Annotated in this window: 88 protein-coding genes and 2 pseudogenes; 51 read left to right on the top strand and 39 right to left on the bottom strand. The window is 73.3% G+C overall.

Annotated features, from left to right (window positions below):
* From ACFYMM_RS36445 to ACFYMM_RS36435, 3 genes are all read left to right on the top strand, one after another.
* Positions 1-1,348: amino acid transporter (locus tag ACFYMM_RS36445; protein ID WP_388394966.1), on the top strand; the 1,348-nt coding region annotated here is incomplete at its 5' end.
* A gap of 103 nt (positions 1,349-1,451) precedes the next feature.
* Positions 1,452-1,970: a hypothetical protein gene (locus ACFYMM_RS36440; RefSeq protein WP_388394964.1), complete on the top strand. Its 519-nt coding sequence runs from the start codon at positions 1,452-1,454 to the stop codon at positions 1,968-1,970.
* Between the two features lie 157 nt (positions 1,971-2,127).
* Positions 2,128-3,699 (top strand): Na+/H+ antiporter, encoded by a 1,572-nt coding sequence (locus ACFYMM_RS36435; RefSeq protein ID WP_388394961.1) that lies wholly within the window; start codon positions 2,128-2,130, stop codon positions 3,697-3,699.
* A gap of 74 nt (positions 3,700-3,773) precedes the next feature.
* On the opposite strand, the gene ACFYMM_RS36430 is transcribed toward ACFYMM_RS36435, so the two are convergent.
* Together ACFYMM_RS36430 and ACFYMM_RS36425 are read right to left on the bottom strand one after the other, a co-directional pair.
* A complete protein-coding gene (locus ACFYMM_RS36430) occupies positions 3,774-4,709 on the bottom strand; it encodes a serine hydrolase (RefSeq protein ID WP_388394958.1) in 936 nt (311 codons plus the stop codon).
* Positions 4,706-5,725, bottom strand: coding sequence for a LysR family transcriptional regulator (locus ACFYMM_RS36425; RefSeq protein ID WP_388394956.1), 1,020 nt, complete (start codon positions 5,723-5,725; stop codon positions 4,706-4,708). The genes ACFYMM_RS36430 and ACFYMM_RS36425 overlap by 4 nt, the downstream gene beginning before the upstream one ends.
* Positions 5,726-5,851: 126 nt before the next feature.
* Between ACFYMM_RS36425 and bla the strand changes: the two genes are divergently transcribed.
* From bla to ACFYMM_RS36405, 4 genes and pseudogenes are all read left to right on the top strand, one after another.
* Positions 5,852-6,775 (top strand): class A beta-lactamase, encoded by a 924-nt coding sequence (bla, locus tag ACFYMM_RS36420; protein ID WP_388394953.1) that lies wholly within the window; start codon positions 5,852-5,854, stop codon positions 6,773-6,775.
* Between the two features lie 201 nt (positions 6,776-6,976).
* Positions 6,977-8,230: an acyltransferase family protein gene (locus ACFYMM_RS36415; RefSeq protein ID WP_388394980.1), complete on the top strand. Its 1,254-nt coding sequence runs from the start codon at positions 6,977-6,979 to the stop codon at positions 8,228-8,230.
* 126 nt (positions 8,231-8,356) lie between these two features.
* Positions 8,357-8,448 (top strand): annotated as a pseudogene (locus ACFYMM_RS36410).
* A 176-nt stretch (positions 8,449-8,624) separates the two neighbouring features.
* On the top strand, positions 8,625-10,178 hold the full coding sequence (locus ACFYMM_RS36405) for a N,N-dimethylformamidase beta subunit family domain-containing protein (protein WP_388394951.1): 1,554 nt from the start codon (positions 8,625-8,627) through the stop codon (positions 10,176-10,178).
* 304 nt (positions 10,179-10,482) lie between these two features.
* Here ACFYMM_RS36405 and ACFYMM_RS36400 read toward each other — a convergent pair whose 3' ends face one another.
* Positions 10,483-11,196 (bottom strand): DUF2993 domain-containing protein, encoded by a 714-nt coding sequence (locus tag ACFYMM_RS36400; RefSeq protein ID WP_388394949.1) that lies wholly within the window; start codon positions 11,194-11,196, stop codon positions 10,483-10,485.
* A 68-nt stretch (positions 11,197-11,264) separates the two neighbouring features.
* Positions 11,265-12,446, bottom strand: coding sequence for an FAD-dependent oxidoreductase (locus tag ACFYMM_RS36395; protein ID WP_388394946.1), 1,182 nt, complete (start codon positions 12,444-12,446; stop codon positions 11,265-11,267).
* A gap of 191 nt (positions 12,447-12,637) precedes the next feature.
* On the opposite strand from ACFYMM_RS36395, the gene ACFYMM_RS36390 reads away from it, so the two are divergent.
* Positions 12,638-13,669, top strand: a complete 1,032-nt coding sequence (locus ACFYMM_RS36390; protein ID WP_388394943.1) for a Ppx/GppA family phosphatase — start codon at positions 12,638-12,640, stop codon at positions 13,667-13,669.
* Between the two features lie 68 nt (positions 13,670-13,737).
* Here the strand turns inward: ACFYMM_RS36390 and ACFYMM_RS36385 are convergent, their stop codons facing one another.
* The 4 genes from ACFYMM_RS36385 to ACFYMM_RS36370 form a co-directional block, all read right to left on the bottom strand.
* Positions 13,738-13,959: a hypothetical protein gene (locus ACFYMM_RS36385; RefSeq protein WP_388394941.1), complete on the bottom strand. Its 222-nt coding sequence runs from the start codon at positions 13,957-13,959 to the stop codon at positions 13,738-13,740.
* Entirely contained in the window at positions 13,922-15,226 is a 1,305-nt protein-coding gene (locus ACFYMM_RS36380; protein WP_388394938.1) for a GntR family transcriptional regulator, read from the bottom strand. The genes ACFYMM_RS36385 and ACFYMM_RS36380 overlap by 38 nt, the downstream gene beginning before the upstream one ends.
* A gap of 287 nt (positions 15,227-15,513) precedes the next feature.
* Positions 15,514-16,593, bottom strand: a complete 1,080-nt coding sequence (locus ACFYMM_RS36375) for a GNAT family N-acetyltransferase (RefSeq protein ID WP_388394936.1) — start codon at positions 16,591-16,593, stop codon at positions 15,514-15,516.
* Between the two features lie 159 nt (positions 16,594-16,752).
* Positions 16,753-17,616, bottom strand: a complete 864-nt coding sequence (locus ACFYMM_RS36370; RefSeq protein ID WP_388394934.1) for a helix-turn-helix transcriptional regulator — start codon at positions 17,614-17,616, stop codon at positions 16,753-16,755.
* 183 nt (positions 17,617-17,799) lie between these two features.
* On the opposite strand from ACFYMM_RS36370, the gene ACFYMM_RS36365 reads away from it, so the two are divergent.
* The 5 genes from ACFYMM_RS36365 (at position 17,800) to ACFYMM_RS36345 (ending at position 21,579) form a co-directional block, all read left to right on the top strand.
* Positions 17,800-18,561, top strand: coding sequence for an SDR family oxidoreductase (locus tag ACFYMM_RS36365; protein WP_388394932.1), 762 nt, complete (start codon positions 17,800-17,802; stop codon positions 18,559-18,561).
* A gap of 81 nt (positions 18,562-18,642) precedes the next feature.
* Positions 18,643-18,858, top strand: coding sequence for a tautomerase family protein (locus tag ACFYMM_RS36360; RefSeq protein WP_388394929.1), 216 nt, complete (start codon positions 18,643-18,645; stop codon positions 18,856-18,858).
* A gap of 91 nt (positions 18,859-18,949) precedes the next feature.
* Positions 18,950-19,375, top strand: coding sequence for a PaaI family thioesterase (locus tag ACFYMM_RS36355; RefSeq protein WP_388394926.1), 426 nt, complete (start codon positions 18,950-18,952; stop codon positions 19,373-19,375).
* 129 nt (positions 19,376-19,504) lie between these two features.
* Positions 19,505-20,707, top strand: coding sequence for a carbohydrate-binding protein (locus ACFYMM_RS36350; RefSeq protein WP_388394924.1), 1,203 nt, complete (start codon positions 19,505-19,507; stop codon positions 20,705-20,707).
* A gap of 416 nt (positions 20,708-21,123) precedes the next feature.
* Positions 21,124-21,579 carry a hypothetical protein gene (locus ACFYMM_RS36345; protein ID WP_388394921.1) on the top strand — a complete coding sequence of 152 codons (456 nt, stop codon included), beginning with the start codon at positions 21,124-21,126 and terminating at the stop codon, positions 21,577-21,579.
* Between the two features lie 35 nt (positions 21,580-21,614).
* Here the strand turns inward: ACFYMM_RS36345 and ACFYMM_RS36340 are convergent, their stop codons facing one another.
* Together ACFYMM_RS36340 and ACFYMM_RS36335 are read right to left on the bottom strand one after the other, a co-directional pair.
* Complete coding sequence (locus tag ACFYMM_RS36340) at positions 21,615-24,989, bottom strand: pyruvate carboxylase (RefSeq protein ID WP_388394977.1); 3,375 nt, start codon at positions 24,987-24,989, stop codon at positions 21,615-21,617.
* Positions 24,990-25,115: 126 nt separating this feature from the next.
* On the bottom strand, positions 25,116-25,973 hold the full coding sequence (locus ACFYMM_RS36335; RefSeq protein ID WP_388394918.1) for a hypothetical protein: 858 nt from the start codon (positions 25,971-25,973) through the stop codon (positions 25,116-25,118).
* 287 nt (positions 25,974-26,260) lie between these two features.
* Between ACFYMM_RS36335 and ACFYMM_RS36330 the strand changes: the two genes are divergently transcribed.
* From ACFYMM_RS36330 to ACFYMM_RS36300, 7 genes are all read left to right on the top strand, one after another.
* Entirely contained in the window at positions 26,261-27,751 is a 1,491-nt protein-coding gene (locus tag ACFYMM_RS36330; RefSeq protein ID WP_388394916.1) for a sensor histidine kinase, read from the top strand.
* The gene (locus ACFYMM_RS36325; RefSeq protein ID WP_388394913.1) at positions 27,748-28,155 is read left to right on the top strand and encodes a roadblock/LC7 domain-containing protein; all 408 of its coding nucleotides are present in this window, start codon (positions 27,748-27,750) and stop codon (positions 28,153-28,155) included. Before ACFYMM_RS36330 ends, ACFYMM_RS36325 begins: the two co-directional genes overlap by 4 nt.
* Entirely contained in the window at positions 28,152-28,499 is a 348-nt protein-coding gene (locus ACFYMM_RS36320) for a DUF742 domain-containing protein (RefSeq protein WP_388394910.1), read from the top strand. Before ACFYMM_RS36325 ends, ACFYMM_RS36320 begins: the two co-directional genes overlap by 4 nt.
* Positions 28,480-29,106 (top strand): ATP/GTP-binding protein, encoded by a 627-nt coding sequence (locus ACFYMM_RS36315; RefSeq protein ID WP_388394907.1) that lies wholly within the window; start codon positions 28,480-28,482, stop codon positions 29,104-29,106. The genes ACFYMM_RS36320 and ACFYMM_RS36315 overlap by 20 nt, the downstream gene beginning before the upstream one ends.
* Entirely contained in the window at positions 29,103-30,311 is a 1,209-nt protein-coding gene (locus tag ACFYMM_RS36310; protein WP_388394904.1) for a cytochrome P450, read from the top strand. The genes ACFYMM_RS36315 and ACFYMM_RS36310 overlap by 4 nt, the downstream gene beginning before the upstream one ends.
* Before the next feature lie 24 nt (positions 30,312-30,335).
* Entirely contained in the window at positions 30,336-31,541 is a 1,206-nt protein-coding gene (locus ACFYMM_RS36305) for a cytochrome P450 (RefSeq protein WP_388394902.1), read from the top strand.
* Positions 31,542-31,631: 90 nt separating this feature from the next.
* Positions 31,632-32,621: an aldo/keto reductase gene (locus ACFYMM_RS36300; RefSeq protein ID WP_388394900.1), complete on the top strand. Its 990-nt coding sequence runs from the start codon at positions 31,632-31,634 to the stop codon at positions 32,619-32,621.
* Between the two features lie 22 nt (positions 32,622-32,643).
* Here ACFYMM_RS36300 and ACFYMM_RS36295 read toward each other — a convergent pair whose 3' ends face one another.
* Genes ACFYMM_RS36295 through ACFYMM_RS36285 form a run of 3 tightly spaced genes read right to left on the bottom strand, consistent with a single transcriptional unit; the run spans position 32,644 to position 34,363 of the window.
* The gene (locus ACFYMM_RS36295) at positions 32,644-33,396 is read right to left on the bottom strand and encodes a metallophosphoesterase (RefSeq protein ID WP_388394897.1); all 753 of its coding nucleotides are present in this window, start codon (positions 33,394-33,396) and stop codon (positions 32,644-32,646) included.
* The gene (locus tag ACFYMM_RS36290; protein WP_388394895.1) at positions 33,393-33,662 is read right to left on the bottom strand and encodes a BON domain-containing protein; all 270 of its coding nucleotides are present in this window, start codon (positions 33,660-33,662) and stop codon (positions 33,393-33,395) included. Before ACFYMM_RS36290 ends, ACFYMM_RS36295 begins: the two co-directional genes overlap by 4 nt.
* Complete coding sequence (locus ACFYMM_RS36285) at positions 33,659-34,363, bottom strand: hypothetical protein (RefSeq protein WP_388394892.1); 705 nt, start codon at positions 34,361-34,363, stop codon at positions 33,659-33,661. Before ACFYMM_RS36285 ends, ACFYMM_RS36290 begins: the two co-directional genes overlap by 4 nt.
* A gap of 137 nt (positions 34,364-34,500) precedes the next feature.
* Between ACFYMM_RS36285 and ACFYMM_RS36280 the strand changes: the two genes are divergently transcribed.
* Positions 34,501-35,685, top strand: coding sequence for a PP2C family protein-serine/threonine phosphatase (locus ACFYMM_RS36280; protein WP_388394890.1), 1,185 nt, complete (start codon positions 34,501-34,503; stop codon positions 35,683-35,685).
* Here the strand turns inward: ACFYMM_RS36280 and ACFYMM_RS36275 are convergent.
* The 4 genes from ACFYMM_RS36275 to ACFYMM_RS36260 form a co-directional block, all read right to left on the bottom strand.
* Entirely contained in the window at positions 35,660-36,166 is a 507-nt protein-coding gene (locus tag ACFYMM_RS36275) for a hypothetical protein (protein ID WP_388394889.1), read from the bottom strand. The two genes, ACFYMM_RS36280 and ACFYMM_RS36275, sit on opposite strands and share 26 nt — an antisense overlap.
* Before the next feature lie 223 nt (positions 36,167-36,389).
* Positions 36,390-37,205: an SAM-dependent methyltransferase gene (locus ACFYMM_RS36270; RefSeq protein ID WP_388394887.1), complete on the bottom strand. Its 816-nt coding sequence runs from the start codon at positions 37,203-37,205 to the stop codon at positions 36,390-36,392.
* 118 nt (positions 37,206-37,323) lie between these two features.
* On the bottom strand, positions 37,324-37,536 hold the full coding sequence (locus ACFYMM_RS36265) for a DUF397 domain-containing protein (RefSeq protein ID WP_388394976.1): 213 nt from the start codon (positions 37,534-37,536) through the stop codon (positions 37,324-37,326).
* A 25-nt stretch (positions 37,537-37,561) separates the two neighbouring features.
* Positions 37,562-38,437: a helix-turn-helix domain-containing protein gene (locus ACFYMM_RS36260; RefSeq protein ID WP_388394885.1), complete on the bottom strand. Its 876-nt coding sequence runs from the start codon at positions 38,435-38,437 to the stop codon at positions 37,562-37,564.
* Between the two features lie 322 nt (positions 38,438-38,759).
* Between ACFYMM_RS36260 and ACFYMM_RS36255 the strand changes: the two genes are divergently transcribed.
* The 3 genes from ACFYMM_RS36255 (at position 38,760) to ACFYMM_RS36245 (ending at position 42,786) form a co-directional block, all read left to right on the top strand.
* On the top strand, positions 38,760-39,419 hold the full coding sequence (locus ACFYMM_RS36255) for an ATP-binding protein (protein ID WP_388394883.1): 660 nt from the start codon (positions 38,760-38,762) through the stop codon (positions 39,417-39,419).
* 190 nt (positions 39,420-39,609) lie between these two features.
* Positions 39,610-40,266 (top strand): GNAT family N-acetyltransferase, encoded by a 657-nt coding sequence (locus tag ACFYMM_RS36250; protein ID WP_388394881.1) that lies wholly within the window; start codon positions 39,610-39,612, stop codon positions 40,264-40,266.
* Between the two features lie 108 nt (positions 40,267-40,374).
* Positions 40,375-42,786 carry a Helicase associated domain protein gene (locus ACFYMM_RS36245; protein WP_388394878.1) on the top strand — a complete coding sequence of 804 codons (2,412 nt, stop codon included), beginning with the start codon at positions 40,375-40,377 and terminating at the stop codon, positions 42,784-42,786.
* Between the two features lie 3 nt (positions 42,787-42,789).
* On the opposite strand, the gene ACFYMM_RS36240 is transcribed toward ACFYMM_RS36245, so the two are convergent.
* Both ACFYMM_RS36240 and ACFYMM_RS36235 read right to left on the bottom strand, forming a co-directional pair.
* On the bottom strand, positions 42,790-43,248 hold the full coding sequence (locus ACFYMM_RS36240) for a flavodoxin family protein (RefSeq protein ID WP_388394876.1): 459 nt from the start codon (positions 43,246-43,248) through the stop codon (positions 42,790-42,792).
* A gap of 56 nt (positions 43,249-43,304) precedes the next feature.
* Positions 43,305-44,621, bottom strand: a complete 1,317-nt coding sequence (locus ACFYMM_RS36235) for a lipase family protein (protein WP_388394874.1) — start codon at positions 44,619-44,621, stop codon at positions 43,305-43,307.
* A gap of 246 nt (positions 44,622-44,867) precedes the next feature.
* On the opposite strand from ACFYMM_RS36235, the gene ACFYMM_RS36230 reads away from it, so the two are divergent.
* Both ACFYMM_RS36230 and ACFYMM_RS36225 read left to right on the top strand, forming a co-directional pair.
* Positions 44,868-45,554, top strand: a complete 687-nt coding sequence (locus tag ACFYMM_RS36230) for a lipoprotein (RefSeq protein WP_388394974.1) — start codon at positions 44,868-44,870, stop codon at positions 45,552-45,554.
* Between the two features lie 379 nt (positions 45,555-45,933).
* On the top strand, positions 45,934-47,580 hold the full coding sequence (locus ACFYMM_RS36225) for an NlpC/P60 family protein (RefSeq protein ID WP_388394871.1): 1,647 nt from the start codon (positions 45,934-45,936) through the stop codon (positions 47,578-47,580).
* 22 nt (positions 47,581-47,602) lie between these two features.
* On the opposite strand, the gene ACFYMM_RS36220 is transcribed toward ACFYMM_RS36225, so the two are convergent.
* Entirely contained in the window at positions 47,603-48,667 is a 1,065-nt protein-coding gene (locus tag ACFYMM_RS36220) for an NAD-dependent epimerase/dehydratase family protein (protein WP_388394868.1), read from the bottom strand.
* A 172-nt stretch (positions 48,668-48,839) separates the two neighbouring features.
* Here ACFYMM_RS36220 and ACFYMM_RS36215 point away from each other — a divergent pair, with 172 nt between their 5' ends.
* The 7 genes from ACFYMM_RS36215 to ACFYMM_RS36185 all read left to right on the top strand — a co-directional run bounded on the left by ACFYMM_RS36215 (position 48,840) and on the right by ACFYMM_RS36185 (position 60,995).
* Positions 48,840-50,204, top strand: a complete 1,365-nt coding sequence (locus tag ACFYMM_RS36215) for an FAD-dependent oxidoreductase (protein ID WP_388394865.1) — start codon at positions 48,840-48,842, stop codon at positions 50,202-50,204.
* Between the two features lie 388 nt (positions 50,205-50,592).
* Positions 50,593-52,611 carry an ArnT family glycosyltransferase gene (locus tag ACFYMM_RS36210; protein ID WP_388394863.1) on the top strand — a complete coding sequence of 673 codons (2,019 nt, stop codon included), beginning with the start codon at positions 50,593-50,595 and terminating at the stop codon, positions 52,609-52,611.
* A 99-nt stretch (positions 52,612-52,710) separates the two neighbouring features.
* On the top strand, positions 52,711-53,445 hold the full coding sequence (locus ACFYMM_RS36205) for a hypothetical protein (RefSeq protein WP_388394861.1): 735 nt from the start codon (positions 52,711-52,713) through the stop codon (positions 53,443-53,445).
* Between the two features lie 335 nt (positions 53,446-53,780).
* Complete coding sequence (locus ACFYMM_RS36200; RefSeq protein WP_388394859.1) at positions 53,781-55,034, top strand: hypothetical protein; 1,254 nt, start codon at positions 53,781-53,783, stop codon at positions 55,032-55,034.
* A 108-nt stretch (positions 55,035-55,142) separates the two neighbouring features.
* Positions 55,143-55,436 (top strand): YkvA family protein, encoded by a 294-nt coding sequence (locus ACFYMM_RS36195; protein ID WP_388394857.1) that lies wholly within the window; start codon positions 55,143-55,145, stop codon positions 55,434-55,436.
* 197 nt (positions 55,437-55,633) lie between these two features.
* The gene (locus ACFYMM_RS36190; protein ID WP_388394855.1) at positions 55,634-58,159 is read left to right on the top strand and encodes a SpoIIE family protein phosphatase; all 2,526 of its coding nucleotides are present in this window, start codon (positions 55,634-55,636) and stop codon (positions 58,157-58,159) included.
* A 94-nt stretch (positions 58,160-58,253) separates the two neighbouring features.
* The gene (locus ACFYMM_RS36185; RefSeq protein ID WP_388394852.1) at positions 58,254-60,995 is read left to right on the top strand and encodes a SpoIIE family protein phosphatase; all 2,742 of its coding nucleotides are present in this window, start codon (positions 58,254-58,256) and stop codon (positions 60,993-60,995) included.
* Positions 60,996-61,080: 85 nt separating this feature from the next.
* Here the strand turns inward: ACFYMM_RS36185 and ACFYMM_RS36180 are convergent, their stop codons facing one another.
* Both ACFYMM_RS36180 and ACFYMM_RS36175 read right to left on the bottom strand, forming a co-directional pair.
* On the bottom strand, positions 61,081-61,317 hold the full coding sequence (locus ACFYMM_RS36180; protein WP_388394850.1) for a hypothetical protein: 237 nt from the start codon (positions 61,315-61,317) through the stop codon (positions 61,081-61,083).
* Positions 61,318-61,407: 90 nt separating this feature from the next.
* Complete coding sequence (locus tag ACFYMM_RS36175) at positions 61,408-63,267, bottom strand: glycoside hydrolase family 15 protein (protein ID WP_388394849.1); 1,860 nt, start codon at positions 63,265-63,267, stop codon at positions 61,408-61,410.
* A gap of 208 nt (positions 63,268-63,475) precedes the next feature.
* On the opposite strand from ACFYMM_RS36175, the gene ACFYMM_RS36170 reads away from it, so the two are divergent.
* Entirely contained in the window at positions 63,476-63,682 is a 207-nt protein-coding gene (locus ACFYMM_RS36170; RefSeq protein ID WP_388394846.1) for a hypothetical protein, read from the top strand.
* A gap of 30 nt (positions 63,683-63,712) precedes the next feature.
* Here ACFYMM_RS36170 and ACFYMM_RS36165 read toward each other — a convergent pair whose 3' ends face one another.
* Positions 63,713-64,219 carry a DUF5709 domain-containing protein gene (locus ACFYMM_RS36165; RefSeq protein ID WP_388394843.1) on the bottom strand — a complete coding sequence of 169 codons (507 nt, stop codon included), beginning with the start codon at positions 64,217-64,219 and terminating at the stop codon, positions 63,713-63,715.
* Between the two features lie 411 nt (positions 64,220-64,630).
* On the opposite strand from ACFYMM_RS36165, the gene ACFYMM_RS36160 reads away from it, so the two are divergent.
* Together ACFYMM_RS36160 and ACFYMM_RS36155 are read left to right on the top strand one after the other, a co-directional pair.
* Entirely contained in the window at positions 64,631-66,103 is a 1,473-nt protein-coding gene (locus ACFYMM_RS36160; RefSeq protein WP_388394840.1) for an APC family permease, read from the top strand.
* 11 nt (positions 66,104-66,114) lie between these two features.
* Entirely contained in the window at positions 66,115-67,086 is a 972-nt protein-coding gene (locus ACFYMM_RS36155; protein ID WP_388394837.1) for a hypothetical protein, read from the top strand.
* 31 nt (positions 67,087-67,117) lie between these two features.
* Here the strand turns inward: ACFYMM_RS36155 and efeB are convergent, their stop codons facing one another.
* Positions 67,118-68,398, bottom strand: a complete 1,281-nt coding sequence (gene efeB, locus ACFYMM_RS36150) for an iron uptake transporter deferrochelatase/peroxidase subunit (protein WP_388394834.1) — start codon at positions 68,396-68,398, stop codon at positions 67,118-67,120.
* 59 nt (positions 68,399-68,457) lie between these two features.
* Positions 68,458-70,488, bottom strand: a complete 2,031-nt coding sequence (gene efeU / locus ACFYMM_RS36145) for an iron uptake transporter permease EfeU (RefSeq protein WP_388394832.1) — start codon at positions 70,486-70,488, stop codon at positions 68,458-68,460.
* Positions 70,489-70,677: 189 nt separating this feature from the next.
* Between efeU and ACFYMM_RS36140 the strand changes: the two genes are divergently transcribed.
* The 4 genes from ACFYMM_RS36140 to ACFYMM_RS36125 are packed head-to-tail and all read left to right on the top strand — an operon-like array spanning position 70,678 to position 73,367.
* Positions 70,678-71,340: a DedA family protein gene (locus tag ACFYMM_RS36140; RefSeq protein ID WP_388394829.1), complete on the top strand. Its 663-nt coding sequence runs from the start codon at positions 70,678-70,680 to the stop codon at positions 71,338-71,340.
* Positions 71,337-71,942: a phosphatase PAP2 family protein gene (locus tag ACFYMM_RS36135; RefSeq protein ID WP_388394827.1), complete on the top strand. Its 606-nt coding sequence runs from the start codon at positions 71,337-71,339 to the stop codon at positions 71,940-71,942. Before ACFYMM_RS36140 ends, ACFYMM_RS36135 begins: the two co-directional genes overlap by 4 nt.
* On the top strand, positions 71,939-72,751 hold the full coding sequence (locus tag ACFYMM_RS36130; RefSeq protein WP_388394824.1) for a phosphatase PAP2 family protein: 813 nt from the start codon (positions 71,939-71,941) through the stop codon (positions 72,749-72,751). Before ACFYMM_RS36135 ends, ACFYMM_RS36130 begins: the two co-directional genes overlap by 4 nt.
* Positions 72,705-73,367 (top strand): response regulator transcription factor, encoded by a 663-nt coding sequence (locus ACFYMM_RS36125; RefSeq protein ID WP_388394821.1) that lies wholly within the window; start codon positions 72,705-72,707, stop codon positions 73,365-73,367. Before ACFYMM_RS36130 ends, ACFYMM_RS36125 begins: the two co-directional genes overlap by 47 nt.
* 46 nt (positions 73,368-73,413) lie before the next feature.
* Here ACFYMM_RS36125 and ACFYMM_RS36120 read toward each other — a convergent pair whose 3' ends face one another.
* Together ACFYMM_RS36120 and ACFYMM_RS36115 are read right to left on the bottom strand one after the other, a co-directional pair.
* On the bottom strand, positions 73,414-74,424 hold the full coding sequence (locus tag ACFYMM_RS36120) for a YbhN family protein (RefSeq protein WP_388394818.1): 1,011 nt from the start codon (positions 74,422-74,424) through the stop codon (positions 73,414-73,416).
* Positions 74,421-75,908 carry a hypothetical protein gene (locus ACFYMM_RS36115; RefSeq protein ID WP_388394972.1) on the bottom strand — a complete coding sequence of 496 codons (1,488 nt, stop codon included), beginning with the start codon at positions 75,906-75,908 and terminating at the stop codon, positions 74,421-74,423. The genes ACFYMM_RS36120 and ACFYMM_RS36115 overlap by 4 nt, the downstream gene beginning before the upstream one ends.
* Before the next feature lie 178 nt (positions 75,909-76,086).
* Between ACFYMM_RS36115 and ACFYMM_RS36110 the strand changes: the two genes are divergently transcribed.
* Complete coding sequence (locus ACFYMM_RS36110) at positions 76,087-76,470, top strand: BlaI/MecI/CopY family transcriptional regulator (protein WP_388394816.1); 384 nt, start codon at positions 76,087-76,089, stop codon at positions 76,468-76,470.
* A complete protein-coding gene (locus ACFYMM_RS36105; protein ID WP_388394814.1) occupies positions 76,467-77,360 on the top strand; it encodes a M48 family metalloprotease in 894 nt (297 codons plus the stop codon). The genes ACFYMM_RS36110 and ACFYMM_RS36105 overlap by 4 nt, the downstream gene beginning before the upstream one ends.
* 34 nt (positions 77,361-77,394) lie before the next feature.
* Here ACFYMM_RS36105 and ACFYMM_RS36100 read toward each other — a convergent pair whose 3' ends face one another.
* Positions 77,395-79,737 (bottom strand): glycoside hydrolase family 65 protein, encoded by a 2,343-nt coding sequence (locus ACFYMM_RS36100; protein WP_388394812.1) that lies wholly within the window; start codon positions 79,735-79,737, stop codon positions 77,395-77,397.
* The gene (locus tag ACFYMM_RS36095) at positions 79,734-80,474 is read right to left on the bottom strand and encodes a beta-phosphoglucomutase family hydrolase (RefSeq protein ID WP_388394809.1); all 741 of its coding nucleotides are present in this window, start codon (positions 80,472-80,474) and stop codon (positions 79,734-79,736) included. Before ACFYMM_RS36095 ends, ACFYMM_RS36100 begins: the two co-directional genes overlap by 4 nt.
* Positions 80,475-80,569: 95 nt before the next feature.
* On the opposite strand from ACFYMM_RS36095, the gene ACFYMM_RS36090 reads away from it, so the two are divergent.
* On the top strand, positions 80,570-81,235 hold the full coding sequence (locus tag ACFYMM_RS36090) for a nucleoside/nucleotide kinase family protein (RefSeq protein WP_388394807.1): 666 nt from the start codon (positions 80,570-80,572) through the stop codon (positions 81,233-81,235).
* Between the two features lie 6 nt (positions 81,236-81,241).
* Here the strand turns inward: ACFYMM_RS36090 and ACFYMM_RS36085 are convergent, their stop codons facing one another.
* The 6 genes from ACFYMM_RS36085 to ACFYMM_RS36060 form a co-directional block, all read right to left on the bottom strand.
* On the bottom strand, positions 81,242-83,074 hold the full coding sequence (locus ACFYMM_RS36085) for a hypothetical protein (protein ID WP_388394804.1): 1,833 nt from the start codon (positions 83,072-83,074) through the stop codon (positions 81,242-81,244).
* Positions 83,075-83,079: 5 nt separating this feature from the next.
* On the bottom strand, positions 83,080-84,801 hold the full coding sequence (locus tag ACFYMM_RS36080; protein WP_388394802.1) for a hypothetical protein: 1,722 nt from the start codon (positions 84,799-84,801) through the stop codon (positions 83,080-83,082).
* A 2-nt stretch (positions 84,802-84,803) separates the two neighbouring features.
* Positions 84,804-85,703, bottom strand: a complete 900-nt coding sequence (locus ACFYMM_RS36075) for a carbohydrate ABC transporter permease (RefSeq protein WP_388394800.1) — start codon at positions 85,701-85,703, stop codon at positions 84,804-84,806.
* Positions 85,700-86,611 (bottom strand): carbohydrate ABC transporter permease, encoded by a 912-nt coding sequence (locus ACFYMM_RS36070; protein WP_388394798.1) that lies wholly within the window; start codon positions 86,609-86,611, stop codon positions 85,700-85,702. Before ACFYMM_RS36070 ends, ACFYMM_RS36075 begins: the two co-directional genes overlap by 4 nt.
* Positions 86,612-86,725: 114 nt before the next feature.
* Positions 86,726-88,054, bottom strand: a complete 1,329-nt coding sequence (locus tag ACFYMM_RS36065; RefSeq protein ID WP_388394796.1) for an extracellular solute-binding protein — start codon at positions 88,052-88,054, stop codon at positions 86,726-86,728.
* 274 nt (positions 88,055-88,328) lie between these two features.
* Positions 88,329-89,465, bottom strand: coding sequence for an ROK family transcriptional regulator (locus ACFYMM_RS36060; RefSeq protein WP_388394794.1), 1,137 nt, complete (start codon positions 89,463-89,465; stop codon positions 88,329-88,331).
* Between the two features lie 229 nt (positions 89,466-89,694).
* On the opposite strand from ACFYMM_RS36060, the gene ACFYMM_RS36055 reads away from it, so the two are divergent.
* The 6 genes from ACFYMM_RS36055 to ACFYMM_RS36030 all read left to right on the top strand — a co-directional run bounded on the left by ACFYMM_RS36055 (position 89,695) and on the right by ACFYMM_RS36030 (position 98,828).
* Complete coding sequence (locus tag ACFYMM_RS36055) at positions 89,695-90,594, top strand: N-acetylglucosamine kinase (protein ID WP_388394792.1); 900 nt, start codon at positions 89,695-89,697, stop codon at positions 90,592-90,594.
* Positions 90,595-90,793: 199 nt separating this feature from the next.
* On the top strand, positions 90,794-92,728 hold the full coding sequence (locus tag ACFYMM_RS36050; protein WP_388394789.1) for a phosphatase PAP2 family protein: 1,935 nt from the start codon (positions 90,794-90,796) through the stop codon (positions 92,726-92,728).
* A 93-nt stretch (positions 92,729-92,821) separates the two neighbouring features.
* Positions 92,822-94,522, top strand: coding sequence for a phospholipid carrier-dependent glycosyltransferase (locus ACFYMM_RS36045; RefSeq protein ID WP_388394786.1), 1,701 nt, complete (start codon positions 92,822-92,824; stop codon positions 94,520-94,522).
* 98 nt (positions 94,523-94,620) lie between these two features.
* Positions 94,621-95,538, top strand: a complete 918-nt coding sequence (locus ACFYMM_RS36040; protein ID WP_388394783.1) for a MurR/RpiR family transcriptional regulator — start codon at positions 94,621-94,623, stop codon at positions 95,536-95,538.
* Positions 95,539-95,972: 434 nt separating this feature from the next.
* Positions 95,973-96,353: a hypothetical protein gene (locus ACFYMM_RS36035; RefSeq protein ID WP_388394781.1), complete on the top strand. Its 381-nt coding sequence runs from the start codon at positions 95,973-95,975 to the stop codon at positions 96,351-96,353.
* 96 nt (positions 96,354-96,449) lie between these two features.
* Complete coding sequence (locus ACFYMM_RS36030; protein WP_388394969.1) at positions 96,450-98,828, top strand: SpoIIE family protein phosphatase; 2,379 nt, start codon at positions 96,450-96,452, stop codon at positions 98,826-98,828.
* Between the two features lie 252 nt (positions 98,829-99,080).
* Here the strand turns inward: ACFYMM_RS36030 and ACFYMM_RS36025 are convergent, their stop codons facing one another.
* The gene (locus ACFYMM_RS36025; RefSeq protein WP_388394778.1) at positions 99,081-99,572 is read right to left on the bottom strand and encodes a flavin reductase family protein; all 492 of its coding nucleotides are present in this window, start codon (positions 99,570-99,572) and stop codon (positions 99,081-99,083) included.
* 109 nt (positions 99,573-99,681) lie between these two features.
* Positions 99,682-100,569 carry a peptidoglycan-binding protein gene (locus ACFYMM_RS36020; protein ID WP_388394775.1) on the bottom strand — a complete coding sequence of 296 codons (888 nt, stop codon included), beginning with the start codon at positions 100,567-100,569 and terminating at the stop codon, positions 99,682-99,684.
* A gap of 138 nt (positions 100,570-100,707) precedes the next feature.
* Here ACFYMM_RS36020 and ACFYMM_RS36015 point away from each other — a divergent pair, with 138 nt between their 5' ends.
* Together ACFYMM_RS36015 and ACFYMM_RS36010 are read left to right on the top strand one after the other, a co-directional pair.
* Positions 100,708-101,502, top strand: coding sequence for a TetR family transcriptional regulator (locus ACFYMM_RS36015; RefSeq protein WP_388394773.1), 795 nt, complete (start codon positions 100,708-100,710; stop codon positions 101,500-101,502).
* A 149-nt stretch (positions 101,503-101,651) separates the two neighbouring features.
* A complete protein-coding gene (locus ACFYMM_RS36010; protein WP_388394771.1) occupies positions 101,652-102,068 on the top strand; it encodes a Zn-ribbon domain-containing OB-fold protein in 417 nt (138 codons plus the stop codon).
* 76 nt (positions 102,069-102,144) lie between these two features.
* Here ACFYMM_RS36010 and ACFYMM_RS36005 read toward each other — a convergent pair whose 3' ends face one another.
* Positions 102,145-102,528 (bottom strand): PPOX class F420-dependent oxidoreductase, encoded by a 384-nt coding sequence (locus ACFYMM_RS36005; RefSeq protein WP_388394768.1) that lies wholly within the window; start codon positions 102,526-102,528, stop codon positions 102,145-102,147.
* 21 nt (positions 102,529-102,549) lie between these two features.
* Positions 102,550-102,632: pseudogene (locus tag ACFYMM_RS36000) on the bottom strand (transposase); the annotation flags it as partial.

Below are 102,632 nucleotides of genomic sequence, written 5' to 3'. Positions count from 1 at the left end.
CGTGGTGATCGTCGGCCTGTGGCACGTCCTGACCGCCGGCCACGTCGTCACCGACTGGACCAGCGCCCTGACCGCCGAACACGGCAACGTCTTCGCCATGATCGGCGTGTCCCTCCTGGTCTTCCCGAAACTCGCCCTCGGTCTGTCCGGCTTCGAGACCGGCGTCGCCGTCATGCCGCACGTGCAGGGCGGCCCGGACGACACCGCGGACCGCCCCGAGGGCCGTATCCGCGACACCAAGAAGCTGCTGACCGCCGCCGCGCTGATCATGAGCGTGTTCCTGATCGCCACCAGCTTCATCACCACCGTGCTGATCCCGGCGAAGGAGTTCAAGCCGGGCGGTCAGGCCAACGGCCGCGCGCTCGCCTATCTGGCCCACCAGTACCTCGGCGGCGCCTTCGGCACGTTCTACGACCTGTCCACCATCGCGATCCTGTGGTTCGCCGGCGCCTCCGCGATGGCCGGCCTCCTCAACCTGATGCCCCGCTATCTGCCCCGCTACGGCATGGCCCCGCACTGGGCCCGCGCGGTGCGCCCGATGGTCATCGTCTTCACCCTGATCGCCTTCCTGGTCACCTGGCTCTTCGACGCCGGCGTCGACGCCCAGGGCGGCGCCTACGCCACCGGCGTACTCGTGCTGATGTCCTCCGCGGCGATCGCGGTGACCATCGCCTGCCGCAAGGCCGGACAGCGGGGCTGGACCATCGGCTTCGCGACGGTCTCGGCGGTCCTGCTCTACGTCACCGTCGCCAACGTCGTCGAACGCCCCGACGGCGTCAAGATCGGTGCCTGCTTCATCGCGGGCATCATCCTGGTCTCGCTGCTGTCCCGGCTGGCCCGCGCCTTCGAACTGCGCGTGACCAGCGTGACGCTGGACGAGATGGCGGAACGCTTCATCCGGGACATGGCCCACCGGCGTATCCGCTTCATCGCCCACGAGCCGGGCCGGCGCGACAAGGCCGAGTACCGCGCCAAGATCGAACAGATGCGCAAGGACAACGAGATCCCCGATCTGGAGGACTTCGTCTTCGTCGAGGTCACCGTCACCGACCCCTCCGAGTTCGAGGCGGGCCTGACCGTGCGCGGCGAGGTGCTGCACGAGCGCTACCGTGTGCTGACCCTGGAGTCGTCCTCGATCCCGAACGCCCTGGCGGCCCTGCTGCTGTACGTCAGGGACGCGACCGACCGGATCCCGCACATCTACTTCGAGTGGACCGAGGGCACCCCGTTCGCCAACTTCCTGCGCTTCTTCCTGTTCGGACAGGGCGAGGTCGCCCCGGTCACCCGTGAGGTCCTGCGCGAGGCCGAGCCGAACCGGGAGCTGCGACCCCGGGTGCACGTGGGCTGATTCGGGCTCCGGCGTCAGGATCCCGTCAAGACGGGGCCGTACGGTGTCAGAAGGCCGTAAGTGACGGGTGTCGCCGCCCCCGGCCGCGCCTACCGTCGACTCCATGCGCACCAGCAGTCCGCCGGCCCCGGCCGGTGACCGTCACTGGCGCGGCGGCGCCACGCTGGCGGCCTGCTGCGCCGTCGGCTTCGCGGCGCTGACCCTGCTCGTCGACTGGGACGCCGGCACCCTGACACCGGCTCGCGCCGCGCTGTGGACCGCCCTGTCCGCAGCCGTCCTCGCCGTCCTGCTGCCGCCGCGCGTCAGCGCCGGCCCCGGGTGGCTGAGCGTGCGCGGCCCGCTGCGCCGCCGGTCGGTGCGCACGGACGCGCTGACGGCGGTGGGTCAGTACGGTGACGTCAGCAGCCATCTCGTGCTGCGCGACGCGTACGGCCACCGTCTGGAGGTCGACCCCCGTGTCCTGGCCGCCAGCCCGCTGCTGTGGCACGAACTCGACACCGGAGTGCGGCGCTCCCTGGAGCGCGGGACCCTGTGCCAGGGTGCGGACGTGCTGGACCGTCTGGGACGGCGGATCGACGCCGACACCGCACGGGCGGTCCTGCGCGCGTCCGGCCTCTTGTGACGGTTCCGACGGCCGGCCTGACCGAGCCGGACTGATCCGCCACCTGGATTGACACTGTCTTGGCGTGATCCGGGCCGCTAGGGTGAGGGTGGTGTGCCGGGAAGTCTGGTCGGCCGGGGGCCCACAAGGGCTCTCGTGAGGGCCCCAGGGGGACGGCATGCGCAGCGTAGGGACAGTTCTTTCACTGGTCGTACTGGCCACCCTCGTCGCGACCTTCGCCCGCCGGTGGCGCATCCCCGCACCCTCCCTGCTCGTGGTCGCCGGTCTCGCGGTGGCCCTGCTGCCGGGCACTCCCCCCATCGGGATCAGCCCCGAGATCATCGGGCTCGTCGTCCTGCCCCCCCTGCTGTACGCCAGTGCCGAGGAACTGTCCTGGCGCGAGCTGAGGGCGGTGTGGAAGCCGGTCGGGGTCCTCGCGATCGGCCTGGTGCTGGCCTCGGCCGCGGCGGTCGGCGTGGTCGCCTCCCTGGTCACCCCGCTGTCCTGGCGGATGGCGTTCGTGCTGGGCGCGGTGCTGGCCAGCACCGATCCGGTGGCCGTGACCGCGCTGGGCCGGCGCCTCGCGCTGCCGCCCCGGGTGCAGATGCTGGTGCAGGCGGAGAGCCTGTTCAACGACGCGACCTCGCTGGTGCTCTTCCGGGTCGCGGTGGGCGTCGCGGTGGCCGCCGCGGCGGCCGACTGGGGCGCGGCGGGCGGTGAGTTCGTGGTGCTGGCCGGCGGGGGCACGCTCATCGGAGGCGCGGTGGCGGGCCTGGTCGCGCTGATCCGGCGGCGCACCGAGGATCCGGTCCTGGAGACGGTGATCGCCCTGGTCACGCCGTACGCGGCCTACGTCCTCGCGGAGTCCGCTCACACCTCCGGGGTCACCTCGGTGGTGGTCGCGGGCGTCGTGCTGGGCGGCCGCGGCGACCGGCTGACCAACGCGCGCATCCGTCTGCAGTTGCACGCCGTGTACGGGACGGTGGTGTTCCTGCTGGAGAGCGTGGTGTTCTCGCTCATCGGCCTGGCGCTGCCGGCCCAGGTCCGGGCACTGTCCGACGGCGACCGGGGCTGGCCGCTGTACGCGCTGGCGGTGGCGGGAACCCTGGTCGCGGTGCGGCTGTTGTGGCTGGCTCCGCTGTCGGCGCTCGTGCAGCGCAAGGGCGGTATGAAGCGCCTGAACTGGCGGGTGCCGCTGGTGCTGACCTGGGCGGGTACCCGGGGCGTCGTACCGCTGGCGGCCGCCCTGTCCGTCCCGGAGGCTTCGAAGGACGGCGGTGTCCTCGCGGACCGTCCGCTGGTGCTCGTCCTGACCACCTCGGTGGTGGTGGTCACCCTCGTCGTGCAGGGCTTCACGCTGGCCCCGGTCGTGCGCCGCTCCGGTATCGCCCTGGAGCCCGACCACACGGAGCGCGAGGAGGCGTCGGCCCGCTGCCGGCTGGCCGACGCGGGCATCCGGCGGCTCGACGAGCTGGCGGAGCTGGAGGCCCTGCCCGGGGTGGTCGTCGAACGGCTCCGGAGGGGCCTGAACGCCCGCCTCGACGACGCCCGCGACCGCCTCGCGGAGACCGGCGGCGGCGCGTCCGTCGAGTCCGACGACCTGATCTACCGCCAGGTGCGGCGTGACCTGATAGCCGTGGAGGCGGCGGAGCTGCGGCGCCTCTACGACGGCCACGCCATCAGCGACACCACCCGGCGCCGTCTCCAGCGCTCGCTGGACCTGGAGGAGGCCCGGCTGACCGACGTGTGAGCGGCCGGGGCGGCACCCGGGCGTTCCGCCCACCCGGCGTGGCCGCGACCGTATGTCGGGGGGCGGTGGGCGCCTCAGCGGCGCAGCGCCTCGAACGCCCGCCGTGCCGCGATCCCGATGGCGAGGTCGATGTCCGGGGCCAGGTTGGCCCGGCGGCCCGAGCGGGTGAGCGCGGCCATGGCCACCCGGTCACCGGACTCGGCCTCCACCACGCCGATCTCGTGCCGCAGATGCAGGAAGGTGCCGGTCTTCCCGCAGATCCGGAGGGTGTCGGCGCGCAGTTCGCTCGCCAGCCGCTGGGTGAAGACCTGCGCTCCCATCAGCCGGCGCAGTTCCGCGGTCGCTTCGGGGTGGGCGATCTCGTCCCGCCACACCCGCCCCAGCAGGTCGACGAGCGCCGTGGCCGTACCGGTGTTGGCATGGGCCGGGTCGAGCGTCTCGATGGTGTGCCGCCCCAAGTGGTCGTCGCGGACGGCCAGTTCCAGGGCGAGGGAGAAGTCGTCGCCGACGGCGCCGACGGCGCATTCGTACATGCGGTTCATCCGGTGCCGTACCCGGATGTCCGGCAGCCCCCAGGCGCGCAGCCGGGCGTCGACGTCGGGCACCGGAAGGAGGTCGAACAGCGCGTCGGCGGAGGCGTTGTCGCTCACCGAGAGCATCAGGTGGAGCAGGTCGCCGACGGCCACGGTGGCGGGGTGCCGGAAGGCCGCCAGCCCGGTGGACCCGACGCTGCTGGTGGCCGGGTCGACCGTGATGGGCCGTGCCGCGTCGAGCGTGCCTGTCGCGATCCGGTCCAGCGCGACCAGGGCGAGGGGGACCTTGATCACGGACGCGAGGGCGACCGGTTCGTCGACGTCGAAGCCGAGTTGGTCACCGGTGTCGATGCCACGGGCGAGGAACGAGCCCCGGACGCCGAGGGCCGCCCACTCGGCGGCGATCGTCTCGGCGACGTCACGGAGGGCGCCGTCGTCGGCGACGTAGACCGGACGGTGGGCCGGGGCGGCGCTCATCCACGGGCCGCCAGGCGCGCGAGCGGATCCTCGGCCGGCGGCTCGGGCCGGACCGCGTACCGCGGGGTCGGCGCGGCGCCGGCGGCGGACGCCAGCAGCGCGGTCAGCCAGTCCGGAACGTCCCCCACCTCGCGTCGGCGCCGGGTCGCGCCCATGTCGTAGCCACGGTGCAGCGAGGCATCGGCCAACGGTGTCCAGTGGGCGCCGTGACGCCGTGCGAACGGCTCGGTGCACAGCAGGGTGACACGGCCGGCCAGGGTCTCGGCGAGCGCGGTCGCCGTCGGTCCGGCCGGACGCACCAGGCCGTCCGGAAGCCCGGCCCGGGCGGCCGCCCGGCTCAACCGGTCCTCGAAGTACGGCACTTGGTCTTCCGCCATGACGATCACGGTCATCGCGGTCGCTACGGCCGCAGGGGCCGGAACCGGTGACGAGACCGGCGCCGCGGATCTCGGGGCGCGTTCCCGTCGGGGCCGTAGGTCCTCCAGGTGGACCGGGCGCGGCCGGGCGGCGGGCGTCTCGTGGTGCGCCCGCGGCGCGCGGGCCAGGCCGAGCGGGACCCGGAGCTCGGCGTGTTCAGGGGGGACGCGCAGCACGGCGTAGGCCAGTGAACCGTCTGCCAGGCCCAGGACACGTTCGTCCGGGGGGAGTTCGCGCACTCCGAGGGTGACGCCGCGCTCGGCGCCGGTGCGGATGACGCGGGCCAGGGCCTGTGGGCCGCAGTCCGAGGGCACCCCCACCGCCCGTGCCGCCGACTGTCGCGCCGACCGGGCGACCTGCCCGAGCCGCCGGGCCCGGTCCAGCACGTCCTGGGCGTACGGCAGCAGGAGTACGCCGAACTCGGTCGTCGTGACCTGTCGCCGCGAACGGTCGAACAGCGGGCCGCCGAAGTGTGCCTCGAGCGTCTTGATCCGCCGGCTGAGAAGGGGCTGGGCGATCCCGAGCCGGTCGGCGGCGCGCGAGAAGCTCGCCTCGTCGACGGCGGCGACATACGCCTCAAGGTGTGCGAGCAGGTCCACGCAGCGTTCATATCAATAAGTCATGGGGCGTTCAATGTTCACTCTTGGACATGGGTGAGGTTCCGCTGCTTCGCTGGGCCGGTGACCGACGGACCGACTCAGAACCATCCGGGGAGACTTCCGCGCATGTCGAACGCCACCTCTTTGCCGCGGCGCGGCCTGTTCAGGGCCGGCCTCGCCCTCTCCACCACCGCACTCGTCCCCGCCACGGCGGCCTCCGCCGCCTCCGCGTCGACGCCGGTGCCCGAACCGCACCAGGTGGAGGCGGAGTTGCGTGAACTGGAGGAGCGGTACACCGCGCGCCTGGGCGTGTACGCCCGCAACGTCCGCACGGGACAGGTCGTGTCCTACCGGGCGGGCGAGCGGTTCGCGATGTGTTCGACGTTCAAGGCGTTCGCAGCGGCCGCCGTGCTGCGCGACCACGGCCGCTGCGCGCCGCCGGACCAGGTGGTCCACTATCCGCCGGCCGACGTGCGGTTGCCGAACTGCCCGGTCACGCTCCAGCACGTGGACACCGGGATGACGGTCGGCGACCTGTGCGCGGCCGCCATCCAGTACAGCGACAACGCGGCCGGGAACCTGTTGCTGCGCCAGATCGGCGGGCCGGCCGGGCTGACCCGGTTCTTCCGTTCGCTCGGTGACCCGGTGAGCCGGCTCGACCGCTGGGAGACCGAGCTGAACACCGCGGTCCCGGGCGATCCCCGGGACACCAGCACGCCGCGAGCCCTCGGCGGCGGCTTCGAGCAACTGACGCTGGGGCCGGTCCTGGCCGGTGCCGACCGCCGACGGCTCGTCACCTGGCTGAAGGGCAACACCACCAGTGCGGAACGGTTCCGCGCCGGACTGCCCGGCGGCTGGGTCCTCGCGGACAAGACGGGCACGGGTGACTACGCGGCCGCCAACGACATCGGAGTCGCCTGGACGACCAGGAAGACCCCGATCGTGCTGGCCGTCCTGTCGGCGAAGACCGAGCGGGACGCGCTGGTGGACAACGGACTGATCGCCGGGGCGGCACGCGTGGTGGCGGGCGCGCTCGCTCCCGGCGAGTGATTTTCAGTGTGATCCCTGCCTCACCCGTGAGGCGCGCCGGCCCCGAATTCCCACCGTACAGCCGTACTAGGACTCGCCGTGCCGTCAAAAAGGTCGGCACCCGTGTGATGTTCTGTCGTTGACCGGAATGAACTCTGTGGAACGGGCAACGTTCCCCTTCATGCCCACAACGCAAACCCCCCGGCAGGTGAGTCGATGACCATGACGACGGCGACCAGAGCGTCCCGCACGCCCCCCGCTCCCGCGGCCGCCGCCAAGGTTCCCCCTTCCACTTCCGTGCCTCCGCTGCCGTCCCTCACCGGACTGCGCTGGATGGCCGCGCTGCTGGTCTTCGGGCTGCACGTGCGCAACTTCGGCTATTTCGGAGGTCGCGGCGGCTCCATCATGACGTGGGCCTTCGGCGCCGGCGCGAGCGGAGTGTCGTTCTTCTTCATACTGTCCGGGTTCGTGCTGATGTGGTCCGCACGGCCGAACGACCGTGCGCCCCGCTTCTGGCGGCGGCGCATCGCCCGTGTGTACCCGGTGCACGTGGTCACCCTCCTGCTGGCGCTGGTCATGGCGAACACGCTCAGCCACCTGCCCCGGCCGTCGACGTCCCAGACGCTGGCGAACGTCCTGCTGGTGCACTCCTGGTGGCGCCCGTGGTGGCAGACGCTGGACCCGGTCAGCTGGTCGCTGGCCTGCGAGGCCTTCTTCTACGCCGCCTTCCCGCTGCTCGCGCTCCTGCTGCGCCGCCTCGGCACCCGGGGGACGACCGCCCTGGCCGGCGCGTCGGTGCTGGCGGTCCTGGTGCTGGCCTGGGCCGAGGCCCACCACTGGGTGAGCCAGCCGGTGAGTTCCTTCCCGGGCGCCCGGCTGCCCGAGTTCGTCCTGGGTGCCGCCGTCGCCCGGCTGGTGCTCCTCGAACGGTGGCGCGGCCCCGGTCTCGAGGCCTCCCTCGCGCTGACGGTGATCGGCTACTTCTTCGTCCCGCAGGTCACCGACGGCTACCCCGCCAACGTCTGCACCCTGCTGGGCTTCGCCCTGCTCATCCCGGCGGCGGCCGTCGCCGATCTGCACGGCCTGCCCTCCCTGTGGCGGCACCCGCGGCTGGTACGACTGGGTGAACTCTCGTTCGCCTTCTACATGGTCCACCTCCTGGTCCTGCGGGCCGGCGTCAGCGTGCTCGGCTCCTACCCCCACTTCGGGGTGTGGGGGGCCGTGGCCGTCACCGTCGCCGCGTTCACCGTGTCCCTGGGGCTCGCCTGGGTCCTGTACGAGGCGGTGGAGTGCCCCGCCAGGCGGCTGCTGCTGCGCAAATGGCGCCGTGGCGCCAGGACGCTGCCGCGGCCGTCCACCGAGCCCTCGGCACCGGTACCGGCCGCCGCCGTCGCGGCCGCCTCGGCTTCGACTTCGGTCTCAGCCTCGAACACGGCTTCGGACGACCTGCAGTCGCCCTCTGACGCCCGTAGGTGAGGAGACCGCGTGGGCGGCCCGCACGCACGGCTGACGCACCCTGGGTCAGGGACGCGTCAGCCGCAGGTCAGCGGGGCCTGCCACGGTTGTTCTCGTGAACGGCACCGGAAACGGAGCCGGGAACGAGGAGAGGTGCCCGGAGTGGTTGATCGGGGACCAGAGCACAGCTCACGGTCGGGCCCTTGCGGCCCACGCAGGTTCGAATCCTGCCCTCTCCGCCCAGCGGTCGCCCTCACCCCACCGCCATGACGGATGACCGGTCCGCACTCCAGGACGGCCTCGACCGATACGGGCGCCCAGTCGAACCCTTGACCGACTGATGGCGCGCACGGGTTGCGACCGTACGACCACGCCGGGACGCTGGGAGCGGCCATCCAGGGGGTGAGGAGGCGGTGTGACTCCAGCACGGCACCCGGGACACGACGACGGAGCCGGCCCGTCGCGCAGGCGGTTCCTCTGTCTCTGCGCGGTCGCGGGCCTAGGGACGGCCGCCTGCGACCACGCGCGGGTCGAGCCGGTCCGGCGCACCGCCGACGGTGGTCACCGGCCGGACGCCGAACGCGACGCGCCGGGGTCCCCCGACTGGCGGATCACGTCGCAGGGGCCGCCCCAGGCCATCGCGGCGTACGCCGACCGGGTGAGCGTGACACCCGGGCAGGAGTGCGGGCTGTTCGTGTCGACGACGGCGGCCTCGTTCCGGGTGTCCGCGTTCCGGGTGGGCTGGTACGGCGGCGCCCTGGCCCGGCGCGTGTGGGCCTCTCCCCCGGTGCCCGGTCGCGTGCAGGGGGCGCCCCGGGTGGTAACGGAGACCCGGACGGTCCACGCGGGCTGGCAGCGGACGCTTGCCCTGGACACCACCGGCTGGCCGGAGGGCGCCTATCTGCTGCGGCTCGACGCGGACAGCGGCCACCAGCGGTACGTGCCACTGATCGTGCGCTCGGTCACGGGCAGGGGGCGCACGGTGCTGCTGCACGCCCCGGCCACCTGGCAGGCGTACAACCGCTGGGGCGGGGCCAGTCTCTACGACGGTGCGTCGGGGGCGTACGCCACCCGGTCCCTGGCGGTCAGTTTCGACCGCCCCTACGACGGCGACGGGGCCGAGAAGTTCCGGGTGTACGAGTGGGCGGCGGTGGTGCTGGCGGAGCGCCTCGGCATACCCCTCGCCTACAGCACCGGTCTCGACGTCCACGACGACCCCTCGGTGCTGCGCGGGGCCTCGGCCGTCGTCTGTCTCGGGCACGACGAGTACTGGACCCCCCAGCAGCGGGCGCACATCACGGCGGCCCGCGACGCGGGCGTCAACCTGGCCTTCCTCGGCGCGAACACCTGTTTCCGCCGGATCCGCCTCACGACCGGTCCGGGCGCGGCCGGGCGGACCGTGGTCTGCTACAAGTCCGCCTACCGCGAGGACCCGTGCTACCCCGGCCGGCCCGCCCTGGTCACCACCGACTTCCGCGCCGAACCGGCCCCCGACCCGGAGTCGTCCCTGACCGGCGTGCTCTACGAGGGCTACCCGGTGGACGCGCCGTACGTCGTCCACTCGGCCGGCCACTGGCTGCACGAGGGCACCGGAGTCCGTACCGGCGACGCGTTCGCGCATCTGGTGGGCGTCGAGTACGACCGGGTCACGCCCGCCGCCCCGGCCCCCGGCCCGCTGGAGATAACGGCGCACTCCCCGCTGGTGTGCGCGGGCCGGCCCAGTCACAGCGACTCGGCGTACTACACCGTCGCGAGCGGGGCGGGCGTGTTCGCGTCCGGCACCATGCGGTGGGTGGAGGCCCTGGTGGCGGGCACCGGCGAACTCGGCCGCGCGCACGGTATGGACGGCCGTACCCGGGCGTTCGTCACGCGTACGACGGAGAACCTGCTGCGTGCCTTCGCCGAGGGGCCGGCCGGCCGGCACCGCCCGGCACCGCGCCCCAACACCCGGGAGCTGTACCGGACATGACGGCGGTGGCACGACGGCGGTGAAATCCCTCTGCACCGCTCGCCGTACAGGCCGACGCTGTGGGACATGCTCGGATTCCCGAGGACCGACGACGAAGCCCTCGTCTCCTGCCTGGGAGACCCTCAGCGGGCCGTCGCGGCCCACCGCGAACTGCTGCGACGCGGCGCGGACGCGGTGCGCACCATCCGAGTTGCACGCCGCGTACTCCAAACGCGGCGGCCCCCCGGCTCCTGCTACGGGCAGGGCCCGCCGCGTGGGCGGCCCGGGCCGGCCTCCTCCCCGCGCCGGCCCGGCGCCGGCCCGCTCACCTGGTGAAGCGGGAGGAGCCGAGCGTCACCAGGTGGCCGACTAGGCTGATCTCGACACCGTCGTCGGCGGCGCGCGCCGCCGTGAAGCCGACACCGAACGGGAGCGGCAGGGACCACGAGGTGGCGGCCCGCCGGGCGCCGGGCACAGTCAGGGTGAGTTCCGTACCCTGCGCCAGCAGGGTGCCGGTGGCATCCAGCGCCTGGCCGCCCGCGGTGCCGGTGACCCTGATCCGGGCGGCCTGGCCCGCCGAGCCCGGGGCCCGGGAGACCGTCAGCCGGCCGCCCGCGCCCGCCAGCCGGGTCACCACGTCGGACAACTCCTGGTACGACAGGGTCAGGGTGCCGGTGGCCGTGTTCGCCTCGGCGCTGCGGGCGGCCAGGGAGGTCACCTCGACGCCGCGCAGATCGAGACGTAGATGGTCGACGTCCAGGTAGCCGCCCTGCCGGTTGGTGGTGTTGTCGAGGTAGAACCGGTCGGCGGTGAGTGTGACGTGGTCCAGCCGGCCGGCCATCGCCTGGGTCAGGAACGGGAATCCGTCGATGTCCACGTCCAGATGGCCGTCGCTGCTGTTCCCGTAGCCGTACTTCCCCGCCGCGAGTTTCGCGGCCTCCTGGTCCGCGTAGTGCACGGCCACCCGGTCGGCCGCCACGAACAGCACGGCGAGCACCGCCACCGTGATCACCAGGACCTTCACCCAACGACGTCTCATACCATTCCCCCATGTGGTCGGTGTGACTGCTGGTCAACAGCCCACTGGGGATTGATTCTTGACCATGCTCAGTCGTCCCCGGACGGCAGGGTGGCCGCGCCGCCGTCGAGGACGGCGTCCCAGGCCAGCAGCCTGGCGAGTGCCTCCTCTCCGGGGCGGGGGGCGGGCGCGGCCGGACCGGGGCGGGCGGGGGCGGCGTGGGTGCCGCGGGAGATCTGGCCGCTGACGGTGATGTTGTGCTCCACGCGGGGGCGGCGGTGGGCCTCGTAGAGGGCGAGCGCGGCGGCCGTGTCGGGAGTGTCCCGCAGGGACTTGGCGAGGACGACGGCGTCCTCCAGCGCCATGGACGCGCCCTGGCCGGTGGCCGGGGAGGCCGCGTGCGCCGCGTCGCCGACGAGCAGGGTCCGCCCCCGGTGCCAGACGGCACCGAGCGGCATCTCGGTGGCGTTGGTGACCATGACGCGGCCGGAGGAGGCCGCGACGATGCCGGCCGCGGGCGTGGCGTCCTTGGCCAGCACCGGGACGAGCCGGTCGCGCCAGGGCGTGTCGGCCGCGAGTTCGTCCGCGCTCAGCGGGTCTCCGGCGACCCGGGCGAACCAGTACGTCTCCCCCGTGGGCGAGAGCGCGTAACCGAAGGCGGCGGCGCTGCCGCGCACCATGGTGATGTGGCCGGTGTCCTCGCTGACCGGAGCATCCGTCGTGTAGCCGTAGAAGACGCGCTGGCCCGCGTACACCGGCTGCGCCGCGGCGCCCGCCGCCCGGCGGACGGTCGAGTTCAGGCCGTCCGCGCCGATGAGGAGGTCGCCGGTGGCGCTGCCGCCGTCGGCGAAGTGCGCGGTGACCGCGTCCGGGCCGTCCGTCACGGACTCCAGGCGGGCTCCGTGGCGCAAGGGGATGCCCCGGCGGGCGGCTTCGGCCTGCAGGGCGGCGTTCAGTTCTCCCCGGCGCAGACACCGGTAGCGCAGCGCGGGGACGCCGGCCTCGCCGAGGGGGGCGTGGGCCACCTCGGCGCCCTCGGCGTCGAGCAGCCGCAGCGACGTGAGCGGAAAGCCGGCCGCCGTGACGGCGTCGGAGGCGTCGAGCTCGGCGAGGGCCCGCATGCCGTTGCTCGCCAGGGTCAGAAAGGCCCCGATGTCCTCCGCCGAGTCCGGATGCGCCTCGTACACGGCGACGTCCAAGCCCGCCTTGTGCAGGGCGAGGGCGGTCGCCGTGCCCGCGATGCCGCCGCCGATGACCACGATGCGTGTCACGTTCCACTCCACTGGCTGGTACGGGTGTCGAGTACGGAACCCCCTGGTCCCGCACAGGTATCCGATGAACTCCCGGACGGCGAAGATGGTTTCCGGACTCCTTTGCGCCATCGTGTGGTCGCCTTTGCGTCACCCTGCGGACATGGTCCGGCACGATGGGTTTTCCGCCGTGGCCTGGGTACTCCCAGGCCATGCGGGTCAGCGTGGTGGACGCGGGGTCGAACACGGTCCGGTTGGTGGTCGCGGACGCGGAGGGCGGTGTCCCGCTGCCCGTGCACACGGTCAAGTGGAAGCTGCGCCTGTCCGAACAGGTGCGGCCCGACGGCAGCATCGCCGACGAGGCGGTGGAGCGCCTGGTGAGGGCGGTGGCGGCGGCGGGGAGCGCGGCCCAGCGGTGGAACGCGGCCGGACCGCTGGCGTTCGCCACGGCGGTGGTGCGCAACGCGCCCAACCGGCACGAGGTGCTCCAGCGGGTGGGGGCGGAGACCGGCATCCGGATGTGCACGCTGCCCGGTGAGACGGAGGCCGAGCTGACCTTCCTCGCGGCCCGGCGCTGGCTGGGCTGGCACGCCGGTCCGCTGGCGCTGCTGGACATCGGGGGCGGCTCGCTGGAGGTGGCCTTCGGACGCGGCCGGCTGCCCGACTTCGCCGCCTCGCTCCCGCTCGGCGCGAACCGGCTGACCCAGGAGTTCCTCGACCTCCAGGACCCGCCCGGACAGCCCGAGTTGCGGGCACTGCGGCGCAAGGTCCGCCACCAGCTGCGGGACGTGGCCGCGCGGATCCGCTGGGAGGGCCCGCGCACCGCCGCCGTCACCTCCCGTACGTTCCAGCAGCTGGCCCGGCTGTGCGGGTCCGCACCGGGGCGTCACGGCCCCTTCGTACGACGCGAGTTGCTCCGCAAGGACCTGCGCGAGGCGGTCCGCACCCTGGCCGCGCTGCCCGCCGCGGAACGCGCCCAGCTGCCCGGCATCTCCGCGCCCCGCGCCCGGCAGAGTCTGGCCGGTGCCGTGGTGGGCCACACCGCGCTGAAGCTCATGGGACTGCGCCGGGTCGTCGTCTGCCCGTGGGCCATCCGCGAAGGCGTGCTGCTGCGCTACATCGAGGACGGCGCCGACTGGTGGACGGACACCACCACGGACATCAGCACGAACGCCACGGCCCCCGCTCCGGTCCCCGTCCCGGCACCCTCGACCGGCCTGCGCATCGCCACCCCGTCCGGCTAGTGCGCCTCGCCGAACAGGTCCCACCAGGAGTCGAACCACTCCTGGGTCTCCCGCAGCCGTTCCGCGGGCTAGACGTGCAGCGTGGTCCCGCCCTGTTCGCCGGGCACATGGAAGTAGGTCGTCAGAACCGTCCGGCCGTTGATCACGTACAGCTCGGTGAGAGGCGGGGCCGGGGAGACTCTCACCTGGAGGGTCCAACCGCCGTGCTCGCGCCACCCGGCGTCCGCCGACGCCGCCGCCACCGCGCGGTCGTCATCGCCCATCAGCAGGACCCGCACCCGTACCGACACCGGGCTCACCTCTCCCGCCGCCACCCGCCGGACCTGCTGCCCCCAGCCGGGCGCCCCACTCCCGGTCCTCCGCATGAGCGGCCAGATGACGCACGAACGGCAGGGCCAGCGGCATGCCGGGCCGCCCCTGCCGCAGGTCGAGGTCCCGGACGATCTCCGTCAGCCCGCCCGCCGGGAGGCTGTCCACCAGGGGGGCGGCGCAGCCGCAGACATCGAAGGCCCAGCGGTAGGCGTCGTAGACGTGCGGCGGCAGGCCGCGGCCCCGGGCCAGCGTGGCCAGCTGGTTCCAGGCTTCCTGGTCCCATGGCGGCGCACCGCTCGCGGGGGAAGCGGGGGCGGCCCAGTGGTCGCCGAATATCGGTGATCCGTTCCAGCCCCGGTCGATCTCGAATGTGGGCTCCTGCCAGGCCTGTCCGCTCGCGCGCAGTTCGGCGAAGTCGGCCTGGACGCGGCGGGTGACCTCCGTCAGCTCGTGGACGCTCTGCCCGACGCTGAGGTCCGCCAGTCTGCGCAGCAGCATTCTGGTGAACAGGCCCGAGCGTCGGTCGGCCTCGTTCTGCGCGGCCTCGCCCGGCCGGGCGGCGTAGAGGAGGAACTGACGGCGGTCCGGGGCCACGGCTCCCATGCCGTAGTCGACCTGGCCGAAGTTCAGCCGGGCGCCCGGTCGGCGCTGGACGCGGCAGGCGTCGACGATGGCCACCTGGTGCCGAAAGCGCCCCGGCTCCACATGGGACGAGCCCCACCAGCGCAGCGCGGACTCCAGGTTGAGGTGGCTGGTGTGCGCGCCGGTCGCCTCGGAGTAGGGCAGCAGCAGTTCCCGGCGGTCGTCCAGGAAGCCGTGTCCGGCCCAGTGGATCCACAGCAGGTCGCCGTCGCGGGAGGGGAGGTCGTGGAAGAGGGCCCGCTCGATGTTCTCCCTGGTCGCTTCGGCGTGCTCCGGCAGACCGTCGGTCCGGGGGGTGCCGGGCAGCGGGGAGAGGAACAACCGTACGTTGGCGGGCGGCACTTGGCCGGAACCGGTGAGCCAGGCCGCGAAGCGCTGGGCGTCGCGTGCCGCTCCGGGCAGCCGCCAGCCGGCGCTCACCTCGTACGACTCCACGCTCAGTTCCCGCAGTGCGCGCTGCACCGTCGCCCGGGAGACATCGAAGCGTCGGACCAGTTCCTGGTGGGTCGGGAGCCGCTCGCCCGGGCCGAGCACGCCGTCGTCGATCTCCTCCATCAGCACCCGCATGACGTGCTGGTACTTCGGCCCGGCGGCTTCGCTCATGTCCCGGATCCCCCGCCGGAGGGCGGCGCGTGGCTCAGGGGCCGGCCGGGGTCCGGTCGTCCTCGGGGTACGGCTCGTGGTCGGACGGCCGGGCGACGGCCCCGCGTTCGAGGAGGGCCGGCTGAGCGGCACGGGAGAGCATGGGTCCCACCTTCACACTCGACACTGCCGTCGCGGGAGACCCGATCACGCGTACGGACGTTCGCCCGACGCCTGGTCGGCTCTTGACGAGAACCTGCCACTACGGGTGGCCGACGCCGTGTCGGGAGCGCCCGCGGACCGCTTTGTCAGCGCGAGGTGCGCAGTGTGCCCACCGTCTTGAGGAACCGGTCGGCCGGCTCCCGCAGCCGTGGGTGGGCGTTGACCGTGTTGCGCAGTGCGCGCACGGGCCCGCGCCACAGCCGGTGGGCCGTGGCGACGGGATGGGGACGGGCGGCGAAGCCCTCGCCGACGCGCAGTTCGCGGGTCTTGAGCCAGTCCTTGTACTCCTTGTCGCCGCGCCCCAGGTCCACCAGCGTCACCCCGTGCCGGCTCGCCGCCTCGGCGGTTCTGAGGTGCATCATCAAGCCGGGCGAGTAGTAGTGGAGTTCGGGGTCGTACGCGGTGAACCAGGCGGCGAGGACCGTGCTCGACCTGGGTCCGAAGTGCGCGGCCACCGGCCGGTCGCCGGCGTACAGCACCGAGAGCACCCCGGTGAAGTGGTCCTCGCGGACCCGGAAGAGATGGTCCACCAGGCCGACGATCCAGGGCCGCGAGAACCGGTCCATGCGTCCGGTCCGGCGGTACTGGGCGGATTTCCAGCGCATCAGGGTGCGCAGCATCCCGGGGTCGCGCTCGTCGAAGACGAACCGCACCTCGCCCACGTCCCGGCCGATCCGGCGCTCCTTCTTCAGCGTCGTCCTGGCCAGCCCCGGGTACGTGCCGCGCAGCCACTGCGGGTACGTGCCGTCCCCGGGCTTGACGTCGATCACCGGTGAGGCGAAGGTCCCGGTGACATACGGCCCGAACGGCCGCTGCTCCTGGACGAGATGGTCGAACTCGAAGATCGACAACCCGCAGGCGGCCAGCAGGTCACGGGCGTTCCAGGTGATCCCGGGCCGGTGCACGAGGGCCTGGCAGTCGGAGAGTCCGAGGCCGACGGCCCGGCCGACGCCCAGGGCGGTGCGCTCGTAGGGGAAGAAGCCGACGGCCTCCCCGTCCTCGTGCAGCACCGCCACCTTCGTGCCGCCGCGGTATCTGCCGATCCCGGTCGCGAACTCCGGCGCCAGGAAAGGGTTGGCGTACTCCGGTGACTCGTCCATCGCCCGGTGCCAGGCACGACGGAGCGACGGCGTCAGTTCGTCGGGTCTGTGGATCGTGATGTCCACCTCAGCGCTCCCCCCATGACGCGCGGTGCGCGTCCCGCCACTTCTCTGGATGTCTACTGATCCGCTCAAACGTCGCGAAACAGTACGCACGCTGTCAAGGGTGCCGCATACAAGGAAAGTTCGCGGGGTCAACGCCGTGTTCCGGCCGGTCCGTTCCGGTCAGTTCGGTCGGTTCGGCCCGGTGGCCGTCAGGTCCTGGGTGCCGATCACCGACAGCAGCTCCAGCTGGGCGGCTCCCTCGGTGCCGGGCGGGGCGCTGAACCACAGGAGGCGCTGGCGGCCGTCCTCGCTGAACAGGCTGTGGCAGTCCAGTTCGACGACGCCCAGCGCGGGATGGACGATGCGCTTGTGGTCGGTGCGCCGCAGGGCGACCTCGCGGGTCTCCCAGAGTGCCTCGAACTCCTCGCTGCGACGGCGCAGCCCGGTCACCATGCGGGTGACCTCGGCGTCCTCACCGCGCCGGGCGGCGACGGCCTGGAAGTCGGCGACGAACACCCGGGAGTGGTGCGGGTGGTCCTCGGCGGGGTAGACCGCGCGGGCGCCGGGATCGGTGAACCAGCGGTACACGAAGCTCGCCTCGGGCCCCTTGACCGCCGGGGGCGGTCCGAGGAGCGCGACGGCCAGGGGGTTCTGCGCGAGGGTCTGGTGCAGGTCGGTGATGATCTGCGCGGGGGTGGTGGTGAGCCGGTCGAGCAGGCCGAGCAGGGCCGGCTGGGCCTGGCCGGCCGGGGCGTGCGCGGCCGGCGGGAGGGCGCGGTCGGCGAGGTGGAAGAGGTGGTCGCGTTCGTCGCCGCCGAGCCGCAGCGCGCGGGCGAGGGCGGCCAGGACCTGGGCGGAGGGCTGGGCGCCGCGCCCGCGCTCCAGCTCGGTGTAGTAGTCGGCGGACAGGCCGGCCAGCTGGGCGACCTCCTCGCGCCGCAGACCGGGGACCCGGCGCCGGGGGCCGGCGGGCAGGCCGACGTCGGACGGGCGGACCCGGTCGCGCCGGGACTTCAGGAATGCGGCCAGCTCCGAGTGGTTCACGCCCTCATCCTCGCCCGTTCCGGCGCGCCGAACCAGGGGTCGCCGACCCCAGGGTGGGCTCAGCCGTGGCTGCGCACCGGACGCCGGCGCAGGCTGACGGGGCAGGCAGGGCACCGCGGTCGTACCGCGGCGGCCGACGCCACGGTCCGTCCTTCCCCGTACGTCACCCTCGCAGGAGTCACCATGTCCACCCAGGAACCCGCCGCCGTCACCGGCGGCCCCCGTGTCGCGATCGTCACCGGCGGCTCGCGCGGCATCGGCCGCGAGAGCGTGCGCCGGCTGGCCGCCGACGGCCACGCCGTGGTCGTCGGGTACGCCGGCAGCCGCGACGCGGCCGAGGCGGCCGTCAGGGACGTCACCGCGGCCGGCGGCCGGGCCGTCGCGGTGCGGGCCGACGTCGCCGACGAGCGGGAGACGGCGGACCTCTTCGAGACCGCCCGTTCGGAGTTCGGCGGAGTCGACGTGGTCGTGCACGCGGCCGGCCGCATGTACCTCGCCCCGGTCGCGGAGCTGGACCTGGCGGAGCTGGACGCGCTGCACCGCACCAACATCCGCGGCACGTTCGTGGTCGCCCAGCAGGCGGCCCGGACCCTGCGGCCCGGCGGCGCCCTCGTCACCTTCTCCACCTCCGTGGTGGGCCTGGCCTTCCCCGGTTACGGCGCCTACAGCGCGAGCAAGGGCGCGGCCGAGGCGCTCACCCTGGTCCTCGCCCGTGAGCTGCGCGGCCGGGACGTCACCGTCAACACCGTCGCCCCCGGTCCCACGGCCACCGACCTGTTCCTCGACGGCAAGGACGAGGAGACGATCGCCCGGCTGGCCGCCCAGCCCCCGCTGGAGCGTCTGGGCACTCCCGCGGACATCGCCGAGGTGGTCGCCTTCCTCGCCTCCCCGGCGGGCCACTGGGTCAACGGCCAGGTGGTCCGGGCCAACGGCGGCATCGTCTGACCGTCCGGCCCGTAGCCCCACCGTTCCGTCCGACATCCCGACATCCCGACACCCGACATCCCGTCAACCAAGGAGATCTCCATGCCGTTCGCGAACTTCAAGGTCCCCGCCGGAAGCCTGGACGAGAAGCAGAAGGAACTCATCGTCACCCGCACCACCGAGTTGTACGCCGAGATCTACGGCGAGCGTGCCCGGGCCAACACGATGGTCCTGGTCGAGGAGGTCGCCGACGGCGGCTGGGGCATCGGGGGCGGGGTGCTGACCCTCGCCGCGGTGCGGCAGCCGTCCGAGGAGTGACTGGCGCATTCGCGCCGGTCGGCCGGGGCGTGCTGGCACACTTCCTGATCACCGTGCGGAGCACCGCGGCCCCCAGGAAAGGCGGTACGCCATGTCGTCCCACTCGAACCCCGCCGAGCTGCTGGCGGCCATGCCCTTCGCGGCGCAACTGGGGGTGGAGCTGCGCGAGGCGAGCGCCGAGCGCACGGTCGGCACCCTGGCCTGGTCGCCCGGCGCGTGCACGGCGGGCGGCATCCTGCACGGCGGGGCGCTGATGGCGCTGGCCGACAGCGTCGGCGCCGTGTGCGCCCACCTCAACCTGCCCGAGGGGGCCGCCGGAACGTCCACGGTGGAGTCGAAGACCAACTTCCTGCGGGGCGTCGGTTCGGGCACCGTGCACGCCACGGCCCGGCCGCTGCACGTCGGCAGGACCCTGCTGGTGGTGCAGACCGACCTGTGCGACGACCGGGACCGCCTGGTGGGGCAGACCACCCAGACGCAGCTGGTGCTCAGAGCGGCGCAGCCGGCGACGGCCTGAGGAGCGACCCGAGTAAAGAACCCGTATGGTCTAGTCCAAAGCTATGCTTGGACTAGACCAACACATTGACGTGCTCGCATCACCTCCCGGACCCTGGGGCGACTTCCCCACACCCCCTGGAGGTCGGCAGTGAGACGTCTTCGCGCATGTCTGGGCGCGGCCGCCGCCGTGACACTCGCCGCCGCGGGCACCACGGCGCTCGTCGCGGGCAACGCCTCGGGCGCGTCGGCCGCCCTCGGCAACAGCTGGTACGCGGCGGCCCCGTATCTGATGCCGCTCGACAACGACCCGCCGGACGCGGCCGCCATCATGGACGCCACCGGCCTCAAGGCCTTCCAGCTGGCCTTCGTCCTCGCCCCGAACGGCGGTGGCTGCTCGCCCACCTGGGGCGGCACCGCCGCCGTCTCCTCGGACACCGCCGTCCAGTCCGTCATCGGCACCATCCGCGCCAAGGGCGGCGACGTCTCCGTCTCCGCCGGCGGGTACGGAGGCACCAAGCTGGGCCAGGTGTGCGCGGACCCGGCCGCCACTGCGGCTGCCTACCAGCAGGTCATCACCAAGTACGGTCTGCACGCCATCGACTTCGACCTGGAGGAGCCGGAGTACGAGAACACCGCGGCGATCAGGAACGAGATCGGCGCCGCCAAGATCCTCCAGCAGAACAACCCGGGCCTGTACGTCTCCGTCACCACGGCCGGCACGGCGGACGGCACCGGCTGGTTCGGCAAGCAGATGCTGCTGGAGGCCAAGTCGCAGGGGTTCACCCCGAACAACTTCTCCATCATGCCGTTCGACGGCGGCTTCAACGGGGCCGCGAGCCAGACCAGCGCCCTCACCGGATTCAACTCGATCCTGCGGTCCACCTTCGGCTGGGACGAGGCCACCGCCTACGCCCACGAGGGCTTCTCCGGCATGAACGGCCGCAGCGACAGCGGGGAGTACTTCACCCAGGCCGACTTCCGGACCGTGCTCGACTACGCCACCAGCCACCACATGGACCGCTTCACCTTCTGGTCCCTGAACCGCGACCGTCAGTGCACCCCGGCCGACAACGGCGGCCGCACCTCCGGGACCTGCTCCAGCGTGGCCCAGAACCCATGGGACTTCGCCAGGTACGCGGTGGAGTTCGCCGGTGTCACCCCGCCGACCCCCACACCCACCCCCACGCCGCCGCCGGCCTCCTGCGCGGGCGCGTGGAGTCCGACGGCGGTGTACACGGCCGGGAACGAGGTCTCGTACGGCAAGCACGACTGGAAGGCCAAGTGGTGGACCCAGAACGAGGTGCCGGGCGCCTCGCAGTGGGGTCCCTGGCAGGACGAGGGCGCCTGCTGAAACTCTTGACGGGTTTGGTTGAGACCTTTGGCTTCACGGGGCATCGGTGACCAAGGACGCGCCCAGCGTTCATCGTCTTGAACGTCGGGCGCATACTTCCGGCGCGAAGCCTCCCCGTCTGGCAGCCCCAGGAGCCGGTCGGCTCCGCGGTCGGCAGGACCCGGAGCTGTACGATCGCCGTCTCGGGCGGCGACACCGTCGACCTGACCGTCGACGGCAGCACCACCCACTACGCCGTCCCGTCCTCCTTCAAGCCGTACAAGCAGGACAAGCAGGGGTGCCCGTGTCGCGTTCTCCGGGCTGACCGTGGCGCACGGCTGACCCGGGCGGGCGTGGCCCCGCGAGTGGTGCGTTCACCCGGACGGTCGTAGCGTCGGTACCGAGCGCTCGGAAACGGCACGACGGGTGGAGCGATCATGCGCGGACGACTGACCGGAACGGCGATCACCCTCGGCGCGGGCGTGCTGCTCACGGCGGGCCTGACGACGGCCTCGGCCGCCCCGCCGACGACGCCCCCCACCCGGGCCGCGGCACTGCAGCCGGTGCTCGTCGACTGCCTGTGGCACCGGAACGTGCGCCCGGCCGACTTCATCCTGGCCTGCGGTGACGGCAACAGCCGGCTGACCGCGCTGCACTGGTCGCAGTGGGGCCCGAGCGGGGCGAAGGCGGTCGGTGTCAACGTCGTCAACGACTGCGACCCCTACTGCGCGGCCGGCAGGTTCCACCCCTACCCGGTCACCGTCCGGCTCGACCGGCCGCAGCCGTGGAAGAAGGACCCGGGAGTACGGCACTTCACCCGGATGACACTGACCTACTCCGGGGCCCGGCCGGACGGCTACCACCAGGTCGAGACCTACCCCTTGTGGAACTGACCGAGGGGTAGGCCCCGGCTCGCGGGAGCGGCGGCTCAGCCGATCACGACGAGGAGGTCGCCGCCCTCCACCTGCTGGATCCGGTTGATGGCCAGCCGGGCCACCCTGCCCGCCTTGGGCGCGGTGATCGTCGCCTCCATCTTCATCGCCTCGATGGTGGCGATCGTGGCGCCGGCCGCCACCTCGTCACCCTCGGCGACCGTCAGCGTCACCACTCCGGCGAACGGCGCCGCCACGTGGCCCGGGTCGGCGCGGTCGGCCTTCTCGGTCACCGGGACGTCGGAGGCCGCGGCCCGGTCGCGCACCTGGATCGGCCGCAACTGGCCGTTGAGCGCGGACATCACGGTCCGCATGCCGCGCTCGTCGGCCTCGCCGATCGCCTGGAGTTCGATCAGGAGCCGGACCCCGGGCTCCAGGTCGACCGCGTACTCCTTGGCCGGGCGCAGTCCGTAGAAGAAGTCCTTGCTGTCCAGGACGCTGGTGTCGCCGAACGTCTGGCGGTGGGTCTCGAACTCGCGGGTGGGGGCCGGGAACAGCAGCCGGTTGAGCGTCGCCCGCGGGGACTTCTCCAGGCCCTCACGGTCCTCGGTGCTCAGCTCCTGGACGGGCTTGGCGTCGGCGCGGCCCTGCAGTGCCCTGGTGCGGAACGGCTCCGGCCAGCCGCCGGGCGGGGTGCCCAGCTCGCCGCGCAGGAAGCCGATGACGGAGTCGGGGATGTCGAACCGCCCGGGCGTCGCCTCGAAGTCCTCGGGGGCCACCCCGGCGCCGACCAGGTGCAGGGCGAGGTCGCCGACCACCTTGGACGACGGGGTGACCTTGACCAGGTGGCCGAGGATGCGGTCGGCGGCGGCGTACATCGCCTCGATGTCCTCGAAGCGGTCGCCCAGTCCCAGCGCGACGGCCTGGGTGCGCAGGTTGGAGAGCTGACCGCCGGGAATCTCGTGGTCGTAGACCCGGCCGGTCGGGGAGGCCAGACCCGCCTCGAAGGGGGCGTAGATCCGGCGGACGCTCTCCCAGTACGGCTCCAGGTCACCGACGGCCCGCAGCCGCAGACCGGTGGGCCGCTCCGAGTGGTCGGTTGCGGCGACCAGCGCCGACAGCGAGGGCTGCGAGGTCGTACCCGCCATGGACGCGACCGCGCCGTCCACCGCGTCGGCACCGGCCTGGATCGCCGCCAGATAGGTGGCGAGCTGACCGCCCGCCGTGTCGTGGGTGTGCAGGTGCACGGGCAGGTCGAACTCGCGGCGCAGCGCCGACACGAGCGTGGCGGCGGCCGGGGCGCGCAGCAGTCCCGCCATGTCCTTGACGGCCAGGACGTGGGCGCCTGCCTCGACGATCTGCTCGGCCAGGCGCAGGTAGTAGTCGAGCGTGTAGAGGCGCTCGTTCGGGTCCGAGAGGTCGGAGGTGTAGCAGAGGGCGACCTCGGCGATCGCCGTGCCGGTCTCGCGTACCGCGTCGATGGCGGGACGCATCTGGCCGACGTCGTTGAGGGCGTCGAAGACGCGGAAGATGTCGATGCCGGTGGCGGCGGCCTCCTGCACGAAGGCGTCGGTCACCTCCGTCGGGTACGGCGTGTAGCCGACGGTGTTGCGCCCGCGCAGCAGCATCTGGAGGCAGATGTTGGGGACGGCCTCGCGCAGGGCGGCCAGCCGCTCCCAGGGGTCCTCGGCGAGGAAGCGCAGGGCGACGTCGTAGGTGGCGCCGCCCCAGCACTCCAGGGAGAGCAGCTCGGGCAGGGTGCGGGCGACGGCCGGGGCGACGGCGAGGAGGTCCTTGGTGCGCACCCGGGTGGCGAGCAGGGACTGGTGCGCGTCGCGGAAGGTGGTGTCGGTGACGCCGATGGTCGGCGACTCGCGCAGCTGGCGGGCGAAGCCCTCCGGGCCCAGCCGCACCAGCCGCTGCCGGGAGCCGGCCGGAGGCTCGCCGGCGGGCAGCGGCGGCAGCTTGGTCGTCGGGTCGACCAGCTCGGGACGCTCGCCGTGCGGCTTGTTCACGGTGACGTCGGCGAGGTAGGTGAGCAGCTTGGTGCCGCGGTCGGCGGAGTGGCGGGCGGTGAGCAGGTGCGGGCGCTGCTCGATGAAGGACGTGGTGATCCGGCCGGCCTGGAAGTCCGGGTCGTCCAGGACGGCCTGGAGGAACGGGATGTTGGTGGACACGCCCCGGATCCGGAACTCGGCGACGGCGCGCCGGGCGCGGCCGATGGCGGACTTGAAGTCGCGTCCCCGGCAGGTGAGTTTGACCAGCATCGAGTCGAAGTGGGCGCTGATCTCCGTACCGGCGTGGGTGGTGCCGCCGTCCAGGCGGATGCCGGAGCCGCCCGGGGAGCGGTAGGCGCTGATCCGGCCGGTGTCGGGGCGGAAGCCGTTTGCGGGGTCCTCGGTGGTGATGCGGCACTGCAGGGCGGCGCCGCGCAGGGTGACCGTGTCCTGGGAGAGTCCGAGGTCGGCGAGGGTCTCACCGGAGGCGATGCGCATCTGGGACTGGACCAGGTCGACGTCGGTGACCTCCTCGGTGACCGTGTGCTCGACCTGGATGCGCGGGTTCATCTCGATGAAGACGTGGTTGCCGTCGCGGTCGAGGAGGAACTCCACGGTGCCGGCGTTGCGGTAGCCGATCTCGCGGGCGAAGCGGACGGCGTCGGCGCAGATGCGGTCGCGCAGGTCCGGGTCGAGGTTCGGCGCGGGGGCCAGCTCGATGACCTTCTGGTGGCGGCGCTGCAGGGAGCAGTCGCGCTCGAAGAGGTGGATGACGTTGCCCTCGCCGTCGGCGAGGATCTGCACCTCGATGTGGCGCGGGTCGACGACGGCCTTCTCCAGGAAGACGGTGGGGTCGCCGAACGCGGAGGCGGCCTCGCGGGAGGCGGCCTCGATGGACTCGCGCAGCTGCGCCGGATCCTCCACCCGGCGCATACCGCGCCCGCCGCCGCCGGCGACCGCCTTGACGAACACCGGGAAGCCGATCTCCCCGGCGGCGCGCACCAGTTCGTCGACGTCGTCGGAGGGGGCGGACGAGCCCAGCACCGGTACGTTCGCGGCCCGGGCGGCGGCCACCGCGCGGGCCTTGTTCCCGGTCAGCTCCAGCGTCCGGGCGCTGGGTCCGACGAAGGTGATACCCGCCTCCTCACAGGCCCGGGCGAGTTCGGGGTTCTCGGACAGGAAGCCGTAGCCCGGGTAGACGGCGTCGGCCCCGGCCCGGCGCGCGGCGCCCACGATCTCCTCCACGGAGAGGTAGGCGCGCACCGGGTGTCCCGGCTCGCCGATCTCGTAGGCCTCGTCGGCCTTCAGCCGGTGCAACGAGTTGCGGTCCTCGTGGGGGAACACGGCGACCGTGCGCGCGCCGAGTTCGTAACCCGCCCGGAACGCGCGAATCGCGATCTCTCCACGGTTGGCGACCAGCACCTTGCGGAACATCCTGGATCCCTTCAGCCTGCCGGCGACGAACACCATGGTGTCAGTCACGCCCTGCCGTATCTCGCCGCCACAGTAGGGGGTGGGTGTCCGTGTCGAAGTGCGAAAACCATCACATTGACGTGGCGGTCAGCGCTTGGAGTCCGTCAGACGCTGCTCCGTCCTGCGCGCCGGGGTGGGCAGGACGGCCGCGGGCGGCGCGGGTTCGGCCGGTGGCGAGGGCGGGGGCGGGGGCGGGAGTGTGGCGGGGCGCCGGGCGGGCAGCAGGGCCAGTGCCCGGCGGCGCAGCCGGCGGCCCCGGGCGGTGCGCAGGAGGCCCAGGACGATCGCCGCGCCGACCGCGATGAGGTGTTCGCGGCCGGCCAGGTTGGGCACCGCGATGGACTCCCACACCATCGACCCGCCGGTCAGGAAGAACACCACGGGGGCGCGCCGGACCACCGCCAGATAGGTGAACAGGCCCACCACCGCCGCCGACGGGCCGGTGTCGAGCACCTTCCCGCAGGCGTGCGGCAGGCCGAACCCCCACCAGCCGGGGCCCAGGGCGATCATCACCCGGGCGGTGAGGGTACCGGCCAGCGTGGTGACGTAGGCGATGAACAGCGTCCTGGCCCGGCCGAGCGTCAGTTCGGCCCAGGCGAAGGCGAGGAACAGCTGGGTGATGCCGGCCCACACCGGCAGGTCCAGTGCCGGGACGTACAGCGACACCGGGGTGCGCAGCAGGGACAGCCACAGCGGCAGGTCGGCCGTGACGCCGCCGAGCCGGCGCACCAGCACCGCGCCGGTGGGGTGCTGCGCGAGGTCGTGGAAGAAGACGACCCCGAAGGCGGCGACGAACGCCAGCAGCAGCCCCGAAAGGCCGCGCCGCATCAGCATCCGTACCGGATCGACGACGATGGCCCGGAACTCGGCCCGCAGCGTGCGTCTGGTCAAGGACGTCACGCGCGCGAGGAGAAACCGCGCTTCGCTTCCCCCGGCGGTCCTCATGAGGAGCGGCAGTCCATCGGCTCCGGATCCCCCGTCACGTGTACCGCCCCTCTGCCCCGCTCCCGGTGGCTCTGCCGGTCGGGGTGGTCGTCCGCTCTCCACCTGTTTTCGCCGTCATCGTATATATGTTTGGTTCGTTCACGACTGTCCCGCCCCCACGAGTCGTCCCAGGGATGACCATCCACTTCATGCAATACCCCCGGAACCTTTCTGTTCCGATCACTAACCCTCGTATAGTGACGACCAGTTCACTCTTGAGGTTCATTTCTCCCTACGAGACCGGACAGATGACCGTGCCCACGCATCCCGGCGACCAACCCTCCTTCCGCACCCTCGCGCCCGTCCTCGTGCCCACCGCCGCGTTGTCGGCGCTCGCGGTCGTCGCGGCCGTGACGGCCGCGCCGGGCTCGGTGCGCGCCCCGCTCGCCTGGGGCGCCGGCGCCGCCGCCGTCCTGCTGTGCGCGGCGGTGACCACGGCCGCGCAGGCCCTGCGCACCGGGCGCCGCACCCGGCGCAGGCTGGAGCAGGTCAGCGAGGACATCGGCCGGCTCCTGCGGCAACAGGCCCGGATCACCGAGGAGGCCCGCCAGGAGCAGCAGCGGCTGATCGACGAACTGGCGGAGCAGCGGGCCGAGTTCAGCGAGTCCTACGAACGGGAGCGGGCCCGCGTCGAGGCGGAGAGCAGCGGCGAACTGGAGCGGCTGGCCCGGGAGAACGCCCGGCTGGGCGCGGAGCTGGAGCGGGCCGGCCGGGAGCGTGCGGCGGCGATCGCCGCGACCTCCGGCGCAGCGGGACGTATGCAGGCCCTGGCCACGGCCACGCTCGCCGACCTCAGGGCCATGGAGGAGCGGCACACCGACGAGGACGTGCTCGCCGACCTGCTCCACCTCGACCACCGCACGGCCCAGGCCGGCCGGCTCGCCGACTCCGTCGCCGTGCTCACCGGGGCCCGCTCGGGCCGCCGTTGGGCGCGTCCGATCGCGATGGAGTCGATCCTGCGCGGCGCGATGGGCCGGATCGGCGGCTACCGCCGGGTGCGCGTCCACTCGGTGAGCGAGGCCGCCGTCGCCGGTCACGCCGCCGAGGGCGTGATGCACGCGCTCGCCGAACTCCTCGACAACGCCGCCACGTTCTCCCCGCCGACCGCCGAGGTGCACGTCTACGTCGAGGAGGTGCCGGCCGGCGTCATCGTCTCCGTGGAGGACAGCGGACTGGTCATGGGCGATGTGCAGCTGCGCCGCGCCGAACGGGCGGTCGCGGGCGACACCTTGGAGCTGGGCGGTCTGACCGGCACCCGGCTCGGCCTCGCCGTGGTGGGCCGGCTGGCCCGCAAACACGGCCTGAAGGTGTCGTTCCGGCCCTCCGCTCGCGGCGGCACCGGTGTGCTGATGCTCATCCCGCAGGACATCCTCGCCGGGCCGGCCGCCGCCGGGCCGGCCCGCCCCCGGGCGGAGCGGCCGGCACCGGCCCCGCCCTTGGTGGATCCCGCGCCGGTCCACGAGCCCTCCGACACCGACGAGGGCCCCGGCGGGCTGCCCCGGCGCCGGCGCGGCCGTACCCTCGCCGAGGCCGAGCGGTCCAGGCCGGGGGCGCGCCCCGCCGAGCCGCGGCCCGCGGCCCCCGCCGACGACACCCGGCTGCGGGCCGCCCGCTTCAGCAGCTTCCGGCAGGCCGTCCGCCCCCTGGCCGACGACCGGACGCCGCCGGAACCCGGCGAGCACACCTCCCCCGGCCCCTCCCACCCGCAGGCGCACCCGGAAGGCGACACCACTTCATGACCGTCAGGACCACCGCCGACGAGAAGCTCACCTGGCTCCTCCAGGGCCTCCTGGAGCGGACCCCGGGCGCGCGGCACGCACTCGTCCTCTCCCGCGACGGGCTGAAGCTGTGCCGCACCCCGGAGCTGACCGTCGACCAGGCCGACCAGCTCGCCGCCATCGCCGCCGGCATCCAGTCGCTGTCGCACGGGGCGTCCGTCGAGTTCGGCGACGGCAGCGGCGGGGTGCGGTCGGCGATGACCGAGTTCTACGGCGGAGTGCTGTTCATCGTCGAGGCGGGCGAGGGCGCCCACCTGGCCGTGCTGACCACCGAGGACGCCGACGCCGGGCTGGTCGGGCACAACATGGGCGAACTGGTGGAGCAGCTCGGCGAGCACCTGACCGCTCCGCCTCGCACCTCATGAGCCGCCCCGGCAGGGACGACACGCCCGACCGGCTCTACACGATCACCCAGGGACGCAGCCGCACCGGCCCCGACGACCCCTTCGACCTGGTCACGCTCGTCGTCGCCGAGTCCCGGCCGGCCACCGGCATGCAGTCGGAGCACGCGGCGATCCTCAGGATCGCCGAGTTCCCGGTCTCCGTGGCCGAGATCGCCGCCGAGCTGCGCCTGCCCGTCGGCATCACCAAGGTGCTGCTGTGCGACCTGCTGGCGGCCGGCCGCGTCAGCGCCCGCCATCCGCACCGGCCGGCCATCACCGACCCCGACATCCTGGAGCAGGTGCTCGTTGGACTCCGCAACCTCTGAGGCGCGCACCCCGCTGGGTGCCACCGCCGACAACGGTCTGAAGATCGTGGTGGTGGGCGGCTTCGGCGTCGGCAAGACCACCCTGGTCCGCTCGGTCAGCGAGATACGTCCCCTCAGCACCGAGGAGACCATGACCCAGGCCGGCGCGGCGATCGACGACACCGACCAGGTCCGCGGCAAGGCGGCCACCACGGTCGCCTTCGACTTCGGCCGGATCACGCTGGACGCGCGCAATGTGCTGTACCTGTTCGGTGCGCCGGGCCAGGAGCGGTTCTGGTTCCTGTGGGACCGGCTGTTCTCCGGCACGCTGGGCGCGGTCGTCCTCGTCGACACCCGCCGGATCGACGACTCCTGGTACGCCATCGACCGGCTCGAACACCACGGCACGCCGTTCGTCGTGGCCTGCAACGACTTCGGCGGCCCGGTGCACGCGCCCGAGGACGTGCGCGCCGCCCTCGACCTGGACCCGCGGGTGCCGCTGGTCGGCTGCGACGCCCGCTCCCGGGAGTCGGCCAAGCAGGTGCTGATCACGCTGGTGCGGCACGTCAAGAACCGGTACGCCGTCCCGTCCGTGCCGGCGGCCCCGCCCCGACAGGAGTTCGTGTGACCCCCGACGCCGTCCCGCTCAGCGGACCACGGTTCCAGACCGAACCCGCCCGCCTGTACCGGGAGATGCGGCGGGACCACGGGGCCGTGGCCCCGGTGCTGCTCGATGGCGAGGTACCGGCGTGGCTGGTGCTGGGCTATCGCGAGCTGCACCAGGTCACCGGTGATCCGGTGCTGTTCAGCCGGGACTCGGAGCTGTGGAGCCAGTGGGAGAACATCCCCGCCGACTGGCCGCTGCTGCCGATGATCGGCCGCCGGCAGCCGTCCATCCTGTACACCGTCGGCGAACGGCACCGCCGGCGCGCGGTGATGATCAGCGACGCGCTGGAGGCGGTGGACCCCTTCGAACTGCGCGGGCAGGCCGAGCGGTTCGCCGACGAACTCGTCGACGCCGTCTGCACGGCGGGCGAGGCCGACCTGATCGCCCAGTACGCGATGCTGCTGCCGGTGCGGGTGCTGGCCCGCCTGTACGGCTTCGCGGACGAGGACGGGCCGGGTCTGGTCACCGCCCTCAACGACATGATCGACGGCCGGGAGCGGGCCATCGCCGGGCAGACCCATCTGGCCTCCTCCATGGCCCAGTTGCTCGCCGACCGCCGGCGGGAGCCCGCCCGGGACGTGGTCTCCCGGATGCTCGCCGACGACGGCGGCTTCAGCGACGAGGAGATCGCCCAGGACCTGATGGTGATGATGGCGGCCGGGCATCAGCCGACCGCCGACTGGATCGGCAACTCGCTGCGGCTGATGCTCACCGACGACCGGTTCGCCGCCTCCCTGTTCGGCGGCCGCAACAGCGTCGCCGAGGCGATGAACGAGGTGCTGTGGGAGGACGCGCCCACCCAGAACGTGGCGGGCCGCTGGGCCTCGCGCGACACCCACCTCGGGGGCCGCCGCATCCGGGCCGGTGACCTGCTGCTGCTCGGACTGCAGGGCGCCAACTCCGATCCGCAGGTCCGCACCGACGCCTCCGCGCTGACCGGCGGCAACAGCGCGCACTTCGCCTTCGGGCACGGCGAGCACCGCTGCCCCTTCCCCGCGCAGGAGGTCGCCGAGGTGATCGCGCGGACCGGCATCGAGGTCGTCCTGGACCGGCTGCCGGACATCGATCTGGCGGTACCCGCCGAGTCCCTGGCCCGGCGGCCCTCGCCGTGGCTCCGGGGACTGACCCGGCTTCCCGTCCGGTTCACCCCCGTCCCCGCGCTCTGACCCTGCCCCTGGAGGCACCCGAGTATGAGCACGCGCATAGCCCTCGACCCGTTCGTCGGCGACCTGGACGGCGAGAGCGCCCGGCTCCGCGCCGCGGGGCCGCTCGCCGCCGTGGAACTCCCCGGCGGCGTGCCGGTGTGGGCGGTCACCCACCACGCCGAGGCCAGGCGACTCCTCACCGATCCTCGCCTGGTGAAGGACATCGACGTCTGGGGTGCCTGGCGGCGCGGCGAGATCCCCGCCGACTGGCCGCTGATCGGGCTCGCCAACCCGGGCCGTTCCATGCTCACCGTGGACGGCGCCGAGCACCGCCGGATGCGCTCGCTCGTCGCGCAGGCACTCACCCCGCGCCGCGTCGAGCAGCTGCGGGAGCGGATCACCAAGCTGACGCAGAACCTGCTCGAGGGCCTCGAGGGCGACGTCGTGGACCTGAAGGCGGCCTTCGCCTACCCGCTGCCCATGTACGTCATCGCCGACCTCATGGGCATCGAGGAGTCCCGGCTGCCCCGCCTGAAGATGCTGTTCGAGAAGTTCTTCTCCACCCAGACCCCGCCCGGGGAGGTCGTCGCCACCCTCACGGAGCTGGCGGGGATCATGGCCGGGACGGTCGCCGCCAAGCGGGCCGAGCCGGGCGACGACCTGACCAGCGCGCTGATCCTGGCCTCCGAGGACGGCGACCGCCTCACCGACGAGGAGATCGTCTCCACCCTCCAGCTGATGGTCGCGGCCGGCCACGAGACGACGATCTCCCTGATCGTCAACGCCGTCGTCAACCTCTCCACCCATCCGGAGCAACGCGCCCTCGTGCTGTCCGGCGAGGCGGACTGGCAGGCGGTGGTCGAGGAGACCCTGCGTTATTCCACCCCCACCTCGCACGTGCTGATCCGCTTCGCCACCGAGGACGTCCCGGTCGGCGACAAGGTGATCCCCGCCGGGGACGCGCTGATCGTGTCGTACGGCGCGATAGGCCGCGACGAGCGGGCGCACGGACCGACGGCGGGCGCCTTCGACGTCACCCGGCGGAGCGCGAACCGGCACATCTCCTTCGGCCACGGCCCGCACGTCTGCCCGGGCGCGGCCCTGTCCCGCCTGGAGGCCGGCGTGGCGCTCCCCGCCCTCTACGAGCGCTTCCCCCGCCTGGACCTGGCGGTCCCGGCCACCGAGCTGCGGAACAAGCCCGTGGTGACCCAGAACGACCTCTTCGAACTGCCGGTGCGGCTCAACCCCTAGCCGGGCGCCGGGCGCCGGCTTGACTTCGCGTGCGCTCGAAGTCGTAGCGTCCGAGGAGAACACCACGTGCAAGGAAAGGCTGGAACTGACATGCGACAGCGCAGTCTGCGGGATCTCCAGGTGTCGGCCATCGGCCTCGGCTGCATGGGAATGTCCGCCTTCTACGGCTCCGCGGACCAGGACGAGGGCATCAAGACCATCCGGCGTGCGCTGGAACTGGGGATCACCTTCCTCGACACGGCGCAGATGTACGGGCCGCTGACCAACGAGTCGCTGGTCGGCGAGGCCGTCAGGGGGCACCGCGACGAGTACGTGATCGCGACCAAGTTCAACTACCGGATGGACGACGCCGTCCCGGGCGACATGAGCACGGTGGGCCGCCAGGACGGCTCGGCCGAGCATGTGCGCAGCTCGGTCCACGGCTCGCTCAAGCGTCTGGGCACCGACTACATCGACCTCTACTACCAGCACCGGGTCGACCCGAACGTGCCCATCGAGGAGACCGTCGGCGCCCTGGCGGAGCTGGTCGCCGAGGGCAAGGTGCGGCACATCGGGCTGAGCGAGGCGGCGGCGGAGACCATCCGGCGGGCCCACGCCGTCCACCCCGTCACCGCCGTCCAGACCGAGTACTCGCTGTGGACCCGCGACCCGGAGGCCGAGGTCCTGCCCGCCTGCCGGGAACTCGGGATCGGGTTCGTGCCCTACTCGCCGCTCGGCCGCGGCTTCCTCGCCGGCCGCTTCTCCTCCCCCGAGGAGCTGGACGAGAACGACTACCGGCGCAGCAGCCCGCGCTTCACCGACGCCAACATCCAGGCGAACGTGCGCCTGGCGGACAAGGTGAAGGAGATCGCCGCGGAGAAGGACGTGACCCCGGCGCAGCTGGCGATCGCCTGGGTGCTGGCCCAGGGCGAGGACCTGGTGCCGATCCCGGGCACCAAGCGCCGCAGCTACCTGGAGCAGAACGCGGGCGCGGTGGACATCGAGCTGACCAAGGACGACCTGGCCCGCATCGACGCCGAACTGCCGCCGGTGGCGGGAGAGCGGTACGACGAGGCGGGGATGCGGACCGTCAACCGCTGAGGCCCTGTCGCCGGTACCGGCCCTACGGGACGGCGCTCTCCAGGGCCGGCTCGCGCGCGTGCAGGTGGTAGACGTGGAAGGCCCGGCCGATGACCGGCTGGGCCACGTTGCGGACGCGGACCCCGCCGCTGGTCATGCCGTGCTCGGTGCCGGCGTGGGCGTGGCCGTGGACGGCGAGGTCGGCGCCGCCGGTGTCGATGGCCTCGGCCAGCAGATAGCTGCCGAGGAACGGATAGATCTCCGGCGGCTCACCGGCCAGGGTGTCCGGCACGGGCGAGAAGTGGGTCAGCGCGATCCGTACGTCGCACTGCCGTCCGTCCAGCTCCTGGAGGGCCGCGCGCAGGCCGTCGGCGCGCCGGCGGGAGTACCGGACGAACTCCTTCATGATCGGCTCGCCGAACTCCCCGGCGCAGCGGCCGACGAAGCCGCCGCCGAAGCCCTTGGTGCCGGCCACGCCGATGCGCGCGGCGCCGCTCGCCACCACGACGGCCTGCCCTTCCAGGACATGCGCGCCCGCCCCCCGGATGATCTCGCCGACCTCCTCGGCCCGGTCGGCGTGGTGGTCGTGGTTGCCGAGGACGGCGACGACCGGCACCGGCAGGTCCTGGATCTCCCGGGCCACGATCTTGGCCTCCTCGGGGGTGCCGTGCCGGGTGAGGTCCCCGGCCAGCAGCAGGGCGTCGGCGCACTCGGGCAGGGTCTCGAAGGACGGGCGGAGCGTGCCCTGGCTCTCGGGTCCCATGTGGATGTCTCCCACGGCGGCGATCCGGATCATGGCAGCTCCTCCGCGTGGTCGGGCGAGGAGGTCCCAGCGATCAGGATGTCGCTGTGCACCGGGTGCCCCGCCAGCTCCTCCCCGGCCATGCGCAGGATCTCGTCACGGCACTGCGCGGACGGCACGGTGCCGGTCAGCAGCACGGCGTCGCCTCTCGGCACGAGCCGGATGCCCAGTTCGCCGAGGGGGCCGGCGGCGAGGTGGTCGGCGAGGTGGGCCACCTGGTAGTCGAGACTCTCCGCGTGGGCGGCGTGGTGGTGGGTCATGGCTGTCCCTCCCGAGGGACGATCACGTTCAGCCGTTCGAGGAGGAAGAGGAACGCGGCGGGCATCGGCTCCTCGCCGCAGGAGCCCCGTACGTGCTCCCAGTCGACCTTCTCGCGCAGCGCCCGGGCCACCGGCAGCACCGAGCCGAAGTCGCAGTGGTGCTCGGAGAAGGCGGTGACCAGGCCGCGCATCAGGTCGGTGGGCGCGAGAACGGGCATGTGCACGGAGTCGACCGGGATGTCCTGCGCCCGGTCGAGCATGTCCGGGGTGACGGGGCGGTGCCCCAGTTCGAAGATGATGTCGACGGGCTGTCCCAGGCAGGTGGTCTTGAGCAGCCAGTCCTCCGGCGGGATGCGCACCTGCAGACCGGCCTCGCGCAGGGTGGCGGCCACGGCGTCGGCGTCGTCGGGCAGGATGCAGAAGTCGGCGTCGTGCTGGAGGTGGCGGCTGCCGCCGTGGGCGTACACGGCGACGCTGCCGGCCAGCGCGAAGGTGTGTCCCGCCTTCTTCAGCAGAGCGCCCATCTGCTTGGCGGTCTCCAGGATCGCCTGGCTGCGGTCGCGCGGCAGGTCCTCGGCGTCCGGCGGGTCCGGCGAGTGCCGTGCCACCGTGGCCGGCCGCTCCGGTCCCTCCGGCGCCAGGCGCAGCTCGGTGGCCTCCCGTCGCCGGGCCGGCGTCGTCTCCTCGCCGTTCTGCGTCATGACCACTCCCCTCACCAGTGGTGGCGCCCCGACGGCCGACAGGCCCTGGGACAGTGCGGGTACCCGATGGGCGTGCGCCGACACCGGGCGCGGGCGGTGAGTGGCCGCCCGACCGGCGGTGGCGCACGCTGGTAGCCATGGGGCCCGGGCGGAGCATCGGGGAACTGCGGCAGTCGTGGCAGTCGGCCCATGCGCTGCTGCTGCTTCCGGTCGCCTTCATCGTGGTGATCACGGTGGTGGACCTGCGCACCCCTGAGAACGTCCATCTCGGGCCCGCGCTGGTCATCGCCCCGGCGCTCACGCTGTCCTTCGCGGGACCGCGGACGACGGCCTTCGTCGGGGCGCTGGCGGTGGCCGCCCAGGTGGTCATCGCCGTCTTCCACGGCGGGTTGGGCAGCACCAACCACCTCGTGCAGATCGTCGCCCTGACCGTCCTCTCGGTGCTGTTGGTGGTCTACGGCACGGTCCGCGAGCGGCGCCGGGCCCAGCTGGCCCAGGTCCGCACGGTGGCGGAGGCCGCCCAGCACGTGCTGATGTGGCCGCTGCCGGAGCAGATCGGCCCGCTGCGGATCGCCTCCCTCTACCTGGCCGCCGAGGACGAGGCGCAGATCGGCGGCGACCTGTACGCCACGACCAGGACGGACGACGCCGTCCGGGTCCTGATCGGCGACGTCCGCGGCAAGGGCCTGTCCGCCATCGGCGAGGCCGCGCTGCTGCTCGGCGCCTTCCGGGAGAGCGCGCACCGGCACACCACCCTGCCGGGGCTGGCCGGCACCCTGGAGCAGAGCGTGAACCGGTACACGGCCGACTTCGAACCGCCGGAGGAGGTGGGCGAACGGTTCGCCACCGCCCTGCTGGTGGAGATCCCCGACCGGGACCCGGTCACCCGCATGACCAGTTGCGGGCATCCGCCGCCGCTGCTGCTGAGCCCCGGGCACGCGGTCAGCGTCCCCAGCCTGCACCCCTCGCCGCCCCTCGGGGTGTACGAGCGCGCGGAGTACACGCTGGACGTGTTCTCCTTCGAACCCGGGGACACCCTGCTGCTGTACACCGACGGTGTCGTGGAGGCGCGGGACGCCCGGGGCCGTTTCTACCCGCTGACGGAGCGGGTGGCGCGGTGGACCGACGACAGCCCGGAGGCGCTGATGCACCACATCCGGCGCGACCTCCTCGCCCACGCCGGGGGGCGCTTGGACGACGACGCGGCGCTCATCGCCCTGCACCGCACTCCCGCGCCGTCGCAGCGCCGCCAGCGCGGGCACCGTTCCCAGGCCGGTGCCCGCGGTCCCGTGGAGGTCAGCCGACGGGCTTCAGGTCGCTGATCTTCAGCGTCCTGAGGTCGGACTGGACGTCGATGCTGGTGACCTCGGCGCCGGTGCCGTCGCTCCAGGTGAGGGTGACCCTGCTGGTGGCGTGGCCGGCGCCGGAGCCGGTGTAGACGACCTTCCACTTCACGGGCACGTTCTGGGCGAAGAGGATGCCGTCGGCGTGCTCCTTCGCCTCGTAGGCGGCGACCTTCTTCTGGGCGGCCGAGGTCAGGTAGAAGGCGCGCAGGGCCTTGGCGTCGGCAGCCGCGGCGGGGTCCTGGTCGGACCAGACGGAGTCGATGTAGGCGCCGTAGAAGTCGGCGACGCGCTGGGTGACGTTGCGCGGGTCGCCCTGCGCGCCCGAAACGGCGGCCGGGCGGGCGGCGTGGCTCGCGCCGGTGCCGGCCAGGGCCGGGGTGACGGCGGCGAGGGACAGGCCGGCGGCGAGGGCGGCGGCGGTGAGCAGGGTCTTGCGGCTGCGGACATGCATGGACATGTGTGTCTTATCCCCGTTTTCTACGCGAACGGGCTGTTCCCGGGCGTCGACGGAGCTTAAGACCGCATTCCCCCCGGGCTGGTTCCGGCCCGTTCCGGGAAATTCCCCATCGGCCGAAGGACGCGAGAGGTTGCGTTGCATTCCGGACGTGCGGGGGTCTCTTTCGGTCAGCCGGGCTGCCCGCCACCGCCGGCCGGGGCTGTGCGCCCCGGCCGCGGGGTCGTCACGGCTTGCGGGCCACCGCCCCGTACATCGCGATGTCCTCGTCCCTGATGCCCTGCTCGCCGGTACCGTCCGGGTGCCAACGGTGGACCTGGACGATACCGGGCTCGACCAGCTCCAGGCCCTCGAAGAACTCGTGGGCCTCGGTGATGGTGCGCAGCCGCATCGGCATGTTGCGGGCCGCGTACTCGCGGGCGACCCGGCCCACCTCGTCGGGCGCGAACTCGGCGGTGCCGATGGACATCGCCAGGTAGCTGCCGGCGGGCAGGGGCTCCAGCAGACGGCGTACGACACCCACCGCGTCGTCCTCGTCGAGCATGAAGTGGACGATCGCGATCACCGTGAGCGCCACCGGCCGCGTCAGGTCGAGGGTCTCGCGCAGCTCGGGGGCGTCCAGGATGGCCGCCGGGTCACGGAAGTCGGCCTCGATGTACGACGTCCTTCCCTCGGGCGCGCTGGCCAGCAGGCCCTGGGAGAGGGTGAGGACGATGGGGTCGTTGTCGACGTAGACCACCCGGGACTCGGGGGCCACCGACTGGGCTATCTCGTGCAGGTTCGGGGAGGTCGGGATGCCGGTGCCGATGTCCAGGAACTGGCGCATCCCGGCCTCCTCGGCGAGCCAGCGCACGGCGCGGTTCATCCAGTCGCGGTTGGCGCGCATATGGATCGGGAGGGCGGGCCACTCCCGGGCCATCGCGTCGCCCGCCTCCTGGTCGGCGGGGTAGTAGTCCTTTCCGCCCAGGATGTAGTCGTAGATCCGCGCGGAGTGCGCGTTCTCGGTGTCGATGCGGTCGGCCGGCCATCCGTTGTCGGGCAACGTGGTGTCTCCCCTTCGAGTCGTGGAGGTGTGGGGGCGTGCGGTCGTGGAGGTGCGGAGGCGGGAAGGTGCTCAGGTGCGGACGTCCCTGGCGAACGGGCGGTAAAAACAAGGCGGTTCACAGGAGGAAGTCGGCGTCACCCGCCTTCACACCCGCCAGGAAACTTGTCATCTCGCGGGGGGTGAAAACCAGCGCCGGCCCGTCGGGGTCGGTCGACTGGCGCACGGCCACCCGCCCGTCCGCGAGCCTCTTGACCTCCACGCAGGCCCCTCCGGCGTCGTCGCTCCACGGCTTGGTCCAGCCGCGTACGCCCAGTTCCCGGGACGGCATGCCGTTGCGTATGAGGTGGTGCACGTCATAGCTCCTTGCGAATCGCGCCGAGGAGGGCCTCGGTCTTACGGGCGGGCGCCGCCTGGGCGCCCAACCGGTCCAGAGCCTCGCGGTACACCACGACGTCGTCCCCCTTGTCGAGGTAGACGGCGCCGACCAGCCCGTTGAGGTAGACGATGTCGGGCAGTTCACGCGCCCGGAACCGGAAGAGGTGGAACGCGCCCGCCCGCATGGCCGGGTGCGGGCCGTTGGCGAACGGCATGATCTGCAGGGTCACCTGGGGCAGCCGGTTGACCTCGATGAGATGGTCGACCTGGGCGCGCATCACCTCGGCGCCGCCGACCGGCCAGCGCAGCACCGTCTCGTCCATCACCACCCACAGCCGCGGCGGCCCCGGCCGGCCCAGCAGTTCCTGGCGGCGCATGCGAAGGGCCACCCGGCGTTCCGTCGCCTCGGCCGGAGCGTGCGGGTTGCCCGCGCCGAGCAGGGCGCGGGCGTACGCCTCGGTCTGCAGCAGGCCGTGCACGAACTGGTTCTCGTAGGCGCGGATCTGCAGGGCTGCCTGCTCCAGGCTGAGGTAGGCCGCGAACCAGTCCGGCATGACGTCACGGTAGGTGTGCCACCAGCCGCGTTTGTTGGCCTCGCGCACCGACTGCAGGAAGGTGTCGATCTCCTGCCGGTCGGTGACGCCGTAGACCTGGAGCAGCTTCTCGGCGTCCGCCAGCCGCAGCCGGGCGACCTTGGCGGCCTCCATCCGGCGGATCGTGGAGTGGCTGACGCCGATGGCGGCGCCCGCCTGCTCGTAGGTCAGACCGGCCCGGCACCGCAGCTCCTCCAGCTGCCGGCCGAGGATCATGCGCAGCACGGAGGGCGCGCCGCCCCAGTCGGTCTCCGCGGTCACGCCCTACCCCCTCGCACAGGTTCCAGGGTCACCGTCTCACGCGATCGTTTCCCGACGACGTTCGATCACTTGTCGACGGGAGCAGCATGCACTTGGCTTCTTGCAATTTTCAACTTGCCGGTTGCGGGCCGTTGTTGGCTGATGTCACAGTGGACTCACTGCTCCGGTCGACCGAAGGAGCAGGCGGTGCGGTCCGGTCGGGGGAGACGGGGCTGCCATCCGCCCCTGTCAGGGGCGGGTCGCCGTCTGCTTCCCACGCGGCCGGTGGACGAGAGACCGACCTGCCCCCCACGCTGCGAGGCCGGACGAAAGGCGTACGGCGATGGCTCCGCCCTCCCTCCCCCAGCCGCTGGACCGGCTCACCGCGGACCGGCTCCCCGGTGAGCACCCCCTGCCGATACCCCTTCCCCTGCCGCTGCCCGCCGCCGAGCGTGCGCAGCGGCCGTCGCCGGCGGCGATCACCCCTGTGCCACCCGGAGGCGAGCTGCCCGGTCGACTCCCTGGGCCCCACGGCCCCGACCGCCCGCTCGCCTCCGGGGCCGAACCGCCCCGCCCCGCCGGTGCGTTCGACCTGCCCGCGACCGCGGCGGCGGTCGCCGCGGCCCGCCGCGTCGTGCGGGCCCTGCTGTCCTCCTGGGGGGTCGGCGAGGACGTGCTGGACAACGCCGTGCTGGTCACCTCCGAGCTGGTCACCAACGCGCTGGTGCACTCGCCCGGCGAGCGGATCACCTGTCGGCTGCACGGCGGCACGGACCGGGTCCGCATCGAGGTCGAGGACCAGAACCGGGGCCCCACGCTCCCGGTGCCCCGCCGGTCCGGGCCCGACGACCAGAACGGCCGCGGCCTCTTCCTGGTCGACGCGCTCAGCAGTGACTGGGGCGTCACGGTCGTACCCGGCCGGCCGGCGCGTGTCGTCTGGGCCGAACTCCCCCACACCTCCGAAGGATCCTTACCCCATGGACCGACCCCCACCGATCCCTGACTTCTCGGCCGACCCCTCCTGGACCCGTACCCGACCCAAGCCGGGCACGGGCGGGCCGAGTTGACCGTGGGGGCCGGGTTCCCCCCACCCGGCCCCCACCTCCCTGACCGCCATCCGCCCCGCACCGGACCTACGGCAAGCGGCCCGCCCCGGATACATTCAGGGCCCAACACCGTCGCCAGGGGGGCACATGGTCTGGTCGTTCATCCGTCGTGGCCGGGGCGCGCCCGGGCTGCCGGTGCCCGGCCGGTGCGGGCCCGGCCGGCACGTCCTGGCCACCGAGCGGCTGCTGCTCTTCACTCCCCGGACCCTGCTGGACGTGGCGGCGGCGCTCGCGGCCAGCGCGGACGCGGAGGCGCAACGCTGGCTCGGCACCCGGGCCGACCGGGCGGTGCCCGACCCGGGCCGGCGCCGCGCCTTGCTGGAGATGCGGCCCGCCGGTGACGACGGCCGCCGTATCCCCCGGCATCTGGCCGGACGGTTCGAGCCCGGCCCCGATGACCCGCTGTTCCTGGTCTGTGTGCGCCGGACGGACGGCGCCTATGCCGGGGCACTGCAACTGGAGCCCCGCCGGGGCCAGATGGGCGGCTGGCTGGCCCCGCGCTGCCGTGGGCAGGGGCTGGGCGCCGAACTGTTCCGGGCCGGCGCGGTGCTCGGCCACACCCACTGCGGGATGGAGACGGTCCGGGCGGGCGCGGAGACCGGGAACACCGCGAGCCGGCGGGCACTGGCCCGCGCCGGCTTCGTACCGGACGAGGGGCCGCCCCGGCACACCCTGCCCGACGGCCGCGAGATCGACTCCGTCTGGGTCCGGCACGACGACGGACCTGCCTCGCGCTGCACCTGAGAGCGGCGGCACGTTTCCTCTGCACGGCCTGGCACCCGTCCGGCGTGTCTTCGCGAGGGTCCGACGGTCCGCGTCGTCCCCGCCGCCCCGGGCGCTATCGTCGGTGGCGTGAGACTACGTCCCCACCAGCGGGAAGCCGTGGACAAGGTGGTCCGGGCGCTCGGGCTGCCGGCCGGCGGGGCGCTGCCCCCACAGGGTCTGCGCACCCAGGTGGTCATGGCGACCGGGTCCGGGAAGACCCTGGTGGCGGTGCGCGCCGCGGAGGAGCTGCGGGCCGGCCGGGTGCTGGTGCTGGTGCCCTCCCTCGACCTGCTGGCGCAGACCGAGGCGGCATGGCGGGCGGGCGGCCGTACCGGCCCGGTGATCGGCGTGTCCTCGCTCCGCGGCGACCAGGCGGGCTTCCCGAACACCACGGACGTGGCCGAACTGGTCGCGCGGGTACGGCCGTTCGACAAGGTCACCGTCTTCGCGACGTACGCCTCCCTGGGCCTGGGCACGCTGGAGCGGGCGCACACCGCCGGGCTGCCCGGCTGGGACCTGGTCGTCGTGGACGAGGCGCACCGCACCTCCGGGCGGATCGGCAAGCCGTGGGCGGTGGTCCACGACAACGCCCGCGTCCCGTCGCTGCGGCGGCTGTACATGACGGCGACGCCCAGGCTGTGGCAGCCGGAGGAGGACGGCGGGGAGGGCGTGCCGGGTGAGCTGGTCGCCTCCATGGACGACGACCCGGACGGTCCCTTCGGCGCCCGCTGCCACACACTGACCCTGTCGGAGGCCATCGACCGGGGGATCTGCGCGCCCTACCAGGTGGTGTGCGTGGACGTCACCGACACCCGGCTGCAGGCCGCCCAGCTGCTGGGCGGCGAACGCGGTAGCGACGAGGTGCGCGGGGCCCGGCTGGCCGCGCTGCAGACGGCGCTGGTCAAGGCGGCGGCCGAGGAGAGGCTGCGGCGGACGCTGGTCTTCCATCACCTGGTCAAGGAGGCGGAGGCGTTCGCGGCCGGGCTGCCGGACGTCGCGGCGCGGCTGCACGCCGAGGCTCCCCGGACGTACCCGCGCGCCGTGTGGACCGAATGGCTGTGCGGGGACCACGCGCCGCCGCACCGGCGCCGTGTGCTCGACGGGTTCGCCCGCACCCGGCGGCGGGCCTTCCTCAGCTCGGTTCGGGTGCTCGGCGAGGGCGTGGACACCAAGCACTGCGACTCGGTGTACTTCGCCGACGTCCGGGGTTCCATGCCCGACCTGGTGCAGGCCGTGGGGCGGGCGCTGCGGGTGCGGCCCGGACAGGGCAAGACCGCCTCGCTGGTCGTGCCGGTGCTGCTGGGGCCGGGCGAGACGCCCGACACGATGCTCACCAGCCGGGCCTACGCGGGGCTCGCCCGGCTGCTGGAGGCGCTGCGCGCGCACGACACGCGGATCGTGGAGCGGCTGGCCGAGCCGCAGGCGCCGAGCCGCTCGCCCAAGGGGCGGGACCTGGGCGGCGGGGACGAGGAGGCAGGCGAGGGACCGCCGGGAGTGAGTGCCGGGGCCCGGGCCCTGCTGAAGTTCTCCACGCCGAGGGACCCGGCGCGACTGGCCGCGTTCATCGAACTGCGCGTCGTCAACCCGGAGCGCGCCCACTGGCTGCGCGGGGTGGAGGCCTCGGTGCTGTACGTCCGCGCGCACGGCGACCTGCGGGTGCCGTTCACCTTCCGGGTGCCGGCGGGCGAGGAGGCCGAGGCCGCGGGCTGGCCGCCGGCCCTCGCCGGTTTCCCGCTCGGGCAGTGGATCGCCGACGCCCGCCGCTTCCACGCGCGCGGCACCCTCGCACCGGACCGCGCGAGCCGGCTGGACCGGCTCGGGATGGTCTGGTCCCACTTCGACGTCGCCTGGGACGAGGGGCTGGCCGCCGCCCGTGCCTGGGCGGCCGAGCACGGCCATCTGCTGGCCCCGCAGGACGCCGCGCACCAGGGGTTCAAGGTGGGCATCTGGCTGAAGAACCAGCGGGCCGCGGCCCGCGCCGGGGAGCTGGCGGAGGAGCGGCGCGAGCAACTCGACGAGATCGACCCGGCCTGGTGCCCGGCCTGGCCGGTGGAGTGGCAGCGCCGCTTCCACCTCACCCGGCTCCACCTGGCGGAGGGCGGCCGGCTGCCCACGGCGCCGGGCGAGGCCGTACGGCAGGGTGAGGACCTCGGCCGCTGGGTGCGCGCCCAGCGGCTGGGCTGGGACGAGCTGAGCGTCGGCCGGCGGTGGCTGTGCGCCCATGTACTGGGCATCGAGCCCGCGAGCGAGGAGGAGCGGCCCTCGCCCCGGGTCCCGCACGCCGCCGCCTGGGCGCTCAACCTGGCCGCGGCCGCCCAGTTCCACCGGCGCGAGGGTCACCTGAGGGTGCCGCGCGGTCATGTGGAGATCCTCACCGAGGGCGCGCAGCGGCGGCCGGTCAGGCTGGGCGTGTGGATCGGCAACCAGCGCAGCCGCGCCGCCGCGCTGGCCCCCGAGCGGGTGCGGCAGCTGTCCGACCTCGGGATGAGGTGGACGTAGCGCTCAGGTGCCGGACGCGAGGCCGGCCGCGACCGTGGCACCCAGGTTCCAGCAGGCCTCGATGTCGTCCTTGCCGGGTTCGCCGGTCACGGTCACCGTCTCGGCCGCGCGGCGCCAGCCGAGGCCGGTGGTGACGGAGTCGATGCCGCGCACGGCACCGGTGACGTCGTTGCCGCCGTGGACGTAGGTGCCGAAGGGGCGGCCCCGGGTCTCGTCGAGGCACGGGTAGTAGATCTGGTCGAAGAAATGCTTGAGGGCCCCCGACATGTAGCCGAGGTTGGCGGGCGTGCCGAGCAGGTATCCGTCGGCGGCGAGCACGTCGGAGGCGGTGGCGGACAGGGCCGCCCGCCGCACGACGCGCACGCCCTCGATCTCCGGCGTGGTCGCCCCGGAGACCACGGCCTCGAACAGCGCCTGGCAGTGGGGCGAGGGGGTGTGGTGCACGATCAGCAAGGTAGGCACGGTCAGACCCTGCCGTGCGGACCCGGCCACCCGCAAACCGGGCACGTCGCCCGGAGTCAGGGCTGGGCCGGCAGGGACCAGCAGGTGGAGGCGGCCGGCCTGCCGGACAGCCGGTCGGTGAGCCAGGCGATCGCGGCGCCCTGGTCGCTGAGCAGCGGGGCGAAGTGGTTGAGCAGGGCCCGGCCGACGCCGGGCAGCAGGACCGGCACATAGGTGACGTCGGCGCCCGCCCTGCACCAGTCGACGGCGAGCCGTCGCGCCTGCGCGTGCGGGACCAGGTCGTCGCTGACGCCGGTCGCCACCCGGACCGGGCTCGCCGGTCTCAGGGTGCCGATGCGCTGCCGGTCGAGGAAGGCCTTCAGTGCCGGCTCGGCGGCGACGATGTCGCTGATCGTCCTGCCGTCGGTGGTCCAGGCGGTGCTGTGCGCGGAGCCGTAGGCGAGGATCGCGTCGCCGACGCACATGGTGGACAGGTCGGCCAGGGCCGCCTTGCCGGCCGCGTTGAGGTGCGCCTCGGCGACGGGCCTCAGGGCGGGGTCCGACTGCACGAAGCCGTTGACCGCCCAGCCGAGGGCACCGGCCAGGTCGCTGCCGTCGATGGCCGCGGTGACGGCGGCCAGGTCGGCGGGCGGCGCCCCCGAGTAGGTGCCGGCCAGGGTGACGTCCGGGGCGTAGGAGGGCTGGAGTTCGGCGGCCGCCGCGGTCGCGCCGCCGCCCTGGCTGTAGCCGTACAGGCCGACCGGCGAGGCGGCCGTGACCGAGGCGCCGTCGACGGTCCGGGCGGCGCGTACGGCGTCCAGCACCGCGTGGGCGCCGTCGAGACGGTTGACGTAGGTGTGCAGCCGGTCCGTGGCGCCGAGGCCGACGTAGTCGGTGACGACGACGGCGACACCCTCGGCGAGCAGCCGGTAGATCGCCAGATCCTCGTAACCGACGGACAGGGTCCGGCCGTTGAGCGTCAGCGGATGTTCCAGCCCGAGCGAGGCCGCGCACTGGTCGCCCTGTCCCATGGTGCCGGGGGCGACGGCGACCAGCGGGCGCGGTCCCCCGTGCCGCCACACCGCGGTGGGCTCGATGTAGGCGCCGGTGACCGCGACCGGGTCGCCGTTGGAGTCGGTCGACTTGTACATCAGCCGGGTCGCGCGGCCCGGCAGCGGTCCGTCGATCCCGGGCAGGCTCAGCGCGAGCGGGAGGGGCTCACTGCGGATCACGGTGCCGTCGGCGGCTGGCAGGGCGGCGGGCGGGTCGTAGAAGGCGGGGATCGTCACCCCGCGCGAGACGACCGTGTCCGAGGCGGCGGCCGGGAGGGACTGGGCGCCGAGACAGGCGGCGGCGGCGACGGCGATCGCCAGCAGAGGGATGCGTACGGGCATGGGGAACCTCCTGGGCAGGGGAGGTGGAGGGGGTCTCCGAAGCGGCTGCCAGGACGGTACCGGCCAGGGTGTTACCGTGGGTAGCAGCCATGATGTTACGGTTCAGTAATGTGACTTGCTGTCAACAATGGTGATCTCGCTGTCGACAACGGCGGCACGTGGTACGGCGCGTCGGCCCCCTTGGTTACAGTGAGCCGCCTGCGGAACGAGGGGGGGACAGCCGTGCGGCTCGCGGTGGGGACGGTTATGGGCGGAGCGGCGCGGGTGGCGTTGCCGGCCGCAGTGGTGGCGGGCTCGCTGACCGGCTGCGCGGGGTCGCACGCCAGTGCGGCGAAGCCGGCTGCGACCGCGGGAGCAGCCGCCTCCGCAGGAGCGTCCGCCTCTACGGGGGCGGCCGCCGGGGTCGCGCAGAGCGGCGGCAGGCTCGGGGCGGCCGGGTCCGCCTGCGCCCTTCCGGTCAGCTTCGACTTCGCCCGGAACTGGAAGCCGAAGTCCATCGACGCCAAGCCTTCCACCGGCGGCTCCGGCAACGAACTGGCAGGTGACCCCGTCGACGCGCCGGCACACCAGGGACCGGTCACCGCCGCCTGCGAGATCGACGCCAAGCCCGCCGGGAACATCGGCTTCATCCGCGTGTGGACCGGCAAGCCGGACGCCGGCGACCCGCGCACCGTACTGAAGGCCTTCGTGTCCGCCGAGGGCCACACAAGCAAGGCGACGTACCGCGCCTTCAGCACCGGTGGCCTGGCCGGCGTGGAGGTCGACTACCTCTACACCAGCAAGCTCCTGGACGAGACGAAGCGGGAGAGCGCCCTCGCGGTCCCCACCCCGCACGGTCCGGTCGTCGTCCACCTCGGCGGGCTGGACACCCAGGAGCACCAGGAGATGCTCCCGGCGTACGAACTCGCCAAGCGGACCCTGCGCGTCACCTGACCCACGGCCGACGGAGCGTCAGCGCGCGGAAAACCGGCCACGATGGCCGAGTTGCGATGTCCAGCCTCGAACGGCGCGGCGAACATCACAAATTCGTATCGGACATTCCGCACTTCAACCTTCACACGAGTCACACATGTTCGTTAGGTTGACGTCAGGCCGCACGGCTCCCCCCGGCGAACCCCGCCGGGCCGCGTGGCCTCCGCTGAATCCGGGGCCCGCCGTGGCGTCCGGAGCCGGGGCCCCGACCGACACAGGGGTGAATCGACTCGACTGCCCCGCGGGCAGGGGTCGTAGGGCACGCCTTCCGCATTCGACCGCCCGAACCCTCCCCCAGCGCTCACCCGGGTAAGCGGTGCACGGAAGGAGTACGCCTCCTATGGCGTCGGAGAGCCGCGAGGTTCGGCAGCGAATCGACACCCTCTACACCCAGGCCGAGAACGCCACCGGGAACTTCAACGCCACCCGTGCCATGTCGGCGGGGACGCGCTCGCGCGGTGTCCCGCTGGCCAAGCGGCGGGGCTCGCGGCCGGACCCCGGGCTGGAGGAGATGACCCGGCAGTGGTTCGACGCGGCACGCGCCAGGACGGGACCGACCGTTGCGGCGGCGCTGCCCGCCGACCGGATGCCGGACGGGGCCCGTGGCCTGGCCAGGGGCGGTTCCTCGCGGGGTGAGTGGGCGTCCGGCGCGCGTGCCCTGCCCGAGCTGACCGCCGGGTCGGAACGTGCGGTGGCGGAACTGCTCGGCCTGCCCACGGCGGAGCCGGCCGCGCGCCCCGTACCGGAGCTGACCCGGGGGCCGGTGGCGGAGTTGACGAGCGGGCCGGTCGCAGAACTGACCGGCGCCACACCGGAGTTGCCGGCCGGCCGGACCGTCGCCGCGCTGCCCGCCGCGCCGGAGCCGCCGAGGGCCCTGCCCGCCGCGTCCGGCGCGGAGCCCGACCGGCGCTCCCCCGCCACCTCCAAGAGCCGCAACCAGCGCAAACTCACCGCCGCCCGGGACCTGTTGTCCCGCCGTGCGACGCAGCAGAGCGTGCCCCTGGCGGCGGTCCCGGCGGCGCCCACGCAGGACGCCTGGCCGGCGACGGAGGTACCGGGACAGCAGCAGTCGGACGACGAGTGGCGACGGCAGTTGCAGTGGGCGCTGCCCGGCGGGGGCACGACGGCGGGAGCCGCCCTGCCCCCCGCGGTCGCGGACACCTCCCTGGGCGCGGTCCCCGCCCCGCCGTCCGGTACGGCCACGGCGGCTCCCGGCACCATCGCGCCCTGGCCCGGCGCCATGACCGCACCGGCCGGCGGGGCGGACCCCCTCCCGCCCGTCACCGCCCAGCCCACCGCCGCCCCATCCTTCGACACCGCCGCTCAGTCCCTCGCCTTCCCGGCCACCGCCGACCCGTACCTCGGCGCGATCCCCACCCCGCCCACCACGACCCAACCGTCCCTGGGCGCCGCACCCACCGTTCCCGCCGAGGCGGCCCCGGCCACCGTCGACCCGTACCTCGGCGCGATCCCCGCCCCGCCCACCACGACCCATCCGTCCCTGGGCGCCGCACCCGCACCCGCCGGCATCGCCGATCCCTTCGGGCCGGGAGCCATCACCGATACCGGCTCCTTCGTGGCGCCCGCCGTCGCGTCCGTCACGGCCGTCGCCCCGGAGGCGGCCTACGCCGCGAGGGCCGCGAAGGCCGTGGAGTTCGCGCGGGCGCAGGTCGGCAGGCCGTGCGTCTGGGGGGCGACCGGGCCGGACTCGTACGACTGCTCCAGTCTCACCCAGGCGGCGTGGAAGGCCGCCGGGGTCACGCTGCCGCGGGCCGCCGCCCAGCAGGCGCTCGCCGGCACGCCGGTCACGCTCGCCGGGATCGAGGCCGGGGACATCGTCCTGTTCTTCGACAACGACAGCCACGTCGGCCTCTACACCGGCAACGGTCTGATGATCCACGCGCCGGGCCCGGGGGCGTTCATCCGGGAGGAGTCGGTCTACGGCGCCGGGGAGTCGGCCATCCACCGGGTGATCCGGCCCGCCTGACCCCCGCCGGGACCGGCGCCGGTCAGCCCGTTCTCCGCCGGGCGCGCCAGCTGTCGTAGTGGTCGAGGAGGGTCTCCTCGACCGGCCGGTAGGTGAGGCCGAGGTCCCGGACGCTCCTGGCGTTGTCGACGCGGAAGCGGATGCCGAGGTGTTTGCGGATGTAGTCCTGGGTGAGGCCGAACGCCGGGCCCAGGACCCTGACCGGCCAGTGCGGCAGCGCGGTGCGCGGCAGGCGGAGGTCACGCGGGTGGCGGGTCCGGATGATCCGCGACATCTCGTGGAAGGACGTCATCGTCTCGGCCGCGACGATGTAACGGCCCTCGGCGGCTGGGTTCTCCGCCGCCGCGATGTGCGCGTCGGCCACGTCACGCACGTCCGCCGTGGTGAAGCTGAAGTCGGGGGCGCCGTAGCAGAAGTAGCCCTTGAACAGCTCGTCCAGCAGGAAGAGGCTGCCGGACTCGGACGCGGGAGTGAGCGAAGGGCCCAGGATCAGGCCGGGGTTGAGCGACACCATGCGCCAGCGGTCCTGGGCCGCCTCGGCCTCCCGGGCGGCGCGTTCGGCGACGGTCTTGGCGTAGTGGTAGGGATTGTTCGCCACCGTACTGGTGGTGTTGAAGTACTTCTCCGACAGCACCTGGCCGTCCATCTCCAGGACGTCGGCGTAGTCACCGAAGACGGCACCGACGGTGGAGGTGAACACCAGGGTGCGGACCTCCCGGGTCCGTTCGATGCTCGCCAGCACATTGCGGGTGCCGAGCAGCGCCGGGTCCACCACGTCCCGTCGCCCGTCCCTGATCCTCTCCGGCATCAGGAAAGGCGAAGCCACGTGGAAGACGACGGCACAGCCGCGCAGCGCCTCGTCGAAGGACCCCTCCTTCAGCAAGTCCGCCGCGAACAGGTCGAGTCGGCCGGGAAAGGCCTCCTGCATCTCCCACAGCGGCCGTACCTTGCGGGCCCGGGAGGTGTCGCGCACGGTGGCGCGGACCCGGTATCCCCGCTCCAGCAGCCGCCGTACCAGATGGCTGCCGACGAAACCGCTGCCGCCGGTCACCGCGACGGTCGTCCCCGCGTCCGAGCCTGCGCCCACGCCCTCACCCCTCGCTCCCCGACACCGCCCCTCGGTGCGCCGGGAACAGAGTACGCGCCAGGCATAAACTCAGCTTATGACGTCATAGAACGGACCCGCGTACCAACTTAGGGCTGCCTTAGCTTAGGCTTCCCGTTCGAGTAGCCTGTTTTCGCTCGAAGGGAACCAGATCATGCCGCGCCCCCTGCGGGTAGCCATCGTCGGAGCCGGCCCCGCCGGGATCTACGCCGCCGATGCCCTGCTCAAGTCCGAGGTGGCCGCCGAGCCCGGCGTGTCCATCGACCTCTTCGAGCGCATGCCCGCCCCGTTCGGCCTGATCCGCTACGGCGTCGCCCCCGACCACCCGCGCATCAAGGGCATCATCACCGCCCTGCACCAGGTGCTCGACAAGCCGCAGATCCGGCTCTTCGGCAACGTCGACTACCCGGCCGACATCAGCCTCGACGACCTGCGCGCCTTCTACGACGCGGTGATCTTCTCCACGGGCGCCACGGCCGACCGCGAGCTGCGCATACCCGGCATCGACCTGGACGGCTCGTACGGCGCCGCCGACTTCGTCTCCTGGTACGACGGCCACCCTGACGTACCGCGCACCTGGCCGCTGGAGGCGGAGAAGGTGGCCGTGCTGGGCGTCGGCAACGTCGCTCTCGACGTGGCCCGCATCCTCGCCAAGACGGCCGACGAGCTGCTGCCCACCGAGATCCCGCCGAACGTCTACGACGGTCTGAAGGCGAACAAGGCCCTGGAGGTCCACGTCTTCGGCCGGCGCGGCCCGGCGCAGGCGAAGTTCAGCCCGATGGAGCTGCGGGAGCTGGACCACTCCCCCAACATCGAGGTCATCGTCGATCCCGAGGACATCGACTACGACGCGGGCTCGATCGAGACCCGGCGCGGCAACAAGCAGGCCGACATGGTCGCCAAGACCCTGGAGAACTGGGCGATCCGGGACATCGGCGACCGGCCGCACAAGTTGTTCCTGCACTTCTTCGAGTCGCCCACCGAGGTCCTCGGCGAGGACGGCAAGGTCGTCGGCCTGCGCACCGAGCGCACCACCCTGGACGGCACCGGCAACGTCAAGGGAACCGGCACCTTCAAGGACTGGGACGTCAGCGCCGTCTACCGCGCCGTCGGCTACCTCTCCGACAAGCTGCCCAAGCTGCCCTGGGACATCGACTCGGGCACCGTCCCGGACGACGGCGGCCGGGTGATCGAGGAGAGCGGCGGCCATCTGCAGTCCACCTACGTCACCGGCTGGATCCGGCGCGGACCCGTCGGTCTGATCGGCCACACCAAGGGTGACGCCAACGAGACGGTGTCCGCCCTTCTCGACGACCACGCGAACGGCCGTCTGCACACCCCGGCCTCGCCGGAGCCGGAGGCCGTCGACGCCTTCCTCGCCGAGCGGAACGTCCGCTTCACCACCTGGGAGGGCTGGTACAAGCTGGACGCCGCCGAGAAGGCCCTGGGCGAGCCGCAGGGCCGTGAGCGCGTGAAGCTCGTCGAGCGTGCGGACATGCTCCGGGAGAGCGGGGCGTAGCTCCCGGTCCGGAGGCCCGCGAAGGGCTGTGAAGGGCTGTGAACAGGGCCCGCCCCGAGCGGATGGGTGGGCGGGCCCGTTCGACGCACCATTGTCGGGGCCGCGCACCGGCACGGACACGTGTGAACGGCCCTCCTCCGACGCGCGCCGCGCGCGCCCCGCGTGTGGGGCGCGCCTCCCGTGCGCGGGAGCGGCCCGGACGCCGGTGTTCGGATCCCCCTCTTACCTGCAGTTCCCGCTACCTCCCATTCCGGTGAGAGGGCGGTGAGACCTGCACACGGTTAAATCTCCGTTCAGATTCCGTGCATGTCGACCGACGGATACTCCCCAAGATCCGGATCGCCCACCGCGTCCGGATCGAGTCTTCGGGAGTCCTGAAAGGCCGTTCATGCTCACCCCCCACAGCGAGCCGACCCGCGAGCGCGCCACCGAGCCCGCGCCGGCGCGCGCCATCTCCGCCATGCTGCCCCGTCCCCGCGCCGGGGGGTGGGCGCCGCCCGTGCCCCGCACGGGTTCGCCCAGGCCGGCGTACGAACTCCCGGTGCTGCTGGGCATCGTGGCGGTCGCCGCCGTGCTCACCCTGTGGGGCCTGGACGACAGCTCGTTCCACGGGTTCTACGCGGCCGGCGTGCGCAGCATGACCGACAGTCCGGTCGCCTTCTTCTACGGGTCCTTCGACCCGGGCAACACGATCACGATCGACAAGCTGCCCGGCTACTTGTGGCCGCAGGCCCTGTCGGCGCTGGTCTTCGGCTTCCGTCCATGGGCGCTGGTGCTGCCGCAGGCGATCGAGGCCATGGCCTGCGTGGTCGTGCTCCATGGCCTGGTGCGCCGCTGGGCGGGCGTGCCGGCCGGTCTGCTGGCGGCCGGCTTCCTGACTCTCACTCCCGTGTTCGTCGGCCTTGGGCGGTCCGTCACGGAGGACTCGCCGTTCACCCTGCTGCTGCTCCTGGCCGCCGCGGCCACCCAGCGGGCGACCGAGCGGGGCCGGGGCCGCCGGCTGTGCCTGGCGGGAGTGTGGGTGGGTCTGGCCTTCCAGTGCAAAATGCTGGAGGCCTGGGCGGTGCTGCCCGCGCTCGCCGTCACCTACCTCGTCGCCGCGCCCACGACCCTGCGCCGTCGGCTCCTGGACGTGGCGCTGGCCGGCGCGGTGGCGTTCGGCGTGTCGCTGTCGTGGATGGCGGTGGCCACGCTGACCCCGGCGTCCGACCGCCCCTACCTCGACGGCACCACGGACAACTCGGCCTACGGTCTGGTCGTCGGCTACAACTTCCTGACCCGCTTCCACGGCCTCGACGCGGCCGCCGCCGGCAGCGTCGCCCCCAACGAGAGCCTGCGGACCGCCGGCACCGGACCCGGCATGGGCGACAGCGTCTGGAAGATGTTCAGCCCCGGGATCGCCACCCAGACCGGATGGCTGTACCCGCTGGCCGCGCTCGGGCTCGCGGGCGGTGCGTGGGCGCTGTGGCGGAGGCGTGCGGGCCGCACGGACCGAGTGCTGGCGGGCCATGTGCTGTGGGGGTCATGGCTGGTCACGTTCTTCCTGGTGTTCAGCTTCGGCAGCGTGACCGGACACACCTACTACATGGGTGTCGTCGCCGTGGCGCTGGCCGCGCTGGGCGGCGCCGGGACCGTAGGGGCCTGGCGGGCGTGCCGCAAGGGCGGCCGGCGGGCCTGGGCGCTGCCCGGCGTGATCGCCGTGAACCTCGCCTGGTGCGTGACCCTGACGCTGTGGTACCCGCGCTTCTTCCCCTGGTCCGTCCCCACCGCCGCGGCCCTCGGCCTTGTAGCCCTGGTCGCCCTGGTGCTTGCCTGCGTCCGTCGACAGCCGCGCCTCGTCACGGCCGGCCTGGCCGCCGGGCTCGCCGCGGTGCTGCTCGTCCCGGCCGTCTGGTCCGCGTCGGCGCTGTCCCTGCGCTACAACCAGCCCGGCTCGCTGGGCCGCGTGGGCCCCACCAACCACCGGGTGGGCAACCCGCTCGCGACGCTCGGCCCGACCCGGGAACGGCTGCTGGCCTACCTGACCGCGCACCGGGGCGGCGCCGAGTACCTGGCCGCGGTGCCCGGCTGGTGGGAGGCCGCGCCCTACATCATCTCCGCCGACGCGCACGTGCTGCCCGTGGGCGGCTTCACCGGCCGGGTCCCCCATCCGACGTCCGGTGGCTTCCGCGAGCTGATCGACACCGGCCGGCTGCGCTACGTCGTCCTGAAGCGCGCCGAGGCGCACCGGAGCCTGCGCCACGCGGTCACTCCCACTGACGTGATCATGCGCTGGACCGTCGGCCACTGCACGGCAGTGCCACCGGCGGCCTACGGCTCCGGTGACCGGACGGAAACGCTGTACGAGTGCGGCCCGGGTCACGAGGCGAACGGGCCGCACCACGTGAGGGTGCCGTATCACCGGTGACCACGGCGCCTTGTTCCACTCCGTGATCACGGGTCGCCCGTGCTCGCTTGCACGGGCCGGGATCTTGCGGATGTCCCAGCGGCCGGTCACTCTGGCGGGATGGGGGGCATCTTGGTGCGGAGGGCGCCGCGGGCGCTGCTGTGGTCGGTGTGGTGGGCGCTGGCGGCAGCCGTTCCGTCGGGGATTTCGCTGCTTGCGCTACGGTTCGTGCCGGACTTGTGGCGCGAGGACGACAAGGGTCTGGTCCTCGTGCTCGCGATCGCGGGCCTGCTGTTCCATCTGTGGGTCGCGGCGGTGTACCTGTACGACGGGCAGCGCTGGAGTGGCCGGGCCGGTAGATGGAGGGTAGTGGTCTGCTGTGCCGGCGTTGTTGTCGTCCTCGCCAGTTGGTTCACGGCCATCGTCTTCGGCAGGGACGATGTCGAACAGCAGATCCTGCACGATCGCGGGGTGACGGCTACGGGCGTGGTCACCGGGCCCTGGTCCACGCAAGGCGACCACGGTCCCATGGTGGTCGGGGTCCATGTCCGTCTGGGCGACGGCACGACGTTCGCCGTCGGGGGCTATCCGCGGGTGGGCAGCACTGTGCAGGTCACCTCCGATCCCCTGGGAACGGCTGAACCGCAGCTCGGCCCACGGCCGGCCGTACCCGGGAGACTGGGCCTGAAGGTGACCCTCGCGGTGCTGATCGTCGGCCAGATCATGACGGCGAGCATCGTCGTAGGGCCGCTCGACCAAGACCCCGTTCCGCGAAGACTGCGCCGCCGGCGCCCTCCAGCCGACGAAACGCCCGTCGGCAAGGGGCCGTCCCACGCGTTGGAGTCCGGCGCCTGAGGGTCCACTCACCCGACCTACGCCGCCAGCGCGGCGAACTGAGCTCAAGTCGCGACTGGGTCGCCACGCAGCAGAGTCGACAGATTCCTCCCCGGAAAAGAGTCGTTGACCGGATCCAGCTCCCGCCATGGGCGGGAGTGGACACGGACTCCAGTCGCGTTGGGGCACGGCGGGAGCGGGCTCTCCGTCCGGGGCGAATCCGATCCCGCTGTCCGGCGCTTATTTCTGCGGACGCACCCGGCGGCGGCTCGACTCGCGGGCCCCCGCCCTGCGTGTCGCGAGCGCAGACAGTGATACTGGGAGGCGGACCCCCGCCCCCATCCGCAGATTGGCTCATGTCGAACTCCGCCACCGACCGCGCCACCACCCCGCAGACCCCGCTGACCCTCTGGGCGGCCCGCGGCCGTCATACCGGTCCCGCCGCCGAGGACGTCGTGCGCCGCCGTCTGGGCCTCCGCAAGGAGAGCGGGGCCATCGACGACTTCACCGAACCCGCCCACCCCGACGAAAAGCCCGATTCATCCGAGTTGCCCGAGTCGCTCGACGCCCCCGACACCCCCGACGCCCAAGCCTCGGCCGCCTCGCCCGAGGTCTCCGACCGGCGGGTCTTCGAGGCACGCTGGCGGGCCGGCGGTGAGGTGACCGTGCGGGCCCGCCTGACGCTCGTGTCCGCGCCGGAGCGGGAGGAGGGGCAGGAGTGGGTGCTCGTCGCGGAGGCGGAGCGCCCCTGGGACGACAGGTGGCCGTCGCCCGCGACGATGTTCTGGCCCGAGGCACCGGAGAGGTCCGAGGGGCCCGAGGGGCCCGAGGGGCAGGGGTCCGATGACGACCACGACGGCGGCGACGGCATCTGGGACCGTCACCCTGCCGTCCCCGGCCTGCGCTTCGGGCGGGTCAATCCGTTGCCGACGGACGACAAGGAGATACGGCGTCTGCTGCGCTCCGCCGCCCGCGACGCCTGGTGCGTGAACCTCGTCGTGCACGAGGCGATGACCCCGGACGCGAAGGGACGGCTGCCGCTGACCCGGCTGCTGCCGCCCGGCCTGCGCCACCGCGTGGTCGAGCACCGGGCGGCGCCGCACCAACTGCGTGCCGTCAACTGGGCCCTGAAGGACCTCGGCGTCGAGGTGCCGCGCGGCGGGGCGGTGCTGCTGCCGCCGGATCCCGCACCGGCCGGTTACGTCGGGCAGGACCACTGCGTGCGCAGCGTCTTCCTGGACGGCTCGGAGCCCACCGAACTCCTGGAGGTGCTCCGGCGGTTCACCGCCCTGCCCAGGCCCCTGCCGCCGGGTGCGGAGGAGGCGCTGACCGATCTGCGCGGGAACTGGAGCCTGCTGACCCTCCAGGAGGAGCTGGACCGGGCGCGCCGGCTCGTCGCCATGTACGCCGAGGCGCTGGAGGCCATGACCAAGTCCCGGGACCTGTACCGGGAGGCCGCCGAGAGGGCCCACGAGGCGCTGACCGCCTACCGGGACACCCCCGCCCCCGCCGATCCGCCGCAGCAGCAACCGGGTGCCGCTGCCGTCTCCCCCTTGCAGCAGCTGACCCGGACCTTCGAACGGCTGAAGGGCGGCGCGAAGAAGGGGTAGCGCGCCGCCCGCGAGGGCGGTACGAACGCCGGGACCGGGAAGGTGACATGGGAAGGCCCGCAAGGCCCGGGCCGCCCTGATGCACCGCAGGACAGGAGACCCGCCCCGATGGACACCACCGCGACCCTGCTGCTGATCGCCGCCGTCGTCGCGGCGGCGCTGCTCGCCCTCGCTGTCGGCCTGCTGATACGGCTGGTCCGCACCCGGCGCGCACTGCGGCGGGCCGGGCTGCCGACCGGCCCGCGCTGGGTGTTCTGGGGCGCGGTGCTGTACCTGGTGCTGCCGACCGACCTGCTGCCCGACCCCATCTATCTGGACGACATCGGTGTCCTGCTCCTGGCGCTGCGCAGCATGCGCGCCGCACGGGAACCCCTGCCGCCGCCGGACATGACCGAGAACTGAGGGCCGGGGCCGGTGCCTCTCCAGATGACCTGTCGGCGCGTCGGCACCGGGCTCGACCGTCCAGGCCGGCCCTCCCCTTCACCGGACGATCACCGTCCCCCCAGGTGCGCTCCCGCGTCCCCGGGGCGCATTCTTGCTGTGTCACCCACCTGGCGGCGCAGGGACGCGGCAGGGACGATGACGACGAGGTAGGAGCGATGACTGGGAGCGGGGAGCGCAGCCTCCGCACGCGGGCCCGGCTGACCGCGCTGCTGGTCGACGCCTCGACCGGCGCGCTCGGCGCGGCGGGCGGGAGCGCGGCGGGGGTGTACCTGCGCTCCGGTACGCCCGGTCTGCTGCGGCTCGCCGTGCTGGTGGGGCTGCCCGGCCCGCTGTTCCGGCCCTGGTGGCGGCTGCACGTGGACCGCCCCTTCCCGGTCGCCGACGCCTACCGGCTCGGGGCGCCGGTGGTGCTGTCCGACGCGGCGGAGACGATGCGCCGCTATCCCCAGTTCGCGGCGGGCCTGCCCTTCCAGTTCGGGTCCGTGCACGTGCCCGTGCCGGGAGCGGCGGCCGGGGCCTTCGGGGTGCTCACCGTGCTGCGTCCGTCCTCGTCCGACACGGTGGACGAGCTGCTGGACCGGGACCGCCTGGCCCGGCTGGCCGGGCGGCTGGGCGCCGAGCTGGGCGGCCTGGCCGGCGGGGACAATTCGGCCGTCGTCTGGGACGCGGAGCCGCTGTGCGTCCGGCCGCCGCAGACCCGGCCCGCCGAGGCCCGGGTGGGACATTTCACCTGGGACCCCGAGACCTCGGCGGTGCGCACGGACGACCGGCTGCCCGCTCTGCTGGGGGTGCCGCCCGCGGAGTTCCCGGACTCGGGCGCGGCGCTCGCGCGGGTCCTGGCGCCGGCCGACGCCCACCGGATCCTGGCCGCGTTGCGCGAGACCGCCGCCGGGAGACCGCCGCCCGCGCCGCTGGCGGTGCGGTCCGGGGACGGCGCCCCGCGCGTGCTGGACCTGTGGTCCCCGGACGCCGGGAACCCGCCGCCGGTCGTCGGGACCGTGGTCGAGCCGGGCGCCGCCGCCTCGGCCCACGGTGCGGCCGACCTGCTCCCGCAGGGCGTGTTCTGCCTGGACCGGATGGGGCTGATCGTCTACGCCAACCAGGCCGCGGCACGGCTCACCGGACGCCGGCGGAGCCAGCTCCTCGGCCACCCCCTGTGGGAGGCCCTGCCCTGGCTGAACGGGCCGCCGTACGACGACCACCTGCGCGGCGCGCTGCTGGCGCCGGGTCCGGTGCGCTTCGAGGCCCGCCGGCCCGCGGACGGCACCGGCGAGTCCGACCGCGGCGAGTGGCTGGCCCTGTCCGTGCACCCCGGCCCCGACCTGCTCACCTGCACACTCGTCCCGGTGAACCGGATGGACGCCCCCGAGGACCTGGCTCCCGACGACCCCGTGACGACCACCGTGCACGCCGACGGCCGCACGGTGGCGGGCGGGCCGTCGACGACCCCGGCGTACCGGCCCATCGTCCTCGCCATCGCGCTGACCGACGCGGTGACCGCCCGGCAGGTGTCGGAGGTGGTCATGCAGGAGCTGCTGCCCGCGTTCGGCGGCCGCCACCTCGCCATCTACCTGCTCCAGGACCGGCACATGTTCCTGGCCTGGGAGACCGGCTTCCCGCAGGGCTTCCTCGTCCCCTTCGAGGGCGTCGGTCTCGACGCCCATCTGCCCGGCGTGGAGACGCTGACCACCGGACGACCGCTGTTCTTCGAGTCGATGCAGCAACTGGCGGCCGCCTACCCGGGCATCCTGCTGGACGCCGACGAGGGCGCCCGTGCCTTTCTGCCGCTGATCGCCTCGGGGCGGCCGGTCGGCTCCTGCATCCTCGGCTTCGACCGCTCGCGCAGCTTCAGTACCGAGGAACGCACGGTTCTCACCGCCCTCGCCGGGCTGATCGCCCACGCCATGGAGCGGGCCCAGCGCTACGACAGCGAGGCCGCCCTCGCCCGGGGGCTGCAGCAGGCCCTGCTGCCCAGGCGGCTGTCGGCCCACCCCGGGGTGGAGACCGCGGGGCGCTATCTGCCCGGCACGCAGGGCCTGGACGTCGGCGGGGACTGGTACGACGTGGTCGAGGCCGGGGACGGGCTCGCCCTGGTCATCGGGGACGTCCAGGGGCACGGTGTGCAGGCGGCGGCCACCATGGGCCAACTGCGCAGCGCGGTGAGGGCGTTCGCGCTCGGCGACCGGCCGCCCGACGAGGTGATGAGCGGCACGAACCATCTGCTCATCGATCTCGATCCGGGCCAGTTCGCGAGCTGTTGCTATCTGCGTCTGGACCCCGCCACCGGACTCGCCCGGGTGGCCCGCGCCGGACATCCGCCGCCGCTGCTGCGCTCCCCTGACGGCCGTACCCGGGTCCTGGACCTGCCCGGCGGGGTCGTCCTCGGCGTGGATCCGCTGGCCCGCTACCCGGTGGCCGAGCTGAGCCTGGAACCGGACGCCATCCTCGCGCTGTACACCGACGGGCTGGTGGAACGGCCCGGTGCCGACATCGACGACGGGATCGCGGCGCTGCGCAGGGCGCTGGCCAAGGCCGGCGGGGCCGCCGGGCGGCGCGGCGGCCGCTCCCTGGCCGGGGTCGCCGACCGGCTCACCGCGACGGCGCGGCACGCCACGGACCGCCCCGACGACGTCGCACTGCTGCTCGCCACCCGGCGCCCGGTGTCCGCACACCGCGGGTGACCGACGGCCCCGTACGTCCACCGGAGGGCATCACGGGCTGTCACCTGGTGTGACGGGCCTCGCCTACGGGGGCCGGGCAGTGTAGACATGGCACATGGTCCGACTGCCCGGCCGGCCCGCGACTCGGCCGCCCCGTCCTCCCGGGTACCCGCACGCACCGCTCGGCCCTCGGCCACAGGACGGAACCGGACCGTCCCCGGACAGCCCCGGGGTGCTGCGGTCCGCGGTGAGCCGACGCAGTGTGGCCGGTCAGGTGTTCGTCCTCCAAGTGGTGATCGTCCTGCTGCTGGTGGTGTCGGCCGTGGTGGCGCAGGTGCTGCAGGTGCGGCACGACACCAGCCTGGAGGCCCGCAACCGCTCGCTCGCGGTCGCCGAGTCGTTCGCCGACTCCCCCGGCATGGTGGCGGCGCTGCGCTCCCCGGATCCGACGGCGGTCCTCCAGCCGAGGGCGGAGGCCGCCCGGATGGCGACCGGCGTGGACTTCATCGTGGTGATGAACACCGACGGCATCCGCTACACGCATCCCAAACCGGACCGGATCGGCAAGAAGTTCGTCGGCACCATCGCGCCGGCCGTGGCCGGGGGCACCGTCGTCGAGGAGATCAACGGGACCATAGGGCCACTGGTGCAGGTGGTGGTGCCCGTCCGGGATCCGAGCGGCCGGGTCGTCGGGCTGGTGTCGTCCGGCATCACCACCGCGCACGTGGGCGGTGCCGCCGACCAGCAGCTGCCCCTGCTGCTCGCGGCGGCCGCCGCCGCCCTCGCCCTGGCCACCGCGGGCACGGCCCTGGTGAGCCGGCGCCTGCTGCGCCAGACGCACGGGCTCGGACCGTACGAGATGACCCGGATGTACGAGCACCACGACGCGGTGCTGCACGCGGTGCGCGAGGGTGTCCTGATCGTCGGCGGCGAGGGCCGGCTGCTGCTCGCCAACGACGAGGCGCACCGGCTGCTGGACCTGCCCGCCGACGCCGAGCGCCGGCATGTGCTGGACCTGGGGCTGGACGGCGACACGGCCGCGCTGCTCGCCTCCGGGCGGGTCGCCACGGACGAGGTGCACCTGGTCAAGGACCGGCTGCTGGCGATCAACCAGCGACCCACCGACCTGCGCGGCGGCCCGGCCGGCAGCGTCACCACGCTGCGCGACTCCACGGAGCTGCGCGCCCTGTCCGGCCGCGCCGAGGTGGCGCGCGAGCGGCTCAACATGCTGTACGACGCGGGTGTCGGCATCGGCACCAGTCTGGACGTGACCCGCACGGCCGAGGAGCTGGCGGAGCTGGCCGTGCCCCGGTTCGCGGACTTCGCCACCGTGGACCTGTTCGAAGCGGTGCTGAAAGGGGAGGAGCCGCAGCCCGGTGCCGCGCTGCGGCGCACCGCGGTCAGCGGCATCCGCAAGGACGCCCCGCTGTATCCGGTGGGTGAACGCATCCGGTTCGTGGAGACCTCCCCGCAGGCCCGCAGTCTGCTGTCCGGGCAGGCCGTCGTGGAGCCCCGGCTGCGGCAGGCGCCGGGCTGGCTGGCGCAGGACCTGGAGCGCACCGGACAGGTCGTCGCGTTCGGCATCCACTCGCTGATCACGGTGCCGTTGCGGGCGGGCAGTCTGGTCCTCGGCGTGGCCAACTTCTGGCGGGCCGAGAAGCCCCAGCCGTTCGACAGCGAGGAGCTGGCGCTGGCCGAGGAGCTGGTGGCCCGGGCCGCGGTGTCCATCGACAACGCCCGCCGCTACACGCGCGAGCACGGTATGGCGGTGGCGCTGCAGCGCAGCCTGCTGCCGCGCACCCTGCCCGAGCAGGACGCCCTGGAGATCGCCTACCGCTATCTGCCGGCGCAGGCGGGCGTGGGCGGCGACTGGTTCGACGTGCTGCCGCTGTCGGGCGCCCGGGTGGCGCTGGTGGTGGGGGACGTCGTGGGGCACGGGCTGCACGCGGCGGCCACGATGGGGCGGCTGCGCACGGCGGTGCACAACTTCTCCGCGCTCGACCTGCTACCCGACGAACTCCTGTCCCTGCTGGACGAGTTGGTGGGCCGGATCGACCAGGACGAGACCCCGGCCGACGGGGCCGCCGCGGTCACCGGCGCGACCTGTCTGTACGCGGTCTACGATCCGGTGGCCCGGCGCTGCACCGTCGCTCGGGCCGGCCATCCACCGCCCGCGCTGGTGCGTCCCGACGGCCGGGTCGAGTTCCCCGACGTGCCCGCCGGACCGCCGCTGGGGCTGGGCGGACTGCCGTTCGAGACCGTCGATCTGGAGCTGGACGAGGGCAGCCGGCTGGTGCTGTACACGGACGGGCTGGTGGAGGACCGGGAACGGGACATCGACGTCGGCCTCGACCTGCTGGGCGACGCCCTGCGGCGCACGGACGGCGCATCCCCCGAGGACACCTGCCGGACCGTGCTGGAACACCTCCCGGCCCGGCCCAGTGACGACATCGCGCTGATCGTCGCCCGCACCCGGGTCCTCGGCCCCGACCGGGTCGCCGAGTGGCAGGTGCCCGCCGATCCGGCGGCCGTCTCGGAGGTCCGGTCGGCGGTGTCCCGGCAACTGACCGAATGGGGCCTGGACGAGCTGTCGTTCACGACGGAGCTGATCCTGAGCGAGCTGGTCACCAACGCCATCCGCTACGGCCGCGACCCCATCGGGGTACGGCTGCTGTACGAGCGGACGCTGATCTGCGAGGTCTCCGACAGCAGCACCACCTCGCCGCATCTGCGGTACGCGGCGAGCACCGACGAGGGGGGCCGAGGCCTGTTCCTGGTCGCACAGCTCGCCGAACGCTGGGGCACCCGCTACACACCGGCCGGGAAGATCATCTGGGCGGAGCAGACGCTGCCCTGAGCCCCCGGCGACAGCGTGACAACAGCGCGCGGGCGCCGCCGCGTGCGGCGCCCGCGCGGGGACCGGGTACGAGCGGAGCGGCCGGTCAGCCGCCGTTCAGCCGCGAGCGCAGCAGCTGCTTTCCCAGCTCGGCGCCCTTGCGGCTGTCGGCCTGAGCCTTGCGGAAGAGGTCGGCGGCCTCGTTGTCCTTGTCGCGTTCCGCGTCCTGGATGTAGGACTCCAGGCGCAGGGCGTTGCTCAGACACGCCTCGACGTACCAGATGAGGTTGTAGTCCTTGTCCCGGGTGCCGGTGACGTCGCCGGTCTCGGTGGTGCTGCTCATGCGGGTCTCCTCCCTGTCCGACCCCGCGTTCCCTGCTTTCCGGAGCCCCCGGGTACCCATGCGCCCGGCCGGCACACCGGAGGTGCCCGGTCAGCCGAGGGCGAGGTCCAGGTTGAAGGCGGCGCTGATCAGGGCGAGGTGCGTGAAGGCCTGGGGGAAGTTGCCCTGCTGTTCGCCGGTGCGGCCGATCTCCTCGGCGTACAGGCCGAGGTGGTTGGCGTAGGTGAGCATCTTCTCGAAGGCCAGCCGGGCCTCGTCGGTCCGTCCGGCGCGCACCAGGGCCTCCACGTACCAGAACGAGCAGATGGAGAACGTCCCTTCGTCGCCGCGCAGTCCGTCGGGGCTGGCCTGCGGGTCGTAGCGGTAGACCAGGGAGTCGGAGACCAGGTCCTCGGTGAGGGCGTCCAGGGTGGACAGCCACTTGGGATCGGTGGGGGCGACGAACTTGGCCAGCGGCATCATCAGCAGGGAGGCGTCGAGGACGTCGCCGCCCTCGTACTGGACGAAGGCGCCGCGCCGCCGCGACCAGCCACGGTCCATGATCCGCCGGTAGATGGTGTCGCGGGCCTGCCGCCAGCGGGGCAGGTCGGCGGGCAGACCGCGCCGGTTGGCGAGGCGGATGGCCCGCTCGATCGCCACCCAGCACATCAGCCGCGAGTACAGGAAGTCCTTGCGTCCGCCGCGGGTCTCCCACACGCCCTCGTCGGGCTGGTCCCAGTGGTCGCACACCCAGCCGACCAGGTGGCACACGTCGTCCCAGTGGGCGCTGGAGATGGGCTGCGCCCACTTGTCGTAGAGGTAGATGGAGTCGATCAGGGCGCCGTAGATGTCCAGTTGGAGCTGCCCGGCGGCGGCGTTGCCGACCCGGACCGGGGCGGAGCCCTGGTGTCCCTCCAGATGCGGCAGTTCGCGTTCGGGCAGTTCGGTGCGGCCGTCGATGCCGTACATGATCTGCAGCGGCCCCGAGCCGTCGCCGGAGCCGGGGCTGATGTGCGTGCTCAGGAACCGCATGAACGCCTCCGCCTCGCCGGTGAAACCGAGCCGCAGCAGCGCGTAGACGGCGAAGGCGGCGTCGCGGACCCACACATAGCGGTAGTCCCAGTTGCGCTCGCCGCCGAGCTGCTCGGGGAGGCTGGTGGTGGGGGCGGCCACGATGGCACCCGTGGGGGCGTAGGTGAGCAGCTTCAGGGTGAGGGCGGAGCGGTGCACCATCTCGCGCCAGCGGCCGCGGTAGCGGGACTGCGACAGCCAGCGCCGCCAGTAGGCGACGGTCGCGGCGAACTGCCGCTCGGCCTCGGTGCGGGCACAGCCCCGGGGGGCCACCTCGCCGCCGACCTGGTCGAGGGCGAACACCGCGGACTCGCCCTCGCCGAGCTTGAAGTCGGCGCGGGCGTCGGCACCGTCGCCCTCCAGGGTCACGGTGGAGGTGAGGGCGAGGGACTGGACCGGCGACTCGAACAGGGCGGTGTCGCCGAGGATGCGCAGGGTGTGCGGGGCAGCGCCGTAGTCGAAGCGCGGGGCGATGCGGGCCAGGAAGGGGACGGTGCCGCGCACGCACACCACGCGCCGGATCAGCCGGTGCCGGCCCGCCTCGCCGCAGTGCTCGCCCGCTCCGCGCTCGTCCGCTCCGGCCACCGGCATGAAGTCCTGCACCTCACCGACGCCCTCCTCGGTGAAGAACCGGGTGATCAGCACGTTGGTGTCGGGGAAGTAGAACTGCTTGGTGCGCGCCGGGACGGCGGCGGCCAGCTCGAAGGCTCCGCCGCGCTCGGCGTCCAGGACGGCCGCGAAGACGCTGGGCGAGTCGAAGGCCGGGCAGCAGTACCAGTCGATGGTGCCGTCGCTGCCGACCAGGGCCACGCTGCGCAGGTCGCCGATGAGTCCGTGCTCGGCGATCGGCAGGTAGCGGGAGCTTCCGGGCGCGTACTGCCGGAACGACGTCTCGGCCATGTGGCGGCCTCCCCGGGAGGGGTGTGCGGGCTGCTTCCAGCTTAGGACCCCTCGGGGGCGAGTGTTCCGGCCCTGCGCGGGCAGGCGCCGGGCAGCCGGTCCGGCGCGCGTTCGGGATGCAGGGCGCGGCCGGGCGGGGAATCGTGGAATGTGCCCCGGTCTCGCGCACGGGCACGGATGCGGTCATCCGTTCCGAGGAGGAGGCATCATGCCGACGTCACAACCCGAAGAGTCCAGGTCGATCGACGACCACGCCACCCCGGACGCCCTGCTCCACTCGGCTCCCGCCCAGGGCGTCACCCCGGAGGACCTGGTGATGGCGGCGGGCAGGGACATCACCCCGGCGACCCTCGCCTGGGCCCGGCGCAAGCTGGAGACCGAGGGCCACGCGGCCGTGGAGAAGCTGCTGCCGTAGGTCCCCTTCGCCGGGGAGGCCCGGCCGGCTTCAGCCGGCCGGGCCGGGGGGCTCGGGCAGGATCGTGTCGTCCTGGACGACGTGCACCGCGGCCTCCTCGGCGCCCGCGGCGCCGCCGTCGATGCCGACGTCCGAGGCGATCTCCTCCTTGGTGGTGTCGGCGTGGGCACCCTCGTCCGGGGCCACCAGGCGGCCGGCCCGGGCCTCACCCGCCTCCGCGTCGACCGGCTCACCGGCGCCGCCGGGCAGGTCGCCGATGTCGTCCCCGGCCGGGTCCGCGACCTCCGGCACCTCCTGCCGCAGCCGCTCGTCGAGGGTCTCACCCGCGTGCTGTTCGGCCGCGGTCGTGCCGTGCCTGGTGACGCCCAGGGGCCGTTCGGGCGGGGAGTAGCCCTCGTCGAGGACGTCGTCGTAGGTCCGCTCGTCCAGCGCGTCCTGAAGGTCCAGCGGCCCGGCGTCCTCCTGTTCCTCGTTGGTTCCGGTGGGCTGGTACGCGTCGTCCGCCATCGGACTGGGCTCGGGCTGCGGGGCGCTCATGGCCGCCTCCTTCTCCTCGCTCGGGGCGTGTGGGGCTCCCGATCCGCGTTTCCCGCAGCCGCGGGCCTAACCCCGGGAGGCGCCGCACAGATCTCCGGACGGTCACGTTCCGCGGTGCGCGGGCCCCGGCAACCCGCTTGACCAGCGGCGCGGTTGGGTGCGGCCACCGGCCGGGGAGATTACCGGCTGGTCAATCTTGAAACATCAACGAGCGCCGCTATCATCACACCCACACGCGGTGTAACCGGATGCCGACTGGGCGTACGTGCGCACCACCCCTTTCCCTTCTTCTGGCCGGCCCCGACCCGAGGCCATCCCTCTCCGGGTCGAAGGCGGTTCCCCCCACCCCCCACTCCCGTACGCGCCGGGCCTGGTCCCCGTGCCCGTGCACGACCGGAAAGCAGTACAACCATGAGCAACAGCAGGGGCAGAGGGCTGCAGGCCAACGCCCTCGGTACGTTCGACACGGTGGTCATGGCCGTCGCGGGCAGCGCACCGGCGTACTCCATCGCCGCCACCACCGCGGTGCTGGTCGGCGCGGTGGGCCTGGCCAGTCCGGCGGCGCTGCTGTGGTGCGCGATACCGATGCTGGGCATCGCGCTCGCCTTCAGCTACCTCAGCCGCATCGACGTGAACGCGGGCGCCAGTTACTCGTGGGTGGGGCGCACCCTGCACCCCTTCCTGGGCTTCGTCAGCGGCTGGGCGCTGGTGGTGTCCGCGACCATCTTCATGGTCGCCGGCTCACTGCCCGCCGGGTCGATGACGCTCGCGCTCTTCGACGACAGACTCGCCGAGAACACGGCGCTGTCGACGGTGGTCGGCGCCGTCTGGTTCGTGATCATGCTCGGTGTCGTCCTCGGCGGTGCCCGTCTCACCGTCCGCGCCCAGCTGGTGATGTCCGGCGTCGAGCTGGCGATCCTGACGCTGTTCGCGGTGCTGGCGCTCTTCCACTCCGGCAACGCCCGTGCCTTCGACTGGTCGTGGCTCGGCTTCTCCCACTTCGACGGTGTGTCCGGGTTCGCCTCCGGGGCGCTGATCGCCGCGTTCTACTACTGGGGCTGGGACGTCACCAGCAACCTCAGCGAGGAGACCCGCAACAGCCGTCGCACGACGGGCCTGGCCGGTCTGATCGGTGTCGGCATCGTCTTCGTGCTGTTCGAGGTGTTCACCATCGCGGTGAACGTCATCCTCTCCTCCCGGCAGATCGCCGAGAACGACGCCAACGTGCTGACCGTGCTGGGTGAGGAGGTGTGGCCGGGCTGGGGCGGCAGACTGCTGATCGTGGCCGTGATGCTGTCCACCGTGGCCACCCTGGAGACGACGCTGATCCAGGTCTCCCGCTCGCTGTTCGCGATGGGCCGCGACCGTACGATGCCGTCCGCGCTGGGCCGGGTGCACCGCACCTGGAACACGCCCTGGGTGGCCGTCGCCGTGGTCGGCGGGGTGGCGCTGGTGATGTTCGTCGCCTCCAACGCCCTGGGCAGCGTGGGCCAGATCCTGTCCGACGCCATCTCGGCGATCGGTCTGCAGATCGCCGTGTACTACGGCCTGGCGGGGCTGGCGGTGGTCGTCGCCTACCGCAAGATGCTGCTGAAGTCGCCGGCCGACTTCCTGCTGGGCGGGCTGTGGCCGCTGTTCGGCGCGGTGTTCATGTTCTGGATCCTCGTCGAGTCGCTGGGACAGCTGAGTTCCGCGGCCGTCGCGATCGGCATCGGCGGTCTGGCCGTCGGCCTGGTGCCGATGCTCTGGTACTGGAAGCGGGGCAGCGACTACTACCGGCCCGCCAGGCTGGACGCCACCCGCACCATCGAGGCGGAGTACGTCCCCGGTGACCACGCGGCCGCGCGGCCCGACGCCCACGAGGGCCTCCCCACCGACTTCTGAGGGGAAGCCCGATGGCGCGAGACCGTTCCGTCCCCAAGTACGTCCCCGACTTCGACCCCGACTGCGGGGACGCACCACTCACCTCGGCCCGCCAGGACATCGTGATCGGCCGCTGGCAGGGCCTGCGGGAGCTGCTGCGGGCCACCGGCGTCGACTGGCCGGCCCGCGGCCACCGGGTACGGCTGCTGGCGCAGGCCTGCGCGGGCAGTTCGACGGTGGAGTCCTGGCTGGCCGCCGAGCCGCACAACGCCGACGCGCTGGTGCTGCGGGCGGCCACCGAGGCGGCCCGGGCCTTCACCCTGGCCATCGCGGCGGGCCGGGGGGTGCCGATCGGCGCCGACCGCGTCGACGCCGCCGTCCTTTCCTGTCTGCACGCCACCGAGGCGTACCCGGAGGACCCGACGCCGTGGACCTCGCTGCTGTCGGTGGCCCGGCTGTATCCGACCGGTGTGCGCCGCCAGGAAATGGGCCGCTGGTGGGACGAGTTGCACCAGCGCGACCCCTACAGCGTGGAGGGCCACCTCCAGGTGCTGCACTACTACTCGGCCCGCTGGCACGGCACGCACGGCCTGATGTACGACTTCGCCCGCGACGCGGCCGGAGTGGCCCCGCCCGGCTGTGCGCTGCCGGTGCTGGTGCAGTACGCCCGGGTCGAGGAGTTCCGTTCCCTGCTGGACGGCGCGAAGGGCCGCCACACCTCGATGTCGCTGGCCCGGCACTGGGACCACGACGGTGCCGTCAGCGACGTACGCCGCACCTGGCAGCGGTGGATCGCGGCCCGCGGCGACGGCCCGCCGGCGCCCGGTGAACTCCGTGACGTCAACTACCTGGCGCACGCGGCCTGTCAGGCGGGCACCGCGGACATCGCGTCGGCCCTGCTGCGCCTGCTGGACCGGCGCGCGACCCGCACGCCGTGGTCGTACACCGGGGACCCGGAGAAACAGCTGGCGAAATGGCACCGGGAGCTGGCGCCGCGGGGGTGACGGACGTGCGGTGCCCGGCCTTCGCGGCCGGTCAGGCCGAGAGCATCCCCCGGCCCAGCCAGTCCTTGGCGTCCTCGACCCCGGGCAGCGCGAAGAAGTAGCCGCCGCCGGTCGGCGAGATGTAGTCGACCAGGGGTTCGTCGATCAGCCGTGTCTGGGTGGCCTCGAACTGGCGCTTGACGTCCTGCTGGTAGCAGCAGAAGGCGAGGCCCATGTCGAGGTTGCCGACGTTGTCCACGCCCCGGTCGTAGTTGTAGCCGCGCCGCAGGATGCGGGAGCTGTCGGTGGCGTCGGTGCGCGGGTTGGCGAGGCGGATGTGCGCGTCGAGGGGGATGGCGGTGCCGTGCGGGTCCTTGGCGTAGTTGGGGATGTCGGTCTCCTGGGCGCCGTCCAGCGGGGCACCGGTGTCCTTGCGGCGACCGAACATCTTCTCCTGCTCGGTCAGCGAGACCCGGTCCCAGAACTCCACCAGCATCCGGATGATCCGGATCACCTGGTAGCTGCCGTTCTTCGTCCAGGCCGGTTCGCCCTGCCCGTCGCCGACCCAGACGAGCCGGCCGGTCTCGCGGGCGGAGGTGACGTCCGGGTTGGCGATGCCGTCCTTGAAGCCGAGCAGGTTGCGCTGGGCGCCGGTGGGACGCGGGGCGCTCTGGAAGCCGTCGATACGCCACTTGATCTGCATCGCGCCCCGGGTGTGCCGGGCGATGTCGCGCAGTGCGTGCAGCACGGTGTCCTGACTGCCCGCGCAGAGCTGGAGGGAGAGGTCGCCGTGGCACTCGGCGGCGTTCAGGTTGTCGTTCGGGAACGTCCGCATGGGCGTCAGCCGGGCGGGCCTGGCCTTCGCGAGGCCGTAGCGGTCGTCGAAGAGGGAGGCGCCGACGCCGACGGTGACGGTCAGCGCGTCGGCGGGGACCTCCGGGCCGAGGATGCCGTTGTCGGAGGGCGGGGCGCCGACCCCGAGGTCGGTGGGGGTGCCGCCGGAGGTGAGGAAGCGGGCGCGCTCGGTGATCGTCCGCAGCAGATCGGCGAGTTCGGCGCGGGAGCCGGCGATCACGTCGAGGGAGACGAAGGTGGCCGCGGCCGGCGCCGGGGTGACGATGCCCGCCTGGTGGATGCCGTGGAAGGGCACCTTGGTGGCGTTGCCGTTGTCCGCCGCCTCGGCCCGGGTCGTACCGCTCTGGCTGAGGGCGAATCCCCCGCCGGCCAGGACCGCTCCGGCGGCGCCGGCGCCGAGCGCGGACTTCACGAAGGAGCGGCGGCCGTGACCGGCGGGGCAGCCGCCCTGCGGGGCGGGCGATTCGGCGGACGGCATGGGGACGTTCCCTTCGGTGCGTGCGGTGTCGGTACGGGGTGCGGGCTGCGGGGCGGTCATCAGGCGGACTTCCGGATCTCCAGCAGGTCCGGAATCGGCGCGAGGTCCTCCAGGAGCTGGCCGGTCGCGCCGTTGAGCCGCTGCCGCGAGGCCGCGTCGAGCCGGTCGACCGGCGTCCACCGGTCGCCCTGGTGGGCGGCGTCCAGCAGCTTCTGCACCCGGGCGATGTCCGCGTCCACGGTCGGCAGCAGCTTGGGTGCACGGGTGGTGAGCAGCGGCTTCAGTACGGTCAGCAACTCGCGGGTGCCGGCCAGGTTGGCGTCGGCGGTCGCCAGGTTGGTGCCGCTGCCCTCGTCGGTGTCGCCGGTCAGTTCGAACTGGAGCGTGTTCTCGAGGATCTCGTGGGCGCGCAGCGGCAGGTCGCCGGGGTCGAAGTCCTGGCGCGGGAAGGCAGCGCGCAGTCCGGAGACGTCGGAGGTGAGCTGTTGGGCCGGGGCCTTGAGCGAGTCGGCCGGCTCCCCGTGCCACAGGCCGTACTCCAGCCGGTGGAAGCCGGCGAAGTCCGTGTCGTGGACGCCGTCCGGCAGGCCGTCGGCGCGCCCGTTGATCTTCTTGTCGAAGTCCTCGAAGGTGCCGTAGGCGGCGCCGAGGGAGGAGTAGGTGCGGTGGGCGGTCAGCCAGTCGGTGCGCGCCTTGTCGAGGTGGCCGCCGGCGATGTCGTCGCTGAGGGTCCGGGTCTGGCCGACGAGGGTGGCCAGACCCTGGTCGACGTAGGCCTTGTACGCCTTCAGGGGTGCGGCGAGGTCCTGTTCGGAGACCGGCACGACCGCCTGGGCGGCCCCGCCGCCGCTGACGCTGACCGACTTGGAGGTGACGGCCTTGCCGCCGGTGGGCACGCAGCGCCAGGCGTAGGTGCCGCCCGCGACGGTGGCGACCAGGTCGCGGGTGGTGCCGGGGGCCAGGCCCTCGATCTCGCCGTATACCGCGTTGCTGGCCGGGTCGACGAGGTACACCTCGGACGTCTTGCTGCCGGTGTTGTGCATCTGGAAGGTCTGCCGTCCGGGCCTGGGCGCGCTGAAGCCCTTGCCGCACTCGGTCTCCGAGACGGCGACCGTCTGGTCACCGGCCGGCTTGGGCCGGGCGAGGGCGACGACCAGACCGGCGAGCACGGCGGGTACGGCGACCACGGCGACCGGGATCACCCAGGCGGGGCGGCGGCGCGCTCCCTCGGCCTCGTCGGCCCCGGCCGCCGGCCGCTCGGGGGCGGGCTTCGGCGTCGTCGCGCGCACTCCGCGCACGAACAGGGTCATCACCACGACGAGGTAGCCGACGTACGCGGTGACCTGGAGCCCGGTCATGGTCGGCGTCAGGTTGAAGACGCCCTGGACCAGGGTGCTGTACCAGGAGCCGGCGTCCACGCTGCCGCTGAGGTCGACGGCGTAGGCGGTCTTGCCGGGCAGGACACCGCCCTCCTGGAGGTCCCGCAGGCCGTAGCCGAGGACGCCGGCCGCGATGACGATGAGGACGGCGCCGGTGGCGGTGAAGAACTTGGTCAGGTTGATCTTCAGGACCCGTCGGTACAGGCCCCAGCACAGGCCGGCGGCCAGCACCAGGCCGATCGCGGCGCCGGCCATGGGGCCCGCGGACTCACCGGCGGCCTGGGCGGTGGTCCACAGGAACAGGGCGGTCTCCAGGCCCTCGCGGCCCACGGCGAGGAAGGAGGTGACGATCAGCATGCCGGAGCCCATGGCGAGGGCGCCGGTCACCTTCTCCTTGATCTCGCCCGAGAGGCTGCGGGCGGAGCGGCGCATCCAGAAGACCATCGCCGTGACGAAGGCCACGGCGACGACACTGAGGGTGCCGCCGAAGGCCTCCTGCGCGGTGGCGGACAGGGAGGCGGCGGTGAAGGTGAGGACCGCGCCGAAGCTCAGGGCCATGGCGATCGCGGCCAGGACGCCGGTCCACACCTGCGGGAGCCGGGACCGGGCGTCGGCCCGTACTAGGGTTGCGACGAGTATGGAGACGATGAGTCCGGCTTCGAGTCCCTCCCTCAGCCCGATCAGGAAACTCGGAAACGCGTCGTCCCACATGCCCTGCGGCCCTCCCACTTAGTGAAGGCAAACCTTACCTCCGCGGACCATCATGGCTACACGTACGTAATCGGTCAGTCATGAATGAGCAATGGAGAGGTAAAGGCCGGGAACGAACGGCCCTCTCCGGTCGTCTACAGTCCAGCAGACCGTCTACAAATGTGTAGTCAAAAGAAAGGGCGTGCGACGATGACCGCTGCCTCCCCCCTGTCGTCGCAGCTCGCTGTCAACGTGCTGGACGCCCACTCGCTGCTGGCCGCCTTCGGCGTGCTGGGCGTCGGCGTGGTGCTGTTCGCCGAGACGGGGCTGCTGATCGGATTCTTCCTGCCCGGTGACTCACTGCTGTTCACCGCGGGCCTGCTGTGCACCAGCGCGTCCGGCAGCGGGCTGCACCTGTCGCTGGCGCCGCTGCTGACGGCGGCCGCGGTGGGCGCGCTGGCGGGCTCGCAGTGCGGGTTCCTGCTCGGCCGGAAGGCGGGCGGGGCGCTGCTGGCCAGGAGTTCGTCGACCAGACTGCACGAGGGCGCCAAGCGCGCCGAGGAACTGCTGGAGCGGTACGGGTTCGCCAAGGCGATCGTGCTGGCCCGATTCGTGCCGGTGGTGCGGACGGTGCTGAACCCGATGGCCGGGGCGCTCGGCGTGCCCGTGCGCACGTTCACCGTCTGGCAGGTGGTGGGCGGGCTGGTGTGGAGCCTCGGGCTCACCCTCGCCGGGTACGCGCTGGGTTCGTCGATCCCGAATGTCGACAAGTACCTGCTGCCGCTGGTGGCGCTGATCGTCGTCGTGTCGCTGATCCCGCTGGCCGCCGAGGTGCTGCGCTCGCGCAGGGCCGCCAAGGAGGCGCGCGGATGATCGTGGCGTTCGGGGGCGCGTCGGTGGACGGGCCCCTCTACCGGGACGTGGTGGATCTCGCCCACCGCTCCCCCGGCTGGCTGGACGACACCGTGGCGGTCTGGTCGGCCTACGGGCTGGCCGTGTTCGGGCTGCTGATGGCCGTGGGCTGGTGGCGGGCGCGCCGGGCGGGTGCGACAGCGGCCCTGACCGCGCTGGCCGTTCCGGTGGCCGTGCTGCTGGCCTTCGGCGTGGACGCCGTTGTGAAGCTGCTGGTGCACGAGAACCGGCCCTGCCGGGGGCTCGCCTTTCGCACGCTGGAGGCGTGTCCGGGGCCGGGTGACTGGGCCTTCCCCAGCAATCACACGGCGATAGCCACGGCGTCCGCGGTGGCCCTGTTCTTCGTCTCCCGCCGGCTGGGCGTCATCGCCTCGGTGGCCGCCCTCGCCATGGGCGCCTCCCGGGTGTGGGTCGGCGTCCACTATCCGCATGACGTCGTCGCGGGCGCCCTGGTCGGCGGTCTGGTCGCGTTCGCCGCGATGTCCGCGCTGCGGCGGTTGCCCGCGGAGGTGCCGCGGCGGCTGTCGGCGACATGGCTGCGTCCCCTGCTGCTGGTGTCATGACCCGCAGGCACGTCGCGGAACTCTCGGGAAGCGTCGCGCTCGGGGCCTGGGCGGCGTTCGGCGTCCTGGCGATGGTCGCGGCCGGAGGACACGGGGCGCCGCTGCTCCTGGACCACCGCCTGTTGTCCTGGTCCGTCGGCCACCGGCCGGAGATGGCGGTGGCCGTGGCCCGCGGCCTGACGGCCACCGGCACCGGGGTCGTCCCGTACCTCCTGGTGGTCCTGGCCGGGCTTCTGGTGGGGCGCACGGGTCGGCAGCGGCTGACCGCCGCCGTCCTCTGGGCCGCCTGCCTCGGCCTGGGCCAGGCCGTGCGGTACGGCGTGATGGAACTGGTCGCCCGTCCGCGTCCGCCGCAGTACGAATGGCAGACGCACGCGTCCGGCTGGTCCTACCCCTCAGGGCACACCACCACCGCGGCCCTGACGGCCGGCCTGCTGCTCATCGCCCTGCGCATCCGCGCCCCACGCGGCCGGACCCCGCTGGCGGTGGCCGTCGCCTGCTGGGGGGCGTGCGTCGGGCTGACCCGCGTCTACCTCGGGGTGCACTGGTCCACCGACGTTCTCGGCGGCTGGCTGTTCGCCCTGGGCTGGCTCGGCCTGTGCGTGTGGGCGACGTCCTGGCACCTGCCCGACCGCCTCACCGCCGCCCCGCCGGGACCCGCCCCGGCACCCCCGCCGCAACACCCGCCCGTCGACCCGCCAACCGCCCCCACGCCCGACTCGCCGCCCACCGGGACCCGGTCGCAGGCGGCCCCGGAGGACCATGCGACCCAAGATCCTGGTCGTCGAGGACGATCACGTCCTGCGTGATGTGCTGCGGCGCGGCCTGCACGAGGAGGAGTTCGACACGGCGTCCGCCGCCGACGGCGCCACCGCGCTGCGGCTGGCGACGCCCGACGTGGCCGCCGCCGTGGTGGACGTGGGGCTGCCCGACGCGGACGGCCGGGACGTGTGCCAGGCGATGCGCGCCAACGGCTTCCTCGCCCCGGTCCTCTTCCTGACGGCCCGGCACGGGCTGACCGACCGGCTGTCGGGTTTCTCGGCGGGCGGCGACGACTACCTGACCAAGCCCTTCCATCTGGCCGAGCTGGCCGCCCGGCTGCGGGCCGCCCTCAGACGGGCCGCGCCCGCGCCCACGGCCTCGTCGGGCGAACTGGTGCTGGACGCGGTCCGGCACAGCGCCGGCGCGGGCGGTACCCGCATCGACCTGACCCCGACGGAGTTCCGTCTGCTGGCGGTGCTCACCGCGGCGGGCGGGAGCATCGTGCGGCGGCGCGAACTCGTGCGGGCCGGCTGGCCGGAGGGTGCCCAGGTCAGCGACAACACCCTGGACCAGTACCTGACCCGGCTGCGGCGCAAGCTGCGCGAGGCGGACAGCGAGCTGACCATCGCCACCGCGCGGGGCATCGGCCACCGGCTCGCATGAGGCGCCACCGCGGGCGAAAGACCCAGGCCGCGGGGCGCCCGGCTGTTCACAGCGCCTTGCGGCGCACCAGCAACCCGAGGACCACCAGTCCGGGCACCAGCGGCAGCCACACCGTCAGCAGCCGGTAGCCCAGCACGACGGAGGCGGCCGCGGCCGTGGGGGCGCCGGAGGCGGTGAGCCCGAGGGCGAGAGCGGCGTCGAGGGAGCCGAGGCCGCCGGGGGTGGGCAGCAGTGCGGCGGCACCGCTGGCGGCGAGGTAGATCAGGGCCACCTGGGCCGGTGGCAGCGGCAGTTCGACGGCCTGGGTGACGGCGATGAGCGCCAGCGAGTGCAGCGCGGCGAAGGCCAGCGAGCCGCCCCACAGGGCGGCCGCGCGCGCCGGGCAGGCGTGCACCGCGCGGATGTCGCCCAGGACGGTGGCCAGGGCGCCCCGGCAGCGGGGCCACAGCCGGCTGTTGAGGAGCACGGCGACCAGCGCGGCGGCGGCGAGTACGGCGGCCGACGCGCCCGGCGGCAGGTGCGGGACTCGGAGCAGGCCCGGGCAGGCCGGGGCGAGCGCCGCGATCAGCACCAGGCGGACCAGGGCCCCGGCGGTCGCCTTGACGGCGAGGGCGCTCGCCGAACGCGGCGCCGGGAGCCCGCAGCGGATCAGGAACCGCAGGTTCACCGCGCCCGCGCCGAGCCCGGCGGGCAGGACGTGGTTGGCGGCGGAGGCGGCGAACTGCGCGGCGACCAGGCGGCGGCCGGGCAGCCGCTGGAGCACCGCCCCCTGCTGGGCGAGCGCGGCGGACACCCAGGTGCCGATCGCCGCCGTCGCCCCCACCAGCAGCCACCCCTGATCGGCGACGGCCAGCCGCCCGGCCCCCGACTCGACGGTCGTCCAGTGCCGCCGGGCCATGTACACGGCACACACCACGAGGGCGAGACAGACCCCGGTCTGCCAGCGGGCACGTCGGCGCCCGAGCAGGGTCCCGCTCCCCGCCGGGGGCGCCGAAGACTCCGCGGACGCGGGGGGTGCCTGGGGCACCTCGGGTGCCCGGGACGCGGGGAGTCTCATGAGCCGCCGCCGGGGACGGCGTAGTACAGGCGTTTCCCCTGGAAGGGCGCGGACGGCCAGTCGCGGGCGTACGCCGGTGGCCGGGACCCCTGCGGGACGAGTACGGCGACCGGACCGCTGCGGGCCGTGGCGGCGATCGCCGTGTCCGTGCTGTTGGCGTTGGGACCGGCGGTGTCGGCGGAGGCGCAGCCCGTGTAGAAGGCGATGGGGAGGGCCTCGTCGCCGGTCAGCAGACAGGGCGGGGTGACGCCGAGGTGGTGGAGTTCGGCGGCGGTGCGGGCCCATGCGGCGTGGTCGGCGGTGGTGCGCCGGACGAGGTGACGAACGACGGCCAGTTGCACCGTGACGTGGGCGGCGAGACCGAGCGTCACCAGGGTCACGGCGACCGGCCGCCAGGCGCGCGGTGGCGCGGTGGCCAGGTGGAGGAGCGCGTCGGCGGCGGGGATCGCGAGCAGGGCGTAGGCCGGCAGCAGGAAGCGGGGTGCCGCGTAGCCGATCATGAACAGGTAGGGGAAGGCGGCCGTGGCCGCGCAGGCGAGGGGCACCACGGTCGCCGCCCGGCGCCGGGCGCGGACGGCGAGGACCAGGCCGAGCAGGGCGAGCAGGGGCAGGACGAACCACCACACCGTGACCACCGGGTTGGGCAGCGCGCCCGTGCAGGGCCGGCACAGGGTCCGGCCGCCGAGGCTGCGCACCTGGTCGGTGAGGGCGAGGTGCCAGCCCAGGCCCCCCTGGATCGCGGAGCCGTCCGACAGTCGCCGCGCCAGGCCGCCGTAGCTGACGTACGCCTCGATCACCCACTCGGCGGCACCGGCCGCGAGCCCGGTGAGGAGGGCGGCAAGGGGGCGCCGGAGGCGGCGGAGCAGGGCGAGGGCCAGGAGCGGCAGAGTCGCCCAGACGGCGTCCATGGGGCGCATCCAGGCCATCAGGGCGCCGCTCGCGACCAGTCCCCACAGGGCGGCCCGGTCCGAGCGGTCGGCGCGGGCGCGCAGGAGGTGACCGGCGGCGGCCAGGGCGCCGACGGCCACCCAGTAGTTGGGCATGGCCTGCGGGCCGTAGAAGAGCGTCACCCACAGGGAGGCGAAGAGGCCACCGGCCAGGGCCAGGACGCGGACCGGGAAGAGGCCCCGCCAGGCGCGCAGGGCCAGGAAGAGGGCGAGACCGGACAGGACGGCCAGGTAGACGCGCAGCAGCGGTGTGGACGAGGACCAGGAAGTGACGGGAGCCACCAGCAGGGAGACGCCGCGGGCCCGGGGTGCGCTGAAGAAGGCCGCCGGGGCGTGTGCGCTGTTCTGGCTGACGTACACCGTCTCGTCCCAGCCGAGGCCCATCCCCGGGCGGACGAGGAGGAGCTGGGCCAGGGTGAACAGGGCGGCCACGGTCACGAGGAGGGCATCGGCGCGGTGGCGTGCCAGGCCCTGGTGCCCGTGCCGGGCTGTGTCGCGTCGCGGCCCGGCGATGGTGGCGTGCGCGCTGCCGGTCATCATCCACCCCTCTACCCCTACAGACTGTAGGGTCTCTGACACCTTACAGCCTGTGCGAACGTGCTCGGCCGACGGCAGGAGTCGTGGAAAGTACGCCCAAACTAACCGGCACCGCGGGGCGGCGCAGGACCGATTCGGCCATGCGCCTGTCGGCCCTACGCGCTGTAAGGTTGGCGCCATGGCTGGCACAGGGTCCCGCGGCAGGGTGGAGAGACGCAGCGCCGGGGAACTGGAGAGCGAGGTGCTGGCCGCGCTCTGGTCCACCGAGCGGCCGCTGACGCCCGCCGAGATCCAGTCGGAGATCGGCGGCGGGCTCGCCTACAACACCGTGCACACCATCCTCAAGCGGCTGTACGACAAGGGCCTGGTGCTGCGGGACGCCGACGGGCGGCGCGGCGCGTACCGGCCGGCGAAGAACGCGGCGGAGCTGACCGCGGCGGCGATGCACGAGGCGCTCGACCGGGGCCCCGACCCCATCGCGGCCCTCCAGCAGTTCGTGTCCGGACTGAGCGCCGAGGAGGAGCGGGCGCTGCGCGAGCTGCTCGCGGGAGGCCGCGCATGAGGTTCGACGTCTACACCCCGCTGCTGCTGTCGCTGTTGCTGCCCCTGGTCAGCCCGGTGATCGGCAGACGGGTCGCGCCGGCGCTGGCCGCGCGCGTGCTGGCCTCGGCGGCCGTCCTGACGGCGGCGGCCACCACCTGGTCCCTGGCGCTGCTCGGCGCGGCGCTGCTCGGCGACGCGCCTCCGGTGGTGCGCGAGGCCCGCGAGGAAGGGCACCGGCTGGCCGACCCGGTGCCCGGGGTGATCGGGGTGGTCGCCTGTCTGGCGCTGGCGGTCGCCGTGTGGCGTGTGCAGCGCGCCCTGCGCGCGGAGCGCCGCACCCGGCGGGCGCTGCACAGGGTGTGCGCCGGGCATCCGGCGGACACCGAGCTGATCGTCGCCGCCTCCGAGGTGCCGCAGGCGTTCGCGATCCCCGGCCGGCCGGGCCGGATCCTGGTCACCTCGGCGATGCTGGGCGCGCTGACACCGGCGGAGCGGCGGGTCCTGCTCGCGCACGAGCGCGCCCATCTGACCCACCGGCACGGGCCGCTGGTGAGCGCGGTCACGCTCGCGGCGGCCGCCAACCCGCTGCTCGCGCCGGTCCGTTCGGCCGTCACCTTCCTGGTGGAGCGGTGGGCGGACGAGCAGGCCGCGGCCGCCGTCGGAGACCGCGGTACGACCGCCCGCGCCCTGGCCCGCGCCGCGCTCACGGCGGGCCGGGCCCGCCGCGCGTGCGCCCTGAGCTTCACCGACCGCGCCGTCACCCGCCGCATCGCGGCCCTGCAGACGACCCCGCCGCCGCACCTGTGGTCCGCCGCCCTGGCCGTCCTCGCCCTCGGCGCCCTCCCCGCCCTCCTCGCCGTCGACGCGACGGGCGACCTGCTGGCGTTGCTGGGCAGTGCGCTGACCTGAGCGTCCGGGCCCGGCGGGAGGCCGCGCCGGGCCGTCAGCCAGCGTTCGGGGCGCGGTGCGGGGGCTGTTCGGGAGTGGGGCGCGGCGGGGCCGGCGGCACGGCGCGTACGACGGGATCGTCGGTGCCGACCGTCAGGGGCTCGCCGTGGTGGTGGATGGTCAGCGGCGCTCCGTCCAGGAGGGTGTAGACCGTTTTGTCCGCTTTGATCTCCACCCGGAGCCTGCGGCCGAGGTGCTGGAGGTGGAAGGCGAGGCGGCCGAAGCGTTCCGGCAGTCGGGGCGCGAAGCGCAGGCCGTCGCCCTGCCGGCGCATCCCGCCGAAGCCCGCCACCAGCGCCATCCAGGTGCCGGCCAGCGAGGCGATGTGCAGCCCGTCGCGGGTGTTGTGCTCCAGGTCCGCGAGGTCCATCAGCGCCGCCTCGGCCGCGTAGTCGTAGGCGAGGCCGAGATGGCCCGCCTGGGCGGCGACGACGGCCTGGCAGCAGGCCGACAGGGAGGAGTCGCGTACGGTCAGCGGCTCGTAGTAGGCGAAGTTGCGGGCGATGTGCTCCTCGTCGAAGAACGACCCGCAGGTGTACATCGCCAGCACCAGGTCGGCCTGCTTGACGACCTGCTTGCGGTACAGGTCGAAGTAGGGGAAGTGCAGCAGCAGCGGGTACTGGTCGGGGCGGGTGCCGGCGAAGTCCCAGCGCTGGTAGCGGGTGAACCCGGTGTGCTGTTCGTGCACACCGAGGTCGGCGTTGTAGGGGACGTGCATGGCCGAGGCCGCGTCCCGCCAGGCCGCGCTCTCCTCCTCGTCGACGCCGAGCCGCTCCGCCTGCCGGGGGTGGCGCCGGACGGCGTCCGCCGCCGCGAGCAGGTTCGCCCGGGCCATCAGGTTGGTGTACGTGTTGTCGTCGGCGACCGCGCTGTACTCGTCGGGGCCGGTGACGCCGTCGATGTGGAAGGCGCCGTGCTGGTCGTGGTGGCCCAGCGAGCGCCACAGCCGGGCCGTCTCCACCAGCAGCTCCACACCCGTGTCCCGCTCGAACCGGCTGTCCCCGGTGGCGGCGACGTAACGGACGACGGCGTCGGCGATGTCGGCGTTGACGTGGAAGGCGGCGGTGCCGGCCGGCCAGTACGCGGAGCCCTCCGAGCCCTCGATGGTCCGCCAGGGGAACGCCGCCCCGCCCAGGCCGAGTTGGGCCGCCCGCTCGCGGGCCGTGTCCAGGGTGTCGTACCGCCAGCGCAGCGCCTCCGCGACGGCGTGCGGGGCGGTGTGGGTGAGGACGGGCAGCACGAACATCTCGGTGTCCCAGAAGGCGTGCCCGTCGTAGCCGGAGCCGGTCAGCCCCTTGGCCGGTATCGCGCGCTGCTCGGCGCGGGCGCCGGCCTGCAGCACGTGGAAGAGGGCGAAGCGGACGGCCTGCTGGATCTCCTCGTCACCGTCGACCTCCACGTCCGCGCGCGCCCAGAAGTCGTCCAGGTAGGAGCGCTGGTCGTCGAGGAGACCCTGCCAGCCGTCGTGCGCGGCGGCCGCGAGGGCCGCGTCGACCTGGTCGGCCATCGCGGGCAGCGAGCGGGTGCCGGACCAGCCGTGCGCAACCAGCTTCTCCACCCGCAGGGTCTGCCCCGGCTCCAGGACGGAGGTGACGGTCAGCCGGGCCACGTCCGTGTCGCTCTCGCTCCGCGTCGTGGTGCGCTCGGGTCCGCCGACCACGTGGTCGGCGGCGACGGCCACCCTCAGGCCGCTGCGCCGGGTGCGGTGCACCAGCCGCAGCCGGCCGCCGGAGGCGAAGTCGTCCTCGTGCTCCAGCGGCGACTGCAGTGCCATCGCCGCGCGCGGATCGCCGTCGGAGTCCGGAAGTTGCTCGTTGGCGACCAGTTCGGACTGGATCACCACCCGCGAGCGGCTGTCGACGGCCTCCACCTCGTAGGCGACGGCGGCCACCGCCCGCTGGGTCAGCGACACCAGCCGGGTCGAGCGCACCCGGACCGTGGACCCGGCCGGCGAGGTCCACTCGCAGGTCCGCTCCAGCACCCCCCGGCGCAGGTCGAGGACGCGTTCGTGGCCGACGACACGGCCGTAGCGCAGGTCGAAGGGCTCGTCGTCGACGAGCAGCCGCAGGATCTTGCCGTTGGTGACGTTGATGACGGTCTGGCCGGACTCCGGATAGCCGTAGCCCGCCTCCGCGTAAGGCAGAGGGTGGACCTCATGCACGCCGTTGAGGTAGCTGCCGGGCAGGCCGTGGGGTTCGCCCTCGTCGAGGTTGCCGCGCCAGCCGACGTGTCCGTTGGACAGCGCGAACACCGACTCGCTCTGCGCGAGGACGTCCAGGCTGAGGGAGGTCTCGCGCACGGCCCAGGGTTCGACGGCGTACGACCGGTGGGTGATCACCGCTTGCCTCCCAGTTCGGCGAGGTCCTTGACGACCGTGGAGGCGCCGTGCGCGTACAGGGCGTCGGTCTGTCCGACCCGGTCGACCCCGACGACGTACCCGAACCCGCCCGAGCGGCCGGCGTCCATGCCGGCCAGCGCGTCCTCGAAGACGGCGCACCGCTCGGCGGGAACGCCCAGGTCCCGGGCGGCCGCCAGGAAGGTGTCGGGGTGCGGCTTGCCGGGCAGCTTCCGCTCGGCGGCCACCACCCCGTCGATCCGTACGTCGAAGAGGTGCTCGGCGCCGATGGAGCGCAGCACGTCGCGGCAGTTGGCGCTGGAGGAGACGATCGCGGTGCGCAGTCCGGCCGCGCGGACGGCCTCCAGATAGCGCACGGTGCCGTCGTAGGCCTCGACGCCGTCGGTGCGGATCTTCGCCAGGAGCAGGTCGTTCTTGCGGTTGCCGAGGCCGTGGACGGTACGGGCGTCCGGCGGGTCGTCGGGGGCGCCCTCGGGCAGCTGGATGCCGCGCGAGTCGAGGAAGGCCCGCACCCCGTCGGCGCGCGGGCGTCCGTCGACGTACTCGTCGTAGTCGGCGACGGCGTCGAACGGCCGGGCGCGCTCCCCCTCGTAGCCGCGCAGGAACTCGTCGAACGTCTCCTTCCAGGCGGCCGCGTGGACGACGGCCGTCTTGGAGACGACCCCGTCGAGGTCGAAGAGACAGGCCAGGATGGTGTCGGGCAGACCGAGCTCACTCATACCCAGCACCGTTCCCCGCCGGACGGATTCCAGTGGGCTTCCCCGGGTGGCGAACGCCACAGGATTCCGGGAACCCTCGTGGCAGACTCTGCCGCGTGCCGCTGACCTTCGACGACCTGCTCGCCCGCGCCCGCCGCCTCGCCCCAGGCGGGCGGCGCGCACTGCTGGGGATCACCGGCAGCCCGGGCGCGGGCAAGACCACCCTCGCCGGGCGCCTGGTGCGCGAGCTGAACGGCGCCGGGGCCCCGTGGGTGGCGCACGTGCCCATGGACGGCTTCCATCTGGCCGACGTGGAACTCGACCGGCTGGGCCGCCGGGACCGCAAGGGCGCCCCGGACACCTTCGACGCGGCCGGGTACGCGGCGCTGCTGCGGCGGCTGCGCGAGGACACCGAGGACGTGGTGTACGCGCCGGGCTTCGAGCGGGTGCTGGAGCAGCCGGTCGCGGGCGCGATCCCGGTGGGTCCGGCCGCCCGGCTGGTGGTGACGGAGGGCAACTACCTGCTGCTGGACGAGGGTCCGTGGTCCCGGGTGCGGCCCTGTCTGGACGAGGTGTGGTTCTGCGAGGTCGACGAGCGGGACCGGATCGGGCGGCTGGTCGCCCGGCACGAGGAGTTCGGCAAGGCCCATGAGGCGGCCGTCGCCTGGGTGCTGGGCAGCGACCAGCGCAACGCCGACCTGGTGGCGGCGACCAGGGAGCGGGCGGACCTGGTGGTGCCGCCCGCCGCCCTGCCCGCGCCGTTCGGCGCGCCGACCGCCTGAGGGCCCTCAGACGCGCAAGGCGAGTACGGGATCGCCGTGGGCGTCGCCCGCCACCTCGCCGACGACCGCCGTGAAGGCCTCGGTGCGGACCGTGAGGCCCTCCTCGCCCTGGTCGAAGGCGGGGGCGAAGGGGCCGCCGGGGCCGTACCGTACGGCGAAGACGTGCAGGTTCTCGGGGGCGCCCGGCGCCGGGTCGGCCTCCAGGGCGGTGGAGCTGACCAGGTGGCGCCAGCCCTCGTCCGGGTCGCCGTAGCCGCGCGGGTCGGCGGCGAGCGCGAACGCCGCCTGTTCCTGGGTGAGTTCGGCGCGGGCGTCGAAGTGGTCGGGCCCCTGGGCCGCCGGGTGCGTCAGCCGCAGGGCGCCCGCCGCCACGACATCGCCGCCCTCGCCGGTACGACGGACCCGGTCGCCGTCGTCGGCGGCGTACGGCATGCCGGACAGCAGGTACGGCGCCCCGTCGAGCCGCTCCACGGCGACGGTGACCCACAGACGGGTGCCGTCGGTGACGTACAGGGACCGCACATGGCGCAGGACGTGGTCCGGGCCCACCACCGGCTTGGTGACCAGCTTGGCCGCGAGCCCCTCGGCGCGCGCGTCGCGCACCCGCACCCGCCCCATCGGCCGGCACAGCAGGAACCCGTCGGTGACCGGGCCGAACCCGTGCCGGCGCCGCACGGCCGCCGGCAGGTAGTAGGTGCCGGCGGCCTCGACGAGCGAGGGGGTCATACGGTCGTCGAAGGCCACCGAGACGGTGCCGGAGCGCAGTTGGTGGCGGACGGTCGCGGCCGACGGGGTGCGGTGCCAGCGGCTGGTGTCCTGGATCTGCCAGACCAGCATGAAGGCGAAGTGCCCGTCGATCCCGCCGTCCGCCCCGACCGCGTACCGCGCCCAGCGGGAGTCGCCCCGGTAGCGCCCGAGGTCCGAGCCGACGCGCTCGCCGAAGTACCGCAGTCCGAGGACCGACTCGAAGGCGGAGTGCTGTTCGCTGTAGCGGGGACCGCCGTTGTCGTAGCCGCCGGTGGTCAGGCGGGCGTCGAGGTAGCGGGCGAGCGCGTCGCCGTCCTCGGCGAACATGTCCTCGCCGCTGACCCGGTGGGCCTGGGCGAGGAAGGACAGGGAGATCGGGCCGTAGTTGTTGTCGTACGCCCCGCCGTGCTCGGGCGGCAGCAGGGCGCCCCGGTCGCGGACCCGGCGGGCGCGGATCTCGTCCGTGTACATCGCGAGCGCCCGGGAGCGGACCGGCTCGCCCTGTCCGGCGGGCAGATGACGGGCCAGCATCAGCCCGCCGACCACGCAGCCGATGGCCTGGTTGCCGGCCTCCTGCGGGTTGAAGAAGGTCGCCTCGGTCAGCCAGCGCCAGTAGCCGTGCGCCACCTCCAGCAGTGCGGCGCGCTGTCCGTCGTCGAGGAGCCCGTCGGCCGCGTCGAGGACGTCGACCGCCTGGAGCAGCGCCCACACCGTGCTCGGCCAGTCGCCGATGGGGTGGGCGCCGGCCTGGAGGACGTAACGGGCGTACGGCAGTCCGGAGTCGCGGACCCTCAGGTTCGGGTAGCCCGGGTTGTCCTCGCGGTGGACGCGCTCCCGCAGGTGGAAGGCGACGCCGCGGCGCACCGCCTCCGGCAGGCGCGGCTCCTTGGAGCGCTGCCAGGCCAGGGCCAGCAGGGAGGTGATGCCGAGCGAGGTGTCGCCGATGTCGTCGTCGGCGTCCGGGTGTTCGAGGTTGCCCTCGGGGGTGATCCGTGCGAGGGCCTGCTCGACGACGTCGGCGAGGACGGCGTCGTACGCCTCGGGGGTGTCGGGCAGGTCGTGCAGCGGGCCGCGCTGGTGGAGGAGGTGCACGGGGATCAGCCCTTCAGGCCCGAGGCGGCGTGGGCGCGCAGCGCGACGGTCAGTGTCTGCGGTCCCTGCCCGCCGACGTAGACGCGGTTCCCGGTGGTCGCGTCGGTGCCGCCCACCAGGGTGTGGTCCTGGCCGGGGTCGTAGCGCAGGACGTCGGTGCGGTCCGGCCCGGCGAGGGGTTCGCCGGCCCGGACGCCGACCTCGACGCGGATCTCGTCGTCGCCGACCCGGTAGGTCATCGGCCCGTCCGTCAGGCACCAGCGGCCGTCGCCGATCGGTACGGCGCCGTCCGGGACGCCGCCGGGCCGGAAAGTCAGTTCGAGGGCCCAGGGCACCGGCGGTCCGCTGATGTCGATGTGCAGGTCGGCACCGTCGTCGCGGAGGCCGACCTCGACGCGGGTCGTCTGTGAGACCTCGTCCCGGGGCCGGTCCGGGAAGGCCATCGCGGCCGAGAAGCGTCCCTCGTCCGCCATCCGGTAGTCGCCGTCGTCCCGGCGCGCGTGCGGCGGGAGCGGCTGGTAGTAGGCGGCCGACAGGGTTTCGGTGAGCCGGTATCGGCTGTCGGTGAGCCGTTCCACGGTGGCGGCGCGGAACGGGCCCAGGTCGAAGAATCCCCGCGAGAGCCGGACCGCGTCGAGGACGGCGCCGCCGGCGAACAGGCGCAGGAACGTCGGATTGCAGGCGAGGCCCGAGCGGACGCGCCGGTGCGCGGGCACGTCGGAGCCGCCGTGGACCACCGTGTGCGCGGTGGCGGAGGCGCGTACGGCGAGGCGCGCGGTGGGGAGGTAACGGTCGCGGGGCAGTGTCTCGGCGGCCGGGGCAGGCAGCGCGAGGGCCAGCTCGGGAGTGAGGAGGGTCTCGGCGAGCAGGCCGGGGTCGTCGATTCCGGAGGCGGCCGCCAGCCGGGCCGCCCGGCCGAAGTCGCCCCGGCCGGTGCGGATGGCGAGCAGCCGGTAGTGGGGCAGGTAGGGCGCCAGCGGGAACGGGTGGTTCTGGTCCTGCCGTCGCGAGTGGACGGTCTCCACCGTACCGTCCGGCCTGATGAGGTCCAGCGTCGTGGTGAGGTTGCGTTCGACGGCGGCCAGCAGGTCGGCGCGGCCGAGAACGCCGGCCAGCAGGATCAGCGACGGGTTGGACACATGGGCCGCGTAGTTGGCGCTGCGTTCCGAGTACAGACCCTCCGCGTCGATGTCGACGCCCTCGGCGAGCCACTCCTCGACCCGGTCGAGCAGTCGGCGGTCGGGGAACGAGCGGTGCAGCCGGGCCAGCGCCGCGCACAGCTCCCAGCGGTGGTTCGGGGTGTGCACGCCGCCGGTCAGGAGGCTGCCGGAGGCGGCACGGGCGATCTCGGCGAGCAAGGCCGTGACGTCGCGCAGTTCCGGCCCGGCGCCGGCGGCGAGGACGTGCGCGTCGCACACGTCGTTGACGGTGAACGCGGAGTCGGGCGGTGACTGCACGTTGTCGCCGCCGGCGAAGAGGCCGGTGGTGGTCTGCGCGGCCCGCAGGGCGCGGAGGTGGGTCGTCGCGGCGGCGACGGCCCGCCCGCTGGCGTGCAGCGCCGAGTCCGGTGAACGGTAGGCCGCGACCAGGGTCCTCACCCGGCGCGCCAGCACGCGGTGGGTCACCCCGGCGGGTTCCTCGTGGGGGCCGGCCGCCAGCGGGGCCGCCGAACGGTCGGCGGCACGGGCCGCCGCGCGGACGAACTCGTGGTCGAGCGGGGTGGGCACGGTCAGTCCTTAAGTCCTGCGTTGATGTCGGCGCCCATCACGTAGCGCTGGAAGACCAGGAAGATGACGATCAGGGGGATCATGGAGATGACGGACGCGCCCAGCAGGACCGACCAGTTGATGTTCTGCGCGCCGACGATGCTCTGGATGCCGATCTGCACGGTGAACTTGTTCGGGTCGTTGAGCATGAGCAGCGGCCAGATGTAGTCGTTCCACCGCCACTGGAAGGACAGGATGGCGAGGGTCAGCATGATGGGCCGGGAGAGCGGCACCATGATCCGCAGGAAGATCGACAGTTCGCGGGCGCCGTCGATGCGCGCGGCTTCCACGAGTTCGTCGGGGACCGTCAGGAAGAACTGGCGGAACATGAAGCATCCGGTCGCGGTGAGCACGGCCGGGAGGATGATGCCGGCGAACGAGTTGTAGAGGCCGAGGTTGCGGACCACCAGGAACTCGGGGGCGAGCATGACCTCGCCGGGCAGCATCGTGGTGGCCAGGATGCAGACGAAGAACACCTTGAGCCACTTGTTGTCGTACTTGGCCAGCGCGTACCCGGTGCAGCAGCTGACCCCGACCGTGAGGATCGTGGTGATCACGCACACGAGGGCCGTGTTGATGAAGTACTGGGAGAAGTTGGCGCTGCGCCACGCCGTCAGGTAGCCGGACAGGGTGGGGTGGTGCGGGACCAGCGTCAGCGGATAGGAGAAGAGGTCACTGGCCGGCTTGAAGGAGCTGAGGACGAACCACAGCACCGGCAGTCCGTACAGGCACGCCAGTATCCACAGCAGTGTCGTCGCGGACACCGCCTGCCGGATCCCACCGCTCGCCGCGCCGCCGGACCGCTTCTTGGGAGCCCGCCCGCGGCCGGCGTCGACCTTGCGAGGCATGTCTGTGGTTGTCATCGGTTCTCCACCCGTCGGTTGACGATCAGCTGGATGATCGCGACGGCCATCAGGATGAGCATGAGCACGAACGACGCGGCGCTCGCGTAGCCGATCTGGCCCCGTTGGAAGCCGGTCTGGTAGATGTACTGGACCAGCAGGTTGTTCGACGTTCCGGGTCCGCCGTTGTTGAGGGAGACGAACACCGGGTACTCCTTCATCGCGTTGATCGTGTTGAGCAGGATCACGATGAACGAGGTGGGAGCGATGCTCGGCAACGTGATGCTGACGAACTGGCGCCACGGACCGGCGCCGTCGAGCGAGGCCGCCTCGTAGTACGACACCGGCACGTTCTTGATCGCCGCGATGAACAGCAGCATCGAGAAACCCGTCCACATCCAGGACGCCGCCATCACCACCACCAGCAGCGACAGGTCCGCGTTCGACTGCCACGGAACGGCGGCGCCGCCGAGCTTCTCGATGATGTAGTTGACCAGCCCGAAGTTCTCGCCGAACAGCCACCGCCACAGGACACCCACGACGATGGGCGACAGCAGCCACGGGATGAAGAAGACGACACGGGCGACCGAGGTGCCCTTGGCGTGCCTGCTCACCAGTACGTTGGCGATGAGCAGCGAGAGCGCGAAGTTCAGCGGGACGAAGAGCACGGTGTACAGCAGCGACCGCGTCAGCGCGTCGTAGAAGGAGGAGTCCCCGAACAGGTTGTGGTAGTTCTCCAGTCCGATGAACTGGAACGCCCCGACGCCCGTGTAGTCCGTGAAGGAGTAGACGAGCCCGATCACCGCCGGCCACACGAAGAACAGCGCGAAGAGCACGACGTTGGCCGCGATGAGGACGAGCGGCGCGAGGGTGTACCTACTGCGTCTCCTGGGCGGGCTCGCGGACACGGCCGGGGCGCGTTTTGTCATCTTCCTGACTCCGTGCTGGTGGAATGGATTGCTGGGGGCCCACGCCGTGAGCCCGGCATCGCGGGGGCCGGGCCGGGCGGCGGTGTCGCTGCGCCGCCGCCCGGGCCCGTCGGCCTACGATCCGCCGCCGACCTGCTGGTTGTAGCCGGTCACGATGTTCTCCAGGGCCTTGTCGGCCGACTGCTGGCCGTTGACCGCCTTGCCGATCTCCGTCTTGGTCGGGTCGGTCGTCAGGCTCTTGCCCTTCAGCACCCAGTCCGTCTGCGCGCCGTTGAAGTAGCCGGAGATCGGGGCGTAGAGCGGGATCTCCTGGTTGTACAGCTTGAACGCCGCCTGCGCCGCCGGGGAGGTGAAGGGGTACTTCGGGGTCAGCCCGCTCTCGACGGGGAGGAACCCGGAGCTCTCGACCAGCTCGGTGTACTGCTTCGGGTCGTACACCCACGTCATGAACTTCTTCGCGGCGGTGGCGGCGGCGCCGTTGTTGTTGAAGCCCACCATCAGGCCGCCGCTGTTGACGTCACTGGCCTGCACCGGCTCGGCGGGGGTCGGCACGCTCGCCCAGTCGAACTTCTTGATGCTGTCTGCGAAGGCGGCGACCTGCCACACGCCGGACCAGTAGGCGACCACGTCACCGCTCTGGAACATGGCCGACGGGTCGGCGCCGCTGGTCCACACCGACTTCGGCATGGTCTTGTCGTCGTTCCAGCCGACGAAGGTGTTGATGGCCTTCTTGGTCGCCGCGTCCACCGAGAACTTGCCCGTGGAGTCCGCGTGGACGTACTGGCCGCCCATCTCGTACACCATGGCGCGCAGCCGCGACGGCGACTGGTCGAACGCCAGGGAGTACTTGGCGCCGGTCTTCTCCCGGACCTTGTTCGCCGCCGCGATGAAGTCGGTCCAGGTCCAGGTCTTGTCGGGCGAGGCCGGGAAGGAGACCTTGGCCTTGTCGAACAGCGACTTGTTGATGAACAGGCCGGACGCGGTGACGTCCGAGGGGATGGCCAGCACCTTCCCGGACGAGTCCTTGGCGAGGAAGTTGGCGTTGATGTTGTAGCTCTTGTTGCCGGCGATGGAGCTGAGGTCGATCAGGTTCTTCGACCAGATCGGGTCCAGCGCCGGCACGGCCGCCACGTCGGGCAGGGAGTTCGCCTGCGCGGCGTTGTGCAGCTTCGTCGTGTAGCCGTCGTAGGGGATGTTGACGAGCTTGACGTCGACGCCGGCTTCCTTCTTGTACTGCGCCACCAGCTTCTTCCAGCCCGCGTCCTGCCCCGGGACCGTGGAGATCCAGAAGGTCAGCGACTTGGAGTTGCCGCCCGAGCCGGACCCCGACCCGCAGGCGGAGAGCAGAAGGGCACCTGCCGCGGCCGCGGCAGCGAGGGGAACCACACGGCGTATGCCGCCGCGGCCGAGTCGGCGGGAGCGCCGCACACCCACACTGGTCATCTTCGATCCCTTTTCGTCGTAGGGGACGGAGCACGGCGCCGATCGAGCGGCACGGGTGCATTTTGCAGGAGGTTTCGCCTTCCGGGGGCGCGGCCTCGCCCGGCCGCGTCGCTCCTTGAGGGGCGGGATCCCCGGCCATGAGGGCCGTGGTCGCACAAGCACACCCTCGTGCGGCTGCCGTACGTGAGGTACGGGCGGGACGCCGACCCAAGCCGGTGTCCCGACCGACTTAGAAAGCGCTTGTCCGGACATTGGCAGAACGAGTCGGAGGCCGTCAATCCTTCGCATGCGCGGCCTCGGTCACGGTTTGGACTCCTCGGGCGACCGCGAGCCGGGCGGCACCCACGACGGTGCCGAGATCACCGAGCGTGCTGCTGACCACCTCGGTGGGCCAGCTCAGCCGTTCCAGTTCGGCCCGCACACCCGGCAGGAGCTGCGGATACGAGCCGGTGCTGCCGCCCAGCACGATCAGCCCGGGGTCCAGTACGGCGGTGACGGCGGCGGCGAGCCGGCCGACGTCGGCGGCGTGCCGGGCGAGGATCGTACGGGCCGTGACGCGGCCCTCCTGCGCGAGGGCGAAGAGGTGCTCGGTGCTCGTGGGGCACGGGCCGTCGGCGTCCGGCCAGGCCGTCGCGGCCCGCCGCAGCAAGGAGCGGGCCCCGACATGCTCCTCCAGGGCCTCGTGGCGCGGCTCCAGGCCGTCGTCCCAGGGGTAGGGCAGCCGGGCCACCTCACCGGCGGCGCCGTTGGCCCCGCGCAGCACCTGGCCGCCGATGACGACACCGAGACCGATGCCGACGCCGATGCGCAGGTAGCCGAAGGTACGGCGGCCCCGGGCGGCGCCCTCGTGCAGCTCGGCGAGCGCGGCGCAGTTGACGTTGTTCTCGAGGTGGACGGGCACGCCGGGGGGCAGCGCGACGGCGACCGCGTCGAACACCGGCCCGGCCTTGGCGGTCGCGGGGCGCACCCCGGTGCCCTCGCGGGTGACGTCGCCGACGGCCACCACGATGGCGCGCAGCGGGGCGCCGGCGGGCAGCGCGTCGAGGGCCTCGCGCACGGCGTCGGCGGCGTCCGCCCGGGAGGCGGTGGCCTCGGCGAGCGGGGTGCCGTCCAGGGCGCAGCCGCGCACCCGGGTGAGGGCGGGGCCGAGGTCGACGGCGAGCACGGCCCCTGCTGCCGGGCCGAGACGGTAGACGGCGGCGCTGCGGCCCGTGCCGCTGGAGGCGGTGCCGGAGTGGGCGGCGAGCCGGGCGCTCTCCAGTTCGGCGACGGCGGAGGACACCGTCGGTTTGGACAGGCCCGCCAGGCTCGCGAGCTGCGGCCGGGTCGCGCTGCCCGCCTGGGCCAGCACGGCGAACACAGCGCTCGCGCTCTCGGTCAGGCGGGGCGCCGCCGCCACGTCGTGTTCCACGCTTCTCCCACAGGTCGCGGGCCGCTCCCGGGTGGTTCGTGCGCGGGCCGCGGCGATGCCTCTTGACGCACTGTACTTCGTTAGTTAACTTCCTAACGAACTTCACGGTACTCGCCTGCCGTGGTCCGTTCGAGGCCCGTCCCGGGGCTTCCCGACTGCGTAAACCGCCTTGCCCTCAGACACGGTTCGCCCGCCGTCGCAGCATCAGCGCAACGACGAAAGAGGTTCCGTGCAGGACTTCACGCCCCTCTTGGTCGGCATCGACGTGGGCGGCACCAAGACGCACCTCCGCGCCCTCGCGGGGGACGCCACGGTCACCGACCGGATCCGGACGAGCGCCGGCTGGCGGCCGCACGACCCCGCGGCCGCCGCCGACTGGCTCGCCCGCCTGGTCACCGACGCCCTCCCCGCCGGCGCACGCCCCTCGGCCCTGGCCGTGGGCGGCCACGCCTGCGAGACTCCCCGCCAGTGCGCCCTGATCGGCACAGCGCTGCGCCGCCACTTCGACGCCCCGGCACTGATCGTCGGCGACGCCGAACTCCTCGTACCCGCCGCCGGTCTGGACAAGGGCGTGGGCCTGGTCGCCGGCACCGGTTCGGTGGCCGTGGGCCGCGCGGCCGACGGCAGCCCGGTGCAGGTCGGCGGCTGGGGCGCGGTCCTCGGCGACGAGGGCGGCTCGGCCGGGCTGGTCCGGGAGGCGGCGCGGGCCGTGTGGGCCGCCCACGACCGGGGCGAGGCACCCGACGAACTGGCGGCGGGCCTGATCGCCGCCTTCGGCGTGGCCGAGGTTCCGGCCCTGGGCGCGGCGCTGGAAAGCGCCGCCGACGTCTCCGCCGAGTGGGGCAGGCACGCTCCGGTGGTCTTCGACGCCGCCGGGGCCGGTTCGCTCCTCGCCCATGAGGTGATCACCGCAGCGGGCCGCTCCCTGGCCGCGCTCGTGGTCCGGCTGGCCGCCCGGGGAATCTCCGTGGACGACGTGGTGGTCGCGGGCGGCACCGTCCTCGCCCAGCCGCGCCTGTACGACGCCTTCGCCGCCGCCCTCGCCGAGTCCCTGCCCGGGGCCCGGCCGCAGCCGCTGCGGGTGCCGCCGGTGACGGGCGCGGTCGCCCTGGCGCGTTCCCTGCGGTGAGCCGCGCACCCCGCGTTCACCCACGGAACACGCCGAGGCCGCCCGGCTCTCTCCGGTACGACACGCCCTCCCCCTAGATATTCACCAGTTCAACTTCTTTTCCGCGTCTTCCATGGGTTCGCACGGACGGACTCCGCACACCGCGAAGAACCCGGAAGAAGCCAGAAGAACTCAGCCAGAACTCAAGAGAGGCACACGCATGCCGTCACCAGCCGGGCACCGCACCTCGTCGCCGGCCCGTGGAGCCGCCCTGAACCGGCGGGGATTCCTCAAGACCTCGCTGGGCGCCTCGGCGGGCGTGCTCGCCGCCCCGACCCTGGCGGCCTGGCTCGCCGCCACGGACGCGAAGGCCGCGGCCGGGCCCGCCGCGTTCGTCGACGACTACCGGACGAACGTCCCCGGCAACCTCACACCCGAGACCAACGCGGTGGTCCGGGTCCTCGGCGGCTTCGCCGAGGTGTGGAAGACCGGCTCGGCCTGGAACACCGGTGCCCCGCTCCGCCCCGAGGTGCTGCGCGCCAACATGCGCTACTGCGCCCGCGTCACCGGCGCGCGCACGGACGCCCAGGCCAAGGAGGCGTTCGTCTACGACCGCCAGCACCAGAGCTACGCGATGATCGCCGGCCTGGGGCCGCTGGCGGGCCTGTACAGGTCGGGCGCCCTGGCGGTCACCTCGATCACCGGCGCACCCGACGGCACACCGCCCACCAAGATCGACGACGCCGTGCCCGCGGACGCCCCGGCGGGCTCCGCGCTCGGCGCCGGCTCCCACGACTCCGCGCTGGGCAAGGTCGCCGAACTGGTCGACACCGTGCGCGGCCCCTACGCCTCCGGCAACCCGTCCAAGTACGCCTACCAGTACCCGCGTCCCTGGCGGATGAACGAGGACAGCGAGGTCGTCGACACCGGGAGGACCGACGCCTTCGGCTATCCCGTCTACGACTCCGCGGTGGTCGTCGCCCCGCAGCTGCTGCGCCAGCGCGGCACCTCCCCCACCGACGACGGCGGCTTCCCCAGCGGCCACACCAACGCCTTCCACCTGGCCGCGCTGGCCTACGCCTACGCGGTGCCGGAGCGCTTCCAGGAACTGGTCGCCCGTGCCCTGGAGCTGGGCCACACCCGGATCATGGCGGGCATGCACTCCACCGTCGACGTGATCGGCGGACGCGTCATGGCCACCGCCCTGGCCGCCGCCACCCTCGCCGACCCGGCCAACGCCGCCCTGAAGGCCGCCGCCCGCGCCCAGGCCCTCGACTACTTCACCGCGCGGACCGGCACCACCGCCGACACGCTGTACGCCTACGCGCACGCGGCCGGCACCGACACCGACCCCTACGCCGACCGGGACGCCAACGCCCGCGCGGCCACGCCCCGGCTGACGTACGTGCTCACCCGGCACGGTCGCGACGCGCCGCTGACCGTCCCCAAGGGCGCCGAGGTGCTGCTGGAGACCCGGCTGCCCTACCTCGACGCGGCACAGCGGCGCGAGGTGCTGCGCACCACCGCTCTGCCCGCCGGGTACGTGCTGCTCGACGGCTTCGAGCAGTGGGGCCGGCTGAACCTGTTCGCCGCCGCCGACGGGTACGGCGCCTTCGACTCGGACGTCACGGTCACCCTGGACGCGGCCGCCCAGGGCTTCTCGGCGGCCGACAGCTGGCGCAACGACATCCACGGGTGCGGCTCGCTGACCAAGCGGGGCACCGGCACGCTGGCGCTGACCGGCCGCAACCGGTACACCGGCCGGACCGTGCTGGACGCGGGCACGCTGGTGGCGGGCTCGCGGGACGCCCTGGGCCACGGCGACATACGGATCGCGGACGGCACGCTGCGGGTGGCCGAGCGGCTGCGGGTGCGGGGCGTGTACGCCCAGGACGCGGGCACGCTGGAGGTCCCCCTGCGGGCGGGCCGCGAGGCGCCGCTCGTGGTGAGGCACCGGGCGGTCCTCGGCCGGGACGCGGTGCTGTCCCTGCGGCTGGACGCCGAGCACCCGCCGGCGGTGGGCCGCGCGGTGCCGGTCGTCGACGTGCCGGGGCTGCGCGGCCGGTTCTCCCGTATCGAGGTGAACTCCGACGCGCTGCGGGCCGTACCGGTGGATACGGCAGAGGGTCTGTCGGTACGACTCGTGAAGCGGTGACGTGCCCGGTGGCGGGAGCGGTGCGACAGTGGGGCCCATGAGGCGGCTCCCGATCGCTCCCGCCACCGGGGGGCCGACGGCACCGCGGGGCGGATGATGGCGCGCGAACAGCACTCGGTCCTGGACGCCGGGGACACCGGGGACAACGTGGACCTCCGGCGTCCCGCGGCCTCGGAGAGACCCGCGCGGCGCCGCCGGCGCGTCCTGGTGCCGCTCCTGGTGGCGCTGCTGCTCGCCCAGATGGCCGCGGTGATGGTGACGACGGCCGTCCGGCAGACGCCCACCATTGACGAACCGGTGTACGTGGCCACCGCCACCGACTACCTGCGCGAGCACCGGGTGCGCTACAACCCCGAGCATCCGCCCCTGGGCAAGCTCGTGATCATGGCCGGGGTGGCGGTCGCCGACCCCCATTACGACGCCTCCTACCGGGGCGACCAGGGCCAGGTGGGCCGGCATCTGCTGTACGAGTCGGGCAACGACCCCTGGCGGCTGATGTTCTGGGCGCGGCTCCCGGTGATCGTGCTGACGCTGCTCTTCGCTCTGGTGGCCTTCGCGTTCGCCCGTGACCTGACCGGCACGGTGGGCGGCCTCGTGGCGCTCGCGCTGTACACCTTCTCCCCCGACCTGATCGCGCACGGCTCGCTGGCCACGCTCGACGTCCCGGCGGCCGGGTTCGTGCCGACGTCGGCCTGGCTGCTGTGGCGGGCGCGGCACCGGCCCCGGCTGTGTCTGCCCCTGGCCGGGGCGGCCCTCGGAGCGGCCGTGGCGACCAAGATGAGCGCGCTGCCCGCGATCCCGGTGCTGGTGCTGCTGGCGGGGCTGAGCGCGTGGCACGCGAGCGGGTCCGGCCGCACCGACCGTCGGCGGGCGGCGCGGCACGCGGTGGCGGGCGCGGCGGTCGTGGCGGTGGCCTCGGTCGCCGTCGTATGGGCGGCCTATCTGGCGGTCGACCCACGGCTGCGCCTCGCGTACGCCGGTCCGGTGCCCGCCGTGCACGGGCTGCGCGGGTGGCTGACCGGTCTGCTGCCGCTGCCGAGGGCGTACCGGGACGGGATGCTGGTGCAGTTCGGGCTGGAGGCTCAGCCGTGGCAGGGCTTTCTGTTCGGCCACCTGTACTCGGGCTCGCGCTGGTACTACCTGCCGGCCGCCCTGCTGGTGAAGACACCGCTCGGCCTGCTGCTCCTGGGCCTGGCGGGTGCCGTGGCGGTGGTGGCGGCGAGGCGGCTGCGGCCGGCGGCGCCGTACCTGCTGCTGCCGCCCGCCGTGCTGCTGGCGGCGGCGATGACCGGGTCGCGGGACTTCGGGACCCGGTACGCGCTGTTCGTGCCGATGTTCCTCGCGGTCGGCTCGGCCTGCGTGCCGGCGCTGCGCCGACGCTGGGCCAGGCCGCTGGCGGCGGCCCTGGTGCTGTTCGTGGCGGTCAGTTCGCTGCGGACGTTCCCGTACTACCTGCCGTACTCCAACGAGGCCTTCGGCGGGCCGTCCCGGACCCATCTGCGGCTGCACGACTCCAACGTGGACTGGGGCCAGGACCTGGGCCGGCTCGCCGACCGGCTGGACGGGCGGTACCGGGGCGAGCGGATCTGGCTGGTCTACAAGGGCAGCGGGGTGCCCGCGTACTACGGCATCCACGCCCCGGATCCCCGCAAGGCGCCCCTCGGCCGGGTGCACGGTCTGCTGGTCGTCTCGGACTCGTCGGTGGCCAAGGCGCGAGGGAAGCTGGCCGAGTTGATCCGCAGCAGCCGTCCGATCGACGAGGTCGGGCACTCGATCACCGTGTACCGGCGCTGACCGGTGCCTCACGGGCCGTGCGGCGTCGGTGCGACACCGCTGACGACCACGGCCGGTGAGCTATGTTGAGCTTCGTGGGAGACAAAGGAGGCGGACCGGTGCCATCGCCGCAGCAGGCACGCGCCCAGGCATCCGCGATCACCTCGGGAAAGACCGTGCCGGAGGCCGAACCCGCCCCTACCTCCCGGCTCCGCGAACTCTTCGACGGCCCCCGGCTCTCCCCCGGCCAGCGCCGCATCGCCCAGTACCTGATCGAGCACATCACCGAGGCCGCGTTCCTGTCGATCACCGATCTCGCCGAGCGGGTCGGCGTGAGCCAGCCCTCGGTGACCCGGTTCGCCGCCGCGGTCGGCTTCAGCGGTTACCCGGCGCTGCGGGAGCGGCTCCAGGCGATCGCGCTCAGCACCCTGGCCGGCGGCCCCGCCGAGGTGAACCGCAGCAACGAGTTGCAGGCGGCGGTGGACGCCGAGATCCAGAACCTGGAGAACCTCCGGCGCGACTTCGCCGACCCGGACCGGGTGATCGAGCTGGGCCGCGAGCTGTCCCGCTCCGCCCCGCTGACCGTCCTCGGCCTGCGCATCTCCGTGTCGCTGGCCGAGTACTTCGCCTACGCGGCGCGCCGCATCCACCCCGACGTCCGGCTGGTCACCCGGGGCGGCAGCGTCGCCTACGACGCGCTGCTGCAGTCCCGCGAGGCCGGCGGGACGTGGGTGCTGGCGTTCGGGATGCCCCGGCACGCGCAGGAGACGCTCACGGCGATCCGGGTCGCGCGCGGGGCCGGTCTGCGGGTCGCCCTGATCACCGACCTGGCGCTCGGGCCGCTGGCCGACGAGGCCGACCTGACCTTCGCCACCGGGACCGGCTCCCGGCTGGTCTTCGACTCCTACGCGGCGCCCGGGGTGCTGTCCGCCGCGCTGCTCCAGGCGATGACCGACGACGACCCCGAGCGCACCCAGGCCCGCCTGGAGAAGTACGAACAGGTCGCCGACCAGCACCAGTTCTTCCTGAAGGACTGAGCGGGGCCCGGAGCAGGGTCCGAGCGGGGGGACCTTCCGGTCGCCGGACGCCGTACAGCGATCTTCAGCGCATACCTAGCATGAATGTTTTCATACGTCTTGCAAACCGGTCGGCATATATAAATACTGCTCACGGACCGCACCCGGCTCACTCCGGGCACGTTCCGCATCCGTGGGCTCACCACCCGCGCCGCCCCGAGAAAGCCGACGGACCGCCCATGCGCACCCCGCACCACTCGCCGCGCCGGCGTCCGACGCCCGGGGCCCCCGTACGGACCCCCTCCGCCGTCGTGCCCTACCCACGCCGGCGTCCGGGACGTCCGCCGGGGCATCACCTGTGGGATGCCCCCGAGGCGGCCCCGGTCATCCCCTAGACCGGGGCCGCCCCACCCGTCGACCACCCTCACGACGCCGCACACCCGGAAGCGATGATCATGACCCTGACGACCACGACCACGCGCATCAGCTCCGACTGGCCCTGCCAGGTGAAGACCCCGGGCAGCTACGACTGGGAGCGCTCGGCGGTCAAGTGGCTGCGCGAGCTGGTCCCGGCGCGCTACGCCAGCTACCCGGCACTGATCCGGCACCCCGTGCTCCTCGCCCGGCACGCGCAGATCCAGGTCCAGCACGAGATCCGGGTGGCCCGGACCGCCCTGCAGACCGCACGCGCCGAACTGCCCGTCCTCGGCCTGCCCGAATCGGTCATCGAACACACGATCAAGCTGTACGCCGCCGAGGTCCGCCAGCTCCAGCACATCGCGCGCAGTGTCCGCGCCGTCACCGAGGCTCTGGTCGGCCACAGCACCGGCCGCTGACCGGTTCCCGGCCTCGAAGCCGGGCCCGGCAGACGAGTGATCCAACCCCCCGTGGTGTGCGATGCTCGTCGCGTGACGAGCGAGCCCGCCTCCCCCATGGATCCCGGCACCGGCGCCGAGCTTTCGGCGCTGGCCAAGGTCGTGGCGCGACAGCGCGCGGAGATGGACCGGCTGCGGGATCTGGCGGCCACCTCCGCCGTGCTGGAGCGGGCCAAGGGCGCGCTGATGGCGATGACGGGCTGCTCCCCCGACAGCGCGCACGACGAGCTGCTGGAGCGCGCCAGGAACGGCAACCGCACCCTGCTGGAGGAGTGCTGGCTCACCCTGGGCGCGCTGATGCCGCCGCTGAGCCGCACGGGCGCGCAGGGCAGCGGCCTGGTCGGGCCGTCCGGACGGGAACGGCCGGCCCCTGCCGCCTCCTGGGACGCGGCGCCGGCCGGCACCGACGACGTCGTCGAGGTGCTCGGCCGCCTCGGCAGGGCCCTGGTCCGGGTCTGCTCGGCGCGGGAACTGGCCGGCTGTCTGCTGGAGCATCTGGCGCCGGAGGTGGGCGCGGACGCGGTGATGCTCTACGAACTCCTGCCCGAGGGCGGCCTCGGACTGATCGGGCACGCCGGCGTCGACGGCACCCTGGCCGCCCAGTGGAGCCGTGTGCCGCCGCTGAGCGGGGTCGCCGCACTGGACGCCCTCAAGGCCCGTGAGCCGCGCTGGCTCGAGGACCTCGACACGGACCGCAAGCGGTACCTGCAGATCGGGGATCCGGAGCGGTGGCGCTCACGCGCCTGGCTGCCGGTGCCGGCCGGGGAGACCACCCGCGTCGCGCTCGGCGTACTGCGCGGCCCCGGCAGGCCGTTCGAGCCGCGCGAACGCGAACTCCTGCGGGCGGCGGCCCGGTTGTGCGCCGGCCGCCTGCGTGCGTTCGACGCCCCGCCGGAACGCGCCGACCGGGACGCCTCCCGGACGGTGCAGGCGGTGCTGGACGGACTTCCGGGCGCGACGATCCTGCTGACCCCGCTGCGTTCGGACGCCGGTGAGGTGGAGGACTACCGCATCGACGCCGCGACCCCGGACGCGGTCGACGTCTTCGGCCGGACCGGACGCGAGATAGTCGGCAGTCACCTCCTCGAAAGCTATCCCTCGGTCGCCGGCGAACCCCTCTGGGAGGGCTACCTGCGCACGCTCACCACCGGTGAGCCGTTCGAGGGCGACCCGTTCGTCTACCAGGACATCGCCTCCGACACCCCCGGTACCACCACCTTCGCGGTGCGCGCGTCCCGCCTCGGCGACGGCCTGCTGGTGACCTGGCTGCGCTACGAGCCCAGCGACCGGCAGGAACAGCGCCTGGCCGACGTGCAGCGGCTCGGCAACCTGGGCTGGGCCAACTGGAACCTGGTCACCCGGGAGGTCAGCTGGTCGTCGCAGGCGTACACGGTGCTGGGACTGAACCCGGCGGGCCCCCCGGTCGGTATGGAGCGGCTGCCGCAACTCGCCCTGCCCGAGGACAGGAGCCTCCTGGGCCAGGCGGTCTCCGAACTCGTCCGGAACGCCCGTCCGTTCGACGTCCCCTTCCGGATCGGGGCCCCCGAGGGCGTACGGCACCTGAGGATGGTCGCGGAGGCGGTGACCGCGCCGGACGGCACGCCCGTCGAGGTGCACGGCTTCGTCCAGGACCTCACGGCCCGGCGCAGCGCGGAGCTGGCGCTGGTGGAGAGCGAGCGGGCGATGCTGCTGCAACGCGGTGTGCTCCAGGCCGAGCGGGCCGTGGCCGCCCGGCTGCAGCACGCGCTGCTGCCGCTGCCCCGGGGACCCGTGCGGCTGGCCGGGCTGCGCGTCGACGTCGCCTATCTGCCCGCCCAGTCGGAGATCCACGTCGGCGGCGACTGGTTCAGCGCCATCGAACTGCCCGACGAGGCCGCGCTGTTCGTCGTGGGGGACGTGGCGGGGCACGGCATCGGCGCCGTCGCCACCATGGCGCAGCTCCGCTTCACCGCCAAGGGCATGGTCAGCACGGGATCCTCGCTGACCGGCGCCCTCGCCCGGCTGAACGCGCTGCTGCTGCACTCCCGGGACAGCCGGGCCACGGCCACGATGGTCCTGGCCCGCTACGACCCGCAGGAGCACCGGTTCGCCTGGGCCCAGGCCGGCCATCCGCCGCCACTGCTGCTGCGCGATGGCGAGGTGCGCTATCTCGACCGCCCCGGCGGCATGCTGCTGGGGGCGAGCGCGACCCCGGCCTTCGAGGCGGCGGAGTGCCGGCTGGAGCCCGGCGACCGGCTGCTGCTGTACACCGACGGCCTGGTCGAGCGCCCCGGCGAGGGCATCGACGCGGGCTTCGCCCGGCTGGCCGAGGCCGTCCTCGCGCACGGCGCCGAGCCGACCGGTTCCCTGGACGCGCTGCTGGCCGCCATGGTGGCGGACGAGCGGCGGGACGACGTGTGCGTGGTGGACATCAGGGTGCCGCTGGAGGACGAGTAGCCACACGGCCGGGCCGGCGCCGGCCGGTTCAGTCGTCGCGGTGCAGCCAGTACCAGCACAGGCCGACGATCAGGGCCAGCAGAAACACGGCGGGCAGCACCAGGCCCGGGATGCGGGAGCCGTTCATCGGCATGACCTCGGTCGTCGTTCGGTGGTCCGCGGGCCGGCCGCGGGGTGGCTGCCCATGGTGACGCCCTGCCACCGCCCCGCCCCGGGACTTTTCCGAGGCGTTGCCCGGCGTTCGGGCGCGGGTCAGTCCACCGGGTGTCCCGGGCTGATCCCGAGGGCGTCGGCCAGCCGCAGCAGCGGCCCGCCCGAGTCCCCGGCGCCCTCGCCGTACTGCACCGGGTCGAGGACGAAGCCGACGTGGTCGCCCCCGTCGGTGCGGTGCAGGATGGTGCCGACGAACCAGGCCGAGGCGTCGGTAAGGACGGCGGCGCCGCCGTGGGCCTCGGTCCACTCCAGCCGCGCGAACTTGTCGACCCGGTCGCCGCTCTCCCCGCCGAACAGCCGCGCCAGATCGCCCTGGTCGCGGGTGAGCAGGTGGACGGCGAGGCAGTCCGCGGCCCGGGCCACCCGGTAGGTGTGGTTCACCTTGGACAGCCACACCGCGAACCTCGGCGGCCGGAGGGAGCACTGTGAGGCGAAGCCGACCAGACAGCCCGCCCGTTCACCGGCCGCCGCCGCGGTCACCACGCACATGTCGGGATCGAGCCGGTCGAAGAAGTCGTCCACGCCCGCCATGGCGCTCCGCTCCCTTCCGTCCCTTCCGCCGGCCGTGTGCCGCGCGCCCGGGGCCAGCTCACCACATCACGCTCGCCCTCGCCCCCTCGGGTTCCCCGCGGGCCGGAGGTCAGCCATGGCCCTGGCCGGTACGGGACTCCAGGGCGCGGCGGGTGTCGTCGCCGTAGACGCCGTTCTCGTCGCCCCGGATGCCGTACCAGAGCTGGAAGCGGGCCACGGCCGCGGTGAGGGTGGCGTCGTAGGTGCCGTCGGTGGAGCCGTTCCGGTAGACGTCCGGGATGCGCAGCAGACGTTGCTGCAGTTCGGTGACGTCGGGGCCGCTGTCGCCCTGGCGGAGGGTGCCGGCGCCGTCGGGGTCGGCGGCTCCGGTGGGGCCGGTGGTGGCCGGGGCGGTCGTGGCGGACGGGGCTGACGGGGCCGTGGCGGACGGGGCCGGCCGCACGCTCGCGGCGGCGTCCTGGCGGCCGGGCAGCAGCAGGGCGCAGCCGAATCCGACGAGCGCGGCGGCGCCGACGGCCACGGCCACGGCGGCCCGACGCAGCCCGGGACCGAAACCGAGGGAACGGGGGCGGGGGCCGGGACGTGGGTCGGAGTGGGGGTGGGGGTATGCGCCGGGGGAACGGGTGCGCGCGCCGGGGCGCGGGGCGGCGGAACGCGGGCGCGGGGTGGGGTGGGGGGTCGGGGAGCGCCGGCCGGGGCCACGAGCGGCGGGGCGTGGGCCGGTGGGGGCGCTGCGCGGAAACGGCGCTGAGGCGTCGGCGGCCACCGGCGGGAGTTCTTCGGTCCTGTCCTCGGCTTCGCCGTCCGCCTGGTCCCCGGTCGCACCGTCCGTCCCGCCGGGCGGCCGTGCCGTGCCGGCGGCTGCTTGGCGTTCCGCGTCCTGCCGCATCTCCTCCATCAGTTCCGCGAGGGCGTCGAAGCGGCGGGGCCGCAGGACGCGGATGGGTTCGAGGACCGGTCCGCGCTGCGGCCGCTCCGGGTCGGGCGGTATCGACACGCTGCTCTCCTTCCGCGATCCCCGGGAAGAGATACGGGCGCACCGGCCCGCCGGTTCAGAAGGAACTCAGTTCCCCATCGGGGACCCCCCGGCTGCACTGAGTGCCAGGTGATCGGATCAGGTGCTACGTTCCCGTCCATGAGCTCCAGCAGCGCGGCGCCGGCCGCGAAGCCGCCGATGCGGGACGCCCTGGTCGCGGCGGCCTTCCGGCTCTTCCTGGAACGCGGTTACGAGCAGACCACGGTGGACGACATCGTGGCGCTGGCCGGGGTGGGGCGGCGCTCGTTCTTCCGCTACTTCCCCTCCAAGGAGGACGTGGTCTTCCCGGACCACGAGCGCTGCCTGGCCGACATGACCGCTTTCCTCGCGGCCGGCGGCACGGAGCACGAGCCGGTGCGCCGGGTGTGCGACGCGGCCCGGCTGGTGCTCGGGATGTACGCCGAGAACCCCGCCTTCTCGGTGCAGCGCTACCGGCTCACCAAGAGGGTTCCGGGGCTGCGCGCCTACGAACTGTCGGTGGTGTGGCGCTACGAGCGGGCGCTCGCCGAGTACCTGCGCGGGCGTTTCGCCGGGCGGCCCGACGGCTCCCTGAGGGCGGACGTGATCGCGGCCGCCGTGGTCGCGGCGCACAACAACGCCCTGCGCTCCTGGCTGCGCTCGGACGGCCAGGGTGACGCGGGCGCCGCGGTGGACCACGCGCTGGGCTGCGTACAGTCCGCCTTCGGCCGGCCCGGGCAGGCCCGGTCCGAGCCGGCCCGGCCGGAACCGGGTCCCGCACAACCGGCCCCGTCGCAACCGGCCCTGCCACAACCGGCCTTGTCACAACCGGCCTTGTCCCGGCAGGCCGAGGACGTCGTCGTCCTCGTCTCCCGGCGGGACGCCCCGCTGTGGCGGGTGGTGCAGGAGATCGAGTCGGTGCTCGGTCGCGACTGACGACAGATTCGGGGTACGCAGTGCCTTTACGAGTGGCACTGAGTGCCATACTCTGTCGGCGTGCACGGTGGCACGGTGAACCGGGCACGTGTGTGTCCGGCCCGCGCCGGACACGCGGGATTCCGGCCCAGCGCAGGGAGTTGACCAGCGTGTACCACCACTCAGCAAGCACGATGCATCCGGCGGCCGGTTCCGCGGCGGGTGTCCTCGACCCCACGCCCGCGGACTCCAGGGACGCCATCCATTTCCAGCGCTGCACCTGGTGCGGCACCGCGACGTACCACCGGCTGCTGTGTCCGGTGTGCCAGGGCAGCGAGTTGCGGACGGAACGCAGCCAGGGCACCGGAACGGTCCGCCACTCCACGATCGTGCACCGCAACACGCCCGCCGCGCGCAACGTGTCGCTGATCGAGATGACCGAGGGATTCGTCGTACGCGGACGGGTCATGGGTCCGCCCATAGGCATCCACAGCGGGGACCGGGTCCGGCTGTCCACGGCCCAGGACCCGGTACGCGGCGAGCCGGTCTTCCAGCTGGTCGACGAGCCGTTCCGGGCCTGGACCTGACCCCTCGCCACCTCGTCGGCCCCGAGGAAGCCACGACCTCCCCGGGGCGCGCGCTGCCCGGCCCGGCGGGGTCACCTCACGAGCCGAGGGTCACCCGGATGCCGACCGTCCCGTCCAGGCCCCGGCGCAGCCGGCTGCCGAGGAGGGTGAGCCGGCCGACGAGGCCGTACTTGCGGGCGACGAGGGCGCGGTAACGCGCGGTGGTGGCCGCGTCGGCGATCTCGGCGGTGGCCGGGCGCTGGTCACCGGTCGGATTCCCGCGCAGGTCGCAGGGCCCGACCAGGACGTCGGCGCGGCGCCGGATCCGCTTGACCTTCCAGGAGTCGGCGGCCGTCCAGACGCCGAGCGTCGCACCGTCGCGCACCACCCACACCGGCGTCGCGACCGGCGTGCCGTTCTTGCGGAAGCTGGTCACCAGCAGGTACTTGCCGGCCCCGAGCCGGTCCAGCGTCTCGTCCATGCCGTCCAGTCTAGTGCCGCATCAGGCAACGTTCGCCCTGTTCACGACCTCACGGAGGCGTTCGTCGGCGGCATGCTTGTTCCGCCAGATGATGTAGCGGCGGA

This window comes from Streptomyces sp. NPDC006739, from assembly GCF_042869815.1.
Taxonomy (GTDB): Bacteria; Actinomycetota; Actinomycetes; order Streptomycetales; family Streptomycetaceae; genus Streptomyces.
Note: the sequence above shows the minus strand (reverse complement) of the source record. Positions and strands in the feature narration are given on the sequence as shown.

Excerpts from the sequence above, each read along its gene's own strand:
- ACFYMM_RS36170 (WP_388394846.1), top strand. The coding sequence starts at position 63,476 with ATGCCGACGTCACAACCCGAAGAGTCCAGGTCGATCGACGACCACGCC.
- ACFYMM_RS36180 (WP_388394850.1), bottom strand. The coding sequence starts at position 61,317 with ATGAGCAGCACCACCGAGACCGGCGACGTCACCGGCACCCGGGACAAG.
- ACFYMM_RS36005 (WP_388394768.1), bottom strand. The coding sequence starts at position 102,528 with ATGGACGAGACGCTGGACCGGCTCGGGGCCGGCAAGTACCTGCTGGTG.
- ACFYMM_RS36165 (WP_388394843.1), bottom strand. The coding sequence starts at position 64,219 with ATGAGCGCCCCGCAGCCCGAGCCCAGTCCGATGGCGGACGACGCGTAC.
- ACFYMM_RS36110 (WP_388394816.1), top strand. The coding sequence starts at position 76,087 with ATGGCTGGCACAGGGTCCCGCGGCAGGGTGGAGAGACGCAGCGCCGGG.
- ACFYMM_RS36050 (WP_388394789.1), top strand. The coding sequence starts at position 90,794 with ATGCCGTCACCAGCCGGGCACCGCACCTCGTCGCCGGCCCGTGGAGCC.
- ACFYMM_RS36225 (WP_388394871.1), top strand. The coding sequence starts at position 45,934 with ATGGCGTCGGAGAGCCGCGAGGTTCGGCAGCGAATCGACACCCTCTAC.
- ACFYMM_RS36335 (WP_388394918.1), bottom strand. The coding sequence starts at position 25,973 with ATGAGGACCGCCGGGGGAAGCGAAGCGCGGTTTCTCCTCGCGCGCGTG.
- ACFYMM_RS36365 (WP_388394932.1), top strand. The coding sequence starts at position 17,800 with ATGTCCACCCAGGAACCCGCCGCCGTCACCGGCGGCCCCCGTGTCGCG.
- ACFYMM_RS36400 (WP_388394949.1), bottom strand. The coding sequence starts at position 11,196 with ATGAGACGTCGTTGGGTGAAGGTCCTGGTGATCACGGTGGCGGTGCTC.
- ACFYMM_RS36280 (WP_388394890.1), top strand. The coding sequence starts at position 34,501 with ATGGGGCCCGGGCGGAGCATCGGGGAACTGCGGCAGTCGTGGCAGTCG.
- ACFYMM_RS36275 (WP_388394889.1), bottom strand. The coding sequence starts at position 36,166 with ATGTCCATGCATGTCCGCAGCCGCAAGACCCTGCTCACCGCCGCCGCC.
- ACFYMM_RS36065 (WP_388394796.1), bottom strand. The coding sequence starts at position 88,054 with ATGACCAGTGTGGGTGTGCGGCGCTCCCGCCGACTCGGCCGCGGCGGC.
- ACFYMM_RS36200 (WP_388394859.1), top strand. The coding sequence starts at position 53,781 with ATGTCGAACTCCGCCACCGACCGCGCCACCACCCCGCAGACCCCGCTG.
- ACFYMM_RS36325 (WP_388394913.1), top strand. The coding sequence starts at position 27,748 with ATGACCGTCAGGACCACCGCCGACGAGAAGCTCACCTGGCTCCTCCAG.
- ACFYMM_RS36130 (WP_388394824.1), top strand. The coding sequence starts at position 71,939 with ATGACCCGCAGGCACGTCGCGGAACTCTCGGGAAGCGTCGCGCTCGGG.
- ACFYMM_RS36300 (WP_388394900.1), top strand. The coding sequence starts at position 31,632 with ATGCGACAGCGCAGTCTGCGGGATCTCCAGGTGTCGGCCATCGGCCTC.
- ACFYMM_RS36390 (WP_388394943.1), top strand. The coding sequence starts at position 12,638 with ATGCGGGTCAGCGTGGTGGACGCGGGGTCGAACACGGTCCGGTTGGTG.
- efeB (WP_388394834.1), bottom strand. The coding sequence starts at position 68,398 with ATGCCGTCCGCCGAATCGCCCGCCCCGCAGGGCGGCTGCCCCGCCGGT.
- ACFYMM_RS36105 (WP_388394814.1), top strand. The coding sequence starts at position 76,467 with ATGAGGTTCGACGTCTACACCCCGCTGCTGCTGTCGCTGTTGCTGCCC.
- ACFYMM_RS36215 (WP_388394865.1), top strand. The coding sequence starts at position 48,840 with ATGCCGCGCCCCCTGCGGGTAGCCATCGTCGGAGCCGGCCCCGCCGGG.
- ACFYMM_RS36340 (WP_388394977.1), bottom strand. The coding sequence starts at position 24,989 with ATGTTCCGCAAGGTGCTGGTCGCCAACCGTGGAGAGATCGCGATTCGC.
- ACFYMM_RS36330 (WP_388394916.1), top strand. The coding sequence starts at position 26,261 with ATGACCGTGCCCACGCATCCCGGCGACCAACCCTCCTTCCGCACCCTC.
- ACFYMM_RS36045 (WP_388394786.1), top strand. The coding sequence starts at position 92,822 with ATGATGGCGCGCGAACAGCACTCGGTCCTGGACGCCGGGGACACCGGG.
- ACFYMM_RS36320 (WP_388394910.1), top strand. The coding sequence starts at position 28,152 with ATGAGCCGCCCCGGCAGGGACGACACGCCCGACCGGCTCTACACGATC.
- ACFYMM_RS36380 (WP_388394938.1), bottom strand. The coding sequence starts at position 15,226 with ATGAGCGAAGCCGCCGGGCCGAAGTACCAGCACGTCATGCGGGTGCTG.
- ACFYMM_RS36345 (WP_388394921.1), top strand. The coding sequence starts at position 21,124 with ATGCGCGGACGACTGACCGGAACGGCGATCACCCTCGGCGCGGGCGTG.
- ACFYMM_RS36125 (WP_388394821.1), top strand. The coding sequence starts at position 72,705 with ATGCGACCCAAGATCCTGGTCGTCGAGGACGATCACGTCCTGCGTGAT.
- ACFYMM_RS36435 (WP_388394961.1), top strand. The coding sequence starts at position 2,128 with ATGCGCAGCGTAGGGACAGTTCTTTCACTGGTCGTACTGGCCACCCTC.
- ACFYMM_RS36205 (WP_388394861.1), top strand. The coding sequence starts at position 52,711 with ATGGGGGGCATCTTGGTGCGGAGGGCGCCGCGGGCGCTGCTGTGGTCG.
- ACFYMM_RS36355 (WP_388394926.1), top strand. The coding sequence starts at position 18,950 with ATGTCGTCCCACTCGAACCCCGCCGAGCTGCTGGCGGCCATGCCCTTC.
- ACFYMM_RS36250 (WP_388394881.1), top strand. The coding sequence starts at position 39,610 with ATGGTCTGGTCGTTCATCCGTCGTGGCCGGGGCGCGCCCGGGCTGCCG.
- efeU (WP_388394832.1), bottom strand. The coding sequence starts at position 70,488 with ATGTGGGACGACGCGTTTCCGAGTTTCCTGATCGGGCTGAGGGAGGGA.
- ACFYMM_RS36305 (WP_388394902.1), top strand. The coding sequence starts at position 30,336 with ATGAGCACGCGCATAGCCCTCGACCCGTTCGTCGGCGACCTGGACGGC.
- ACFYMM_RS36415 (WP_388394980.1), top strand. The coding sequence starts at position 6,977 with ATGACGACGGCGACCAGAGCGTCCCGCACGCCCCCCGCTCCCGCGGCC.
- ACFYMM_RS36030 (WP_388394969.1), top strand. The coding sequence starts at position 96,450 with ATGGATCCCGGCACCGGCGCCGAGCTTTCGGCGCTGGCCAAGGTCGTG.
- ACFYMM_RS36255 (WP_388394883.1), top strand. The coding sequence starts at position 38,760 with ATGGCTCCGCCCTCCCTCCCCCAGCCGCTGGACCGGCTCACCGCGGAC.
- ACFYMM_RS36285 (WP_388394892.1), bottom strand. The coding sequence starts at position 34,363 with ATGACGCAGAACGGCGAGGAGACGACGCCGGCCCGGCGACGGGAGGCC.
- ACFYMM_RS36430 (WP_388394958.1), bottom strand. The coding sequence starts at position 4,709 with ATGAGCGCCGCCCCGGCCCACCGTCCGGTCTACGTCGCCGACGACGGC.
- bla (WP_388394953.1), top strand. The coding sequence starts at position 5,852 with ATGTCGAACGCCACCTCTTTGCCGCGGCGCGGCCTGTTCAGGGCCGGC.
- ACFYMM_RS36095 (WP_388394809.1), bottom strand. The coding sequence starts at position 80,474 with ATGAGTGAGCTCGGTCTGCCCGACACCATCCTGGCCTGTCTCTTCGAC.
- ACFYMM_RS36120 (WP_388394818.1), bottom strand. The coding sequence starts at position 74,424 with ATGAGACTCCCCGCGTCCCGGGCACCCGAGGTGCCCCAGGCACCCCCC.
- ACFYMM_RS36175 (WP_388394849.1), bottom strand. The coding sequence starts at position 63,267 with ATGGCCGAGACGTCGTTCCGGCAGTACGCGCCCGGAAGCTCCCGCTAC.
- ACFYMM_RS36210 (WP_388394863.1), top strand. The coding sequence starts at position 50,593 with ATGCTCACCCCCCACAGCGAGCCGACCCGCGAGCGCGCCACCGAGCCC.
- ACFYMM_RS36190 (WP_388394855.1), top strand. The coding sequence starts at position 55,634 with ATGACTGGGAGCGGGGAGCGCAGCCTCCGCACGCGGGCCCGGCTGACC.
- ACFYMM_RS36115 (WP_388394972.1), bottom strand. The coding sequence starts at position 75,908 with ATGACCGGCAGCGCGCACGCCACCATCGCCGGGCCGCGACGCGACACA.
- ACFYMM_RS36035 (WP_388394781.1), top strand. The coding sequence starts at position 95,973 with ATGACCCTGACGACCACGACCACGCGCATCAGCTCCGACTGGCCCTGC.
- ACFYMM_RS36295 (WP_388394897.1), bottom strand. The coding sequence starts at position 33,396 with ATGATCCGGATCGCCGCCGTGGGAGACATCCACATGGGACCCGAGAGC.
- ACFYMM_RS36290 (WP_388394895.1), bottom strand. The coding sequence starts at position 33,662 with ATGACCCACCACCACGCCGCCCACGCGGAGAGTCTCGACTACCAGGTG.
- ACFYMM_RS36265 (WP_388394976.1), bottom strand. The coding sequence starts at position 37,536 with ATGCCGTCCCGGGAACTGGGCGTACGCGGCTGGACCAAGCCGTGGAGC.
- ACFYMM_RS36015 (WP_388394773.1), top strand. The coding sequence starts at position 100,708 with ATGAGCTCCAGCAGCGCGGCGCCGGCCGCGAAGCCGCCGATGCGGGAC.
- ACFYMM_RS36075 (WP_388394800.1), bottom strand. The coding sequence starts at position 85,703 with ATGACAACCACAGACATGCCTCGCAAGGTCGACGCCGGCCGCGGGCGG.
- ACFYMM_RS36195 (WP_388394857.1), top strand. The coding sequence starts at position 55,143 with ATGGACACCACCGCGACCCTGCTGCTGATCGCCGCCGTCGTCGCGGCG.
- ACFYMM_RS36440 (WP_388394964.1), top strand. The coding sequence starts at position 1,452 with ATGCGCACCAGCAGTCCGCCGGCCCCGGCCGGTGACCGTCACTGGCGC.
- ACFYMM_RS36070 (WP_388394798.1), bottom strand. The coding sequence starts at position 86,611 with ATGACAAAACGCGCCCCGGCCGTGTCCGCGAGCCCGCCCAGGAGACGC.
- ACFYMM_RS36230 (WP_388394974.1), top strand. The coding sequence starts at position 44,868 with ATGGGCGGAGCGGCGCGGGTGGCGTTGCCGGCCGCAGTGGTGGCGGGC.
- ACFYMM_RS36235 (WP_388394874.1), bottom strand. The coding sequence starts at position 44,621 with ATGCCCGTACGCATCCCTCTGCTGGCGATCGCCGTCGCCGCCGCCGCC.
- ACFYMM_RS36140 (WP_388394829.1), top strand. The coding sequence starts at position 70,678 with ATGACCGCTGCCTCCCCCCTGTCGTCGCAGCTCGCTGTCAACGTGCTG.
- ACFYMM_RS36155 (WP_388394837.1), top strand. The coding sequence starts at position 66,115 with ATGGCGCGAGACCGTTCCGTCCCCAAGTACGTCCCCGACTTCGACCCC.
- ACFYMM_RS36185 (WP_388394852.1), top strand. The coding sequence starts at position 58,254 with ATGGTCCGACTGCCCGGCCGGCCCGCGACTCGGCCGCCCCGTCCTCCC.
- ACFYMM_RS36360 (WP_388394929.1), top strand. The coding sequence starts at position 18,643 with ATGCCGTTCGCGAACTTCAAGGTCCCCGCCGGAAGCCTGGACGAGAAG.
- ACFYMM_RS36135 (WP_388394827.1), top strand. The coding sequence starts at position 71,337 with ATGATCGTGGCGTTCGGGGGCGCGTCGGTGGACGGGCCCCTCTACCGG.
- ACFYMM_RS36025 (WP_388394778.1), bottom strand. The coding sequence starts at position 99,572 with ATGGCGGGCGTGGACGACTTCTTCGACCGGCTCGATCCCGACATGTGC.
- ACFYMM_RS36160 (WP_388394840.1), top strand. The coding sequence starts at position 64,631 with ATGAGCAACAGCAGGGGCAGAGGGCTGCAGGCCAACGCCCTCGGTACG.